The following is a 110,582-nucleotide window of genomic DNA, read 5'->3' on the forward strand; positions in this document are numbered from 1 at the left end:
CTTTCGCGGACCAGCCGATCGACGCCAGAGCGTCGCTGCTGCGATGGGCAGGGACGAGTACGAGGCGGCACTCGTCCAGCCCGAACTGTCCCGTCTTGCTGAGCCAGGTCAGCAGGCTTGCCGCCGCCGCCTCGGGCGTCGGGCCTGCGGGCGCAGCCGGCACCTGCGGTGCCAGGCCCGGCCACTGTTCGAAGGGCGGCCCGGGGTCGTGTGGCCATGGCTCGACTCCTTCCGGCGCCGGGGCCGGTGTCGGGTCCATCCAGAAGGGCAGTCTCCTGCGCCGGTACTCGGCGAAGTCCGTGGCCAGCACTTCCTCCAGGCGGACGGCATCGACGTGGTCCAGGCCGAGCTGCCTTCCCATAGCGTCGGGCCGGCACAAGAGCGGAACCAGGCCGCAGGCTTTCTGCTCGCTCAGCAGGCGAGGCCACAGCTGATCGACATCTTGAGGAAATTCGTCAGAGACCCATACGCGTGCAGGACCGGAAGACAGGAAGCCGCCGGGAGGCAGACCATCGGGCAGGGCAAACAACATGGTCGCACCGTAGACCGTAGTGCTGACAGCGCAGCTACCCGCAGGGCCCATGGATGCCTCCGCCACCAGTGATCCAAACGAGAGGCCCTGGGTGTTCTGCCTCGGGAGGTTGTGGACGGCTGGGCAGTTGAGTCCTATGGGTCGGTACCGTCGCGTGCATGCTAAAGCCAGTGCTGCGTGTAGTTGAAGCGGGCGGTCGTACCGTGGACGATCCGACCGAGGAGGTTCTGCACGACCTGCTGTCTGAGATGAACCTGTCGCACCGGTTTGTGATCCTGGAAAGAGTCGATCTGGAGCCTGTGGATCAGCATTACATTCAGGTGTACCTGAACGACGACCTCAGCTACCAGGTCGAGTACCGCGAAGGCAGTGCAGACAAGCACTACCAGGCCCACGTTCCAAGGCTCCATGAAGTGTTCGGCCCAGAAGAGTCGACCGCCAAGGTGATGATGGACTGGGCTCACGATCGACAGGGCTGGCGGGAGGCGTTGCCGTGGACCCCGATGCCTTTTCAGTGAAGGATTACAGCCACTCGGTGATCGCCGCGACCAGGACTGTCGCTTCGTAGCGGACAGCGAGCTTGTCGTACCGCGTGGCGACAGCGCGGTTCCTCTTGAGGCGGTTGATCCCACACTCGACCGCGTGGCGCTCGCGGTGGTCGGCCGGGTCGAAGCGCGGCGGCCGGCCGCCGCGGGAACCGAGCCTTCGGCGGTTGCGGGCCTGGTCGGCCTTGTCCGGGATGGTGCAGCGAATCCCGCGGCGGCGCAGGTAGCCGCGGTTCCTGCGGGAGGCGTACGCCTTGTCGGCCCGCACGTGGTTGGGGCGGACGCGTGGCCGTCCCGGACCGATGCGGGGCACGCGGACCTTGTCCAACACGGGTTCGAACTGCGGCGAGTCGCCGCGCTGCCCGGCCGTGATCACGATCGACATGGGTTTCCGACCCTGCTCGACGGCTAGGTGCAACTTGGTGGTGAACCCGCCGCGTGAGCGACCCAGTCCGTGATCCTCGGGTTCGGTGAACACACCGCCTGGCGGTTCCTTCTGCAGGTCACCCTGCCTGCGGGCCCCAGCCGCATGCCGATGAGCACGACAGACCGCGGAGTCGACGCTCAGGTCCCACGTGATCCTCCCCTTCGCCTCGGCCAAGGGTGAGATCTCCCCGACCCATGAACCGTGATCATCCGCAGCACCAGATCCACTTTCGACACACAGCCTAGTCGCGGTCCACGCACATGAGAGGCCCGGACGTGGACAACCGCACAGACATGGAACACTTCGCGAAGCGAGAGCACAGGGAAGAAAACGCGCGTCCGGGGGTCGGCCCGGAGGGCGGTGCGGGGCCCGGTCCGGAGGTCGAGGAGCGGGCTCCCGACCAGCCCACCGACCTTCCGAAGCGGTCCTGGAAGGCCGTGCTGCGAGGGACGGTCAAGGAGTTCGTGAACGACGAACTGACGGATCGCGCCGCGGCCCTGACCTATTACGGGGTGCTCGCGCTCTTCCCTGGCCTCCTGGTGATCGTCTCCCTCCTCGGCATGGCCGGTGAGTCGACGACCCAGCGGGTCCTGGACAACGTCAAGTCCCTCGCCCCCGGCGCGGCACGAGACGTGATCAGTGACGCGGTGGTGCAGTTGCAGGGCAGGAGCGGCGTCGGTTCACTCCTCGCGGTCGTGGGCCTCCTCGTGGCGCTCTGGTCCGCCTCCGGCTACATCGCCGCGTTCATCCGCGCCGCGAACGCCGTCTACGACGTGCCCGAGGGCCGCCCGGTGTGGAAGGTGCTGCCGCTCCGACTGGCACTCACCGTCGCCCTCATGCTGCTCGCCTCCGCGAGCGCGCTGATCGTCGTCTTCACCGGCGGGCTGGCGGAAAGGGCCGGCGCACTCCTGGGCATGGGCGACACGGCGCTGACGGTGTGGTCGATCGCGAAGTGGCCGGTCCTCGTCGTCCTCGTCACGATCATGATCGCGCTCCTCTACTGGGCCGCACCCAACGCCAAGGGCCGCGGCTTCAGCTGGGTGAGTCCGGGCAGTTTCCTGGCCCTGCTGATCTGGATGATCGCCTCGGCCGGCTTCGCCTTCTACGTGGCGAACTTCGCCTCGTACAACAAGACGTACGGCACGATCGCAGGCGTGATCATCTTCCTGGTCTGGCTGTGGATCACGAACCTCGCCATCCTCCTGGGCCTGGAGTTCGACGCGGAAATGGCGCGGCAGCGCGCCATCGCCGGGGGCCTGCCGGAGGACGAGGAGCCGTACGTCGAGCCGCGCGACACGCGCGCGTGGAGCGAGGACGACCGGCGTCGTATGGAGTGATCACCGGTCTCGCGTCCCCCGCCTGCCGCGCACGCCACCCGAGACGGCGGGAATGACTCGCGAGGGCCGGGGCAGGCGGAGTTCAGGCGGGAACGCGTTCCGCCGCGCACGACAGACGGAAACGGGGGATGGCAGCGGCACCGGCCGCCCCTGGCAACCGGAGGAGTTGTTTTCGCGTGACTGAGCAGGTGTGGAGTTACAAGTCGACCGCGGGTCACCTGGCCGGCACCGACCTGACCGGCTACAAGGTCGAGGCGACCGACGGCAGCATCGGCAAGGTGGACAAGCACTCCGACGAGGTGAACGACGCCTATCTCGTCGTGGACACCGGTGTCTGGATCTTCGGCAAGGAGGTCCTCCTCCCGGCGAGCACCGTGGTGCGGATCGACGTGGACGAGAGGAAGATCTTCGTGGACCGGACGAAGGAGCAGATCAAGGACGCTCCCGAGTTCCACCGCGAGAAGCACCTCGGTGAGCCCGGCTACCGCGACGAGCTGGCCGCGTACTACGGCCTGGGCGGGACCTTCGGTCGCCCGCCCTACTGAGCCCACACGTGAAGGAGGCCCCGGACTCACCGAGTCCGGGGCCTCCTTCGCGTACCGCTACTCCGGCCTCCCCGCACCTCCCGGGACGTTTCATACGGGCCTTCGCGGCCAGACGTGTCAGTGGAGTTCAGCGGACTTCAGCGGTCAGTGGAGACGTACGGCCGACGGACTGAGGAGAGTACGGACATGGCGAAGGTGTCGCATCTGCCCGGACGTGCGGAGCACCAGTGGAGCTGGCAGCGGGCGGCGGCGTGTCGCGGCCTGGGAACCGAGGTGTTCTTCCACCCCGAGGGCGAGCGCGGCCCGGACCGGGTGGCACGGGAGGAAGCGGCCAAGGCGGTGTGCGACCGGTGCCCCGTACGGGCCAGGTGCCTGGAGCACGCCGTCAGTGTGGCCGAACCCTACGGCGTCTGGGGCGGCCGTACGGTGCGCGAACGGCAGCCCTCCGAGGACACCGACGCCGCCGCGGCGTAGCGGCGCGTCGGGCGGTGCGGCTGCCCGAGCGGACGTACGAGGCGGAGAGTGGGGGCGACGATGATCCGCTGCGGAGTGATTGGCTCGCCTATGCGGGGGTAGCAGCGGAATCGCGACGGTTTGACCCCTCTCTCGTCCGACAGGAAGGCCGATTCATGCCCCTCTCGACTGTGACCGCCTCTGAACTCGCCGCGACCGGATCATCCTCGCTCCTCCTGATCCTGGTGGGGGTGGTACTGGTCGTCCTGCTGATCGCCGCTTTCTGGTGGGGCTCGCGCCGGGCCGCCCGCAGAAGGCGCTCCGCGGGTATCGCCCAGCCGCCGGTGGCGGAGCAGAGGCGGGATTCCTGGACGACGCCGGATGATCGCCCGGACCGATGAAGAGCGCCCTGTGCCCGCTGCGACGGAAGGACCAAGCATGAGCGAGAAGAAGCACGAGAACGGCGCACCGAGCCGCCAGGCTCGCACGACTCCGGCGGACGCCGTGGGGGAGAGCGGCGACGAGCAGGCCCGAAACGAGGCGCGGGAGGCCGTGGCGGGACGCGCGGGCGACACCGACCTGGAGGGCGAAGGCGGCCACGCCGCCAAGAAGCAGCGCCCGGGCCTGGGGCGGGAGGAGCAGACGGGGGAGCACTCCTGACCGAGTCCGGTCGCCGACGGCCACCGACTGCTCCCCGTGGGAAAGGAGGGCCCTGATGGCGATGTCAGGGCCAACTCCACCGTCAGGCCGCGCTCTCAAAGGTTCGCGGGCCCGGGTCGGTACCGGACGCACTCACCAGCGCTCAGGCGGACGTCTCGTCGCTCGACGTAGGCACCGAGCACGGACGCAGCCATCAGCAGTGATCGCCTGCACCTTCCCGGGCTCCGCGGGACCGTCCTGGCAGCCCTCACCTTCCTGCTCTCCTGCCCAGGGGCGCGGACCGCCTCCTGGTGGCACGCTGAAGGAGAGAGGATCCGCGCCGCCGAGTCCCGGGAGGATCCGATGGGACGTGACGTCCCGGCACTGACGTTCACACGTGACGACCGTCGCCGCTTTCGCGACAGGACACACGCCTCCCTCGACGTCTTCGCCCGCATGCTGCGCGAGGCGCGCTTCGACCGCGACTGGCCGCGGGTCGGCATCGAAATCGAACTGAACCTCGTCGACGAGACCGCCAGACCGGCCATGCGCAGCTCGGAGGTCCTCGAAGCCATCGCCGATCCCGCCTGGTCGAGCGAGCTCGGCCGGTTCAACCTGGAGATCAACATCCCGCCCCGCCGTCTCACCGCCGGCGGCCCCGACAGCTGGGCGGGAGAGATCCGCGACGCCCTGAACCATGCCGAGGAGAAGGCCGCCGCCATCGGCGCGCACCTGGTCATGATCGGGACGCTTCCGAGCCTCGAGCGCGAGGACGTGAACCGCGACGCGCTGTCCGAGAACCCGCGCTACCACCTCCTCAACGACCAGATCTTCGCGGCACGCGGCGAAGACCTGCTCATCGAGATCGAGGGGGTGGAACGGCTGCGGACCTACGCGGACACCATCACGCCCGAAGCAGCCTGCACCAGCACCCAGTTCCACCTCCAGGTCGCACCCGAACAGTTCGCCGCCCACTGGAACGCCGCCCAGGCCATCGCCGGCGTCCAGGTGGCGCTCGCCGCGAACTCGCCCTTCCTCTTCGGCAAGGAACTGTGGAGCGAGACCCGCATCCCGCTGTTCGAGCAGACCACGGACACGAGGCCGCACGAGATCAAGACCCAGGGAGTACGGCCCCGCGTGTGGTTCGGAGAACGCTGGATCACCAACGTCTTCGACCTCTTCGAGGAGAACGCCCGCTACTTCCCGGCGCTCCTTCCGGTATGCGAAGACGAGGACCCCGAGGAGACCCTCGACCGCGGAGAGATCCCCCAGCTGGCCGAACTCACCCTGCACAACGGCACGGTCTACCGCTGGAACCGTCCCGTCTACGCGGTCGTCGACGGCGTCCCGCACCTCCGCGTCGAGAACCGGGTGCTGCCCGCCGGACCGACCGTGGCCGACGTGATGGCGAACGGCGCCTTCTACTACGGTCTCGTCCGCGCCCTGGTCGACGAGGACCGGCCGGTGTGGACCCGGATGTCCTTCGCGGCCGCCGAGGAGAACCTGCACACGGCGGCACGACGCGGCATCGACGCCGAACTCTTCTGGCCCGGCACGGGCCAGGTGCCCGCCACGGAACTGGTCCTGCGCCGCCTTCTGCCACTCGCCCACCGGGGCCTTCAGGCCCTGGGACTGGACGCGCAATGGCGTGAGCCGCTGCTCGGCATCATCGAGCAGCGCTGCGTCGCCGCCCGCAACGGAGCCGTATGGCAGACGGAGATGTTCCACCACCTCCACGACGTGGTCCACCTCGACCGGCCCGCCGCCCTGCGCCGGATGACCGGCCAGTACATCGACTTCATGCACCTCAATGCCCCGGCTCACACCTGGCCCGTGGAATGACGGACGCAGGCCGAGCCCGACCGGCGGCAGGAGCGCCACGCGTTCACTCCTGGCCCCACACCAGCGTGTAGCGCCAGAACAGCCTGCGCCGCAGCCGTGCACCGGGCAGTACGCGTCGGGTTTCGCGGACGATCTCGGGAAAGCCCATGGTCGCCGGCTGGACCGGCGCCGTCATCGAGGCCGGCCGTGCGGCCGTGCGGCCCTTGTTCTTGAGCCACCCGACGGCGGCGTTCAGCGGGATGGCGGCGGCACCGAGCAGATGGTCGCCAGGGCTTCGGGCACGCCACAGACCGACGACCACCAGGGTCCCTCCAGGGGCCAGGTGCCGGCGGAAGTGGGAGAGGGCTTCGGTGAACGGCAGGTGGTGCAGGGCGGCGACGCAGGTGATGACGTCGTACGAAGCAGCCGGGAGCCCGCTGAGCGCGTCTGCGGTGGTGAAGGTCACCGGAACATCAGGAGCGGTCAGTTCCCGGGCCCGCTCGACGATCGCCGGGTCGGCGTCGATCCCGTCCACTGCCGCGGCGCGCGTGGCCAGGAGCCTGGCCAGATCTCCGGTGCCGGAGCCGACGTCCAGGGCCCGGCGGAAACTGCCGGGGAGCCGCCGCATGATCCACCGGTGATAGTGGGCGTTGTGGTCCCAGGGGTGGGCGGCGTTGAACCGGTCGAGGGCCTGGAGGAAGCGGCGGGGCAGGGTCGGCATGTCGCGAGTACATCAAATCCGCACCCCCGAACTCGTACCGTCCCTCCCGCAAGGAAGAGGCCGGCCCGGGACGTCGGGCCGCTCGACGGCGGCCGCGGTCAGGCCGGCGTTTCCGCGGCCTCCGCCGCGATGCGGTCGAACTGCGCCCCCATCGCCTCGGCCAGCGCCTGCGCGGCGGACAGCGGCCGCACCATGACCATGAAGTCGTCGATCAGACCCTGCTCGTCGAGGTGGAGGAAGTCGCAGCCGGTGATCGCGCGGTCGCCGACCCGCGCCTCGAAGACGAGGGCGTGGTCGCGACCGTCCTCACTGGTCAGCTCCCGGACGTAGCGGAAGTCGGTGAAGACGCGGGAGACCCCGCGCACGATGGCCGCCGTGATCGCCCTGCCCAGGTACGGCTTGAACGCCACGGGGCTCGTGAAGACGACGTCCTCGGCGAGGAGGGCCTCGATCGCCCCGTGGTCGTTCGCCTCGACGGCCTGTCGAAAGGACTTCATAGACGTCTCCGCAACTAGTCAACTAAGTGAATAGATCAGGGAGAGGCTAGTGGGGGTGGAGCGGCCGCGTCCAGGCCGGCGGGCGCGGAAGGCGCTCGGCGCGACCACGGTGGCGGCGATGCCGTCCGTGGCCGCATGCCGTACGGCGTACGCCTTATGGTGTCAGGCCAGCTTCTTCAGCAGCTCCTCGGCCAGCGGGGCGGAGGAGGACGGGTTCTGGCCGGTGACCAGGTTGCCGTCGACGATCACGTGCGGCGCCCACGGCTCGCCCGCCTGGACGTCCAGGCCGGATTCGACGAGCCGGGTCTCCAGCAGCCACTTCGCCCTGTCGGCGAGGCCGGCCTGGGTCTCCTCGGCGTTCGTGAAGGCGGCGACCTTGCGGCCGGCGAAGGCGTTCGAACCGTCGGCGTCGGTCGCGGCGAGGAACGCGGCGGGGCCGTGGCAGACGACCCCGAGGGGCTTGCCCGAGTGCAGGGCGTCGACCAGCAGCTTGCCGGAGGTCGAGTTCACGGCGAGGTCCTCCATGGGGCCGTGGCCGCCGGGGTAGAAGACGGCGTCGTAATCGGCCAGACGGACGTCCTCCAGCTTGATCGGGTTCTTGATCTCGCTGATGGACGCGAGCGTCGCGGCGACCTTGTCCGCGCCCTCCTGGCCGCCGTTCACCTCGGGGGCGAGGCTGCCCGCGTCGACGGTCGGGACGACACCGCCCGGCGTCGCGACGACGACCTCGTGGCCGGCGGCCTTGAACGCCTCGTACGGCGCGACGGCCTCCTCCGCCCAGAAACCGGTCGGGTGCTTGGTGCCGTCGGCCAGCGTCCAGTGGTCGACACCGGTCATCACGAAAAGGATCTTCGACATCAGGGAGCTCCAGGGTTGGCGGGCCCGGCGGGGCCCGGAGACGGGGGGTGCACACTGACACTCTGGTCCGAGTGGCGCGCTGCCGCGAGCTCGTCGAGTGCGGCGGTGTCCTCGACAGTAGGCCGGGGGTCCATAGGTATCCAATGAAGAAGCCAATGCCTCCCATAGGCCGGCCGATGGCTCGCCGGGGCCGTCCGGGCACGCGGGAGCCGGCACCGTCGGCGCGACGATGCCGGCTCCTCATCACCCTTGGGCCGCTGTCACGTATGGGCCGCTGTCACGTATGGGCCGCTGTCACGTATGCGGCTCGTCGGCGAGGTCGTGAACGGTGATCGCCTGTACGGGGCAGGCGCGGGCCGCCTCGCGGACCAGCGGACCCGTGCCGCCCTCCTCCCGGCCCGGGACGACCGTCCCGAAACCGTCGTCGTCCTGGGTGAAGACGTCCGGGGAGGTCAGGGCGCACTGTCCCGCGCCGATACAGAGGTCCGCGTCGATGGAGACACGCATGGGCACCGCTTCCTTCGCCATGTTCCGCACCGCTCCTTTCACCATGTGACGGGCAGTTCGAGCATCCCCTGGATCGTGTCGCCCGGCTTGAACGGGATCTCCTCGGCGGGTACGGCCAGCCGGAGCCCCGGCAGCCGGCGCAGCAGCGACCCGAGCGCGATCTCCAGCTCCGCGCGGGCCAGGTTCTGACCGAGGCACTGGTGGATGCCGAAACCGAACGCCACGTGGTGGCGGGCGGACCGGCTCCAGTCGAGCGTGTCCGGGTCGCTGTAGGTGGAGGCGTCCCTGTTGATGACCGAGGTCGAGAAGACCACCCCTTCGCCCGCGCGGATCACCGTCCCGGCGACATCGATGTCCTCGCGGGCGACCCGGAGCAGTCCGTCGGCGATCGACAGGAATCGCAGCAGTTCCTCGACGGCGGTGGGTACGAGCCCGGGATCGGCCCGGAGCTCCGCCAGCCGCTCCGGGTGGCGCAGCAGCGTGTACGTACCCAGGGAGATCATGTTCGCCGTGGTCTCGTGTCCCGCGACGAGCAGGATCGTGGCGAGCTGCACCAGCTCCTCGCGTTCGGGACCGCCGTCTCCGGACCCGCGCGCCACCAGATCGTCGAGTACGCCGTCCCCGGGCTTGAGGCGCTTGCTGTCGATGAGGTCGCCGAGGTACCCCTCCAGTTGGGCCAGCGCGTCCTCGGTGTCCGCGCCCGTCGGGCCGCGCAGCAGCCGCCGCGACTGCTCTTCGAAGAAGTCGTGGTCCGCATACGGCACGCCCAGCAGGTCACAGATGACGATCGACGGCACCGGCAGCGCGAACGCGCTCACCAGCTCGGCCGGCGGCCCCTGTGCCTCCACCGCGTCGAGGAGCCGGTCCACGGTCTCCTGGATGCGGGGCCGCAGGGTCTCGGCGCGCTTGAGGGTGAAGCTCGGGATCAGCAGCCGCCGTTGGGCGTTGTGCTCGGGGTCGTCCCAGCCGAGCAGCGCCGCGCGTCGGCGCCTGCGCAGCGCCGAGGCGCGTTCCGTCGGCAGCGGGAAGTCGTCGCGGGTGGAGTCGGTCGACAGACGCTGGTCCGCGAGGAGTGTGCGGGCGGCCGCGTGTCCGGTGACGAACCACACCGGCCTCCCGTCCCACAGGGTGACCCGCGTCAGCGGGTGCTCCTCCGCGGTCCGGGGGTAGGCGGTGGGCGGATGGTAGGGGCAGGTCCGGTCCTGGGGGAACGCCACGGCTTTCGTCATGGGGGCCTCGCTTGGGGCGAATCGGTGGCAGGGACTGTGGTGCCGTCTCCACTACATGCCTCAGGCACCTATCTGGTCTACGCACAGTTCGGCCATTCCACCGGAACGGACGCGTCCCACCCGGCCGGCCGGCCCGCTGCGCGGCCAGGCGATGCCGACGACGATGGGGGCGGCTCTGGACACGGGCGCGGGGCTCGTGACGGCCATGGAGCAGGTCGGATTCGGCCACCCCGGCCGCGCAATTCCACGCTGCTCCGCGCCGGCCCGAGCTCATCGGTAGCCTGCCTCACCATGATGCGCTCTTGGATGTTGCCGGTGTTGCTGGTCCTCTGCGGTTCCCTCGTCGCGGCGGGGATGGTCTCCAGGGGGAACCCCGTGGGAGCCGCCGTGGTGTTCCTCTAGCTCGCGCTGCTCGCGGGAGCGCACTCGCCCCTGATTTTCCCGAGGTCGACGGACGCGGCGGAAGCGCAGCGTCGTAGCGCGGCCGACGGCCGGCCGATCGTCTTCTGGCGGCCGGGCTGCATGTTCTGCCTGCGCCTGCGCCTCCGACTGGGCCGTCGCGGCCGCCAGGTGCACTGGGTCGACATCTGGCGGGATCCGGCGGGCGCGGCGGTGGTGAGGGCGGCGAACGACGGCAACGAGACCGTGCCGACCGTCGTCATCGGGGGCCGGCCCTTCGTCAACCCCGACCCTGAGTGGGTGTGCGAGCAGCTTTCTCCGTCCTCCTGAACCTCGCGCGGCCCTCGGTGACGCCGGTGACGGTGAGTCAGCTCGGCCCGTCCTCCGTCCACCTGCGGAGTTTCTCCGGGTTGCGCACCGCCCAGATGCGGCTGATGCGGCTTCCGGACCCGCCGGCGAGCTCGAACGCCGCCACGGTCACCGTGACGCCGGAGTTCTGCGCGACCAGGCCGGGCCGGCCGTTGACCGTGCGTTCGAGGAGCCTGAGCCCCGGGGCCTTGTCGGCGATGTGGATCAGGTACTGGGCGATGAGCGCGCTGCCCTCGACGGGGCGGAGCACCGCGCCGACCAGACCGCCGCCGTCGGCCGTCATCCTGGCGGCGGGGTCCAGGAGGTCGACGAGGGCCTTGATGTCCTTGGCCTCCCACGCTTCCTTGAAGTCCCGTACCGCAGCGGCCTGTCGAGACGCCGGCGCCGCCGGACCGCCCTCGGCGCGGATGCGTCGGCGGGCCGAGGACGCCAGCTGCCTGCACGCCGCGGGGGACCGGCCGACGATCTCGGCGACCTCGCCGAAGGGGTACGCGAAGACGTCGTGCAGGATGAACGCCACCCGCTCGGCCGGCGTCATCGACTCCAGGACCACGAGGAACGCCATGCTCACCGACTCGTCCAGCGTGACCCGGTCGGCGGGGTCGACCGGCTCCGACCGCCCGTCGCCGGTACGCACGCCGGACCACTCCGTACGGTCCGGCAGCGGTTCGGGTATCCACGCCCCCACATATTGCTCGCGGCGGACCCGCGCCGAACCGAGCACGTCCAGGCAGACCCGGCCGGCCACCGTCGTCAGCCAGGCGCCGGGCGACTCGATCGCCTCCCGCTGCCGAGGCGACATCGCGTACCAGCGGGCGTACGTCTCCTGCACGGCGTCCTCGGCCTCGGACAGCGAACCCAGCAGCCGGTAACCGAGGTTGATCAGCTGCCGCCGCTCGCCGATGACCACGGCGAGGTCCGGCTCGGTGCCGTCGTACGCCGGCTCGTCGGGGGTGCTCATTGGTCGCGGCCGCTCCCTGCTTCCTCGGTGAGGCGAGGTCTTCTCGGCCGACCTCGGGTCTTCTTCCTCCGACGCCTCACATTTCACGGACCTGCGTCGTCGGACTGTTCGAGACACTACCGAGCCACCGCCGCGAGGCAGAAGAAGAGGACCGAGTCATGGCCACCACCACCGCGCAGACCACGGCAGTACGGGGCAGCGGCAGCCGCACGTTCCTGCAGGTCTCGATCGCCCTGCAGACCCTGACCCTCTTCTTCCAGGCCTCCACGGCCGGACTGCTCCTGACCTCGCCGCAGGGGGAGTTGCTGCACGGCGTCGGCGCGCGCGTGATGTACGGAGCCACCATGCTGTACGTGCTGGCGGCGATCCTCGCGTGGAGGCCGGGCGGCGGCTCGCCCCGGCCCATCCTGTACTCGACCGGCTTCCTGATCCTCGCCTCGGTGCAGGTGCTACTGGGCATCGCCCACAAGGCGGCGCTCCATGTCCCCCTGGGCGTCCTGATGTTCGGCCTGAGCGTGCTGGCGCTGGCCCGGATCCTCTTCATCCGACGGCAGGACGGCTCCCGCACGCGGGTGCGGTAGCCACCCTCGGCCACCGCCCCTCAGCGCCACAGGTCACGGCTGCCGCCTCTACGGGGTCGACAGCCGGCCCGACGAACCGCCGGGCCGGCGACCCGCAGAGGCATGGGCTCAGGTCCCGGCGGTGGCCGTCCGTGCGATGCGTTCGAGGGTGGTGCGCATGCCGGCCCGGTTGAGTGCGACCCGGCGGGCGGGGTTCGTCCCGGCGAAGACCGTTCCGAGCAGGTCGGCGGCCCTGGCCCGGTACCCGCCGGTCCGCAGGTCCTGCCAGAATTCGGTGAGACGCGTCCCCGACCCCTCCGGTTCGAAGCGGTAGCCCCAGCGGGCGATCGGGAGCCCGAAGACGCTGATGTCGAAGACGAACTCACTGTTCGGGCGTATCCGGCTCACGCGCCCGAGGGTCGGCCAGAGGAACGGCCCGCGCCGATTGAAGCCGACGAACCGGGTGCCGGTTCGTGCCGGAGGCCTGAGCACCCAGACGGACCGGCACTCCGGGCTCCAACGGCCCATGTTCCGCAGGTCCGACACCAGCCCGTAGACGACCTCCGGCGGCGCGTCGACGACCGTGCTCTCCTCCAGGCTCCACTGCCGCTCCATGGCCCGCTCCCCTCGCACCGTGTGGGACTGCCGCCCACTTCCTACTCGCCGGTACGGTAGCGGGTGCGCGAGCGTCCGTGGGAGCCCCTCGCCCGTCAGATGTGGAGCTCGGGAGGGAAGTCGGTCCAGCGCAGGCCGACGGGCAGGTGTCCCGTGTCGTTGAAGAAGAGGACGGAAGGGGCCCGGTCCGGGGCGTAGCGGATGACGGTGAGTGCGGCGTTGGCGTGGTTGATGCCCATCCAGCGCCACCGGGGGGCGTCGAGGGCCTCGCGGACGAGCCAGGCGATGAGGAAGTTGTGCGTGACGACGAGTTCGTGGCGCGGCTCGCCCCCCTCGACGGGGCCGGTGAACCGCGCGACGGCCTCCGCGGCCAGTCCGGGGCCCTGTTCACGCTCTTCCGCCGGGAACCGGGCAAGGAAGGCCAGCATGGCATCGGCCGACTCGCCGGGGAGTTCCTCGTGCCGCGGTATGTAGGGGATGTAGTCGCCGGCGGGCGCGGACATCCGCAGGGGGACGCCGTCGAGCTGGTCGTGGATCAGCTGAGCCGTCTGTTCGGCGCGGGCCAGCGGGCCGTGATGGATCGCGGTGAGCGGCGCCGTCCTGAGTCGCTCTCCGAGCAGAACGGCTTGCCGGCGGCCGTTGTCCGTCAACTCGCTCTCGTCCTCGGACGCTTGGCCGTGGCGCGCCAGGTACAGGTAGCGGCTGGATGTTTCCGTCATGCTCGATTCCTCCGGCGGTTTCAGGACGCAGCAATCATGATCGTGTGACGTGGGGACGGACGCAGCCCGACGGCGTGCGGTTCCCGACTGACCTGGCTGCCCAAGGAGGAGCATGTCGGCATCAGGCAGGACGGCCGACTCGTCGCGCACGCCGGTCTGCTGCGGCTCCCCATGTCGGTCGGCGGCGTCGACATGGAGGTGATGGGTGTCGGCGGCGTGGCCGTCGCCCCGGACCTGCGGGGCCACGGACTGGCACGGGCGGTCGTCGCGGCGGCCCTGGACCACGCGCGGACCCTGGGACCCCGGCACGGGATTCCCTTCTGCCGGCCGCAGCTCGTCCCGCTGTACCAGCGGCTCGGCCGGCGGACCCTCGAGCAGGACGTCCGCGCCGAACAACCCGGAGGGCACGTGATCATGCCGCTGCGGACCATGTGGATCCCCCTGCGCGACGATGCGACGTGGCCGGATGGAGAGATCCGCCTGCTCTCGTTCCCCATGTGAGCGAAGGCGAAGAGGGCCGGTCGCCGACGGCGCGGTGGGTGTATCGCGGGCGTATCGGAAATCGCATACGCCACCGCAACCGCCCTCGCTGTCCCATGGGGGCATGAACCACGACGCATCCCTGCCGGGACCACCCCGCCGCACGCGGAGGATCGTGCTCTCCGGCCTGGCGGCCCTCGGCGTCGCGAGCGCCCTGTTCGTCGTGCGGGGGCCGCTGATGATGTCCGCTCCGAGGTGTGTGGCCGGGCGGTGGCACGGCTGCTTCGACACCTTCAACGGTGTGGTGCTCATGACGCTGGTCACGCTGCCGTTGGCGGTGCTGGTGGCGTGGGCTCTGGCGAGCCGTAGGCGTGCGGCCGGAGTCCCCTCGCCGTGGCGGCTGTCGCTGGCCGAGGTGGGCATGGTCCACGGGACGCTGCCGTTCCTGTGGATGACCATGATGCCGGGGGGCGGGGCCGGCGTGGTCCCCGCCCGGGTGAGCCTGGTGCCGCTGCGGGACCTGGTCACGATGGGGCCGCTCGGGATCGTCGGCAACCTGCTGGTCTTCGCGGCGCTCGGGTTCTTCGCCCCGATGCGGTTCGCGGCACTGGCGTCCGTGTCGCGGGTCCTGGCGCTGGGGGCGGGCTGCTCGGTTCTCGTCGAAACCGCACAGTACGTCCTGAGCCTCGACCGCGTGTCCTCCGTGGACGACGTCCTGGTCAACGCCGCCGGAGCCGCGCTCGCCGCGCTGGCCTCGCGCCGCTGGTGGCGCACGACGGCGCAGGCGCCGTCGGACCGGCCCCGTCCCGTACCGGCACCGGCAGGCTGAGCAGTACGGCCCGGTCTGTGCCGGTCTTCGCATACATCGGCGATATGCAGGGTTGTCTAGGCTTCGGACATGCGCGTACTGATCGTGGAGGACGAGCCCTACCTGGCCGAAGCCGTCCGTGACGGCCTCCGGCTGGAGGCGATCGCCGCCGACATCGCGGGCGACGGCGACTCCGCCCTGGAGCTGCTCGGCGTCAACTCGTACGACCTCGCGATCCTCGACCGCGACATCCCGGGCCCCTCGGGCGACGAGGTCGCCCGGCGCATCGTCGCCTCCGGCAGCGGCATCCCGATCCTCATGCTCACCGCCGCCGACCGCATCGACGACAAGGCGTCCGGCTTTGAACTCGGTGCCGACGACTACCTGACGAAACCGTTCGATCTGCGGGAGCTCGTCCTGCGGCTGAGGGCGCTCGACCGCCGACGCGCGTACGCCCGGCCCCCGGTCCGCGAGATCGGCGGCCTGCGCCTCGACCCCTTCCGCCGGGAGGTCTTCCGCGACGGCCGCTACGTCGCGCTCACCCGTAAGCAGTTCGCCGTGCTCGACGTCCTCGTCGCGGCGGAAGGCGGGGTCGTCAGCGCCGAAGAGCTGCTGGAACGGGCGTGGGACGGGAACGCCGACCCCTTCACCAACGCCGTCCGCATCACCGTCTCCGCACTGCGCAAACGGCTCGGCGAACCATGGATCATCGCCACGGTGCCAGGTGTCGGCTACCGCGTCGACGCCGGACAGGACACCGGCCGCGAGGCCGACGCCGGCCCGGACACCCCCGGCCGTACGCATGCGTAGACGCCCCGGGCTCAGCGTCCGACTGAAGCTCACCCTCAGCTACGCCGGGTTCCTCGCCGTCGCAGGCGCCCTCCTGCTGGCCGTGGTGTGGATGTTCCTCCTGCGCTACGTCCCCGACAACTCCCGGGGCCTTCTCGGGATCGCGCCCAACCGCTACCTCCTCGTCCGCACCTTCGCTCCCGCGGCGGCCGCGGCGATGGCCTTCCTGCTCGTGTTCGGCCTCACCGGGGGATGGTTCCTCGCCGGCCGGATGCTCGCGCCGCTCACCCGGATCACGGCCGCGGCACGGCTGGCCGGGACGGGATCGCTGTCCCACCGGGTCGGCATGGAAGGACGCCAGGACGAGTTCCGCGAACTCGCCGACGCCTTCGACACCATGCTGGAACAACTCGAATCGCATGTCGCCGAGCAGCGGCGGTTCGCCGCGAACGCCTCCCACGAGCTGCGCACCCCGCTGGCCATCTCACAGGCGCTGCTCGACCTCGCCCGCAGGGACTCCACACGCGACCGGGAAGAACTCCTCGACCGGCTCCGGACGGTCAACACACGTGCGATCGACCTCACCGAGGCCCTCCTGCTGCTCAGCCGCAGCGACCGCGGTACGTTCGCCCGCGAGGACGTCGACCTCTCCCTCGTCGTTGAGGAGGCCGCCGAAACCCTGCTCCCCCTCGCGGAACGGCGCGGGATCACCCTCGACGTCACCGGCGGAGCGACACGCACCAGCGGCTCGGCGGAGCTCCTGCTGCGGATGGTCACGAACCTCGTCCAGAACGCCCTCGTGCACAACCTCCCCGCCGGCGGCACCGTGACCGTGCACACCGCGGCGCTGGACGACGCGAGTGTGCTGCGGGTCGAGAACACGGGCCATCCGGTGCCACCGGAACTGGTGCCCACCCTCACCGAGCCCTTCCAGCGCGGCACGGAACGCGCACGCGCCGACGAGCACGCCGGCGTCGGCCTGGGCCTCGCCCTCGTGCACAGCATCGTCCGCGCCCACGACGGGACCCTCGACCTCGCCACCCGCCCCGCCGGCGGCCTCCTCGTCACGGTCCGGCTTCCCGACCGGTCGTAGGCAGCGCCCCGAGCAGGCCCGACCGTCAAGCGACGCGCTCACGTCACGGGACGGCCCCCTGAAGACACCGCCCAGCGCGGGCTGGGCGACTGGGTCACCCTGCCTCCGTCCGCACCGGACGTCGCAGGAGGTACACGGCCGCCGAGGTGACGAGCACCAGCATGCAGCCGGTGAACACCAGGCCCGCGTGCTCCAGGCCCAGCGGTTCAGTGAGCAGGCCGACCCCGATGACGGGGATCGAGATACCCGTGTACGCGACCACGAACAGGGTCGAGATCACCGCCGCGCGCCGCTCCACCGGCGCGGCAGCGGCGACGGCGGACATCGCCGCGCGGAACGAGAGGCCCTGGCCGACTCCGCCGACGACGGCGGCGAGCACCACGAGCGCAAGCAGCTCCGCCGAGAGCGCCCCCGCCAGGAAGGCCAGGCCGGCGAAGAGCACGGCGCAGCCCAGCGGCAGGGACCGGGACACCCCGAAGCGGCCGACGGCGAGCTGCCCGGCGGTCGAGGCGAAGAAGGCCAGCGCGACGACGAGACCGCTCACGGCGTGGTTGTCGACGTGCAGGAAGCGGGCGAGGAAGGCGGGACTGACCGAGGTGAACACCCCGAACAGGGCGAACCCGGCGAAGGAGGCGATGGCCGCCGGCACGAACACCGGCCGGACCTGCGCGGGCAGGGCCGGCCGCTGTGGCCGTACGGCGGTCAGGGGCCGTGGATCCCGCACCGTCTCCGGCAGCCGCAGGAGAACGACGACCGACACGGCCACCAGGGCGAGGTGCACGGCGAACGGCAGCAACAGCGGTTCGGGCGCGTACTCCGCGAGGAGACCGGCGAGCAGGGGGCCGCAGCCGAGTCCGCCCATGTTGGCCGCCGTCGCCACGAGCGTCGCCCGGGACTGGCCGCCGGGCGGGGCGAGGTCCATCACGTACGCGGTGGCGGCCCCGGTGAACAGGCCGGCCGACAGGCCCGAGAGCAGCCGCCCCGCGTACAGCCAGCCCAGACCGTCGGCGCACAGGAAGCACACCGCGCTCGCCGCCGCGAACCCGAGGCCCCACAGCAGCGTCGGCCGCCTGCCGATCGTGTCCGAGGCGTTGCCGGCCAGCAGCAGCACGCCGATGACCCCGAAGGCGTACACGGCGTACACGACGGTCACCGTCAGCTCGGAGAACCCGAACTTCTCCTGGTAGAGGGGGTAGAGCGGTGTCGGCAGCGTGGTGCCGGTCATCCCCACGACGAACACGGCCCCGGCGAGCAGACACCGAAGCCATCCCTGACGATCACCAACCATGCCGCCGACCGTATCCCCGCCGTCCGCCCCCGCCCCGCAACGCGGCGCCCGCGCTCGGGTCAACGACCGTGGTGGACCAAAGGGGGTCATCTCAGGACCCTGGCGGAGGGGGCGACAGCCGAAGGCCGGGGGAGACTGTCCGCATGGATGGATGGACCCGCTCGGGAATCGGACCCGGCCCCGCACTGTACGGACGCCTGCGCGTCGAGCACCGGGACCTCGAGCCGTCACGCCGGCTCACCGCAGGCCACGCCGGGCAGGGCGCTTTCGGCACCGTCGCCGGTGTCGCCGCGCCCGGCTTCCCCGCGTACGCACGGGTGCTGCACCCCGCGGGCCTCGACGACCGCCCGGTCCGCTGGGACACCGTGGCCGCCGCGTACGGCCGGCAGGTCGAGCCGCTGACGAACTGGCACGAGGTGATCGGCGTGGAGCGGTTCTACCAGAACAGGGAGGACTACGGTCTGCCCGGAGTGTGGGACGAGCACCCTGCCGAAGGCCCCACGCCCGGTGGGGTCGCGCGCGCCCTCATCCCCGTCCTCGCGGGCCACACGGGCACGGCGGAGCGGTGCTGGTACGGGCTGTGGGACGGGTACGGCCGCTGGGACTGGGAGGGGGTACCCACCTTCCCGACCCCGGGAAGGGACGAGATCCTGCTGTCCGGAACGCTGGCCGACGCCGTATCGCCCGAAACCCTGGACCAGTTCGCCGAACTCCCCGACCTGTGGTGGCCGGAGGACCGGGCCTGGTGCGTCGGCGGCGACGTCGACCTGGTCAGCACGTACGTCTGCGGATCCGAGGAACTGATCGCCGACCTGCTCGCCGCGCCCGGCCTGGAGGCCCACCGGGTCGCGGCGTCCGACCCGGTCGGCTGACCCGGTCGGAACAGCTACCGGGCGGTGGTACGAGCGCCCCGTCGTCCTGGTTGTCATGGGCGCCCCTGCCGGGCCGGCGTGGCCGGCGCCGCACGGCGCGCCGGCCACGCCAGGCCGACGAACGGTCAGCCGTCGGCACGGGCCGCGCGGCTGCGCTCGCGCAGCGAGATGCGGTTGCCGTCCGGATCCGACGTCTCGATGCGGACACCGAAGCCGTAGTCCACGGGCTCCGGCTCGTCGAAGGTCACCCCCCGGTCGCGGAAGACCTGGAAGTCCGCCCGCAGGTCGTCCGACTCGATGATGACCGGGCCCGGCGTGGCACCCGGCTCGGCCGGCTGCCCCGCCGCCGCGGGGTGCGCCCACAGGAGGATCTCCACGGGGGTGCCGGGAACTCCCACGGTGAGGAAGCGCCCCGTCGGGTTGGGTACGTCGATGCGCTTCTCCAGGCCGAGTTGCTCCGTGTAGAACTTCAGCGCGCGGTCCTGGTCGGTGACGTACAGCGTCACGTACATGATGTTGGTGAGCACGGGGTGGTCCTTCCGTCCGTCGATCTCCGTCACCCCCCCTGACGGATGCGCGCGGGGGAATGTGACGGCGGGACGGAGCACCTCTGCGGACCCACGGCGCTCCGACCTCGGGGGAGCCCGCCGGATGGTGGTGGCTGCGGACCGCGGCCACGATCAGAAGAGGAGAACCACCAGGCCCTTCCTCTTCGCAGAACGCACCCCTCTCTCGAACGGATGAACGATGCGGTACGTCACCCTGAACAACGGCGTCCGGATGCCCATCCTCGGCTTCGGCGTCTATCAGATCCCACCGGAGCAGACCGAGCGGGCCGTCACCGACGCCCTCGCCGCCGGCTACCGGCTCCTGGACACCGCCGCCGCGTACGGCAACGAGGACGCCGTGGGCCGCGCGATCAAGAACAGCGGCATCCCGCGCGGGGAACTCTTCGTCACCACCAAGCTCTGGGTCCAGGACGCCCCCGCCGAGGAGAACACCCGGCGCGCCTTCGAGACCTCCCTGGCCAAGCTCGGCCTCGACCGCATCGACCTCTACCTGATGCACCAGCCGTACGGAGACGTCTACGGCCAGTGGCGTGCGATGGAGGCCCTCGACCACGAGGGCCTGACGCGGGCGATCGGCGTGGCCAACTTCTACCCCGACCGGCTGATCGACCTGATCCTCAACAACGAGGTCACCCCCGCGGTCAACCAGATCGAGACCCACCCGTTCTTCCAGCGCGCCGACTACCAGGACCTGATGCGTGAGCGCGGCGTGCAGATCCAGTCCTGGGGCGGCTTCGCCGAGGGCAGGAACGACCTGTTCACCAACCCGCTCCTCGCCGGGATCGGCACGGAGTACGGCAAGTCCGTCGCCCAGGTCGTCCTGCGCTGGCTGACCCAGCGCGGCGTCGTCGCCATCCCCAAGTCCGTCCGCACCGAGCGCATGGCCGAGAACATCGACGTCTTCGACTTCGAGCTCACCGCCGGGCAGATGGCCGCCATCGCCACCCTCGACACCGGCACGAGCCTCTTCTTCGACCACCGCGACCCCGAGATGGTCGAGCGACTCGCGAAGCACCGCGTGACCTGACCCGGGGTGGGCACGTTTTCGATCCAGGACGGTCCCGTCAGCTCTGCTCGCGGAGGTCCAGCATGCAGAAGACCTTGTCGTAGCGGCGTTCGCCGACGGCGACGAAGCGGGGCAGGCGGCCGTACTCGGTGAAGCCGAGCGACCGGTAGAGGCGCAGGGCATGGGTGTTGTCGCCGCGGACGTCGAGGGTGAGGACCTCGATCCCGGCCTCCCGGGCGTCGGCGATCAGGGCGGCGGTCAACGCCCGGCCGACACCAAGACCTTGGGCAGCCGCGTCCACCGCGATCTTCTCGAGGTCGGCGTGTGGCCGATGGGTCGGGCGGGCGTAGCGGAGCCAGTATCCCAACCCGACAAGCCGACGGTCGAGGTACGCGACACGGAGGGCCCCGTCCCCGGCCTGCACGGCGTCGACGACGTGCTCCAGAAGCTCCGCCACCTCGTCGAGCGACGGCGGGTCGACCCAGCCGAGGGCGGCGCCCCCACCGACCAGGTCCGACAGGATCCGGTGGGCCGACTCGGCGAAGCGGTCCCGCAGAGCCGGATCGGCGGTCAGCGCTGCGGCGTCCACGATGGCGGGCTGAGCGGTCACGTCAGGGGGCAGGGCCGGCGTCATGATCACCAGCCTAGCGACCCCGGGTGACAGACGAACGCCCGGCCGGGCCCGTCCACGGCCCCCACTGCGGCGATCGACAGTGAGGCCCTGGCCGGCGTGGCCGGCGGGATTGCCCGGTCGCCAGGGAGCCCGTCCGGCCCGGGGAGGTCCGTCGTACCGGCCGCGTCGCCGTCGCGGTGGGCCCGGCCCGCGACGAAGGCCGGGTGGCCGGACCTGTTCCTCTCTCAGCCGGTGCGAAGGACCCGAAAGCGATCCGGCTCCAAGGGGTCCCGGTCGACGACTTGGACGGTGCCCACCCAGGCGTACGGGCGACCCGTCCGTGCCCCCGGCTCCGGACGGCGATACCGGCGTGTTCACCGGGGTCGCCTCTCCCCGGTGCTCGCGGTCGCGATCCGCCCGGATCGCGCGCCGCCGCGCACCGCGCCTCGCCGGGGCGGGTGCGCCCGGGTGACATGCCGGTCATTGGAACCACGCCCACCGCCGGTACGCAAGCGTTTGACGTGTTCGTCGCGCCGCCAGGCTGCCGTCGGGGAACTTCCCGAGCCCTTCACGCGTTCCGGAGGGCGACCTGATCGTTTGATGTGTGACGCGGCGGTGGCGTGCCGCCGTCGGGGGAAGTGGGCAACCCATGGCCATGGTCGGCCTGTTCTGGATCGCCGAGGGCGATGTGTACGTGGGCGCGAAGCCGTCCGGCCTGGCGCCCGGGGTACGCCTGACCCCCGACGGCGTCGTGGCCCTCGGCGAGGGACAGTCCGGCCTCCACCTGTGGGAGGACGTGCGCGCCCTGACGGTGGCGGACGTCCCCGTGAAATCCTTGAAGCGGCAGGTCGGACTGGTCACGGACGTGGCTCTGGACATGGTGATGAACCTGGCCATGACCGTGGGGCCCGGCCGGGTGGGCGAGGCCCCCCCGATGCTGACCCTGAGCGTGGCGAAGCACGACGGGGAGCACGAGCTGAAGGCCTACGTGGCCGCGGCGGTCGGCTACTCCCCGGTGGAGGCCGACCTCTCCCGCGCCCTCCTCTCCCGCTTGACGGAGGGCGCCGCGACGATGGCCACGACACTCGCGGCCATGTCGGAGTGGGGCCGCGCATGGGAGGGCGGCTCGCCTCGCGCGGCGCAGCGGGAGGATCTGCTGCGGCAGTGGATGAGCTAGGGAGCATCCGGAAAGTACCGCCTGGCCTCCCGGCGTACGGCGCTGCCTTCCGGACACGCCCCGGGGCCTTCTGGCGGACGGGTTGCGCTCGCCCCGCAGGCGCGGACCATGGAATGAGAGCAGGGATTCGACGCCTGTCGAGGTGCCCGCCGACCGCGCGCGGACCCATCGACCGCACTCCCCACGCAGGAGGCGCCATGACCGAACCCGACGACCCACTCGGCTACTGGACGGGTCGGCTGCTCCGGCTCGGCGTCGGCATTTCCCCCGAGGACGCCCGGAGATTCGTACACGACCTGTACGCGAAGGCTCAGGCCGACCTCGACGACGACCGGGCGAAGGCCGACTTCGAGCGGGAGGAGTGAACCCGGCGGGGTGAGACGCGACGGACCTGGGTACGGACGCCGGCGCCGCGGCACGAGCAGCCGCGCCACGAATTCCGGCCGAAGGAACGGAGTTCCCCATGACCGAGGCGGAAGCGTGGGGCGACGACGTCTACCAGCCCGACGGCAGCGAGGTCCAGGACGACGTGGGCGTCCTGGACTACGAGGACACCCTCGACGGGTTCGAGGGCGACCCGCTCGACGCGGGGTACTCGCCGCCGGAGCGCCCCCTCGGGGCCGAGCACACGGGGGTGACCGCGGCCGAGCGGCAGGGTGGCGAAACCCTTGACGAGCGCCTGGCGGAGGAAGAGCCCGACCTCGCCGTTCCCGACGGCGACGGCCTCGGCGACACGACGGACACCGACGGGGAGCTCGTGGACGACCAGGTCGGCGGCCGTCGCGCCGGTCGCCTGATGGCCGAGGACGAGGGTCTGGGCCCGGTGAGGTCGGAGCTGAACGCGCGGGACCTCGGCATCGACGGCGGCGCCGCGTCCGCCGAGGAAGCCGCCATGCACGTCATCGACGAGGAATGACGTCCTCGGCTCACAGGTGCGTCCGTCCTACGTCGCAAGCGCGGGGGATGCTCCGTACCTTTCGGGGAACCCTCAGCCCGCCGCCGGATTGCGGACCGCCAGGAGGGCCGTGCCGATGTCCGCCGCCGCCCGGGGATCGGAGAGGGAGCGGCCCGTCAGCTCCTCCACGCGGCGCAAGCGGTAGCGGACGGTGTTGGGGTGGACGAACAGGCTCCGCGCCGCGGCGGCGGCCGAACCGGCGGCGGCGAACCAGTGCTCCAGAGTGCTCAGCAGCCGGGATCGCTCCCCGGCCGGAAGATCGAGCACCGGCCGCAGCACCACCTCCATCAGGTGCGCGGCCTCGGCCGGAGCCGCCGCGACGACCATGGCCAGCGGATTGTCGTCGAAACGGGCTACACCCGCGCCGGTGCCCGCGAGCCCGGCCAGGGCGAGACGGGCGAAGCGCAGAGCCCGAGGCGTGTCCCGTAGCGAGGGAAAGCACGGACTGAAGCCCACCCGCGCGCGGGTACGGCGGAGGATGCGCAGGCACGTGGCCTCCGCCGTCGCCGTGGGCAGAGCGATCAGGGCGAGCTGCTCGTCCGGCAGGAGTCTCCAGGCCGACGGAAGGTTCGCCTGCCGCAGTGCCGCCTCCGCCCCGATGAGGGGCTCCTCGCCGGGAGCGCCTGCCCTCGCCGCGGCGACGGCGTAGGGCCCGTGCTCGGGCAGCTCCAGCTCGCGGGCGGCCTCCCACAGCGTGCGGTCGGTCACGATGCCGGTGAACAACGCCTCCACCAGGGCGGAGCGCCGCGCCTGTCCCTGCGCCGTGAGTTCCGCCGCCGCCTCCCGGTACGCCACGGCCACCGCCTCCGCGTACAGACCGGACAACGCCCAGAACTCCGTCGACTCCGTCAGCAGCAGATCGCCGGAGACCTCGGGACGCGTGCGGGCCTCGGCGAGGATCTCCGTCCACAACAGTTGCGAGCCGATCCGGTACGCGTGCAGGGTGTCGGCCAGCGGAACCCCCTGCTCCGCGCGGAGCCGTCCGGTCTCCCGGGCCGAGCTCGCGTCCGGAGCACCCCCGAGGCGGAGATGGGTCAGGATGAGGCGCGCGTTGGCGGTGCAGGAGCGGCGCAGGGAGTCCAGGGAGATGAGCGACTCGTCCGTGTAGGCCTCGACGTCCGCGCGGATGAGCAGCGCCATGCGCTCGCCCAGTTCCGGGAGCCTTGCCTGAAGCGCTGCCGCCACACCCGAGAGGATCATCCGCGCAGCCTAACGCGGTCATATTGTGACCAGGGACAATCCAGGAGGCCGCGCGTTGTCACGGCGGCCATAGGCCGTGGCCGCGCACGGCTGCAAGATGCCGACGATGTAAGCAATCGGCGAATTCCGTGTAACGGAGGCGGGTCATGGCCAATCTGGCAGGGTTCCTCGTGGAGACGGCGGGGCGGCAGCCCGAGCGCCCCGCGCTGCGCCTGGGGGAACAGGTCATCACGTACGGGGAGCTGGACGAGCGCAGTGCCCGCGCCGCCGCCCTGCTCAGGTCCGAGGGCGTACGGCCCGGGGACCGCGTCGCCCTGATGCTGCCGAACGTTCCCGAGTTCGTCGTGCTGTACTACGGCGCCCTGCGCGCCGGAGCGGTCGTCGTTCCCATGAACCCGCTCCTGAAGACCCGCGAGACGGAGTTCCACCTCGCCGACTCCGGCGCCGTCCGCCTCTTCGAGTGGCACCAGGCGCCGGGCGAGGGTGCGCAGGGCGCCGCCGCCGCGGGAGTACGGCACACGGCCGTCGAGCCCGCGAGGTTCGCGGCCACGCTGGCCGGGCACGAGCCGCTGCCCGAGGTCGCCGCCACGGACGACGAGGACACGGCCGTCCTGCTGTACACCTCCGGCACCACAGGCCGCCCCAAGGGCGCCGTCCTCTCCCATGCGGGACTGCGGCACAACACCGAGGTCAACAGCGTCCACATCCAGCGGATGACCGCCGAGGACGTGGTGGTGGGCTGCCTGCCGCTGTTCCACATCTTCGGGCAGATCTGCACCATGAGCGCGGCCGTCCGCAGCGGCGCCTCCCTCGTCCTGATCCCGCGCTTCGACCCCGGAGCCGTCCTGGAGGCCGTCGCCCGCGAGCGGGCCACCGTCTTCGAGGGCGTACCGACCATGTACGCGGCGCTGCTCCAGCACCCGTCGGAGGCGGACGTGTCGACGCTGCGGATGTGCATATCCGGCGGCGCCTCGCTGCCGGTGGAGATCCTGCACGGCTTCGAGCGGCGGTTCGGCTGTCCGGTCCTGGAGGGCTTCGGCATGTCCGAGACCAGCCCGGTCGTCACCTTCAACCACCCCGACCGGCCCCGGAAGGCCGGCTCCATCGGCACCCCCATCCGGGACGTCGAGGTGCGGCTGCTCGACGACGAGGGCCAGGACGTCGCCGAGGGGGAGATCGGTGAGCTGGCCGTCCGCGGGCCGAACCTGATGAAGGGGTACTGGAACCGGCCGGAGGAGACGGAGGCCGCCATCCCCGACGGCTGGCTCCGCACCGGCGACCTCGCCCGCGCCGACGAGGACGGCTACCTCTACATCGTCGACCGCAAGAAGGACATGATCATCCGCGGCGGTTACAACGTCTACCCGCGCGAGATCGAGGAGGTCCTCCACGAGCACCCGGCCGTCGCCCTCGCCGCGGTCGTGGGGATGCCGCATCCCGAGCTCGGCGAGGAGGTCGCGGCCGCGGTCGTGCTCCGCCCCGCCGCACAGGCCACCCCCGAGGAACTGCGGGAGTACGTCAAGGACCGCGTGGCGGCCTACAAGTACCCGCGCCGGGTGTGGCTCGCGGACGCGCTGCCGCTCGGGCCCAGCGGCAAGATCCTCAAGCGGGAGATCACCGTACCCGCGGGGTGAGGGCCCGGCGGCCGCTCGACGGGGCCGGAGCGCGTTCGGCGGGGCCCGGCCATCGCTCGGCCGGGCCCCGCGATCGCTCGAATCAGTAGGGGGTCGCCGCGTTCTGCTCCGCCCACTGCCGTTCGGTGTCGGAGCCGCCCGGGGGAGGCACGAGCCCGTTGATCATCCAGAGTTCCTCGCTGGTCTCGTCGACGTGGAACTCCCAGTGGAGCCCGGCGTGCCGTTCGAGGTGGGGGCGGAGCATCTCCCGGATCCAGCGGGCGGTCCTGCGCCTGCTGTCCTGGTCGGGATTGCGCCGGGCGATGTGGTCGATGGTGATGCGGACCCCGAGCGGGGTGGGCTCCCCGCTGACGTAGAAGTCCTCGGGCGGGGTCTCGTGGAACAGGGTGATCACGTAGAAGCGGGGCAGGCCCACCTTCTCGTAATGGTCCGCGATGGATGAGGCGAGCCGGTGCTTCTCCTCGGCGGAGAAGATGCCGGGCGTGTGGTGGACGGTCCACAGGGGCATGGCGGTTCGTCGTTCCTCTCTCGGGGTTTCAGCCGGCGGCCGGGATGGTGAGCTGCTCCACGGGTCCGGACAGTGCGGCCTTGACGGCGATGCTGACGTCGTCGGCGAGCACCTCCACGTCACCGGCCTCCAGGCCGTCGACGATCCGCGCGGCCACGTCGGCGGGCTTCGCCTTGCTGCGGTCGATGGCGGAGACCATGTCCGTGTCGATGAATCCGGCGTGCACGCCGACGACGTGCGTGTGCTGCGGCGCGAGCTCGAGCCGGAGCGAGTTCGTGAGCGACCAGGCCGCCGCCTTGGAGGCCCCGTACGCCCCGCTGCCCGCCAGCCACGACAGGACGGAGTGCATGGTCACCAGCGCACCGCCGCCGTTCGCCGCCAGGACCGGAGCGAACGCCCGCGCCACGCGCAACGGCCCGAAGACGTTCACGTCGAACGTTTCGGCCGCCCGCTCGATGTCGCCGGTGAGCAGAGGGGCGGGGAACAGGACCCCGGCGTTGTTGAACACGATCTCCGCGTCCGAGGCGAGCTCCGCGAGGGCGGCGACCGACTCGGCCGAGCGGACCTCCAGCGCGACGGGCACCACCCGGGGACGCTCGTCGGCGTACGCCGAGCGGCCGGTGGAGTACACCTTGCTCGCCCCGCGCGCCAGCACCTCGTCCACCAGCGCGGCGCCGAGTCCTCGCCGCCCGCCGGTCACCACGACCACCTTGCCCGCCACCGCGACCACAGCACTCACTCCCCATCTGAATAACGACCTCGTTAGTCAGATGAGAGCACGTAGAGGCTAAGTAACGCAAGCATTAGTTACCATGGGTGGATGGCGATGAGGTTCGAGAAGCGTTTGAGTGACCGGGACGCGTGGTCGATCGGCGACGGGTGCTCCGCCGGACGGGTGCTCGACCTGCTCAGCACCCGGACGGTCTTCATGGTCGTACGGGAGTGCTTCTACGGCACGACCCGCTTCGAGGACTTCGTCACGAGGATCGGCACCTCCGCGCCCTCTGTCTCCCGCGCGCTCAAGCAGCTGGAGTCGGCCGGGGTCGTGGCGCGCACTCCCTACCAGGAGCCGGGGCAGCGGGCGCGCGACGAGTACCGGCTGACCGGGGCCGGCGAGGACCTGCTGCCCGTCTTCCTGTCGCTGGTCCGGTGGGGCGACACGTACCTCCAGGACGGCCGGCCGCCGCTGGCCTTCGTCGAAGCCGACAGCGGCCGCCCGGTCCACGTCCGCGTGACCGCCGACGAGGCGCCGGACCCGTCCTCCGACGACATCGAGATCCGCCTGCACCCCGACTGGCGACGCGACTGACGCCCGCGTGCGGGGAGGCGTACGCGGCTCGGTCCGCCCGCACTCCCCGGCGGTCCAGCCCGCCCGCCCACCCCCCCGGGCTGTACGCGGCTCAGTCCGCCCGCTTCCTGCCGTGGAGGTGGAGCGAGCGCAGGGCCGCCTCGAGGGCGAACCGGTGGTCGGGATCGAGGAGCCGGTCGCCGAAGTGGTTGTCCAGGTTCCGCAGCCGGTAGCGCACGGTCTGGGCGTGCACGCCCAGCATCTCGCCCACCTGCTCGGCGGGGGCGCGCGTCGAGATGTGGACGCGCAGGGTCTCGATCAGCCGCTCCCGCCGGGTGCCGGACAGCTCGTCGAGCGGGGCCAGTTCACGCGCGGCGAGATGGGCCGTGAGGGCCGGATCGGACAGCAGCCACAACGTTGTCAGGTGCTCCTCGCAGCGCACGAGGGGGGCGTTCGCCACGACGCCGTCGTCGATGAGCTGCAGGACGCGCCGCGCCCAGCGGATCGAGTGCGCGGCCTGCACCGGAGGCACGGTCAGACCGATGACGGCGGGGGTGCCGGCCAGGGCGGATTCGAGCATCGTGAGCCGCTGTGGGGTGAGGGGGCCGGGGATGAGCAGGTGCGGCTGGGGGAGGGTCAGGTCGGCCAGCACGTCCCGGTCGAGCCCGGCCTGGACGAGCTCGGCGACCGGGGGGCGGAGCGCCACCAGGGTGCACTCGGACGGCAGTTGCCAGGACGCCTCCTCGCACAGCTCGGCGATCGTCGCCCGGGGCAGCGGCGGCCCCGCGACGACGAGGTGCAGTAACTGCCTTCTCCGCGCCGCCACGTCGGACACGGCACGGGCCTGGGCCATGACGTAGCCCTCGCGTGAGAGGGCTTCGAGCTCCTCGACGTAGGCGAAGAGGGCGTCCGCGAAGGCCAGGATCAGCGTGGGGGAGAGGTTGTAGGTGCGGCCGATGCTCTTGGCCCGGCGCAGCGCGATGCGCGCCCCGAGGCGGAAGGCGCCCTGCAGGCATCCGAGGTCCCGGCCCTCGTAGGCCTCCACGCGACCGAACTTGCGCAGCAGCTCGTCCCGGAGGGCCGACTGCGTCCCCGGGGCGGCGACCCGTTCTACGAAGGCCGCCAGGGCCTGTTCCACGCCCTGGCGGATGCCGTCCGAGTGCGGTCCGTTGAAGAGGTGCGCGTACACGGGGTAGGCCCGCTGGACCTCCATGCCGATCTCTTTGATCAGGCCCGGGATCTCCGGCCTCATCAGGTCGGCGAACTCCCTGGGGAGCGGGTCGAGCGGCTCGCCGATGTTCGGTGACTGTGCGGTTGCGGGCATGGACCGATCCCTTGCTCTCCTGCGCGACCGGTGGGGAGCGGCGGTGCGGCGCCCTCCCTGGGTGGTGGGGCGCCGCAACGGCCGTCAGGTGCGTACCAACGGGACTGTCGAAGCTAGGTCAACTGCTCTGTGCTGTACACAACTTGCACAGGAGTTGGCGTCCCGCGAGCCCGTGTGCCGCCCGAGTCGGCCGGGAATCGCCCCTGGGTGGCCGTTACCTGACGGCCGAGTGCCAGTTCTTCGAGAACACCGTGCCGGCGTCGGGGGCGACGACACCGGGGGCGTACAGGCCGGTGAGGTAGGTCTGGGTGTTGTCGAGCGTGATGCTGTTCTTGCCGGCGGCCGAGGGCAGTCCGGTCTTGAGGTTGACGGCGCCGTCGATGATGCCGAAGAGCCCCAGTCCGCAGCCGCTGGCGCCGGGGACCGCGAACGTCCTGTCGACCTGGGTGGAGCCGAGGATGTTCAGGCGGCTCATGTCGCCCTCCTCGTTCGGGGAGCCGTCGCCGTTGTAGCGCTCGACGGAGAAGTCGGGGGAGGTGAGGTTGCTCGGGCGCAGCACGATCGGGTTGGACTTCGTGCCGATGTAGCAGTTGCTGCCCAGGAACGGGTTCTGGAGGTGGATGCGGACCGGGATCCTCACGATCGGCATGTCGGTGAGGACGCCCGCGATCTGGTCGAACTCCGAGGGTGTGCCGACCGATTCCACGGTGGCGGTGATCTTGTTGAGCTTGGCGTCCGAGAGCTGTCGGCAGATGTCGGTGATGAACGGGATGTCGCTCGGACACATGAGTCCGAACAGACCGCCGGGGACCGTGGCGCTGTCCGCGATCAGGGAGCCGGCGGGCGGCGGGACGACGCTGTTGGTGCCGTCGGCGTGCTGGATCACGCCGATCTGGAGGTTCGTCCTGCCGGTGACGACGGTCGTGTTGCCGAGCTTGATGGAGCCGCTCGCGGAGGAGGACGACACGCACTGCGGCGCCTTGTCGAGACCGTCCGAGGCGAGCATCGCCGGGGCGTCGACGGGACAGCGGTCGAACGGCGCCCAGCCGCCGTTCAGCTGCGGAGTGGCCGCGGTCGCCGTGCCGACCGAGACGAAGGCGCCGAGTGCCGTGAGGGCGGAGAGGGCGGCGAGGCGCGTGCGGGAGGAGGCGAGGGGCATGGCGGATGCCTTTCGTTGAGGGGAACGAGGGAGAGCGGTGGGGCGGGCGCGCCGAGGGGAACGAGGGAGAGCGGTGGGGCGGGCGCGCCGGTTCAGCGTTCGGGCTTCGGGATCACCAGGGGCTGGCGGTCCTCGGTGCACTGGCCCTCGGGCGGCACCTCGACGCCCGCGGAGCAGGTCTGGCCCTGGATCTGCCTGATGTGGTTGCCGGGGCCGGAGATGGACGCGGTGAGGAGCCGGTCGAGGTTCTCGCCACCGGTCCCGCAGCCCTTGAAGGCGGGGATGGTCACCTCGCCGGTGAGCGGGCCCCCGCTGGTGAGGACGTAGCCGGTGGCGTCGGTGCCGTTGAGGAGCTGCCCCTTGCCGAGGAGGACGAGGTGGTCGCCCGGGAACTTGGCGGGGTCGGGCTCGGGGGAGGTGAGCGGCCTCTCCGTACGGCAGGAAGGGCCCACGTCGAGTCGGGTGCCATTGACCCGGACGTCGAGGACGCGCAGCACGAAGGGGGCGCGGACGTAGGTCTCGGCGATGTTGTCGGGGAAGACGAGGAGGATGTCCGACGCGACGGTCATGGGCCCCGTCTGCTCCAGGACCATCGTCGCCGTGGCCGGTGCGAAGTCGAAGGTCAGGAAGGTGGACGTGAAGGGCGGGGACTGCTTGCGCCCCTGGTAGGAGAGGGCGCCGTCGGACGTCTGTACGAGGTGCAGGGTGCCGTCCTCCCGGAACTCGATCTCCGGCGTGCCCTGCTCGATGAGCACGCAGGACACCGGGATGAGCGAGGCGCCGTTCAGCTTGCGCACATTGGCGTAGCCGGTGATGTACGTGGTGAGCGTCGTGGGCGTCGGCTCGTCCTTGCGGCAGGGCGGCGCGGAGGGTCGGCCCGGCGGGGCGGCGCCGGAGGGGTCCGCGTCGGCCGTCCGGGGACCGCCGACCGCCCGGGGACCGGCCACCGGGTCCTTCGAAGCACCGTTCGTCCCGGCCCCCGAGGGCTCCCGCTCCGTCGGGGCCGACGGCACGGGGAAGGGGGACGGGGAGGAAGGGGACGAAGGGGAGGCAGAGGAAGGGGCGGTCGACGGCGTCGGGGACGCGCTCGGCTCTTCCGTGACGGCGCCGATGGGCACGGTGGCGAGCAGCCGGCCGCCCTGCGCGTCCGGGTCGGGCACGCAGGCGAGGGAGAGCGCGGCGGGAGTGGTGGCCGCCCCGTCGGCCGTGCTGGGGGCGAGGTCGACGGCGAGTCCCTCGGCGGTGAGGGTCAGATCGCCGGCGCTGTCCGTGGTCAGGGTCGGGACGTCACCGGTCGTGGTGAACGTGAGAGCGCCCTCCGCGGGTACGGCGACGGGCTCCGTCGTACCGCGCCAGACCGCTTCCGTGCGCTGTCCGTTCTGGGCCGCGCCGACCGTGAGGCGCGTCTCCGCCCGTACGGTGGCCGCGGTGAGCGAGAGCAGGTCGGCCACGGCCGCGGCCGGGAGCTCCACCGCCGTGCTGACGTCAACCGCCCCTACCGCCTCGCCGACGGCGGCCCGGTCGGGGAGGGTCGCCGAGATCCGTACGGTCGCGTGCTGCGGCCCCGAGGGCATGGTGCAGACGAAGGGCAGCGCGGCGTCGACCTTGAGCGTTCCCGCGGCGACGGCCGCCGCCGGGAGCAGGGGGGCGAGCGCCACGAACGCGGCGATCGTCGCGCCGCGCACGCGGGCGCGGGAGGATCGAGGGGTGGGCGCTTGGCCTCTCATCGGGTGCTCCGCTCGGGGTCGTTCGTACGCCGGCGGGGGAGGCCGCCGGCGAGGGCGCGGACAGCCCGCGTCCGCCCGGCCGGGGTCGCCGGCCGGGCGGACGCGGGTCCGGCGTCCTTACGGGTTGGAACCGACGATCGTCGGGATGACGGCGCCCGCCTTCACGAGGTAGGTGCCCTTGAAGGTCGGCTTGGCGCCGACCGGGACGGCGGAGCCGCAGTTGGTCGACGAGACGACGGTGAGCTCGCCCGCGACGCTGTTGACGGCCAGCGCGCCCGTCGAGTTGGTGTACGTGCCGGAGGCCTTGCCCGTCACGCGGAAGACACAGGCGCCGACGGTCACCTTGGCGTCGACGTTGCCGACGTAGCCCTTGGTGACGCCGGTCGCCGCGGTGTAGTCCTGCGCCACGACCGTCCACGGGGTGGTCGCGACCGCACTCACATTGCCGAGCACGCTGGTGCAGGGCGCGCCCGTGGCGCCGAAGGCGATGGCGCTGATGGAGGCGACCGTGGCGGGGTTGCCCGTGGCGCTCGCCATCGTGCCCGAGGCGTTCGACTTCGTACACGTCATGGCGATGCCGTTGACGCTCAGGACGATGTTCCCGCTGTTGACCGCGGTGAAGCTGGCCGGCGACGGGTTGACGGTCCAGACCGTGGAGGCCACCGCCGAGGCGGGGCTCACGGCCAGGGCGAACGCGGCCGAGGCGGTTCCGGCGACGACGGCGAGGTTTCTGATGGGCTTCTTCATGGCTCTGGGACTCTCCTTGGGGATTGACCGGCAGAGGGTGGCCGCGGTGGGGGTCGAGCGGCCGGCGGCCCGACATTTCCCGGCCGCGAAACCAGACGTTACTTGCGGGAAACTTAGCTGAACAATGGCGGAGTCCAAGATTCTTTGGATATGCCCCATTGCCTGTCAAGTGGGTGAGCGGTGGGGAGAATCCCCTTGGTTCCGGGGTGCGCAATGTCGACAATTCTGATCGATCGCCGGGGCCTCCGGCTGCTCTCTCGGGTGATAAGAAGCGAAGCGGAACTGTCTCCTGCCTGATAAATGCACCGCTGCTCGACTCCGTCCCCGGAAAACTCGGAATCCGCTATTGCCGCGAGAGGTTACTCGGCCGTAGCGTTCCCGGGGCGGCGCACCGTCGCAGGTCGGCGCAGCTCTGTGTCTCCACGGAGACAAGTGCCGACCCCGACCTTGTCTCCGCGGTGACAAATACGGGAGCGGATCAAGAAAAGTGACACCCGCCTATTGTCCGGATGATCCGGACCGACTTACCGTGCGCCCGCGGCGCACACCCGACGCACGCTTGCTGGAGGTGGGATGGGAATCGAAGTAGTCGTTGAGGGTCTGACCATGTCCTTTGGCAAGCAGAACATCTGGCAGGACGTGTCGCTGACCCTGCCGGCCGGAGAGGTCAGCGTCATGCTCGGCCCTTCCGGAACCGGGAAGACCGTATTCCTGAAATCACTCATCGGACTCCTGAAGCCCCAGCAGGGCCGCGTCCTCATCAACGGCGTCGACATGGTCAGCAGCCCCGAACGGGACATCTACGAGACCCGGAAGCTCTTCGGCCTCATGTTCCAGGACGGCGCCCTGTTCGGCTCCATGAGCCTCTTCGACAACATCGCCTTCCCGCTGCGCGAGCACACCCGCAAGCGGGAGTCCGAGATCCGGCGCATCGTCATGGAGCGCATCGAACTCGTCGGTCTGCTGGGCGCGGAGGGCAAGCTGCCGGGCGAGATCAGCGGAGGCATGCGCAAACGCGCCGGGCTGGCCCGCGCCCTCGTGCTCGACCCGCAGATCGTGCTGTGCGACGAACCGGACTCCGGTCTCGACCCCGTCCGCACCGCCTACCTCTCCCAGCTGCTGATCGACCTCAACGCGCGGATCGACGCGACGATGCTGATCGTCACCCACAACCTCGACATCGCCGCCACCGTCCCCGACAACATGGGGATGTTCTTCCGGCGCAGGCTCGTCACCTTCGGCCCCCGCGAGGTGCTCCTCACCAGCGACGAACCGGTCGTGACCCAGTTCCTCGCCGGCCGCCGCGAAGGCCCCATCGGCATGTCCGAGGAGAAGGACGCCGCCCTGCTCGCCGCCGAGGCCGGCAACCCCGCCGGCCACCCGGCGACGCCCCGCGTCATCGTCCCCCAACTGGAACCCTCGCCCGGCCTGCCGCCCCGGGCGGCCGTCACCCGGCGGCGCGAGCGCGTCCTCGGCATGCTCGACCGACTGCCGCCCGCCGCCCGCACCGCGATCCGCGACACCTACGCGCACGGCGCCGCGGCGCCCACCCTCACGCTGCCGGTCACCGGGAGCGGCTCGTGATCACCGGTGCGCTGCGGCAGACCGGCCGCCTCTTCACCCTCGCCGCCGAGGTGAGCCGGGCCGTCTTCCGGCGGCCCTTCCAGTTCCGGGAGTTCATCGAACAGTTCTGGTTCGTCGCGAGCGTCACCATCCTGCCGGCCGCGCTCGTCTCCATTCCGTTCGGCGCCGTCATCGCCCTCCAGGTCGGCTCGCTCACCCAGCAGCTGGGGGCCCAGTCGTTCACCGGCGGCGCCAGCGTCCTCGCCGTCATCCAGCAGGCCAGCCCCCTCATCGTGGCCCTCCTGATCGCCGGCGCCGGCGGCTCCGCCATCTGCGCCGACCTCGGCTCGCGCAAGATCCGGGAGGAGCTCGACGCCATGGAGGTCATGGGCGTCTCGCCCGTCCAGCGACTGGTCGTCCCGCGCGTCCTCGCCACCATGGCGGTCGCCGTGCTCCTCAACGGCATGGTCTCCGTCGTCGGCACGCTGGGCGGCTACTTCTTCAACATCGTCCTCCAGGGCGGCACCCCCGGCGCGTACCTCTCCAGCTTCTCCGCCCTCGCCCAGCTGCCCGACCTCTACATCAGCGAACTCAAGGCCCTCGTCTTCGGGTTCATCGCCGGCATCGTCGCCGCCTACCGGGGACTGAACCCCCGCGGCGGCCCCAAGGGGGTCGGCGACGCCGTCAACCAGTCCGTCGTCATCACCTTCATGCTGCTGTTCTTCGTGAACATGGTCCTCACGGGCATCTACCTGCAGATCGTCCCGCCGAAGGGAGGCTGAGACCGATGGCCTCCCCGTTCGTCTGGCTCGACCGGTCCGGTGACCAACTCCTTTTCTACGTCCGCGCCCTGCTCTGGATCCCGCGGACCCTGCGCCGCTACCTCAAGGAGGTGCAGCGGCTGCTCGCCGAGGTCGCCTTCGGCTCCGGCGGCCTCGGCGTCATCGGCGGCACCATCGGCGTGATGATCGCGATGACGCTCTTCACCGGAACCGTCGTCGGTCTCCAGGGCTACGCGGCCCTCGACCAGATCGGCACCGCCGCGTTCACCGGCTTCGTCTCCGCCTACTTCAACACCCGCGAGATCGCCCCGCTCGTCGCCGGACTCGCCCTCTCCGCGACCGTCGGCGCCGGTTTCACCGCCCAGCTCGGCGCCATGCGCATCAACGAGGAGGTCGACGCCCTCGAAGGCATGGGCATCCGCTCCATGCCGTACCTCGTCACCACCCGCATCATCGCGGGCGTCGTCGCCATCGTCCCGCTCTACGCGATCGGTCTGCTCTCCTCCTACCTGGCCTCCCGCTACGTGACGGTCCTCTTCAACGGCCAGTCGCAGGGGACCTACGACCACTACTTCAACCTCTTCCTGTCACCGACGGACGTCCTCCTCTCGGTGCTGAAAGTGCTGATCTTCAGCGTGATGGTGATCATCGCCCACTGCTACTACGGCTTCCGCGCCTCCGGCGGCCCCGCCGGCGTCGGCATCGCCGTCGGCCGCTCCGTACGCAACGCCATCGTGCTGATCAGCGTCACCGACTTCTTCCTTTCGCTGGCCCTCTGGGGCGCGACCACGACCGTGAAGGTGGCGGGGTGAGATGAGCGACTCAACGGCCGAAACCCTCCGCCGCCGGTTCGCCGGTGTCGTCTTCCTCCTGGTACCCGTCCTGCTGGCCTCGCTGGCGGTCGCCGTGTACGACAAACGCTTCACCGACTCCGACCCGGTCGTCGTCGAGGCCGGCAGCGTCGGCAACGAGATGCACCTCGGCGCCGAGGTGAAACTGCGCGGCGTCGTCATCGGTGAGGTCCGCGCCATCGACGCCACCGACGGCGGAGCCCGGCTCACCCTCGCCATGCGCCCGGGCACCCTGCGCCACGTCCCCTCCGACGTCCGCGCGCAGATGCTGCCCACCACCCTCTTCGGCGAGCGGTTCGTGGCCCTCGTACCACCCGCGCACCCCTCGGCACAGCCGCTGGGTCCCGGCGACGTCATCCCCGAGGACCGCTCCAGCAACGCCGTGGAACTCCAGCAGGTCCTCGACAACGTCCTGCCGCTGCTCACCGCCGTCCAGCCGCAGAAGCTCTCGGCGACCCTGTCCGCCGTCTCCCGCGCCCTGGAGGGGCGCGGCGACAAGCTCGGCGAGACCCTCGCCGAACTCGACACCCATCTCCGCGAGTTCAACCCCCACCTGCCCGCCCTCACCCGCGACCTGAAAGAACTCGTGAAGGTCAGCCACCTCTACGCGGACGCCGCGCCGGACATCCTCACGGCGCTCACCGACTTCACCACCACCAGCGGCACCCTCGCCGAGAAGGAGGGCGAGTTGGCCGGCACCCTCGGCGTCACCACCGGGACGGCCCAGGACCTGACCGCGTTCCTGCGGCAGAACAGGACCAACATCATCCGGCTCAGCGCCACGAGCCGCCCCACCCTGGAACTGCTCGCCGAGTACTCCCCGTCCTTCCCCTGCACCCTGCGCACCCTCGCCCAGTTCGTGCCCGCGATGGACAAGGCGCTCGGCAAGGGCACGAACCAGCCCGGACTGCACGTCGAGGTGACCACCGTCCCCTCCCGCGGCGCGTACGTCCCCGGCCGTGACACGCCCTCGTACGGCTCCGGCGGCGGCCCGCACTGCTACCCCGTGCCCTACCTCGGCATCCCCGCCAAGCCCGCCACCCGGGCGTCCGCCGCGGCCGACCAGGACCTCGGCCCCGCCAACTCCCCGCAGGAGAACGACCTCGTCAACGAACTGCTCGCCCCCGCGGCGAAGAAGCGGCCCGGTGACCTGCCGGACTGGAGCAGCCTCCTCGCCGGCCCCGCGTTCCGCGGAGCGGAGGTGACCCTCCGATGACGACCCGGCCCAGCCACACACGACGGCGCGGCCTGACCGGGACCGTGCTGAAGTCCCTCGCGTTCGTCCTGGTCACCGCCCTTGCCACCACCGTCCTCGGCTTCAGCATCGCCAACACCGGGGTCGGCTCCGCCACCCGTACGTACAAGGCGCTGTTCACCGACGTCACCGGGCTCGTCGAGGGAGACTCCGTGCGCATCGCCGGAGTGAAGGTGGGCGAGGTGACCGACGTGCGCGTCGTCCAACGGCGCACCGCCCAGGTCACCTTCTCCGTCCGCGAGGACCGCACCCTGCCCCGGTCGGCGACCGCCGCCGTGAAGTACCTCAACATGGTCGGGCAGCGGTACGTGTCCCTCGGCCGCGGCACCGGCGACCTGACCGGCACCCTGGAGGCCGGGGAGACCATCCCGCTCGACCGCACCACACCGGCGCTCGACCTGACCCTGCTGTTCAACGGATTCAAGCCGCTGTTCGAGGGACTCTCGCCAGCCGACGTCAACGATCTCGCCGGATCCCTCGTGCAGGTCCTCCAGGGCGAGAGCGGTACCGTCGACAGCCTCCTCCGGCACATCGGCTCCCTCACCAGGACCGTCGCCGCCAAGGACAAGGTCATCGGAGAGGTCGTCACCCACCTCAACACCGTCCTGACGACCCTCAACAACCGCGAGGCCGGCTTCAACGACCTCGTCGTCACCCTGCAGAAGCTCGTCACCGGCTTCAACACCGACCGCAAACCCCTCGGCGAGGCCGTGAAGGCCATCGGCGACCTCACCACGACCACCGCCGGACTCCTCCAGGAGGGGCGCGCCCCTCTCAAGAAGGACATCCGCGAGCTGGGCCGGCTCTCGGGCACCCTCGGCGACCACACCCCCGCCATCGAGTCCTTCCTCGCCCACACCCCCGGCAAGATGTCGGCCCTGGCGCGACTGTCCTCGTACGGGTCGTGGTTCAACCTCTATCTCTGCGAGGCGCGTGTGAGCGGCGTGGGAACCTCCGACGGCTCCAAGCCGCCGACCGGCATCGCCGTGACCGAGACGAGGTGCCGCGGATGAGCCCCCGCGCCCGGACCAAGCCGCTCAAGGAGCGCAGTCCCGTCGCCGTGGCCCTGGTCGGCCTTGTCGTCCTGGCCGTCCTGGCCGTCCTCGCGTACAACGTGGAACGGCTCCCGCTCGTGGGCGGCGACACCGCCTACAGCGCAGACTTCACCGAGGCCGCGGGGCTCGACGCCGGGGACGAGGTCCGCATCGCCGGCGTCAAGGTCGGCAAGGTCACCGAGGTCGCCCTCGACGGTCCGAAGGTCAAGGTGACGTTCGAGGTCGGCGACGCCTGGATCGGCGACCGGTCCACCGCCGCCATCGCCATCAAGACCCTCCTCGGCGAGAAGTACCTCGCGCTCGACCCGCTGGGCTCCGCCCCCCAGGACCCCGGCACCCGCATCCCGCGGTCCCGCACCACCTCCCCGTACGACGTGACGCAGGCCTTCCAGGACCTCAGCGGCACCGTCGACGACCTCGACACCCAGAAGCTGGCCGAGAGCTTCCGGACGATCTCCGACACCTTCAAGAACTCGCCGCCGCACGTACGCAACGCCGCCACCGGCCTCTCCGAACTGTCGAAGTCCGTCTCCAAGCGCGACACCCAGCTCGCCAGGCTCCTGGAGAACAGCAGGAAGTTCACCAAGACCCTGGCGGACAAGAAGTCCAGCTTCGAGATCCTCCTGGAGGACGGCGGCTCGCTGCTCGGCGAGCTGAAGAAACGCCGCGAGGCCATCCGCGCCCTGCTCAAGGGCAGCCGCGACCTGGGCACCGAGCTCAGCGGCCTCGTCGGCGACAACGACCGGCAGCTCGGACCCACCCTGAAGGCCCTCAGCCGCGTCACCGGCGTCCTAGAGAAGAACAGCGGCCAGCTCGACAAGACACTCGCGCTCATCGGCCCGTACTACCGGCTCGTCGGCAACACCCTCGGCAGCGGCCGCTGGTTCGACAGCTACCTGTGCGGAGTGGTGCCCCGCACCTATCTGCCCGAGGCCTCGCAGCCCAAGACCGGATGCCTCCCGCCGAAACAGACGGCGACGGCCAAGGGGAGCGGTGAACGATGACCAAGCCCAGAAAGCCCCTCGTCACCGGGCTCGCCCTCACGGTGCTCGCGGCCTGCGGCCTCGTCGCCGCCGGCGCCCTCGACGACGACGGCATCCGCGTCACCGCCTGGTTCGACCGGGCGGTCGGCATCTACGCGGGATCCGACCTGCGCGTCCTCGGCGTCCGGGTGGGAGAGGTGGAGTCCGTGGAGCCGCAGGGCACCAGGGTCCGCGTCGAGCTCCGCCTCGACGAAGGCGTACGCGTCCCCGCCGACGCGCGGGCCCTCGTCGTCGCCCCGAGCATCGTCGCCGACCGGTACGTCCAGCTCACCCCCGCCTACCGCACCGGCCCCGCCCTCGCCGACGGCGCCCAACTGCCCGCCTCCCGCAACCGCACCCCCGTCGAGATCGACCAGCTCTACGACTCGATCACCGAACTGAGCGAGGCACTCGGCCCCGACGGCGCCAACTCCGCCGGAGCCCTCTCCGAACTCCTGGACACCGGAGCGAAGAACCTCAAAGGCAACGGCACGGCCATCGGCACCTCCATCGAAGAGTTCGGCAAGGCCGCCAGAACCCTCGACGGCAGCAGCCACGACCTCTTCACCAGCCTCGGCCAGCTCCAGACCTTCACCACGATGCTCAAGAAGAAGGACGGCGACGTCCGCACCGCACAGGAACGCCTGGACGAGGTCGTCGGCTACTTCGCCGAGAACAAGGACGACCTCGCCGGCGCCCTCAAGGAACTCGGCAAGGCCCTCGCCCAGGTCAAGACGTTCATCAAGGACAATCGCGGCGAGCTGAAGAAGAACATCGACCGACTGGTGCCCCTCACCCAGACCCTCGTCGACCAGCGGGCCTCCCTCGCGGAGGCGCTCGACGTCGCCCCGCTCGCCGCCGGCAACGTCGTCAACGCGTACAACAAGGACACCCGCACCCTCGACGGCCGCGCCAACCTCAACGAGATCAGCATGGGCGGCCCGCTGCTCCCGCTGCCGGTGACCGGCGGCTCCGCGGGCACCGGAACGCCGGGGACCGGCACCCCCTCGGCAAGCACCCGAGAGGGGGAGCGGTGAAACGAGACACCCTGCCGTCCCGCAAGGCCGTCGGCGCCGGAGCCGCCGGAGCGGTCGCCCTCGGCCTCGGCCTGGCCGTCGTCCTCGGCGCGGTCCCCGCCGACCCCGTCCGGTTCGACGGCATCGAGGACCTCCCGCTGCCAGGCGGCGCCGACCTCGGCTCCCACTCGTACACGGTCACCGCCGAACTCGACGACGTCCTCAGTCTCGTGCCGCAGTCCGCGGTCAAGGTCAACGACGTCGCCGTCGGCCGCGTCACCGCCATCGACCTGGGGACCGACAACTGGTCCGCCCGCGTCACCCTCGAGATCAACGGCGACGTCCGGCTCCCCGCCGACGCCGGCGCCCGCCTCGAACAGTCGAGCCTCCTGGGCGAGAAGTACATCCAGCTCGTCGCCCCACGGAAGGACAGCGGCGGCCGCCTCACCGACGGCAGCGTCATCCCCCGGACGCGCACCAACCGGAACACGGAGGTCGAGGAGGTGTTCGGCGCCCTGTCCCTCCTCCTCAACGGCGGCGGCGTCAACCAGCTCAAGACCATCACCCGGGAACTCGACGCGGCACTCGGCGGACGCGAACCCGAGGTCCGCTCCATGCTGAACCGCGTCAACACCCTGGTGACGAACCTGGACGCGCACCGCGGCGACATCACCCGCGCCCTCGACGGAGTCAACCGGCTCTCCGCCACCCTCGCCGGACGCAAGAAGGACGTCGACACCGCCCTCACCGGCCTCTCGCCCGGCCTGAGGACACTCGAGAACCAGCGGGGCTCCCTGCTGACCATGCTGCGCGCCCTGGACACCCTGTCCGGCGTCGCCGTCAGCACCATCGACGCGAGCAAGAAGGACATGGTCGCCGACCTGAAGGCCCTCGCGCCGACCCTGACCGCACTCGCCGACGCCGGCGCAGACCTGCCCGAATCGCTCCAGGTGCTCCTCACGTATCCCTTCACCGACGAGGTGATGCGCGGCATCAAGGGCGACTACCTCAACACCTACCTCCACCTCGCCGCCGTCCCGGGCACCGAACTCATCCCGCCGCTCATCCCCAAGACCGAACCCACCCCGACCCCCGCCCCGACGGCCCCGGCCTCCACCTCCCGCGGCGACGCGCAGACGAACGGCCGCACCCGGAGCCCGCGGTCCGCGCTGCCGCTGCCCCCGGTCTCGACAGGCACCCCGCCGGCGCCCGCCACCACACCCAAGGACGGAGGCGAGAAGCGGTGATCACCCGCACCGTACGGCTGAAGAACCTCGCGTTCCTCGTCATCGCCGTACTCGTCCTCGGCTTCGTCGGCGTCCGCTACGCCGACCTCGGCCGCTACGCCGGCGTCGCCGACCACTACACCGTCCGCGTCCATCTCGCCCGTACGGGAGGGCTGTTCACCCACTCCGACGTCACCTACCGGGGCGTCTCCGTGGGCCGCGTCGGCGCCATCGACCTCACCGCCGACGGAGTCGTGGCCGAGCTGCGCATCAAGAAGTCCGCACCTCGCATCCCCGCCGACGCCCGGGCCGTCGTCGCCGGACTCTCCGCCGTGGGCGAGCAGTACATCGACCTGCGCCCCGAGAGCGACGGCGGACCCTTCCTCGCCGACGGCTCCCGCATCGAACAGCCCGACACCGAGGTGCCGGCGCCCGTCACCGACGTGCTCGCGAGCATGAACGACCTCACCCGCTCCGTCCCTCTCGACTCCCTGCGCACCGTCGTCGACGAACTCGGCAAGGCCTTCGAGGGACACGGCGACGACCTCCAGGTCCTCCTCGACAACGGCAGCAGATTCGTCCAGGCCGCCGACCGCTCCCTGCCGGCCACGACCCGGCTCATCAACGACGGCGAAGTCGTCCTGCGCACCCAGGCCGACGAGAGCCGCGCCATCCGCGACTTCGCCACCGGCGCCCGCGACCTCGCCGCCACCCTCAAGGGCTCCGACGCCGACCTGCGCCGTCTCCTCGCCGTCACACCCGACGCGGCCGGCCAGGTCAGCGGCCTCCTGCGCGACCTCGACCCGAGCCTCGGCGTCGTCCTCGCCAACCTCCTCACCACCTCGGAGATCGCCGTCACCCGCCAGCGCGGCACAGAGGAACTCCTCGTGAGATTCCCGGCGGCCGTCTCGGCCGGAGCCACCACCGTCGACGGAGGGCACGTGAACTTCGGCATGGCCGTCACCTTCTTCAAGCCCCTGCCCTGCACCACCGGATACGGCGGGACGCGGTACCGCAACGGCCTCGACCTGGGCACCGCGCCCGCCCTCAACACCGGCGCCTCCTGCACGGCACCGGCCTCCACCGGGGTGAACGTCCGTGGCTCCGCGCACGCCCCCAAGGGCGGCACCGTGCCCACCCCGGCCCGGCCCGGCTCCCTGCCCTCCGGCAGCGCCCGCACCACCACCGGCGCGCAGCCTGCGCTGCCCGGCGCACTCGCACTCCCCGGCCAGACCGGCGGCCCGACCGACATGGCCGGCCTCCTCGGCCTCGACACCGGGAGTACGCGATGAGGCGCGCCCAAGCGGTGGGCATCGGCGCCCTCGTCGCCGCCCTGGGCTTCTGCGGGACCGGCGCCTGGACCTACGCCCAGGCCCGCTCCGACGAGCAGCTCGCCTTCGGCCGGGAACGCGACACCGCCCTCGCCGAGGGCCGCAGCCGCATCACCGTCCTGAACACGCTCGACGCCTCGACCCGCGAACGCGCCGAAGCGGGCATCCGGGCCTGGCGCGACGCCTCCACCGGACCCCTCCGCACCGAACTCGGCCGCACCGAGCCCACGGTGGGCGCCTCGGCACGCGCCACGGTCACGGAGGCGGCGCTCACCGCACTGGACGCGAGAGCCGGTACGGCGAAACTCATCGCGACCGTACGCGTCGACGTCACCCCGCGCGGAGCCGCCACCGCGACCACCGACCGCAAGCGCCTGGAGGCCGTCCTGACCCGCACGGGCGAGAACACATGGAGGGTCGCGGCACTGAGCGCGGTGCCCGTCGGACAGCCGGAACCGGGGAAGGAGGGCGGGGACGAGTGACACGACTGCTGCGCAGGACAACCGCCAGGGACGCCGAGACCGACGAGCGGGAGGCACCGGACGCGACCGCGGAGGACCACCGGGAAGCGGCGGAGGCCACGGACGGAGGGAAGCGACACGAGGACGCGTCGGCGGCCACGGACGGAGAAAGCACCGACGAGGATCCGTCGGCGGCCACGGACGGAGAAGACCGCGGAACCACGGACGAGCCGAGCGGTCGCCGTGTCCCCACCGGGTGGCGAAGGGGCGCCCCGGCCGCCGCCCTCACCGTCCTCCTCCTCGCCCTTCTCGCCGGCGGGAGCGGCTTCTTCCACGCCGCCCACGACCTCCGGTCGGCCCCCTCGGCGCGCAACCACGCGCTCACCGACGCCGGGACCACCACCCGCGTCAGCGGAGACGTCGCCGAAGGCCTCGCCCGCGTCTTCTCCTACACAGCCGCCGACACCGGCGCCGCGGAACGCTCCGCCCGCACCGTCCTGGCGGGGCGCGCCGCCCGCCAGTACGGCGGGCTCCTGGCCCAGGTCCGCGCGAACCTGGTCGACCAGCGCATCACGCTCTCCACCCAGGCCGTCCGCACCGGCGTGATCGAACTCGACGGGAACAGCGCGCGCCTCCTCGTGTTCCTCGACCAGACCTCGCGGCGCGGCAAGGCCGCCGCCACGTCCGCCGCGGCTCAGCTCACCGTCACCGCGAAGTACGAGGGAGACCGGTGGCTGATCGTCGACATCAAGGCCCGCTGACGATGAGCGGGAGACGGGAGAACCCCATGACACGCCAGGCCCGCGCCTCGGCGGCAAACCGGCCGGCCCTGGCCGTGGCCCTCGTGCTCACCCTGGCCGCGGGCGGCTTCGCGGCCTGGGAGGGCCGGAGCTGGTACGCCGCGGCCCACGACGACTCCGCGGCGTACGCGGTGCAGCGCGACCGGGCGCTCGCCGCGGGGGAGCAGGCCGTGCAGAACCTCAATACGCTCGACCACCGGCGCGTGGACCAGGGCCTCGACCTCTGGGAGACCTCGACGACCGGCGAGCTGCACCAGCAACTCGTCGACGGCCGCGCCGAGTTCACCAGCCAGGTGAAGACGGCGAAGACGGTGACCACGGCCCGGGTGCTGTCCGGCGCCGTCACCGAGCTCGACGAGCGGGCGGGGCGGGCCCGGCTGCTCGTCGCGCTGCGCGTCACCGTCACCACGCCCGACAGCAAGAGCACGGAGAAGGACAGCCGCATGCTGGGCGAACTCACCCGCACCGACGGCCAGTGGAAGCTCAGTGGTCTGGGGCAGGCCCCCGTGGGCGGCACGGCGACCGGTTGACCGGACCGTCCCGTACGCGAGAGCCGCCAGCACCCGAAAGGACACGCACGATGCCGACGCCCCGTCACCACGTCAACCGCCAGCGCCGCCGCCAGGCCCTCGCCGACCAGCCGACCCCCGCGTCCAGGGCCCACTCGCCCGTCGCCCTCCTGCCCGAACCCGGCACCAGGCCCCGGCAGCGACCGGCGGTGAAGCCCCCACGAGGAACGGCGGGAACACCCCGGGAAGAGACCACCCCCGACCGCCCGGAGGCGACCACCTCGACGCGGGCCGCGAAGGACGGGGCGCGCCGCCTCGCCCCCCTGGTGGTCCTCTGCGTCCTGACCCTCCTCCTCGGTGCTTTCGCCGGATGGGCGCACAGCAGGGCGGGAGAACTGCGGGACGACCCCGCGCGCGGAAACACGGCCCTCACGGATCTGGCCCGTACCAGCGAGATCAAGGGGCAGACCGCCGCGGCCGTCGCCGCGCTCTTCTCGTACGACCACGCCGACACGGGCCCCTTCGAACGGGCCGGAAAGACCCTCCTCACCGGCAAGGCCGTGGAACAGCACCGGACGCTGTTCGGCGGGGTGCTCGCCCAGGCGGCCCGGCAGAAGACGGTGATCACCACGACGGTCACCGACAGCGCGGTGGAGAGGATCGACGGGGACCGCGCCCGGGTCCTGGTCTACGCCGACCAGAGCAGCGTCAGCACGGCCGGAACCGCCAAGCCCGGCACGGGGAAGCAGAAACCGAAGGCCCAGGACCAGGGTGTCTACGCGGGCGCCATGTTCACCCTGGACGTCGTGCGCCGCGACGGACGCTGGCTCGTCGACAACATCGACACCTTCGGCCGCTGAAACACCCGCACGGGGGAGTAGGGGTGTCAGAGCGGCACGACCGTCGCCTCGGTCGCCTTGACGCTCGTCCAGACGGCCACCCCCTCGGCGAGGCCCAGCTCGGCGGCGGCCTGCGGGGTGATCTCGGCGACGAGGTCGGGCGCGACGTCGGAGGTGACGAGGACCCGCAGCCGGCTGCCGCTCGCGGTGATCTCGCGTACGGTGCCGGGCCAGACGTTACGGGGGCTGCCGCCCGGCTTCTCGCGGTGGACGGACACCGCCTCGGGCGCGACGATCGCCAGCGCCGGGGTGCCGGCGGGTGGTGGATCGGCCGCGACCAGCGTGGCGCCGTCCTCCAGGGCGAGGCCTTCGGGGGTGGCGGTGCCGGGCCAGGCGTTGCGGCCGAGCATCCGGGCGACCCAGGGGGAGCGGGGGTGGCGGGTGACCTCGGCGGGGCTGTCGTACTGGAGTACGCGGCCCTCGTCGAGGACGAGGACGCGGTCGGCGAGGGAGACGGCTTCGACGGGGTCATGGGTGACGATGAGGCAGACACCGCCGAAGCGCGCGAGGTGGGTGCGCAGGGTGTGGCGTACGTGGCCGCGGGTCGTCTGGTCGAGGGCGGCGAGCGGCTCGTCGAGGACGAGGAGCCGCGGCCGGGCGGCGAGGGCGCGGGCCAGGGCGACCCGTTGGGCCTGCCCGCCGGACAACTGGCCGGGGCGGCGGTGGCCGAGGTGGCCGACGCCGAGCCGGTCGAGCCAGCCCTGCGCCTCCCGCCGGGCCTCCGTACGGGCGACGCCTTGGGCGCGCAGACCGTAGGCGGTGTTGGCGAGCGCTGTCATGTGCGGGAACAGGGCGCCGTCCTGCGGCACCCAGGCGACGCGACGCCGGTGCGGGGGCAGGGCGGTGACGTCGGCGCCCCCGAGCGTGAGGGCCGCGTGGGCCCGGGGGGTGAGGCCGAGGAGGGCCCGGAGGAGCGTGGTCTTGCCGGCGCCGTTGGGACCGACGACGGCGATCGTGGTGCCCGGCTCGGCGTCGAGGGTGAGGCGGGTGAACCCGGTGACCTCGGCGTGCAGGGCCCAGCGCTCCCCGGACTCGTCAGCCGTGGGGGAGCCGGACGCGGGCTCTTCGAGGTCCGGGTCCTCCGCGGCGGCCGGGCCGGGGCCGGGCGCGGGCCGGGGCCTGCGCTCCACCGGGGCGCCGGTCCACCGCCCGCGCAGGGCGACGAGTACACCCATGGCGATGGCGAGCAGCAGCAGGGAGACGGAGGTGGCCGCCTCCGGTTCGTCCTGGAGCAGGAGGTAGACCTGGAGGGGGAGGGTCTGGGTGGTGCCGGGCAGATTCCCGGCGAAGGTGATGGTCGCGCCGAACTCGCCCAGCGCCCGTGCCCAGGTCAGGGCGGCGCCGGCGACGACACCGGGCGCCACCATGGGCAGCGTGACGGTGAAGAAGACCCGGACCGGTGAGGCGCCGAGCGAGGCCGCCGTCTCCTCGTACCGAGGCCGGAGACCGCCGAGCGCGCCCTCCAGGCTGATGACCAGGAACGGCATGGCGACGAAGGTCGCCGCGAGGACGGCGCCGGAGGTGTGGAACGGGAAGGTGATGCCGAACGTCGACTCCAGCCACGGCCCGAGCAGGCCCCGGCGGCCGAAGGCGAGGAGCAGCGCGACACCGCCGACGGTGGGCGGCAGGACCATCGGCAACAGCGCGAGCGAGCGGACGAGCGCCTTGCCGGGGAAGGACACCCGCGCGAGCAACCACGCCAGCGGAACCCCGAGCAGCAGCGAGAGCCCGAGCGCCCAGAAGGAGACGAGCAGCGAGAGCTGCAGTGCCTCGACCGTGCCCGGCGCGCTCAGATGACCGGCCAGCTCGCCCCACTCGGTCCGGACGAGAACGCCGGCCAGGGGCAGCGTCAGGAACGCCACGGCCAGCAGCGCGGGCAGGGCGAGCGCCAGCGGCGGCCGTGCTCCGGGCCTGCGCGTGCGTGAGTGTTTCATCGAGTGACCCCGCTGTGAGGAAGAAGACTTGAGGACGAGCGGCTGTCCGTTCCCCCGGTCCGGACAGTCCCTCGTGGCCGACCGCCCCAGGATCCGCTACGGCTTCTGGAAACCGGCGTCCCGAAGGATCTTCTGCCCCTCGGGCGAGGAGAGCCAGGCCACGAACGCAGCGGCGGCCCCGGCGTTCTTCGAGTCCTTCAGCGTGGCGGCCGGGTACTGCGCGATGGCGTTCTGGGCGTCCGGGATCTCGACGGCGTCGACCTTGTCCCCGGCGCTCTCGGCGTCCGTCTTGTAGACGAGCCCCGCGTCGGCCTCGCCGAGCTCGACCTTGCTGAGCACCGCGCGGACGTTCGGCTCCTGGGAGACCGGCTTCACGGTGATCTTCTGGGCGTCGAGGACCTTCTCGCTGTACTTGCCGGCCGGCACCTCGGGGGCGGCGAGGACGACCTTGATCCTGGTGTCCGCGAGATCCTCGAGTTCGTCCACCTTGAAGGGGTTGCCCCGGGCGGTGGCGATGACGAGCCGGTTCTTCGCGATGACCGCGGGAGTGCCGGTGTCGGCCTTCACCTTGTCCATGCTCTTGGTGTCGGCGGTGACCAGGACGTCGGCGGGGGAGCCCTGCGAGACCTGGGCGACGAGCTCCTGCGAGCCGGCGAAGGAGAAGGTGAGCTTCGTACCCGGGTGGGACTTCTCGTAGGCGGCGCCGGCCGTCTTGAACACGTCCGTCAAGGACGCGGCGGCGAGGACGGTGAGGTTCGCCTTCGGCGCGGCGCTCGCCGAGCCGGACGCCGTCGAACCGGCGGTGTCCTTCGGGGCGTCGTCGCTCGACGAACAGGCCGCGAGCGGCACGAGCAGCGCGGCGATGAGGACGGCGACGGCCGTACGGCGTCCGGTGGGCGTGACGGTGAGGGACATGAGCGTCTGATCTCCTGGGGACGAAAGGAATGCGCGGTGAGAGGCCGGTCGCGCCGGCGGCCGAGGGGGTCCTGCGGCATCGCGTGCGGGTGGTCCGGTGCGAGGGGTGTGTACGCCGGTCGATTCACGCGGGCAGTGGCCCGCATGCCGACTTCCGGCCCCGGCTCCGCACGGCCTCATGGGCGGGGAGGGGAGGCCTGTCCGGTGGTGGAGGACTGCATGTGCGACACCGTAGGCCGCCTGGGCTCTCATCTGCAACAAATCTGTGGGTCCCTCCATCGCGGATGAGAGGGCCCTTGGAGCAAGGCACGAGTGGGAACGCCACTCGGTGCCACGGGTGCGGTTGTGGACTTCGCCGACGTACGAGCACGCGGTGGCGACGCCGCCGGGCGGCCCCCTGGAGCCGCACGGCACCGCCGTAGAACAGGGAGAGGGGTCCTTCCTTACGGGGAAGGACCCCTCCCTCGCCCCCCGGCCGACCGCTCCAGCCCGGCCAGGGGCCCGTCAGCGCCCGTCAGCGCCCGTCGAAAAGGTGCTCCAGGCGCGAGGGCGTCAGCTCCATCCGGTCGAACCGGACGGTGCACCCGTTCCCGACCGGGGACTGGACCTCGATGCCGACGCGGACATCGGTCACCGGCCCCAGACTGAACTGGCGTGCCAGACGCCAGGAGCGACCGTCGAACGACACGTGGAAGGCGAAGCCGCCGTCGACACGGCTGATGCGCAGCCACACCGCGGGAGAGTCGAGGGGCCACCCCACCGCGTCGTCCGAGAGTCCCCTCGTGACGACGGAGTACACGGTGGGCACGCCGTCGGGCGACCGCTCGAAGTTGAGCTTGGCCCAGACGTCCTCGGCCGACCGGACGACCACGGCACCGGCGTCCCACGCCGCTCGGAAGTCCACCCGGAGCCGGGCGGAGAACTGCCAGTCGCCGTCCGGGGGGACCAGGAAGGCGCGAGCCGCGTCATCCCTGACCTCACCGGTCAGGGGGTTGGTGAAGACATCCGTACCGGCCCCCGCCTCCACCGTCAGCACGTCGCCGTCGAGCGACAGGGCGGCCGGGGGGACCGCCCAGTGCCGAACGTTCACGAGGGTGGATTCCAGTCTCATGACGTCCACCCTGACGTCGTCGGTGAGCCGGCTCAAGAAGAAGCTGCGAAGATCCAAGAAGTGACCCGAAAGTCCAGACGCGGTCGCGCACGACCCGAGCCCCGTGGGCGACCGCTCAACGGCGCACCTTCAAGCTCCACTTCTCGGAGGTACGGACACCGATCAGGCCGGGCGGGACGAGGTACACCCCGGCCTTCGCGCACAGTTGCCGCTCGGGACGCAGACACGCGTCCATCGTGGCCAGCACGATCGAGTCGGACTCCGCCCCGCGATCGAGGCGGACCTGCACCTTCGCGGGGGAACCGGTCATCTCGAGGAGCTCCCAGCCGTGGCCGGACAGCTTCCGGTCCAGCCGGCGGGCCTCGTCCAGGGGCAGCACCTCCAGCTTCCACGAGGCCGCGTGGTCCAGTTTCACGATCACATGGCTCCAGCCCTCGCGCCCCACGGCGAGCGGGCCGGTCATGGGCAGCCGGGTGCCGATCTCTCCGACCCGGTCGCGGGTGCCGTCCGGCTGGACGGTGTGGACATGACTCCTGATGTCCTCGGCGGCCTCGCACGTGGCCCTGACGAGGGCGGGCGGGCCCGCGTACCGCAGTACCGTCTGGCCTCGCCCCTCGGCGTGGGTGACCAGGGCCTGAGCCGTTTCGATCGGACGCACCCGGAGTCGCCAGTCGCCGGAGGCCTCGACCTTCAGCCGTACGTCCGGCTCGCCCTTGGCGAACGCGAGCAGTCGTCCGCGGGCGCCCCTCGTGGTCGAGAAGACGCTCAGCTCGTCCAACTCGCCGTTCTCGTCGAGCCGCCAGATGTAGAGCCAGCTGTGAGGGCGGGGCGCGTGGACCCGCTCGTACTCCACGAGCGCCGGTCGGCCGGGCTCCGGGTTCACCACGGTCAGCTCCTGCTTGCCGCTGCCCTCGTAGACGCCGGGGCCCGGGGGCAGGACGCGGTCCCCCTCAGCCTTCACCGGCGTCCGGTGGTCGTGTGATGCCGGTGCCTTCGTCAGACGGCGCGCCCGGGCGTCCCCCGGACCGGAGCCCGGAACCGACGGGGCCGGGGGCAGCCCCGGGAGCGGGGCGGCCTCCCTGTGGACCTCGGTCATCGCCGGCCCCGGCACCGGTACGGCCGGCAGGGCGCCCAAGGGGATGCCGTAGTCGGCGGCGAGCGCGACCGGCCCGGCGCTGTAGCCCTGGCCCACGGCGCGGAAACGCCAGGCTCCGTTCCGGCGATAACACTCGCCGAGTACCAGCGCGGTCTCCTCGCCGGCGTCCGCGACCTCGTACCGCGCGACCGGCGGGCCCTCGCCGCCGGCCACCTCCACGGACAGTCCGGCGACCGCGCCGATCACCCCGCCCGCGGCGAGGACGGCGATCAGCACCCGCTGCACTGCGGGCTCCACCGCCTGCTCGTCCACCTCAAGCCGCTGTACGAGGAGGCCGCCCTCCGCCGCCCCGCCCAGGTGCCGTACGGCGCCCGAGGGGTGCCGGGGACGATCACCCCGAACCACGTCGGCTTCCCCGCGCACCCGGTCCGTCGCGTCGAGCAGCACCGCCGCAACGGCCACCAGGGGGGCGCCCGGCCGGGCCTTCCGGGCCACGGTGATGCGGAACGGCCCGCCGGGCAAAGGGGCGTTGGCTCCCTTGATGATGATCGTCATACCGGCATCCTGGCACCGGCCGTCATCCCGGGTCACGGCCGGTGCCGCACGAAACCGAGGCGGGCGAGACCCTGCCCGGCCGGGCTGAGAGGCTCAGTAGCGGAGCAGCCCCGCGTCGATCCGTTCCCAGGCGGTCCGCAGCTCGGCCAGCCGTGCCTGCTCGGACGGTGCGCGGTCCGCCTGCTCGCGGGAGTCCTCGCCCAGGTGGAAGAGCTGGTCACGGCCGGACCTGCCCCGGTAGTACTTCCAGTCGCCCCGGCGCAGCGCCCGCTCGCCCCGCACCCGCCAGAAGAGGTCCCGCTCGGGCACCTCGGCACCGCGCAGCAGGTACCCGGCGAGGCTGATGCCGTCGAGGGGATACGCGGGATGGGGGCGGGCACCGGCCAGGTCGAGCAGGGTCGCCGTCCAGTCGGGCGTGAACACCGGCAGGTCGCTCACCTGACCGCGGTCGATCCGGGCGGGCCAGCGCAGGATCGACGGGACGCGGATGCCGCCCTCCTGGAGCGAGGACTTGTTCCCGGAGAGGGGCCAGTTGTAGGAGAAGCGCTCGCCGCCGTTGTCGCTGGCGAAGAACACCAGGGTGTCCTGCTCCTGACCGGAGCGCTTCAGCGCCTTCAGGACCTGCCCGACCGAGCGGTCGAGGTCCTCGACCATCTCCTTGTACTTCTCCACCGAGCCGCCGTCCTGGTGCCAGAGGGCGGATCGGTCACCGGCCTTGATGCGGCGGACGATCTCGTCGCTCGCCTCCGTGTCGCCGTCGGCGATCCAGGGCCAGTGCGGGGTGGTGAAGTTCAGGTTGAGCAGCCACGGCTTCTCGTGGCCGCGGCCGACGTACTCGCTCGCCCGCTCGGTGAGGATCCGGGTGTAGTAGCGCAGGTCCTTGTACTCGGCGTCGCCCTCGTAGAGGTCGTACTCACCGCCGAGACCGAGCTTCGAGTAGTACTCCAGCGCCCCGCCGAAGTTGCCGAAGAACTCGTCCCAGCCGGAACGGGTGGGGGAGTGGTCGGGCAGGTAGCCGCAGTGCCACTTGCCGATGAGGGCGGTGGCGTATCCGGAGTCCCGCAGCAGGGAGGCGAGCGTGGGGTGGGTGGGCTCCAGACCGACGGACTTGTCGGCGATCGGCTCGGCCAGGCCGCCCTTCGTACGGCCCGGGTAGCGGCCGGTGTAGAGGCTGAAGCGGGTGGGGGAGCAGGTCGCGGACCCGGAGTAGGCGTCGGTGAAGCGGACCCCTTCGCGGGCGAGCCGGTCCAGATGAGGGGTGCGGATGTGCGGGGATCCGTACGAGGAGAGGTCCGCCCAGCCGAGGTCGTCGCCCAGGATGAAGAGGATGTTGGGCCGCCGTGAGTGACGGCGCGGGTGCGCGGCCCGGAAGGGCCGCTCCCGCTGCTCGGCAGCGGGGGCCGCCTGTGCTGCGGAGGCGGTGGCGCCGAGGGCGGCCGCGGCGGCGGCACCGGCGGCGACCCCGCCGAGAGCGCGACGGGACAGGGGCGTGGACATACGGGTCTCCAGAAGGGCGTGCGGACGTGCGGGCATGCCTCCGGGGCCCGGCGGGCGGGGGACGGCGCCGCGGGCGGGGCGGGCGGAGGAGCGTGGGGTTGCGGCCGGGTGAGCGGGAAGAGGGCCGTCAGGCGGGGCGACAGGCCGCGCTCGCGACACGGACGAGGTCCACGTGCCGGCGCTGGACGAGGGTGACCGAGCGGTCACGCGGGGGCTGCATGAGCCAGGAGTCTCGCCGGGCCGGACGGGGACGTCAACGGCGTAGAGGCTGGTTGACGCGCGTAGTTCGCATGATCGAAATGGCCCGGTCATCCCCGGTCATCCCCGGTCATCCCCGGCGGAGGCACGGCGGAGGCCGCGCCCCACACCCGCCGTCAGCGGTCCAGCGCCGCGTCGAGGCTCAGCGCGGCGGTGATCAGGGCGAGGTGGGTGAACGCCTGCGGGAAGTTGCCGAGCTGTTCGCCGGTCGGCCCGATCTCCTCGGCGAACAGTCCGACGTGGTTGGCGTAGGTGAGCATCTTGTCGAAGGCGTACCGCGCCTGTTCCAGCCGTCCGGCGCGGGCGAGCGCGTCGACGTACAGGAAGCTGCACAGCGAGAACGTGCCCTCGGAGCCGCGCAGCCCGTCGGGAGAGGCGGCCGGGTCGTAGCGGTAGACCAGGCTGTCGGAGACCAGGTCGTCGTCCATCGCGTCCAGGGTGGACAGCCAGCGCGGGTCACGGGGCGCGATGAAGCCGGTGATGGGCATCATCAGGAGTGAGGCGTCCAGTACGTCGCTGCCGTAGTGCTGGACGAACGCCTTCCGCTCGTCGGACCAGCCGCGCTCCATCACCTGGTGCAGCACCGCGTCCCGCGCGGCGATCCAGCGCGCCAGATCCGCGGGGCGGCCGAAGTCGTGGGCCAGCCGCACCGCTCGGTCGAAGGCGACCCAGCACATCACCCGGCTGTACGTGAAGTCCTGCCGGCCGCCGCGGGTCTCCCAGATCCCCTCGTCCGGACGGTCCCAGTGCTCGCACAGCCAGTCCACCGTGGCGGCGAACCGCTGCCAGCCGTCGTACCCCGCCAGCTGGGCCAGGTCGCGGGCCTGCGCGTACGCGTAGACCGCCTCGCCGTAGATGTCGAGCTGAAGCTGGTCGGCGGCGCCGTTGCCGGCCCGGACGGGGGCCGAGCCGCGCCATCCCTCCAGATGGTCCAGGACCTCCTCGCCCAGATGCGGGTCACCGTCCACCCGGTACATGATCTGCAGCGGCTCGCCGCTGACCGTGGCCCCGGCCTGCAGCCGGGCGCCCAGCCAGCGGCGGAAGGCGTCCGCCTCCTCGGTGAAGCCCAGGTCGACCATCGCCCGCACCGACAGCGAGGCGTCCCGGACCCACGTGTAGCGGTAGTCCCAGTTGCGTTCGCCGCCGACCTGCTCGGGCAGCCCCGTCGTGGCGGCGGCGACCGGAGCCCCGGAGGGGGCGTACGTGAGCAGCTTCAGCGTGATCGCCGAGCGGTTGACCTGCTGCTGCCAGCGGCCCCGGTAGCGGCAGTGGCTGATCCAGTCGTGCCAGAAGGAACGGACCGCGTCGAAGGCGGCCCGCAGGCTCTCTTCGTCGGCCGGCTCGGGAGGCTCGGCGCCGGGTGCGTCCAGGGTGAGTACGGCGGCGGCGCGCTGACCTGCGGACAGCTCCACCTCGGCGCGGACGTCCTGGCCGTCACGCTCCAGGGCGACGGGGCCGAGCACCTGGAGGTGCGCGGCGGCCGTGACACCGGTGAAGCGGGCGGTCGCCCCGTCGACCAGCAGCTCGTGCGACTCCCGCCCGTAGTCGAAGCGGGGACGGCACTCGACCGTGAAGCGGACGGTGCCGCGGACCACCCGCAGCACGCGGACGAGGGTGTGCCGGTCGGCGGGCACGGTCGGGTCCGCCGCGAGCGGCATGAAGTCGGCCACCTCGCCGACACCGTCAGGGGTGAGGAAGCGGGTGAGCAGTACCGCGCTGTCGGCCAGGTACAGCTGACGCACCGTCGTGCCCGGGGCCTCCACCGTGATCGAGAAGTGACCGCCGCGCTCGTGGTCCAGCAGCCGGCCGAAGACGCTCGGCGAGTCGAAGCGGGGCGAGCAGAACCAGTCCACGACTCCCTCGGCGGAGACCAGCGCACACGTCTGCAGGTCTCCCACGAGCCCGTGGTCGGCGATCGGCGGGTATCGGTGCATCGGCGGCGTCCTCGGTGGCTCGGGGCGACGAGTGGTCCTGGCCCCACCCTCCGGCCGGACGGCTTTCCGAGCCACCGGGGCTGCGCCGAACAGCACCGAGGCCGCTACGAACGGGAGGCGCGCCGGTTCAGTCGAGTTCGTCGGGGTGCGGACCGGTCCGCAGATCGCGGTCGAGCGCGGCCACCGCCCGCATCTCCTCGTCCGTGAGGGCGAAGTCGAAGACCTCGAAGTTCTCGCGGATGCGGGCGGGGGTGACCGACTTGGGGATGACGACGTTCCCGAGCTGCAGGTGCCAGCGGATGACGACCTGCGCGGGGGACTTGCCGTGGCGGGCGGCGAGCTCGCCGATCACCCGGTCGTCGAGGACGGCCCCCTGGGCGAGGGGGCTCCACGCCTCGGTGGTGATCTCGTGCTCGGCGTGGAAGGCGCGCAGGTCGGTCTGCTGCAGGCCGGGGTGGAGCTCGACCTGGTTGACGGCCGGGATCAGCGCCGTACCATCCATCAGTCGCCGGAGGTGGTGGGGCTGGAAGTTGGAGACACCGACGGCACGGACGCGCCCCTCCCCCGCGAGTCGCTCCAGGGCGCGCCAGGAGTCCCGGTACAGGTCGCGGGCGGGCGCGGGCCAGTGGATGAGGTAGAGGTCGACGTGGTCGAGGCCGAGCTTGGCCAGGCTGGCGTCGAAGGCGCGGAGGGTGGCGTCGTACCCCTGGTCGGCGTTCCACAGCTTGGTGGTGACGAACAGCTCCTCGCGGGGCAGGCCGGAGGCGGCCAGCGCACGGCCGACGCCGGTCTCGTTGCCGTAGATGGCGGCGGTGTCGATGCTGCGGTAGCCGGTCTCGAGGGCGGCGGTGACCGCGGCCGTGGTCGCGTCGTCGGGGACCTGGAAGACGCCGAAGCCGAGTCGGGGGATCTCGACGCCGTTGTTGAGCGTGACGGTGGGGGTGGCGGAGGGGGTCATGGCGTGCCGATCTTCTTCCTGAGGTGTACGCGGGTGGGGGCGGGTGGCGGCGAAGGAGCGGGCCTGCTCGAGGGCGGGACGGGCAGCGGCATGATCGGGGCGCTGCGCTTCGCGCGGGGATTCAGTGGTGTACGGGGACACGGACAGCGGCAGCAGCGGCGTCGGCCCCGACGGCGGGGGTACGGCGCTCCAGCGCGGTGGACCAGAAGGCGAGGCCGAGCGCGGCGGCGGCGAGCGCGGCGCCGACCCAGTCGGGGGCCGTGTAGCCGAGGCCGGCGGCGATGACGAGGCCGCCGAGCCAGGCGGCGAGCGCGTTGCCGAGGTTGAAGGCGCCGATGTTGACCGCGGAGGCCAGGGTCGGTGCCCCGTGGGCCTGGTCGAGGACGCGCTTCTGCAGCGGGGGCACGGTGGCGAAGCCGAGCGCTCCGAAGAGGAGGATGGCGATCGCGGCGAGGATCTTGTTGTGGGCGACCACGGTGAACAGGGCGAGGACGACCGCGAGGCTGCCGAGGGTGGCGTACAGCAGAGGCATCAGCGCGCGGTCGGCGTACCTGCCGCCGAGCAGGTTGCCGAGGAACATGCCGACTCCGAAGAGGACGAGGAGCCAGGTGACGGCGCCCTCGGAGTAGCCGGCGACCTCGGTCATCATCGGCGCGATGTACGTGATCGCGGCGAAGACGCCGCCGAAGCCGAGCACGGTCATCGCCATCGCGAGCAGAACCTGCGGGTTACGGAACGCCTTCAGCTCCCGGCGCACGTGAGCACCCTCGGGGCGGGGCAGGGCGGGCACGAGTTTGGCGATGCCGAGAAGCCCGGCCACACCGAGCGCGGCGACGATCGCGAACGTGGTGCGCCAGCCGACGGTCTGGCCGATGAAGGTGCCGAGCGGCACGCCGACGATGTTGGCGACGGTCAGGCCGGTGAACATGGTGGCGATGGCGCCGGCCTTCTTGTCCGGCGCGACGAGGCCGGCGGCGACGACGGACCCGATGCCGAAGAACGAGCCGTGGGCGAGCGAGGAGATGACGCGGCCGGTCAGCATCAGCCCGAAGCTCGGGGCGAGGGCGGAGAGCACGTTGCCCAGCACGAACAGGCCCATCAGGAGCATGAGCATCCGCTTGCGGCTCACCTTGCTGCCGAGGACGGTCAGCACCGGCGCGCCGAGGACGACGCCGAGGGCGTAGCCGGTGACCAGGAGGCCGGCGGTGGGGATGGTGACGCCGAAGTCGGCGGCTATGTCGGGCAGCAGGCCCATGATGACGAATTCGGTCGTGCCGATGCCGAAGGCTCCGACTGCGAGAGCGAGCAGCGCGAGCGGCATGGCTCGTCCCCTTCCGGAATTGCTTGAACGGTCCCTTTGCATGCCTCCACAATAGTTGCGTACGCGCCATATGTGCAAACGCGGGTAGACGGTGGAATCTGGGTGGTGTGGGGTTGGAGGGGTTGCGCCGGGGCAGGCGGAAGGCGCTCGGACGGCCGGCTGCCAGTGGACGAGGCCGGAAGAGTGGGAGCCGGCGTCAGGGCCGCAGTCCGATGCGGTTGAGGGCGATCGTGCTGAGGTCGGCGATGGCTTGCCGGTCCCCCCTGCGCCAGGCGTCGGCCCATCCGCCCGGCGGGGCCGGGAGTTCCGTGAGCGCGCCGGGAGGACCGGTGAGGGCACGCAGGGCGAGCAGGTCCGCGCCACCGGGAGTCTCGGCGAGGCGGCGCAGGGTGCTGCTGTGCCGGACCCAGAGCAGGCGCGGCGGCAGCCACAGCAGCAGGACGACGAGCACCGGGACGAGGACGAGGGCCGTCGTCACCCCGTCGGCGAACTGGCCGACGGTCTCCTGGAACGACACCCCCGCGTCGGCGAAGCCGGAACCGGCGCCGGCCGCGGACCGGAGCGGCTTCTCCAGGACGTCGCCGATGAGCGGCACGTCCGACGCCGCGTCTCCCGCTTTGCCGAGTTCTTCGGCGAGGCTGTCGCCGGCACTCTCCACCTTGCGCCCCGGTTCGGCCAGCCGCATGATCACCGCTCGGACGGCGAAGGCCGCCCACACCGCGGCGGCGATCAGGGCGACGGCGATCAGGTCCACCAGCACCTGACGGTTTCGGCGTGCGGGCGTCTGGGCGTAGAAGCGCAATCGAGGGCTCCCGTTCGAGTCCTGGCGTCGAGGAGGTCCGGCCACGACTGGGCCGACCGGCCGTCGGATCCACTGTCGCACCGCGCCCTGTGGGCACACCCGCAAGACACGAGGCACGTCGGGAGCCCTGCGCCGACACCATCCACCCACGAGCGCGTAGAGCGTGCCGGCGCCCGCGGTGCCCCGTGGTGCCGGCCCGGTCGGCGACGCACCGGCGACCTCATGATCCGACGTACGGCCCGCCCGGCGCCGGACGGGGTTCGCCGGCCCGGCCCCGGGGACGGCGCGTGCCTAAGATCACCGGGACGGGGGACGGCGGACGAGACAGGGGAGAGGCGGCGGACATGGCGGATGAGCGCGTGTACCTGGTGACCGGGGGCGGGACGGGGATCGGGGCCGCGACCGCGCGGGCGCTGGCCCGGGCGGGACACAAGGTGGCGGTCTCCGGACGCCGCACCGAGCCGCTGCGGCTGGTCGCCGACGAGATCGATGCCCTGCCCGTACCGTCGGACATCGGGGAGCCCACCGCGGTGGCCTCGCTCGTCGAGACGGTGGTCGGCACGTACGGGCGGCTCGACGGTCTGGTGCTCAACGCCGGCATCGGGCGGGGCGGCGGGGTGGGCGAGGTGACCCTGGACGACTGGGACGAGGTCATGCGGACCAACCTCACCGGTCCGTTCCTGCTGCTGCGCGCCGCGCTCCCGCATCTGCTCGAAGCCCGCGGCGCGGTCGTCGCGGTGGCCTCGGTGTCCGCCCTGCGCAACGGCGTCGGGAACGCCGCCTACGCCACCTCCAAGGCGGCGCTGCTCCAGCTGTGCCGCTCGCTCGCGGTCGACTACGGGGGTGCGGGACTGCGGGCGAACACCGTGTGCCCGAGCTGGGTGCGCACCGACATGGCGGACCGCCGGATGAACCGGTTCGCCGACGAGGCGGGCCTGGGCGCGGACGGTCTGGCGGCGGCGTACGAGGAGGTGACCCGGGTTCTGCCCGCCGGGCGGCCCGGTGAGCCGCAGGAGGTCGCGGAGGCGGTCGCCTGGCTGCTGTCGCCCGCCGCCTCGTTCGTGAACGGTGCGGTGCTCACCGTCGACGGCGGCGCTACCGCGCTCGACCCGGGCACCCTCGGCTTCCAGTTCCGGCTGGAGCCGCGCACCTGACCGGCGGCGACGGCCGAGGGCTGCCGGTCGCGTCAGCCGACCGGCCGCCCTGCCGAGGTCACCGCTCCCGCGGCCTCCGAGTCGGTGTGGCCTCTCCGGCTCTCCGGTCACGGACCGGAGGGTAAGCCCGGCGTGGGGTCTCAGAGGTGACCGGCCACGAAGCCCCGGAGCTCGGGGGTGGTCAGGGGGCCCGTGCCATGCGCCACCGCCGCTCCCTCCTTCAGCAGGACGTAGGACGGGGCCCCGGTGACGGCGTAGCGCTCGGTCACGGCGGGACAGCGCGTGATGTCGGTGCGGACGACCGTCAGGCGGTCCGCGTACTCGTCGGCGATGCCCCCCACCACGAGGTCCATCGCCCTGCAGGTCTCGATCGCCTTGGGCCAGGTGCCGGTGAAGTACGCGAGGACAAGGCCTCCGCTCATCCTGAGGATGAAATCGAACTCCGCGTCCTCGCGGGGTTGGTGCACGCGCTTCGTCACGGACGCTCCTGACCTCGTGTTCCGCCCTGCCGTGCCCATCATCTCCCGCGCGGTGCGGGGGCAGCCGTCCGGCCCACCTCCCGCTCCGGGTCCCCGCGGGTCCCAGAACCGACGATCGAGGCGTACCGCACCTCCCCACCACCAGATCCGGATTCACCGCATGAAACGGCTCGCGTCGGTCACACGCCCACCGTGAGAGGACACACACGTGGACCCGGGACCGATGTCGTGGTCACGGACGCTTCCAGCGGCATCGGGCCGGGCGGTGGCAGCGGCGTTCGCCGCACACGGCGCCCCGGCGGCGTACCGGACGCGTCCACCCGGCCACACCCGGCACGGCCCCGCTCGGCGGCAGCTGTCCGGTCAGTGGCGCGGCGCCTGCCGTGCAGGATCTCCCGTCCCCCCATCCCCGAAGGAGTTGAGGACCGTGGCGCAGTGGAACCGGGTCATCGATGCGACGCCCGAGGACGTCTGGGCGCTGCTCAGCGACGGGGAGGGGTACGCCCGCTGGGTGGTCGGCGCCCATGAGTCGTGGGAGCGGGACGACCACTGGCCCGCGGAGGGCGCGGAGCTCGGCTACACCCTGAAGCTGGGCCCGTGGACGTACCGGGGCCGGACGGTCTCGCGGAGGTGCGAGCCGATCAGCCGGCTCGAACTGGAGGCGAAGTCGCGTCTCGGTTCCGCCCGGATCGCCTTCCGCGTCGAGCCCTGGGGCAGCCGGACCCTGGTCCTCGTCGACGAACATCCGCTGAGCGGCCCGGCCGCCCGCTGGCACAACTCGGCCGCCGACCTGCTCCTGCGCTGGCGCCACCGGCAGATGCTCGCCCGGCTGGAACGAGCCGCCGTCTCCGCATCGGACCACGCACCCGCCGGTTCCTCCGGCGACGCGCGTCCCGCCCCGAGCCCCGTCGGCGGAAACGGTGCGCGGAGCCGGACATGACGGCTCCGGACGCCGCCGCCGTCGTCATCGGCGCGGGATTCCGACGGGTGTGCTCCGTCGGGCGTCAAGGACCCGTCACGAACGCGAGGCGAGCCGCTCGACCGCGACGAGTGCGGCATCGTCGCCGAGATGGCCGCCGACATGGGCATGGAGATCGGCCCGAAGATGGTCGAGCAGGGTCGGCGGGTCGTCGTCCGTCCAGGCCATGAGTCGCTCGACCAGGGGGTAGAAGGCGCGCGCGTGGTCGCGGGCCTCGACCACGCCGTCCGTGTAGAGCAGCAGCACGTCCCCGACGTCGAAGGGGAAGGACTCCACCGTCACGGCGGGGGAGAGGACGTCCGACAGGCCCAGCGGAGGCCTCGTGTCGGCCGCGTGGAGGGGGATCACCCGGCCCCGGCTCAGGAGCAGCGGCGGGGGGTGCCCGCAGTTCACGAGCCGTACCACCGGCTCACGGTCGGGGATGTCGAGCACCAGCGCCGTGACGAATGCCTCGTCCGTGTCGTCGTCACCTTCGGGACCCGAGCCCGCCACCTGCCAGTCGGTCTCCTCCGCCGAGCCGACTCCCTCCTCCAGGTGCCCGATCAGCTCCGGAAGCTCCCGCTCGCGGCGCGCGCTGACCCGGAAGGCGCCGAGGACGAGAGAGGCCTCGCTGATCGCGTCGAGCCCCTTGCCCCGGGCGTCGCCGATGAGAAGCCGCGTCCCGGAAGCCGTACGGGCCGCCGCGTAGAGGTCGCCGCCCATCTGGGCCTCCTCCTCGGCCGCCAGATAGACCGAGGCGATGCGCAGCGGCCCCGCCCGGTGGGGGAGCGGGCGCAGGACGACGCTCTGGGCGGCCTGGGCGATGGAGCGCAGGCGGTTCACACGAGTCTCGTCCCGTTCACGCAGGTGCGCGAAGAAGGTCACGATGACCGAGATGAGGACCAGCGCGACGATCTGATACGTGTGGTTGAGATCCGTGATGCTGGTCCGCGCGACCGCCACCACCGACTGGGCGAGCACCGCGACCGCTCCCACGAAGGCCGTCATCCGGGGCCCGGCGAACGACGCGGTCACCGCCGGCGCGGCGATCAGGAACGGCCCCAGATGCACGTCGGGTGGCGACAGGACGTCGACCACCGTGACCGCCGCGATCAGGGCGAAGGGCGCCGCGAGCAGCAGTCGTCCGCCGGCCCCGGAGACGCGGGGGCCGAAGGCTCGCCGACGGAGATCCATGGGAAAGGCATACCGCAGGTGAGGGGACATGTCCTGTTGCGGGGACATGAGCGGGCGCACGTCCCCGCAACAGGAAACCCGCATCGCGAGACCGCCGTCGACGAGCGGGCCACCCGCCTCCGGCCACCTACGACGGCCCTTGCGTCGACCCCCCCCGCCACCCGAGGAACGGCAGCCCACCGCGCCCCCGACGTCAGACGACCGACAGGACGATCTTGCCGGTCGTACGGCCCCGCTCCCCGAGCTCGTGGGCCTTCGCGGCCTCGGACAGCGGCAGGACGGTGTCGACGACCGGGCGCAGCGCCCCGCTCTCCACCAGAGCGGCGATCTCCCGCAGGCCCAGGTGGTCGGGCTCGACCAGGACCCACGCGGCCCGCACGCCCTCAGGCGCGGCGGGCACGTCGTCCGGGCCGGGAAGGGTGATGAGCCGCCCGCCGGTCCGCAGCACCTTCAGGGACCGCTCGGCCGTCTCGCCGCCGAGGGAGTCGAGGACGATGTCGACGTCCGAGACGACGTCCTCGAACCGGGCCTCGCGGTAGTCGATCACCTCGTCCGCGCCGAGCTGCCGGAGGAGCTCGTGCTTGGCGGCGCTGGCCGTCCCGATGACGTACGCGCCGCGTGCCTTGGCGATCTGGACGGCGAAGTGGCCCACGCCGCCGGCCGCGGCGTGCACGAGCACGCGCTCGCCCGGCCGCACGTCCGCCGCGTCGACCAGGGCCTGCCAGGCGGTCAGCGCGGCGAGCGGCAGCGCCGCCGCCTCCACGTGGGTGAGCGAGGCCGGCTTCGGCGCGAGGTGGCGGGCCGGTGCCACGACGTACTCGGCGTATCCCCCGGCCTGCCGGGGGAACAGCGGCATCCCGAAGACCTCGTCCCCCGGGCGGAGGCTCCCGACGCCCGGCCCCACCGCTTCGACCGTGCCGGAGACGTCCCAGCCGACTGCCGGCAGCGCACCCCACTCGATGAGGGCGCCGGTTGCCCGGGTCTTCCAGTCCACCGGGTTCACGCCGGCGGCGTGCACGCGCACCAGCACCTCGTTCAGGCCCGGCTCCGGGCGCTCCACCTCACGCTCGACGAGCTGCTCGGGACCGCCCCACTGCTCCACGACCACCGCACGCATGTTCTCCGCCTCGTTTCTTCTCGTTCGGGATCCGCCGGACTCTCTCCGGCGGCGACCCGTTCACGATCCCGTCCCACGGCGCTTCGCGGTACTGGCCGCCTGGCCACTATGTGACAGAATTTGGCCATGGATGAAACGACCCCGCGCGAGACGAATCTCCGCGTTCACCGCATCGCGGTGCTCGCCCTGCCCGGGGTGCCGCCCTTCGAGCTCGGCATTCCCTCGCGCGTCTTCGGCAGCGTCCAGGACGCCGAGGGCCGACCCCTGTACGAGGTCACCGTCTGCACGGCCGACGGCGCGCCCGTCCCCAGCGACGCAGGATTCGTCGTCCAGCCGGCGGCAGGTCCGGAGGCGCTCGCCACCGCCGACACCGTGGTCGTCCCGCCGACGCACGCCATGCCGGAGCTGGGGCGCGGAGGCCCGCTGCCGCCCGAGGTCGCCGCGGCCATCGCCGGGATCCGGCCCGGTACGCGTCTCGTGTCGATCTGTTCCGGGTCGTACGTGCTCGCCGCCGCGGGTCTGCTCGACGGGCGGCCGGCCACCACCCACTGGAATCTGGCCCCGGAGTTCCGGGAGGCGTATCCCGAGGTCAAGGTCGACGAGGAGGTGCTCTTCGTCGACGACGGCGACGTGCTCACCTCGGCGGGGGTGGCCGCCGGGGTCGATCTGTGCCTGCACATGATCCGGCGCGATCACGGCGCCGCGGCGGCCAACCGGGCGGCCCGCATGTGCGTCGTACCGCCGTGGCGGGACGGCGGACAGGCCCAGTTCATCGACCGGCCCGTGCCCGAGCCGACCCTCGCCGGCACGTCCGCGACGCGCGCCTGGGCCCTCGAGCACCTCGCGGAGCCGCTCACCCTCGGCCGGCTCGCCGAGCACGCCCGCATGAGCCTGCGGTCGTTCACCCGCCGGTTCCGGGACGAGGTCGGGATGACGCCCGTGCAGTGGCTCACCGCGCAGCGCCTGGAACTGGCCAAACAGCTCCTGGAGACCACCGACCTCCCCATCGACCTCGTCGCGCACCGGGCGGGCATCGGCTCCGGCAACTCCCTGCGCGCGCACATGAGGACGGCGTTCGGCGTCTCGCCCGCCGCCTACCGGCGCGCCTTCGGCGCCTCGGACCCCGTCGGCACGACCAAGCTGACCGACGAGACGAGCCGCCCGGCTGGGTGACGACAGGTCAGCCCGCCCAACGCCCCGAGAAGAAGGCCACGGCCAGGACGACGGACAGCGGAACCGAGAGACAGAGCCAGGCGGCCGAGAGTCGGGGCCTGCGCAAGGTCAAGCATGCGAGACCGATCCACAGCGGCCACCACAGGAGAGTGGCGCGCGGGACGGACATGTACCAGTACGAGGTGCCCAGGGCCCAGAGGCTGAGCGCGATGTAGACGGCCTCGGGGCGGCGCCGGGCGCGAGCGAGCAGGACCACGGTGACGAGGCCGACGGCCATGGCGACGAGCTCGGCCTGCCACATGAGGGCGTACGGCGTGGTGTAGCCGTGGCCGAAGGCGGCGTCCCACGTCGTGCTCCAGGACTCCCAAGGCGCGTGGAACTCGCGGTACCAGCCGCGCTCCTGGGCGTGCTTCCACGCCATCCAGTCGCCGGTGCGCCCGTACAGGTACCAGGAGTAGAGGAGCGGCGGCAGCGCGGGCAGGGCCAGCCACGGCAGCCGGCGCAGCTCGCCTCGCCGACGGACCGTCAGGGCGAAGTGGACGACGAGCGCGGCGACGACGAAGAGCCCGCTCACCCGCACGGTGGTGGCACCGGCCGCCAGGAGTCCGGCGAGCCGCCAGTCGTGGCGCAGCGCGGCGAGCCAGGCCGGCAGTGCGAGGGCGAGGAAGAGCGCCTCGGTGTAGCCGACGGCGAGGAACACGGCGCACGGCGAGGCGAGCAGGAGGAGAACGGCCCGACGGGCGTCGGCCACCTGGGGCAGGTGGCGCCGGGCGATGCGGCCCAGGGCGACGACGGCGACGCCCCCGGCGACGAGGGAGACGAGGAGTCCGGCGGCGGCCCAGTCCCGTACGAGGGGGTGCAGGACCCTCAGGAGGAGCGGGAAGCCGGGGAAGAAGGCCTCCCTGTTGTCCCACTCGCCGGGCCGGGCCGCGGGGTCGTCGGGAAAGTAGCCGTCGCGGGCGATGTGCAGGTAGTGGTTCCAGTCCCACTGCCCGACGACCGAGGCGAACGGTTCCGGGTGGTGTGCCTCGGGGTCGCGCGGGAAGAGCCAGGCGGTGCAGTACGCGGTGAGGAGGAGGGCGACGCGCGTGTACAGGTAGAGCGTCAGGACGTCACGGTCACCGGAGTCGAGACGAAGGCGCCGCCGCGGCGTCGACGGGTCCGGGCTGCGGGGAGCGGCAGGCGCCGCGTGCGTGATGTTCCGTATGTCGGGCTCTATGAGCGTCATGGACGGCGTCGGTTCCTCTCGGAGGGCATGGCGGGGCGCGGGACGGCCTGGCGTGTGGTGGCGGTCCCTGACGAGCGGGGTGGGGTACGGGTCTAGCCGGCACCGCCGGGCGGTGTCGTGGTCGTGGAGAGCGGGGGTGTGGTGGTGGTCTCCGACGGGGAGGTGGTGGTGCCGACGGGCGGAGGGGCGCCGGTCGTGGGCGGCAGGGTGGCGCTCGAACCCGGACTCGTACTCGCCGGAGTCGGACCGGGCACCGAAGAGGTGGTCGCAGGTACGACCGGCTGGGAGGGCCCGGGCAGCAGAGTGGCGAGCGCGGCTCCTCCGCCGCCCACCACGAGGCACGCGCCCACGGCCAGCACCGCGAGGCGGCGCCGGTGGACGCGCCGGCCGCGGGCGCTGATCTCGGCGGCCGGCGCGTAGGAGGCGCGGGCGCGGCCCACCGCGGCGGCCTCCTCGAAGAGCGCCTTCAGCGGGTCGTGGGACGGGTCGTCGAGAAACGGGTCGCGGGGCTCATTCACCGGGGGCCTCCTCGCCGGACGAACGGTCGGTGCGGGGGGCCGCGCCCCGCTGGTCTTCGGTACGGGGGCGCACGCCTCGCTGGTCTTCGGTGCGAGGGCCCACGCCTCGCGGATCCTCGATCCGGAGGGCGAGCGACGCCCGGCCGCGCGACAGGTGGGTCTTGACCGTGTCGGTCGACAGACCGGTCTCGGCGGCGACCTGATCGACGCTCATGTCGCACAGGTAGTGCAGGGCAAGAGTGCGGCGCTGCTGCTGGGGCAGTCCACGCAGCGCGTCGACGAGCACCAGGTGGTCCGGTCCGGGGCCCTCGACCGACGGTGGCGCCGCCCCGCGCCGCCACGCCTCGGTGGTACGCCGACGGAACCGCCACCGGCTCACCGCGAGCCGCCAGGCGACCGTACGGATCCACGCCTCGGGCTGTCCTTCACGGTCGAGCTGCCGCCGCCGGTCCCAGCCCTTGACGAAGGCCTCCTGCACGACGTCCTGCGCCTCGTGCAGATCGCCGAGCATCACGTACAACTGGCCCGTGAGCCGCGCCACCGTGTGGGCGTAGAACTCTTCGAACTCCTCGACGGTCAACGAACACTCCCGGATCTCCGACTACACCCCGCATACGCCGGGCGTCGGTCCCGCGGTTGACACGGAACCCCACGGGCAAGAGTGATCGTGATCACGCAACCGAACCCGGACGACACGCGTCCGGGTTCGGTGGGGCGGCGCTCCTCACACCTCGTCGACGTGGGTACCGGTGAGAGGGGACGTCCGACTGGTGGTGAGCCAGGAGTGGGCGGCCCGCGCGGTGGTTTCGGTGTCGACGGTGAGATGGAGCCGGGTGCCGCCCTCCGGGACGGGGTAGCTGCGCTGTTCCGTCCCCGCGAAGGAGCGGCGGATGACTTCGGCGACCGCGCGGGCGGCTTCGGGAGTGGAGGCGACGATACGGATCTCGGCGTGCCCGGCCGGGACCGAGGTCGCGGTGTCGGAGGGCGGCGAGGAAGGGACTCCCGTCACGACGTCACCACCGCCGGCTGCGCGGCGGCCTGATCATCCGGGCTCCGGCGACCGGGTGACCGAGGGCCGGCGGAGCGGCCCCGCCGTCGGTCTCCCAGTCGCTTTCGGTGCTTCGGCCGTCCCGCGTACGGCGGCCGGTCGCGGCCTCGTCGGACATCAGGGCACCGGCGGTGAGGGTGCTGCCTGGGAGGGCGGCGGCAGTCATCAGCCGGGCGGCCGCGGCGGGTTCGGTCTCGGGAGGGACCACCAGGAGGTCGCAGCGACCGACGGTGTAGGAGAGCAGGATCATCTTGTCGGGATCCTGTTCGGTAAACCAGCCGACGTGCACGGTGCGCCCGGCGACGACGACCTTGTGCGGGACGACGGGCCAGCGGGTGGGGTTCACCGTGACACGTGTGATGCGTCCGAACGGCTCTTCCAGCGCGTCGATCAAGGCCGGAATCTCGGCAGCGAGCTCACGCGAACGGGGCCACCAGGCGCCGTCCAGGAGGCCGGCGAGTGTGGTCTGCGGGGTCAGCGAAAGCCGCGCTGGCAGCGGGGGAGCGACAGTCGTCATGATCGCGGACCTGTCTCCGGGCCGCCCTGCAGGACGGCCCAGTGTCTTGATCGCCGGAAACGACGTCCGCGTGGGAGCGGGTGTTCGAGTTACTCCCGGTATCTCCAGCGTACTCCGCTCCATCGCCGGTGTCTGTGCCTGGGAAGGTTGAGCGCGTGCCGTCGAACCTCGAGTGACGCTGCCTGGGCGCACGTAACCTCGACGCCATGGGCGATTTCCTTCCGCTGGTACTGATCTTCAGTGGCATGGCCGCAGTACTCCCTGCCCTGGTGTGGCTGGCGCGCCACGTCCGTCGCCGCGGCACGGCAGGCGCGGCCGTCGGCGCGGCGTTGGCCTCGTGGGAGGAAGCGTGGCGCGTCACCGCTCACGAAGCCCACTGGGAGATCAAGGCGCAGGCGGAGCGTCAGTTCCCTGCGTTGTCGCCTGACGGCCACTGGCCAGGTAGCCGGCACGAAGCGAGGCCGGGTCGGCGATATCGCATGCCTTCTGTGGCTGGGGCCCGCGGAGGAAAGAGGGGACTGCGCCGCCTGGTACGGCGGTGGCGTCAACGGGGCTGACCGAACCCGGTCTCCCGCAAGGCTGTGCGACGAGGCACCTCGGACGAGCCATGCCGACGAGGACGTTTCGCACACGGGGCACCAACCGACCGAGGCCACCGCGGAGGCCACCACTCGAACAGGACGAGGGCGGCAACGCCGAAGTGGCTTCTCCGCGTGTGGGCGAGACCCCGTGCCCCCGCGCGGACCTCTCGATCCGCCCGCTCCACCTGGCCCATCACCGGCTCCGGGCCGAACACGCCGGAGAACAGCCCACCCCTCCCTCTCTGCTTCGCCGCACCCGCAGGGCTCGGCCGGGGCTTGCCGACCCCGGCCGGGCGTCACCTGCCGCTTCTACTGCACCGGCGGCACACCCTGACCGACGCTCCCCGACCGCCGGACACCGACCGTGAGCGGCCGACACGGGCCCGGACTCCCCCCACCCCGATTCGCCGCTCGCGCTCGAGGTCCAGCGGATCAGCAGTGTGACGCCGAGCTGATCTTGATGCCGGTGAGCGTTTCCACTGCATCGAAGCTGTCCATCGAGTTGGGGGGCAGGCATGTGTACGTGGTCTCGCCATACTCGGTGTAGCGCAGCCATACAACGTCGTCGTTGCGGGTGTTGTAGACGTAATTGGCTCCGCGAGCAGCGGTGCTGAGGTTCTGGTAGCCGGATGTGATGTCCTGATACCTGGCGTTGGGGTTCCCGGCGTTCCACCTGTCGATGTTCTGGTAGAAGCAGACCTGAGGGTAGTTACAGCCGTTCCAGGAGCCGGCGGAGGCGCTGGGGGCCAGGACGAGTGCGGTGCTCGAGAAAGCTGCGAGCGAGGCCGCCACGGCGGCGATGCGCTTCTTGAGGGTCATAGGTCAGAAGAATGTCGGTGGAAGATTCGACTCCGTAGATGAAATCCGGTCCCATTTCCCAGCCCACCTGCGGCTCTTCTGGCACGCCTTGCACCATCATCCACGCGGTCTGGGTAGGTGTATCCCGAACGCTCCGGACCGTTCCGATTGACCCATCTCAGCGTCAACGGTTGTACCGGTGTTCCTGCCGACGACAGAGGACCGAAGGCCCGGACCAACCGCCACCCCAGGGGTGAACCCCGCGGGGAAATGTCGGCTCCCAAGCCGCCGTCCTTGCTGACCGGCGCGACAGTCGAGAATCCCCGCCGCAGCAGGGCAGTGGTGACTCATGAGAGTTCATACGCTGGTGAAGCGCTGAGCAACGCCACTCCCACCCGGCCATGCGGCTACGTCACCGGCCTGGCGACGGGGTCCACACGCACGCCCTGGCGACCGCGGGCGACGCCGAACTCTTCGCCCACAACCCTGCCATGGCCGCGCACGGCCTCATGGGCCAGACCGGTCCGAGACGATGAGTGTCGCTACCGGATACACGGGAGGCCGGCACCGAGTCGTTGACCGGACGACCGAGCGACACGCTGGGCGCGAACGGCTCCGCGACCCGCCCGAGGCGCCCGAGCTGTTCGACATCCTGCTGGCCACCGCGCAGGTGCATGAGTCATCCAACGACGGTGCTGAGGTCGGTGCCGGTCAGATCACGGCTCGCGTCCCACAACCGGGCCGCGACGTAGGGGTCGGCCAGGTGGTTCCAGACCGCTTCACGCCGAGGCTCGCCGCGCAGGCCGAAGACGCGCGGTCCCCAGAGCTGGCCTCCACGCCCGGCAGGGTCGAGCACCGCTCGGACCGCGGGCCATGCTCCGGCGTGCTTGCCCTGGACAAGGAGGGCCGCAGGCGCCGCGCTCAGCCGTGCGCCGGTAGTCCGCACATGGACCGGCGGCCGCGACGGGGTGAGGGAGTCCAGCGCGCCGCCGGGATGGACCACCACGCTCGCCACCGTGCTGCCGACGGCACGCAGGCGGCGATCGAGTTCGACGCCGAAGTACATCTGAGCCAACTTGGAGCGTCCGTAGGTTCGCTTGGGCCGGTAGTCCTTCCGGGACTGCAGGTCGTCCAGGTCGAGCCGCTCGGACTTCGCCGCGAAGCTTCCCATGGTCACCACACGGGCCGCCGGCGCAGCCGACAGCAGTGGCATCAGCCACCGGGTCAAGGCGAAGTGTCCAAGGTGGTTCGTGCCGAACATGAGCTCGTGACCGTCCCGGGTCTCCCTGCGTGGCGGGTCGTCAAGCGCGACACCGGCGTTGTGGACTACCGCGTCAAGGCGCCCCACCTCCAGCGATTCCGCCACTGTCTCGAGCGACGAGAGATCAGCGAGGTCCAGCCGCACGGCCCGCACCCGTGCACCGGGGACACCTGCGCGGATCGAGGCCATGGCGATCTCGGCCTTTGCGGGACTTCGACTGCCGAGTACGACGGTGGCGCCGGTTGCCGACAACTGCTCGGCGACGAAGTACCCGATGCCGGCATTACCGCCGGTGACCAGGAAGACGCGGCCGTCGGCCCTCGGCAGTCGTTGGATATTCCAGGGCGGGGTGGACGACATGGCGACGGGGTTCTCTTCCTGTTGAAGGCGGCTGCATTGGTGTCCTTGGGTAACTCGACCGCCACGGTTCCAGCGGTCACCGACAGATCGCCTACGAATCACCGACACTCTCACCAGCCGGCCGGCATCCTGCCGACGTGGTGCCGGCGCCCCCAGGATCGGCACACCGGGCAGCTCCCGCCCATGCACCGCCTGCCGCGCGCTCATCACGGTGTGCAGAGCCGCCTCGATCCGGGCACCACCCGGCAGCACTCCTTAGATACCGGAAGGCAGCCCCAGCGCGTGCTGATTGTGGTCCTCCACGACACCGGAGTCGTGAACGGGCTCTGTCGCTGATCTTGTAACGGCCTGGATCTTGTGCGATCGCACTGGATACTTTGTCGCCATGCGCCATGCGCCATCGTGACGTACAGCAGCCGGCCCTGCTTGACGCGGGAGGCGGCCCCTCCTCCAGCTGTGCCGAGATGTCTCCCCCAGACGAGGAGGGCGGGACCACCCTCCGGGCGGTGTGACGAAGCCGCTTCCGCTGACTCCTGGCGGGCTTCGCACGTTCCGCCCACTCCGGCAGGCCGAGCGCCGGCACACACCACCGAAACCTCATCGGTGAGCTTTCGGTGTCCACGGCCAAGACGCCGCCCCCCTAAGGGAGAGGATGGGGCCGTATTCGACAGCTACCCCTGCGGAGTGCCGTCCTCCGTGGTGATCCTGGCGCAGGCCCGTACGACCTCACCGAGTTCCATCCCGCTTTCGAGGAGGTCGCGCTGGCGTCGGGCTCCTCCGCCGCGCACCAGGAGGTTCTTGAGGGAGGCGCGCGCCCGGTCGAGGTCACCGGTCTCCCGCAGGGCCTCCTCGGTGTGGGCGATGAAGGCGTCGAAGGCCGCCTCCGGCGGGATCGGCCGCAGCGTCCGAGGGTCGAGCAGCGGACCCTCCGGTCCGGAGCGGGCGGCCTGCCAGGCTGCGAGCCGAAGCACTTCGACCGGAACCCGGGGCACGGGCTCTCCCGACCGCCACGCCCGCGCCTCGGTCTCGACCAGGGCCCGGGCGAGGGTGGCCACCAGCACCGTGGTGTCGGGTTCGAGACAGACGTCGGCGACGCGGATCTCGACAGTGGGGAAGTTGTGGGAGAGACGGGCATCGAAATAGATCATGCCTTGGTCGCGCAGGACCCCGGTGCTCAGCATGTCGCGCACGCGCGCGTGGTAGCCGGCGGCGTTGCCGAACGGCTCGTACGGGCCTGCGGAAGGGAGGCGGTACCAGACCCGGCTGCGGTAGCTGGCGTATCCCGTGTCCTTCCCCTGCCAGTAGGGCGAATTGGCGCTGATCGCGGTCAGGAGCGGCAGCCACGTACGGATCCGGTCGAGGACCGCGACGCCCTCCTCGTCCGACTCGACGGAGACGTGCACGTGGCATCCGCCGGTGAGCTGCTCCTCCGCCGTCAGGGCGAACTGGTCGGCCATCCAGCGGTACCGCCGCCCGAGGTTCCGGGAGGGTTGCACGGCCAGCGGCGAGGTCGCCAGGGCGGCGACCTGGGCGCCGACCCCTTCGGCGTGGCGCCCGGCCTCGCCGCGCCACCGGACGATCTCCTCGCGGAGGGCGCCCATGTCGCTGAGGGGGCGGGTGGCGAACTCCAGCTGCTCCTGATGCAGCTCCTTCTCGAAGACATCCCCCGCCTCACCCCCGGCGGCCGCGGCAAGGACGGCGGAGGACAGGGCGAGCGGCTCGCCGGTCCGGGCGCTGACGAGCAGCAGCTCCTCCTCCACTCCTACTGTGCGGGTCTTGCGCTGCGTCGGGGTCTGGGTCACGCGGTTCTTCCTTCCGGGCGGAGCATCGCTGATCTTGGATGTCTTTCAGACGCTTACCCAGGATCGGCCGGATCATCTGGGGCGGACACGGGCACTCTCCCCTGAAGCCGGCGCCTGCTGCCTCCGAGCGGGCTACTCCTGCTGAGGGGAGAAGACCTCGGCATCCGGTACGTTCCGCTCCGGACCCGGCGACGGGACCTTCGCCCATGCGCAGAGCCCCAGGCGTAAGGGGAGCGGATCGGGGCACGCGAACACCAGAGGTTGATACGAAGAAAGAGCGGTCATAGAGAGGGCCCCGAGCGGGACTGAGGCCGAGAGACCGCGCCCGGACCGGCCAGACCGCTACCGATTCACGGATCAGGAGTTGTTCGTACGTGACTGAGAACGTGTGGAATTACCGGCCGTCGTTCAACTACGCCGTCGGCACGGACCTCACCGGCTACAAGGTGGAGGCGGTCGACGGGAGCATCGGCAAGGTCGACAAGCATTCCGAAGAGGTGGACGACGCCTACCTCGTGGTCGACACCGGCGTGTGGATCTTCGGTAAGGAGGTCCTTCTGCCCGCGAACACGATCTCGCGCATCGACGCGGAGGACAAGAAGATCTACCTGGACCTCACCAAGGAACAGATCGAGAACTCCCCCGAATTCCACCGCGAGAAGCACCTCGACGAGGTCGCCTACCGCGACCAGGTGGCTTCGTATTACGGCCACACCGGCGGCGCCGGCCCCCTGTAGAACTCAAGTACCGCAGCCCACCGGCGTCCATCCGGCTGCGGCCTCGGGTCGGCCGGGGGCAGCGCCCGCCCCCGCTCCGCGGATGCGGATGAGCCTCAGCGCCTGGCCGGCCACCCGGTGAAGGGGCGGGGGAGACGGCTGCGGGTCGGTGGTCTCCCCTCTCGCTTTTCACCGTGGCTGCGCAGCCGGTCGGCCGAGACGCATGCGCCCACCAGCTCCCATTGGTCGAGGACGCGCTCGGCAAGCAGAGGCCCGCCCTCCTCATCCAAGTGGAGGCCGCCTGCACCGCCGCCGACCAGCTCGCGGAAGCGGTCGAGGAAACCTTCTCCCAGCACCCGGGCCCGGAGATCCTGCCGAGCTTTCCCGCTTCGGCATCCAGCTCGCCGCCCGCCACCTGGCCGAGATAGGCGAAGGCCGACCCCTTTCGCCGACGACCGCGGCCTGAAGGCTTACGCCGGCTCCTTGCCCGTCACCCGTGCCTCCGGCAAGAAGTCCGCCATCACCAGACGCTGGGTGAAGAACGACCGGCTCGACCACACCGGCTACCTCTGGGCCTTCGCCCCGCTCCGGACTCATCTGGAAACGTTCGTTCTCGCGCTCGAGCCCTTTCCCCGTTCCGACCGGCCCCGACCGCCTCACCAAATGCGAAAGTCATCGGTTCCGCCCCACTGTTCAGGCCGAGGCAGCGGACACACGGCCTCGGCCTTGGACCGACGGCTGGATCCGGTAGGGGCGCAGGCGAACACGGTGCCCGATCGCCGCCCGTCACGGTGACCGTCTCTGTGGCGCGGCCCGCCCCGTCCGGACGTTCCGTGGGTGCTCGCCTCCGGTTCATACCTCTGAGTGAGGGAAGCCGGCTTCGGGTCGGAGGCATACATGGGATCCCTAGGGTGGGCGTCGGGCGGTCGGCGGCCGCCTGATCGGCACGTCTCATACCCAGGAGTTCGCGTGGCGCAGCAGCGCACTACCCTCCACCAGCGCCTTCGGTACCGGTTCGACAATCTGGTGGCGGGAGGGACCACCGTGCTCATCGGGTGGCTGGCGTCGGCCTGTCTGGCCGTGGTGATCCCGGCGAGCATGGTGCTGGTCTGGGCCGACCGGAAGGCTCCGACCACCCTGTCCGGTCGGCTCCAGGCGGTGTGGATCAGCGTCGGCCAGACGCTCAAGATCGGTGGCGCGGTCGGCTCTCCCGTCTACGTGCTGGCGTCCGTGTCGCTCGCCCTGGTGGCCCTGCTGTTCGTGTCGACGCTGGTCAGCCTGATCACCACGGGCATCGACCGACGCATCAGGTCGCTCCGCCTCGGCCACTCCACCGTCCTGGAGACCGGGCACACCGTCGTCCTGGGCTGGTCCGACCAGATCTTCCCCGTCATCAGAGAGCTGGCCTGCGCCAACGCCAACCAGCGACGAGCGGCCGTCGCCGTCCTCGCCCCCAAGGACAAGGTGGAGATGGAAGAGGGGATCGCCACCCGCGTCAAGGGCCTCGGTACGACCCGGGTCATCTGCCGCACCGGCCGCACCACCGATCCCCCGGTCCTGTCCAGGGTCAGTCCGCAGACCGCCAAGTCCGTGCTCGTCCTGCCGCCCGACGGCGAAACCGGCGACGCCCACGTGGTGAAGACGCTGCTCGCCCTCGGCACAGCCGTTTCCACCGACGGGAAGACGGTGGTGGTCGCCGCCGTCCGCGACGCCCGCAACCAGCTCACCGCCCAACTGGCCGCCGGTCCGCGCGGCCACGTCCTGTGCGTCGACCACATCGTCGCCAGGCTTCTCGTCCAGACCGCGCTCCAGCCGGGCCTTTCACTCCTGTACCAGGAACTCCTGGACTTCGAGGGCGACGAGTTCTACACCACTCCCGCCGGGAGCATGACCGGACGCACCTTCGGAGAGGCTTTACTGTCGTTCGCCACGTCGTCCGTGGTGGGCCTGCAGCGGGCGGGCGGCACCGTCGTCCTCAACCCCGCACCCGGCTCCAAGATCGACGCGGACGACCGGATCATCGTCATCACCCAGGACGACGACACGGCCGTACCGGGCGACGCGTCCTCCTACGTGGACGAGGACGCCATCGTCACCGCCGCCCCCGGGAGGCCCGTCGCCGAACGTCTGCTCCTGCTCGGATGGAACCGGCGGGCACCCCTCATCGTGGAACAGCTCGACCAGTACGTGAACTCCGGAACCGTCCTGGACGTCGTGGCCCGGGGCGACGACGCCACCATGCGCGATGCCCTCCGCGGCGCTCCGGCGAGAGACCACCTCGAAGTCACCTTCCGCAGCGGGGACATCACCGATCCACGGGCACTGGCCGAACTGGACGTGCCGTCCTACGACGGCGTGATCGTCATCGGTGACACCGGCCTGCCCGCGCACCCACGGAAGGTCCCGGAGACGGAATCGGAGACGGATGACCGCACGCTGGTCACGCTGCTGCACCTGCGGGCGATCGGGGACGCCGCATCCCGGGAACTCGCCCTCACCACGGAGATCTCCGACGACGGCAACCGGCTGCTCGCGCCCGCCCGGGCCGGCGCCGACTTCATCGTGAGCGGCAGGCTGATCAGTCTCCTCATGACGCAGATCTCGGAGAGCGACTACCTCGCCGCGGTCTTCGAGGAGCTGTTCACCGCCGAGGGGAACGAGTTCCACCTGAAGCCAGCCGGGGACTACGTTCGGCTCGACCGGGAGGTCACCTTCGCCACCGCCGTCGAATCGGCGCGCCGACGCGGGGAATGCGCAGTCGGATACCGGCAGCGCGCGTCGGCCGGTACGGGCCCCGACTACGGCATGAGGGTCAACCCCGACAAGAGGCACCCCGTCCGGTTCGCCGCGGGCGACTGGCTGATCGTGCTCGCCGAGAGCTGACCGGGGCAGGCCGGTGCGGTCCGTACGCCGTGAAACCGGGCACGGCCTGCCCGGTTTCACGGCCGCTCATCATGCCGAGTGCACCTCCAGCGCGGTGCGCACCGCGGATTCGACGGCTCCTTCGATCCACGCGGGCTTGACGGAGGTGTGGCACCCACCGAAGTGCAGGTTCCCCTCGGCCTCGCGGACATGAGGGAAGAGCTCGGTGTGCTGGCCGGGCAGCAGCACGGAGGCTTCACCGTAGGCGTATGGGTCGCGCATCCAGGACTGGGTGCGTCCGACGCCGGTGTAGAAGACCTCGATCCGCTGTCCGAACACGTCCTGGACCCCGGCGAGGGCGCGGGGGTAACGCTCCTCGTCGTCGAACGAGTCCCACTTCAGGGCGTCGTCGGACCAGCTGTAGGAGGCGAGGAGGACCCCGCCCGGGCTGCCCTCGACAGGGTGGGAGGGCTGGAACATGAAGCGGTTGGGGTTGTCGGTGGCCGAGCCGCCGCCGATGACCCCGGCTGCCTCGGGCTGGTCGCGGGAGACCAGGCGCGAGGCGGCATAGTGGACACGCTGGGAGGCGGAGATGTGCCCCCGAGGAACGGAGGGGTGCGCGCCGAGCAGACTGCCGTCCGCAGGAGTCTGTCCGAGCTGGTACTTCCGGTACAGGCCCGGTCGTACCGCCTCCAGTTCCCGCTGCCAGTCGGCTTCGTCGAACTCCCACCAGCGGCGGCTGAACTCCAGCAGCACCTTGGTGGCGGCGTCGTAGTGGAGTTCGGTGACTGCGCGCCGCTTGCCGTAGGAAAGGGCGGGGAGGACCGGGATGTGACGCAGTCCGGAGAAGGGGACGGTGATGATCGCGGCGTCCCCCGTGAACGTCTCGCGCTGTACGGGACCGGGGCCGCGGCCCTCGGAGACGGTGTCGATGGTGACCCTGCCGTCGCCGTGCGTGATCCGTGTGGCGCGGCGGTCCAGCCGCACGAGGTCCTTGACCCGGTCGTAAAGTGCGTCGACCAGAGTGGCGGTACCGCCGGGCAGCTCGAAGAAGGCGGTGTCGGGACTGATGAGCGAAGCCCCGATGAAGCTGTGCACGAAGGCGAGGTGGAGACGGGAGGTGAGGTTCTCGACGGTGCCGATCAGGTCGATGGTCCGCTCGTCGAGCCCCGCCTCCTCCGTCAGGTACCGGTACATGGACATGTGTCCGTAACGCTGGATGACTCGGGCCCAGCCCTCGACGAGTCCTCTGCCCTCCTTGCCCTCGATCTCCTTGCGCACGGGGGCGAAGGCGTTGCGCACGATCTGCGCGGCGGGTACGGACTCGTAGGCCGCCGGGACGCCGAAGGAGCGGTTGACGGCCTGCGGACTGCGGGCGTAGTCGGCGCGGCGGACGCGGACGCCGTTGACGAGGATCCACGTGCGGTACGCGGGGCGGCCGGCCGCGTCGACATCGACGAGGTGGAAGGGACGGCGCTCGAGGCCGAGGCTGTCCATCAGGCCGGTGACGAGCGGGTGGCTGCCGGGGATGCGCATGGCGCCGGCCTCGGCGTACTGGTTCGGATCGGCGAAGGGCGCGGGGGCCTTCTCGTGGCCTCCGGTGCGGAAGGTCTTGATCCGGCCGCCCACGCGGTTGCCGTTGGCTTCGATGACGGTGACCCGGTGCCCGGCCTGCCGCAGCAGGTGGGCGGCGATGAGCCCGGCGGGTCCGGCACCCACGATCAGCACCCTGCGGCCGGGGCGGCCCGCTGTCCCACGCGGGCGGGGCAGACCGGTCCTCAGGAGGATGTCGGCGTAACGCGGCACGAGGGGCTGGTCGTCGTCGTCCCGCACCAGGATGGCCCGGGCGACGGTCAGGCAGGTGTCCCAGTCGGAAAGGGAAGCCGGTCGGGCGGGTGCCTGTGACGCTCCGGCGCCGGACGCGGTGACCGTGAGTGAGCCGGCTCCAGCAGCCGCACCGGCGATGACGGTACGGCGGGAAGGCCGGCGGGCGGGCTCGGACTCGTCGACGGGGTCGGGGGTGGAAAGCGAGTTGGTGATCACGGGGCAACTCTTCCGGTCCCCTTCTGCCCCGGTGCCCAAAAGGTGTGGGTGAGGGGAACAATCACCCGGACGTGCGGTACGGATGGGCCGTGGCTGACGAACGCGGTTTCGTACTGTCTCAATCGAGCACGGCGGCGACGGCCTCGATCTCGACGAGTTGGTCCTTGTAGCCGAGCATGGTGACGCCCATCAAGGTGCTGGGGACGTCATGGTCGGCGAACGAGTCCCGGACCACCTGCCAGGCGGCCACCAGGTCCTCCCGCCGGGCCGATGCGACGAGAACCCGTGTGCTGATGACGTCCTGGAGTGACGCGCCTGAGGCAGCGAGGGCGGCCTGCATGTTCTCGATGGCTTTCGCCGCTTGGCCCGCGTAGTCCCCGATCGCCGCTGTGGAGCCGTCATCGTTCAGCGGGCACGCCCCCGCAAGGAAGATCAGGCGTGACTCGGCGGGGGCCGTGGCAGCGTAGGCGTACTCGGCGACGTCGGACAGGGCGGTGGAGCGGATCAGAGTGATGGCACGAGCCACGGTCGTGGGTCCTTCCCCTCGGGTGTTCAGCGCGGACATCCTGTCAACGGTCAGTTGGCTTCCGCCTTCCTTTTTCTCGCGGCCCTGTGAGAACCGGATGTCACCAACTGACTCTGGAACCAGTCGACAAACGATTTTCCTAGACGGTTCTGGCCCAGATCTCGGGGAGCAGGCACGGAGCGTAGCGAGACGCTGCGTCTCACAGACTGGCACAGCGGTGAGGAGTCACTGGGGCGGGATCATCCTGCGGCTGGTGTGCGCGGACTGCGCGGCCAAGTTCACGACGATCGCCGGCAGTCGATCTCCCAGCCTTCGTGGCCCAGCGAGGGGGAGGGCCTCTGTGGGCCGTGTGTACGGGAACCTGCCGTGCGAAAGCCGTCGGCGTCGGGCAGCGCCATGCGGAAGAGGTTACCGCGGGGGAGATGGCCGAAGCGAAGACGAAGAGGAACCGAGGCCTGCTCGGCGGCCGCCGATACCCTGGCCGGTTCAGGGATGGAAGTTTGCCGTCCGGCCGTACAGCGGCCCGCCGGACAGAGGATGAGAGCCGCGAACGACGGCGCGAAGGGGGAGACACCATGGGGGTTGGTGCGCAAAAGCTGCGCCGTGGCCACTTCGTTCATGGTGGAGGAGCATCGGCGTCTCGCCGATCTGGAGTATGACGCCCACATGCTGAACGACTTCACCTGGTGCGTGCGACCGACCTGCAAGCCGGGCATTACGGCGAGTGGCACTACGCCCTGGTGACTTCGTTGACTTCAAGCAACCGCGTTTGTCGATGACTTCCGGCGGCAGTTGGTGACCGACGGCTGAGGAGATGTCGACCTGGTTTGGGTCTGGCTCGCTTTCCGTGAAGCGGTCACACACTGTTCAGTGACGTCGGCCGCTGAGGTGATCACTGCTCACCCACAGCTGAGGGGTCGGACCCCAGATGAGTGGCTGGTCGCCAGAGGTGAATGAGGTGCACGTCGGCGACCAGGGAACAGCTGTGCACGCACGCTCTTCGAGCCGGACCCGAGCTGGCCTGGGGCGAGGGTGACCGATTCACGGAGTGGGGTGAAGCGATCGGGTGCCATCTTCCCCCGCTCGGCGAGCTGGACCACGGCCGGTTCTCCCCGGGCATCGATCAAGTGGGCGTGATCCATCTCGTCGAGGGCTGGGTTGCGAGCTGCGGACTCATGCGTCACGCCATGGAGAGCGTGGCTCTCGGCGTGGCTCCTCGCCGAGTCGATGACGGGTACGAGCCAGTGGACAGCCGTCCTGACGCATCGGTCACCTGTAGACCAGTACTCGCTTCCGGAGGAGGAATCCGGCTCGGCCGAACACCAGCCGTTTGAGCACCTTGATCCGGTTGACATAGCCCTTCTATGACGGCCGACGGGGCGCCCGGCCTCCTGCGACATGGGAGCGTGTGAGCGCTGCCGCTTCGGGTAGCCGGACTGTCATGTTCAAACACCGACGTGTAAGGGTTGCATGCGTCCTGCTGGTCAGCTGGGGGGCGCTGACAGCCACGGGGCGCTGGGCGGAGCACGCCACTTGGCAGCGGGCCATCCTGAACGGACTGCTGCTGGGGTGCGTGGTGGCGGGTACGTGGTGGTTCGTCGAGATGACACAGGGGCGATCGTCGCGAAGGACGGATCCATCCCCCGTTCCCTCGGGACGGGCCGACACTAAACCGGAGCAGGAGTCAGCATCCGAGCGATGTCGGCCAGTCCGATGACCGTGGTGATCCGTTTGCCCACAGGCTCACGGTGGACCGCGAAGCTCTGGCAGACGGCCACGACGATCTCCAGCCCGTGCTGACCGATCCGGGTGGGATCGGGTGCCAGGATCGCCGGCGGTGTGGGATTGCTGTCCCACACGCTTACCTCGACGGCGCCGCCCCCGTTGACCTCCAGAGTCAGCAGGCACGGACCGGGGGCGTACTTGCGGGCGTTGGTCACCAGCTCACTCACCACGAGCTGCACCGTGACCATGACGCGCTCGGACACCGGCAGGCCGTACACGGCCTGCACGTCAATGAGGAAACTCCGGGCCAGGTCACGGGCAACGGCGATGTCCTCGCTGCCCTCAAACGCCCCTGACACGGAGAAGACGTCCCCACGCAGCAGCCGCCTGCGCTCGGTGCTCATCATCTGTTCCATCAACCCGCCCCTTACATTCGACCGGCCGTCGTCTGCCCCCGATTTCTCAGCCCAAACCCACCCCTCGCCTGATCACAGGAAAGTGCCGGGCCCCCGGGCCACACGTCCCGGGGCCCGGCCCACTGTGGCCCTGGCGGAGACCGGGCAGCGCGCGGTTGTAGAAAGGGGTGCAGAGCGGCGGTGCAAGGCGCCCCGCGCAACAACACGTTGCACGAGTCACACCAGGCCGTACCCGCAGCACACCGTTGAGTTCCACCGCGTAGCACGGCTCTTTTCACAAGGCAGCGCATACAGGCGGCTGTGACCGCCTCGCCCCGAGGCCGCCATCCCTCGGACCTCGAAGCAGACCTCTTCCCTCGGCTACCGCCGCGTGGAAAGACTTCTCACATCGGTGTCAAGTCGTTACGGGCGCTGTCCTAAGGGTTGTCCCGTAAATGATCTTCTGGTCGCCTCAGGCAGGGTTGCCGCTGTGTCCGCTGCCTTATCCGGCGAGTGCGAGGTTGTGCATGCGGGCGATGCCAAGCATGGCGTGGTGGACGCCGTCGCCTTTGAGGCGGCAGTCGCGGAGGATCTTCCAGGTCTTCATGCGGGCGAGGACGTGCTCCACGCGGGCGCGGACCTGCTTGTGAGACTTGTTGTGCGCCTGCTTCCACTCGGGCAGTTCTTCGCCTTGGCGGCGGCGGTGGGGCATGACAAGTCCGGTGCCTGGGTAGCCGCCGTCGGCGATCGTCATGGTTCTGCCGACGGCGGCTTTGGCACCGGATTCCTCCCATGCCTTGCAGTCGTTGCGGTTCCCGGCAAGCGGCCGGCCGACCACGACGACCAGTCGGGTGTCGGCGTCGATGACGACCTGGTGGTTGGTGGAGTACCTGTAGTTCTTCGACTGCGCGGCAATGGTGTGGTCCCGGGTGGGGACCAGGGTGCCGTCCACGATGAGCACGGTGTCCTTCGCGAACCGCTTGCGGGGTTGGAACGCGAGCATCGGCCCGAGGTGGTCGATGATCCGGTCTGCCGCAGACTTCGAGATTCCGAACAGCGGGGCGAGCTGCCGCATGGTGAGGTTCGTGCGCCAGTAGGCCGCGACCAGCAGGGCCCGGTTCTCCAGAGGGAGGCTCCACGGCCGGCCTTTGCGGACCGCGTCCGCACCCTGGCGCCGCAGCACCGTCACCAGCTTCCCAAAGGCACGGGGGCTGAGCCCAGTGAACGGGGTTATCCAGGACGGCTCCGACGCCGTGATCACACCAGCCACACCAAGATCATCCCAGGCCGGTTAGGGCGCCCTCGTCGAGCGCGATCGGCATGGGAGATCATGCAGGGCATGACTGCCGAACTGATCACCTGGCTGCACGAGCAGATCGACGCCGACGAAGTGGAAGCCGCAGACCAGCCACCCATGTCATGGCTTCCCGAAGGGCTGTCCCCCGACAACCCGCTTGCCGCGCTCTACTCACCGGCCCGCACCATCGCCATGCGCCGTGACTTGCTCGCCGCCTGGCGCGACCCGGAACACGCCGGCACCCATGACCACGACAGCGACAGCGTCGACTGGTCGCTGCGGGTCCTTGCAGCAACGGCCTACTCCGATCGCCCGGGATACCGCGAAGAGTGGGCCCCTGCCGACGACGAGCCGGCCTGACACCGTCGATGTCCCGTCTCATTAGATCTTGCAGGGGCGAGGCCGTTGACCTGCGGGGTGACAGGTTCAACCGCGACTTGCTGGGGGCAGTGATGAGGCGTCGCGAAGGCGCGTGGGCGGTGCGGTTGGTGCGCCTCATGGATCATGGCGAAGGTGATGCCGCCTGAGCAGGACCTTGTCAGGTTGGCGAGACGCTTGACGGCCGGTTTCGCATTGAAGAGGGCAGTTTCCTGGCCGGAAGCCGCAGCGGTGGCCGTGGTCAGGAAGAGGGGCGCCGCTGACGATCCTGAAGCTCACCGCGGGCGGTCGACCAAACGATCTCGAACTCATCGACCGACAACGACTGCGGGTCGTGCCCTTCCCACTCGGAGATGGACGGTTCAGCGGTCAGACCGTAGACGCTCTCGTATTCAACGGACCGACCGTCTCTCTGGGCTTCTTGCCACTCGGCCAGCGAGGCAGCGGCCAGAGCCTTGCTTCCGGGCTCCTGCAACTCGACTTGCCGGATCACATAGCCATCGGCGTCCAGCTCGAAGTAGAACCAGACGTCTTCCTCGTCCCAGAAGCAGCGAACCCAGGTCGTCACGGGTTCACCGCGTCGAAGGGCTCGTCGTACCAGCGCCAGCCGGCGGTGCCGTCGTCGTGGATGTGCAGCATGAACTCGGCGACCGGGCCGCCGTCGGGAAACGTCAGGGTGAGCGCACTGCGGATTCGGAAGTAGCACTCGTCGATCTGCTCCCAGTCCTCTTCGTCAACAGCTTGCTCCTGCTCGCTGAAGAGGGGACGGAACTCGTCAAAACCGGGAAGCGCCTCGACGTCGGCGTGCATCCAGGGCCAATCGGCGCCGGTCACCGCCAGCCGGGCAATCTCCCGGTCGCAGTGGTGGAGCCGCCAGATACTGCCGGTGGTCAGGTTCGGGTTGGTCATGTCTCCCATGATGACGATCGACGCTGACAGGCGGGGAGTGAGATCACCGCCCCTTCCCGGTCGTAGCGACGACCATCTCATGCAGCGGAAGCTGGCCTGCGTACGTCGACACCATCCGGACCCAGGCCACCTCGAAACCGGCAGTGCTGTTCTTGCCGCTCAGCGGCTCCCCCTGATCATCCACACCAGGACGATGTCCACTGGATTGAGACAAGCCACCTGAACCGAGACAAGAGCCACCCCAAAGCGGGACACCGTCTCACTCAAACCTGTCCCTCCCCTCGTACCGCAGGCTCAACGCTAAGATCAGTGCGACAAGCCGCGGTTTGATGAGACGGGACAGTCGACTCCGCCAGCTGGACCCGAGGGCTGGCCCAAGCCGGTCAAGCTTCGTTGAGACTCGTCAAAGTTCGTTGAGACGGGTCACGCAGCACAGTTACGGGACAGCCCTTAGACGGGGTTATACCGCTGGTTCGACGCTCACCGCGATGGATCGTCTCCGAAGGTGAACCGCCAGGATGTCCATCTCGACGAGCGCGCCGATGAGACCGGTCTCGGCGAGTCGCGCGGTCTGCACTCATGTTTCGCCCAGAGATCTATAGCTGGGCCATGGCGAACGCCGACAGAAATCCGACCACCGTGACCAGACCCGTCAGCAGATGCACTTTGCTGTACGCCTCCGGGATCATCGTGTCTGCGATCATCGCCAGGATCGCCCCGCCCGCGACGGCCGTGATCGTCGCCATGACCGCTTCGGACGCCCCGCCCAGCAGGCTGTACCCGGCCAGCGCAGCCAGGCCGCTGATGACGGCAATGCTTCCCCACAAGGCGAAGACGTACCTGCGACTGCGCCCGGCGGCGCGCATCCCGGCGGCACTCGCGAGTCCCTCGGGGAGGTTGCTGATGAACACCGCCCCCACCGTCGCCACCCCCAGCTGCCCTCCTCCCAGCAGACTGGTGCCGATGACGACGGACTCCGGGACGCCGTCCAGCAATGCCCCCAGCGCTATGGCGTTGCCGGAGCCAGGCGCCTCGGCCTCGGACGGCTGCTGCTCCCCGGAGCGCTTACGGTGCTGAGCACCACGCCTCGCCAGCAGGGCGTTGGCCCCGGAGTACACAGCCGCACCACCGACCGCCCCGGCCATCACAGGCGCCATGCCGGCGCGCTCGTATGCCTCAGCGATCAGCTCGAACGAAACCGCGGCCATCAGCACGCCGCTGCCGAAGGCCATGACAAGTGCGATCAGCCGGGGCGGAACCCGCACAAGCGAGCCGACGGCCGCTCCTACCAGCAGAGCCGCACCCGCGAACAGCCCCCACGCGCCCGCAACCAACGCTCCACCCACAACCGCCCCTTTCGGCGTCGCTGACAGTCGCGTCTCCTCCTACCCGCCAAGTCAGAGAACAAGGATGGCTCGGCCGCCCCGGTCCCCGGCACCGCAGGCAGTGGTCGCGCGTGGTACTCCTGCGGACCTTTCCCAGCCTGTATCCGATGTCGGCGGGAAAGCAGCTGGGTGCGACGTGCGGCATCTTGCAGCATCCGTGCTGCCCTATGCCCCCGAGTTCACGGCGTACCAGCATGGGGGAGGCGTGGCAGGGCATCTGGACGAAGGGGCGAGCTGACCACGCCCTCGGTACTGTCCGTCGACGTCAAGGGCTCTCAAGGAGTGAGAAGGTGAAGGGCTTCCGCAACTTCATCCTGCGCGGCAATGTGGTCGACCTGGCGGTCGGCATCGTCATCGGAGCGGCGTTCACCGCCGTCGTCAACGGTTTCGTCGGCGCCTTTCTGACCCCGCTCGTGGGGCTGGCCACCGGCGCCGCCGGCGATATGAGCCGCAAGACCTTCACACTAGGCGCCACCCAGTTCCCCTACGGAACCTTCATCAACGCGGCGATCAGTTTCCTCCTCCTCGCCTGCGCCCTGTACTTCCTCGTCGTACTCCCGATGAACAAGCTGCACGAGCGCCTCGCCCCCCACCACGACGTCCAGGCCCCCAAACGTGACTGCCCCGAATGCCTCAGCCCCGTCCCCGCCCAAGCCCGACGATGCGCCTCCTGCACCGTCCCCCTGCCCGCCGTACCCGCCCAGGCCGGGGAGACGGCCCAGCGCGTCGGGTGATGGCCTCCACTGAACGATGCGTGACAGCCGGACAGCCTCAACGCTTGACCGGGCTGCTTTGAACCCGGCTCGCAGCGACCGCTTTCATTCCGTCTGACCGCCCGACGCATCCGCCCATCGCATATCCGCAATAGACGATGCGCACCGAGGGCGAGGCGGGGCTGGTCGACCGCTGCAGCCGACCGGTCACGCCCCCCATGCCTCGGGCGCCGCACCGAATCCGGTGCGGCGCCCGAGGGGCCCACTAGCAGACGCCCGTCCCGCCGACTGGAGGGTTCGGGCACTGCGCCTACAGAAGGTCGAGCAGGAGGCCGTTCTCGTTGGATCCAGAGTCGGCTTCGGCCTCGGCCAGGACGGGACCGTTGGCGCAGATCTGCTGGTTTGCGCTTGCAGGCGTCGACCCGTTGCCGAGAAGACCCAGCCCCAGGTTATCGATGTTGATGAGACCGTTCTGCACCGTCCCCTGGTGGATCTCCTGGTGACACAGCGCCGGGTCGGCGCCGTTGCCGCTCCCGTAGGAGGACTCGGTGTCGGCGGAAGCCACGCCCGCCCCGAGCATGCCGACACTCCCGACAATGGCAGCCACGACAGCGGCCTTGCGAAGGTTGCGCACAATATCTCCAGTCATCGGACTCGACATGAGTCGCGTTGAGGAACCTGCCGAGTCCGAAGCTTATGCACTGAATTGTCGCTTTCGGAGGGCGACGCGCCGCTCGGGGCGCCGAAGAGCATCGGCCATCATGTTCAAGCCCGGCTCGTGTCCGACAGAACCCCATGGGTCTGGTGCCCCTGCTTGTCGTGGCCCAGGGCGTTCGCAAATTCCAGCGCAGCGTCGCCGCTCAGTAGGCCCACTCCATCGCACAGTTCCCCCGGGCAGCTCCGCCGTCGCCTCTTGACGGTGCGCGGTGATCGGCGCACTGCTCACCTTTCCAGGCTCACCCGGCAGCAGCACACGGACCAGTCGGGGCCCGGGGAAGTCGGTGCCCGCGGCCGGGGGACGCCTAGGTGACGGGACGGCCGGGAATGAGCTCGGGCTCAAGCAGCTCATCACGTCCGCGGCATGCCGTTGACGCTCTTTCAAGAGCGCATTTAAAGATGTGCGACGATCACGACGTGGCCATACCTCCCCTCCACCGGCCGATGCACCGCGCTCGTCCATGCGTCCGGCGTCGGCCATGCTCGTCCTGGCGGCGCTGCTGGACCGCTCGCTCGACCGAATGACGGAAGCCGCGGCAGACGTCCGCCTGTTCGACCGGGAAGCCATTCGCGCGGCGTCGGATGTGTGGGACAACCATCTGTTTCCACTGTTCTGGGCCGCAAGCACGTCCAACGCCGGTGAACGTGAGCGGCGGGCGACGACCGTACTGGAGTGGATGGCCGGTCTCAGCGAGCAGCGGCGCGGATGGATGACCGAGCAGGCCGCGATTGCCGGGTACGACCTCGAAGCGCTCCTCCCGCCGGCCAAGCCGCACACACCAGGCCGCGACTATCTCGGACACGTCATGGCACCGCAATGCCGGCTCACGCGCCGGAACACGGATGAGCTGCTCCCCGACCACGATCTGGCGACGGCGTCCGTCCGCCACTTGCGGGTAGAGCGTGCCGGTACTCGCCTGACGGCCTTTCTCCAACTGGTCGCTGACCACGCCATGCTGGAGCTCCGCTCGGTGCGCTACGCCGCCCGCGCGGATCACGTCCCCGTGACGAGACTGTGCCGAGCCTTCTCCGGAGCCGGCGAAGCGATCCTGACCGCCGGGGCGCAGCGGGGCACCCGCCGCCGTGAGGCGGCTTTCCGAGACGTGATCCGAACCTGGGCCGACCAGGGAAGCCCGGGCATCACCCGCTGGTTCTCGGCCATCCTCAGGGAGCGGGCAGGCCGCCCGGACATCATCGAGACACCACGGGCTTTTGAGCGAACGCCTCCCTCCCTCTCCGACGGCGCACCCTCCTCCGGTACGCCTTCACAGGCAGTTCTCGTCATGGCCGCCTGGACAGCGGCACACATCGATTACCAGGCGGAGCGCCCGTCCACTGCGCAGCTCCAACTCGCCCTGCCGCCCCGCACCGACGACAGCTCTTCAGCGCGCTGGCGACTGCGTACCGTCGACTGTCGCGATCCGGCTGCCTTCCGCCTTCGTACGGATGCGTTCCAGAGCCCCGGCCCGCTCGTCCAAGTGGGGACGCCCACCGCCGCCTGCACTCTCGACCTGCACCAGGGCGCATTGCTCGTCGCGGCTGGAGCCGGCTGGAGTGCGTCTGTGAGCTGACCCTCACCCAGTGCCGTCACCACTCAATCGGTCTCGTGACGAGCCAGGTATCCGCGTATTCGTCTTCACGTGTACGGCGACGGTCACCCGCAAACGGCAGCGCCCATTGGGCTTAGCCAGGCACAGTACGGGCGCACCCGGTGGCTTCGTCCTGAAAGCTCGGGCTTCGCTTGGGTTGCAGCCTGAGCCGACGGGTTCGCTGCGCTACGGCCCGCTGGCGCGGGCCGGGATGGCTATAGAGCGGTCAGTGACGGGACCAGGGCCGACGTCCGCTGGTGGAGTGATGGGCCCGGCCTGCTCCGATACCTGCCAAGTGCAGAGCCAGAGCCGTCAGCCCCAGGAGCATCACGTTTGTAGAGGAGAACACATCGTTGGTGACGATGTCCGCAGCGTTGATCAAGAAAGCGATGAAGAACAGTACGGCGGCGGCTATACCGAGCATGTGTCGGCTCCTTTCGATGGGAAGTGAAGCTCGTATACCCGGCCACCGCCCCTACAGGCATGGGCAGCGTCTACAAAGTGGCGTAACCCGCTCGGCGGGCGCCCGTAGACGGGCTGACGATGCCTCAGGCGGCGGCGTGCCGGGGGCGTGTCGTCTTGCGCGGGGCGGCGTGATGCACGGGCCGGCTCGTCGTGGGAGCCGCGAGGCGTCGCAGAGACCAGCTTGCGGTGACGAGGAGAGCGGTGAAGACAGTCAGAAGGAGGAGGGACATCCACATCTGCCGGCTCCCGGGTGCCTGCCAGGCGGCCCAGGCGGAGCAGCCTGCCCACAGCAGGACCCCCGCGGCGTAGAAGGAGCGGACGCGGTGCAACTGCCGCACGGCCCGCAGGATCTGGATGCGTTCAATCTTCGGTGCCATGCGGAGTCTGTACCCCGATACGCGATGACTATCAGGGCGTGCCTGGGATATGGGCTCATAGCCACCGCGTGCGCTGTGGAGTGCTTCCCGGGCGGACGGACCCCCGTGACCGGTTCCGGCGCTGGACCTGCTCGTGCAGACCGCCCAGCATGGCGCCTGGCAGGCCACCACGCGTCGTTGGTCGCGGTGTGCCCACTGGACAACGACCCCGTGCCGGCCGCACTGGGTATTCGCACGACCACTGACACGATCCATCTCGCTCCGAACTCGGACTCTCGGAAGCGGTGTGCTTGGCCGACACCCGTGGCTCCCAAGTCGAAATCGTGCACAGCATCGGCCGCGCCCTCCGGCTCAACCGCGACAGCACCACCGAGGTGGCCAGGATCATCGTGCCGGTCTTCCTGGCGCCTGGCCTAAGCCCGACCGACGTGCTCGCCTCCACCCACTTCAAGCCGCTCGTGGCCGTGCTCCAGGGCCTGCGCTCGCATGACGAGCACCCGGTCGAATAAGCAGCTTGCCCTCCCGAGCCCTCGCCCACGGACACCGCAAGGTCCACGTGAGGCGCGACGAGGACGGCCTGAGCGGCAGCGCTGGCGGCGCGGGTAACGGCAAGGACCGGGAGCAGGACGACTCGGCCTTGCTCCACTTCTCCGGCCCGCGCGGTTCCGCCACGATCACCGCTTCCCTGCGCACGGGGATGTACCGGCCGGAGTCGCTGGAGGGCTACCAGCCCCTGGTGCGCTGCGGGAGGAGAACGGGATCACCGGCCTCTACGCCGGTCCGCGTGACGTAGGGACCGACGCGGGTGTCACGAAGGCGTTCCCCCTGGGGCAGTGGGTGCGCCGACGCCGCAGGGCACTGCGGGCCGGTGAACTCGATCCCCACCGTGATGAGCTGATCGACGCTCCGGAGGCGGGCCTGGTGTGGGAGCCCGGCGAGAGGCAAAAGAAGTCAAACTCGCCGCGCTGCGCTCCTACCGGCGGGCCACCGGCCACCTCGCACCCCGGCAGGACGCGGTGTGGGGCGAAGGCGAGGCGATGGTGCCCATCGGACAGTACATGGCCAACCTCCGCCGGAAAGGAGCCATGAAACGGCCTGGGTAGGGATCCGCAATGGGACGCGGCGCGCGCGGAGCAGTTGACGGAGATCGACCCGGACTGGGAGTGCACGTGGCCACTGGACTGGCAGCGGTACTACCGGGTGCTCGCCGACCTCGTCGACGCCGACGGTGTCCTGCCCCAGCTCGCACCTGGTGTGGTCTTCGAGGTCTTCGACGCGGGCACCTGGCGATGGCGACACCGGGAACGGGCACCTGGGGACAGCTGTCGGCCGAGCAGCAGGAGCGGCTGACAGCCCCGGGCATCCAGGCCCACCTCCCCTCCCGCTCCAGCTTCGGCCCCGACGGCGAGCGGTGCGGGGAAGGGGCCGAGCAGGTGCAGCAGGCGCTCCAGCGCGGCCTTGCCGCGAAGCTGTGAGTGTGGGTCTCGAACACGAAATCGAGGAGGAGAAGCTCACCTCCCAGCAACTCGCCGACCTCGGACTGGCATGGGGGAGGGCGTAGAAGCTGATCGGGCTACTGTGCGTCGGTGCAGGGCCCTTGAGCGCGGAAGCACGCGACGACCGGTCTACGCACCGCCCCAGGTGTCACCGGAGTCTCCACCACCGCCGTGCGGCCACGGCTCCTCCGTCCCGAAGCGGACCCACAGCAAGTAGGCTCCCGTGCCCAGCGCCAGCAGACCGACCGGGATGACGACTGCCAGCAATACGGTGACCACCACGTCTGCCTCCTTGACTACGCCACGGCAACCCGCAGGACGCACAATGGGCCCTGCCGTCAACTTAACCGCATGGATCGGAGGTTGGCCCGCTGATGCAATTCCTCAGCATCATCGGTGTGCTCGCGGGGCTCCTGCTCATATCCCTCCTCCCGATGCTCTTCATCGGAGCGCCGAAGGAGTGGTGCCGCACCTGCAAGCACCAGAGCCACGACCACAGGGACGGCACTGGAGGGTGCACGGGAGACGACTTCCCTGTCGGCGAGTTCACGCCGAGCGGCACCTGTCCGTGCGGGGAGTACGTGCCGAACAGAAAGCCCCGATGACCGCCCTCAGCGCAGTCGGCGCGCGCACATCACCAGATTGCCGGTGTGGCGCGCCGGCTCCGCCGTCGGCGGCGACGCGTGGCCGCTGCTCCTCCACCCGCCAGTCGTCGTCAAGGATCTCGGCGACCATGGCGGGCCAGACGTAGTCCGCCGGGTCCAGCGACGAGGACCTCCTCGTCGAAGCGAGGCCGCCGCCGAACCCGACGTCGCCCTGACCGGCTGGAGCGCCTACAAGAAACCCTCCGCCCTGGCCGAACAAGGTCGTCGTCGCCGGCGTCGAGCACTGGCTTCGCGGCCTCATCCGCGCCTACCGGGACGCCAGGACAGCCGCCCCGCCGCCGGAGGCCGCCTCAAGAACGCTGGCGACCAGATCCCCACGACCAGCTCCTCTCGCTCGCCGCGTCCCTTCTCGACGCCGACCCCGCCATCACCACCGCCCGCGTCACCGAAACCCTTGGCGTCCGCCACGGCACCGCACAGCGCGCCCTGGCCCAGCTGTGTGCGTAACTCCACGGAGGGGAAACAGGCGCGGAGGTTCACAGAGGTCAGGTCGTTGCGGCGCACCTGCCCGGAAACTCTGCCCGGGAACGAGTGGCTCGGTCCGAGGCGACGGCGTGGGCGTGGGCGTAGGGGTGTGGGGGCGCACGTCGGCTGATGCCCCACGCCCGCCGAATGGAGTCTCTTGCTGCCGAAGGGAGAGCAGATCCCCACGTCAATGCCGGTGTGATGAGGAGACTGTTCCCGATTGCTCGTGTTCGGACGGTTACGGGGAGCGGTGGGGCCTATGGTCGCCCCGCCCACCCAGCTGTTTGAGCCCCTCACGGAGTCCACATGGTCGTTTCCACCGAACCACCCACCCTCGTGCCGGTGAAGAAGAGGGGCTGGGGGAGTGTCGTCGTGGACTGGCTGACGACAACCGATCACAAGAAGATCGGGCATCTCTATCTGATCACGTCGTTCGTCTTCTTCCTGCTCGGCGGCATGCTCGCCCTGCTGATCCGTGCGGAACTGGCGCGGCCGGGTCTGCAGATCGTTTCGGCGGAGCAGTACAACCAGGCGTTCACCCTTCACGGCACGGTGATGCTGTTGCTTTTCGCCACTCCCACGTTCGCCGGCTTCGCCAACGCGATCATGCCGCTGCAGATCGGCTCGCCCGATGTGGCCTTCCCGCGGCTGAACATGCTGTCGTACTGGATGTTCCTGTTCGGCGGCCTGATCGTCTTCTGCGGCATCTTCACCAGCCAGGGCACCGCGGACTTCGGCTGGACCGCCTACACGCCGCTCAGTGGTGGGGAACGCACGCCCTATGTCGGCGGCGACATGTGGATCATGGGGCTTGCGCTCGGCGGTTTCGGGACGATCCTGGGTGCGGTCAACTTCATCACGACGATCATCTGCATGCGTGCTCCGGGCATGACGATGTTCCGGATGCCGATCTTCACCTGGAACGTGCTGCTGACCTCGGTGCTCGTGCTGTTCGCGTTCCCCGTGCTGGCGGCGGCGCTGTTCGCGCTCGAGGCGGACCGGCAGTTCGGCGCGCACGTCTATGACCCGGAGAACGGTGGAGCCCTGCTGTGGCAGCACCTGTTCTGGTTCTTCGGCCATCCCGAGGTCTACATCATCGCGCTGCCCTTCTTCGGCATCGTCACGGAGATCCTGCCGGTCTTCTCACGTAAGCCGATCTTCGGTTACGTGGGGCTCATCGGAGCCACGATCGCCATCGCCGGCCTGTCGGTGACGGTGTGGGCACACCACATGTTCGCCACTGGCGCGGTGCTGCTGCCGTTCTTCTCCTTCATGACTTTCCTGATCGCGGTGCCGACGGGGGTGAAGTTCTTCAACTGGATCGGCACGATGTGGAACGGGTCACTCTCGTTCGAGACCCCGATGCTGTGGTCCATCGGGTTCCTCGTCACTTTCCTGTTCGGTGGTCTGACCGGGATCATCCTCGCCTCGCCGCCCATGGACTTCCACGTCACCGACAGTTACTTCGTCGTCGCCCATTTCCACTACGTGGTCTTCGGGACGGTCGTTTTCGCGATGTTCGCCGGGTTCTACTTCTGGTGGCCCAAGATGACCGGCACCATGCTCGACGAAAGGCTCGGCAAGATCCATTTCTGGACGCTGTTCGTCGGTTTCCACGGCACGTTCCTCGTCCAGCACTGGCTCGGGGCCGAAGGAATGCCCAGACGGTACGCCGACTATCTCCAGGCCGACGGATTCACGGCGCTGAACACCGTCTCGTCCATCGGTGCGTTCCTGCTGGGCATGTCCACCCTGCCGTTCTTCTACAACGTGTGGAAGACGGCCAAGACCGCCCCGCGGGTCACTGTGGACGACCCATGGGGCTTCGGCCGCTCCCTGGAATGGGCGACCTCCTGTCCGCCGCCCCGGCACAACTTCCTCACCCTTCCGCGCATCCGCTCCGAGTCGCCCGCCTTCGACCTGAACTTCCCGAGCCTCGCGGCGCTGGACTACTCCGGGTCGCACAAGCGGGACGTCATCGACGACCCCGGCGCCAGGCAGAACCCGCAGGACGGCGGAGCATGACCACGCAGAGGCGCCGGGAGTCGGCAGACTCCGCGGGGTTTCGGTCCCAGCACGACGGCGAGGCTCCCGGGACAGCCGGGTGTCATGTCGGCCGCCCGCACTCACCGGCCGCGGAGGCGAGTGCCGGCATCGCACAGCTGGAGGGCTACCTCTTGGCCCAGCGGGCCAAGAACGACGCCGCCGAGGCCGGTGCCGCGTTCGCCCGACGGTTCGCCTGGCTGGGGCCCCACGAGCAGGCGGAGGTCGCCCGGGCGTTCGCGGAGGAGCACCTGTCCGTGCGGCGCCGGATGCTCCGGGCCGCCGTCGCCCGCGCGGACGAACTCCGCGAGGAGTACAGCCGGCGCTACGCCTTCCTGCGCCGCCGCCTCGTGGCCGCCGTGCTCGGCCTGGTAGTCGCGGCGTCGGGTGTCGTCTGGGCCGTCGTGCCGCGCGTCGTCGACTGACGGGTCCGTCCGTGGTCCAGTCGCCACAGCAGTACGGACGCGACGCTGAGAACGATCAGGACACTGCCGGCCACGATGGCGAGCATGCGGTCAGCCGTGAGCACGGCGGTGTTCTGCGCGTCGAGGACGAACGGCGAGACGAGGAGCCAGACGCCCGCGAGGCCCACGACGACATCGGATCGCAGGCTACCGCCGCGGTAGATGCGCCACCCCGCGGTGAACGCGACGACGAGACCGACGAGCATCTCGTTGACCTGCGCGTCCTTCGGACCGACCTGCGTGGCCATCGGCATCAGCAGGAGCAGCACCGCGACCGCCAGCATGAGCAGGCCCAGGATCTGATCGTGCGCCCCCTGGCGCAGGACGTGCGGCGGGTCCGGGACACGCGGCCTCAGCCCCCGGTCGACGTGGACCACCATGGCCCTCATCTCCTCCCGATCGTGCGGCGCCCGGCGGGTACCCCCCGGGGCCCGGCGGCATGCGCCGGACGGCCACGGCGGCGATGAAGGCAGTCACCTGGTAGGGATCCGGCTCCATCCGGGCGATTCAGTGCCGGTACGCGAACCTGTACGGGATGATCGAGCACCGTAAGGCCGAGGCGATCATCGACTGGTCTGACGGAAGTCATTTCGGGCCGGCCCCACGCGGAGGAGCCGGCTGATGGAGGAGGGGCACGTGGACCCGACGACCCGGCGGGCCGGAGAGGCCGTAGACGTGCTCCTCATGCGCCGCCACGGCCAGATCCGTACCCTCTTCCTGGAGGTCCGCACCACCGAGGGCGAAGCCCGGACCGACGCGTTCCGGCGCCTGGTGCACCTGCTGGCCGTGCACGAGACCGCTGAGGAAGAAGTCGTTCAGCCCAGCGCCCTGTACCGCCTTCGACGGCGGCACGGAGGTGGTCGACAAGGCCATGACGTCGCGCGTCCCGGTTCCCCTTCAGCACCGATGTCGACACCCGGGTGCGGATCCGCCCGGCCATCGGCCGCAGCTCCGTTCCCGACCGCCGGGTGCGTTCGTCGAGTGCGCGACCCTTCCCGCGATCCCGCTGACGCTGGACACGTGCCGCATCGACGCCTGCGCGCTGGAGGGCGAGGTGGTTCCCGTAGGCGGCATGGGTGCGTGCCGGCAGATCAAGAACGACGTCTTCCTGTGCCCACCGGTCCTGCTCCTGATCGGCCGACTGCAGGACGCCCGGCTGGCCGCCTAGGGTCACGCCGACGCCGTGATCACCCTGCCGGTGGAACCGTTGGAGGCGTCGCAGTCCTCGCCTCACTGCTGTGCGGGCCGCGCTGGGGACCGTCCGGCATAGAGATTGGACCCTCACGTCCGTACCACCCGAGGGGCGCCCACACTCCGCGATGCAAAATTCATCCCTCTTGTCTATTTATGCCGGATTTATGGGTAGCCGATAGGTGAACGTCTTTCGGAGGTCATCATGGCGTCAACTCATCGTGCACCGATCGAAGAACACCCCGACCTGATGGAACTGCGTGCCCGGCACGACAGGGCCGCCGCCACCCCACGAGCGCAGATGATCGAGGCCCTCGCCGTAGTCACCGGCCTCTTCCTGGCCGCGTCTCCCTGGATCGTGGGCTTCAACGGCTTCACCACGCTGGCCGTCACCAACCTCATCGCCGGACTCGCCTACATGCTGCTCCTCGGCGGCCTCGGCACCTCGTACGAACGCACCCACTCCATGGCCTGGGCCGCGGCCGCCATCGGCATCTGGACCTGCGTCGCCCCGTGGGTCGTCGCTGGCGACGTCGCTCACACCCGCTCCATCACCAGCAACCTCATCACGGGAGCCATCGCCACGCTCCTGGCTCTCGCCGCCGCGTCCGCGGCCCGCGACCGTACCGACACCCGGGGCGGTTCCCGTGGCCGGCGTCACCCGATGGCCGGAGATCACTGATCCTTGACGGAAGTCCGGGCCCGGCTTGTCACCCCGGGCCCGGCCCTCTGTCCCCTCGCAAGCTCCGGCCGAGCGTGATCACTGCCACTGGGCGCGACGTGGCCGGTTCGCACGGTGAGCCCGGGCGCCCCATGGCGTCGGCGCGGACGGCGGGTCTGGGTCAGCACCGACTCGAACACCGACCCGGCGGAGCGACCTCACCGTCCGGCGGCTGGTGGGTGCCGGAGGCCAACGGCTTCTTCGCATCGGTGCGCATACGTAACACGGGCGCGGGAACGCGGCGGAAGTACGCCTTCGGCGGTGGCCGTCTGGCCGGGGTCCTCGACGCTACCTGCCGAGCCTGGGGCGACGCCGACGATGAGGACGTTGCCGGGTTCAAGCTGCGGGCGCCCGGGCGTCACTGCCGGGGCACGCGTCGAAACCCGCAGGAGCGTGGTGGCGAAGAGATCCGAGCCCGCAAGGGGTGGACCAGTCACCGGCCAGCGACAGCCGCACTCCACTGGCGCAGGACCACGAGACTGCCGTCTTCGAAAGCTGCTCGATAGCAGGCAGCCAGAGGGGGTGCCCACGTTCGGCTGGGCCGGGCGTGGGCACCGTGTCGACGGCGACATCTGGTGGCCCCACGGCGCCATGCACCGCGCCGCCGCGGCCTACGAGGCCGCGCGTAACGATAGCGGAGCAGCACCGCGTCGCCGGCGAATGCGGTACCTCCCAGGCTGACGAACTGAACTTCGCCGAACAGCTCCTGACCGGCCTTGGCCTCCGTGCCACGGCCTCCCCGCGAGATCGCCGCCCTCGTCCGTGCCACCAGGTGCCGATCACGATGTTCTCGGTCGCGCCGAAGTCCTCCGCGCCGAGATCCGCGCGGCTGGCCTCGTCGGTCCTGAGGCGATGCTCGAGCTCGAGCATCGCGTTCCACCGCGGCGTAAGCGACGACAGCCCCGGGTTCACGGCCGTTGCTGAGCGCCTGGACCAGCTCCCGGGCGGCGACCATGCGTACTACGCCGACATCGCGGGCTTCATGAACAACCAGGCGGCACCGAGGACGTCCGTGCAGTGGATCGAAGGCGAAGAGACGGTTCGCGGACGGGGGCGGCAGCTCGTCACCACCCGCCGCGCTCTCGTCCAGCACTGAGTGAGTTTCGACCATGTCGAGCGCCGCGTGGTCGAGGTGGTGGTACTACCAGCGGGTGGTGATGGCGCGCGTTGTGGTCAGGCGGTGGCGGCGCGGGGTGTCGTGGGAGGCCGTGGTGTGCGTGGTGTGCCATGGCGAGTCCGGGCGCGGCCGCGCCCTCGGACGCGGACCTCGGCACCTGGTGCGCGGCGTGCGGCGCCGACGGCCAAGCCGCCGACCTCATCGTCACCGCCCGGTCGACTCGATGTACATGAGGTGGCGCCGCCTGCACCGAGGCGGCATGCGCCAGGTCCAGCAGGACTGGTACGCCTTCCATGAGTAGGCCCCACTGCCGCGTCTACCTGTCCAACGTGCCGCCCAGCTTTCTCCAGACGCCGGCGTTAGCGACCGCCCTCATGCAGCAGATCACCCGCTCTTCCCGACGACGTCGCCGAAGAAGTCGCCCCCCCCGGGTCGCCCGCTCCCGGTTCCGTGCTCTTCGCCCCATCTCGTTTGCCTGGACGGTGTGGGGAAGAAAGGGATCGAAGGCATGGATGGGCCCTGCTGACCGTCAAGAGCGGCGTGCGCCCCTTCGAAGGTGCGTTGACGTGCACCTGTAGGGTTTCCGATGGGGAGAAGGATCGCGCAGGGGGAAGCGATGGACACGTCGAGCGCGCAGGGACAGGTGCACGAGCAGATCCGGGTCCGGCTGGCAGCGGCAGGGGGCGCTCATGCCGCCGACCTCGGTCGCATCGCCGAGGAGGCCGCCCTCCGGTTGGACGAGTGCGGGCAGGAACCCGACTTCGAGGTCCGGTCTGCCGACTTCGCGACCGATCCGTTCTTCGTCTGCGCCGACCGCTACTGGCGGCGGCGCTTCGCGGACAGTCCGTCCTCGGACACCGCCTTGGCCTGCGCACGCTGGATCGCCGTGCACACCACGCCTGGATGCCGCTCCGCTGTCCGCGAGCAGTGGACTCTTGGCAATGGATTCATCAACCGGTCCCACATAGAGACCCGCGAACAGCTCGACGAAGCGGCTCGAGGCATCGTAGGCCTCCCTGAGGCCGCCGATTTGGCCCTGACCATGCTGCTCTACCACGCGGGAAAACTCCGTGCGAACTTCGCCTTCGACGACCTGAACACCGTTCTCACCACCTCTGCCCTCGCCGTCACAGCCAGCCCCCACCGCGACGAGCCGGTGGTCCTGGCACTGCGCTCCTTCGCGGCGTTCGGCAGCCGCGCCCTGACCACCGAACACGCCCGCGACCTCCTTGACCGGGCCTGGGCGGCCCCGCACCGCTCGCGGCATGTGGTGGATGTGTGCCTGAACGGGCTGGCGTTCTCGGTGCCCTTCGACGGCCAAGGTGAACTCCTGCGCCGGCTCGCGCAGGAGGCCGTGAATACCTACCCCGACAATCACATGTTCCGTTTCCGCCTCGCCACCGCCCACCACCTGTGTGCCGACCACGAGGAGGCCCTGTCACACGTCGACGCCGCTCTGGCCCTGCTCGCCCACCACGGGGCATTCAGCCGCGAACTGCTTCTGGAGCAATACCTTGTCAAGCGGGACGCCATCCAGGAAGCCCGGCTACGGGCGGCTCGCGAGGCAGAGCATGAGGCCCGTTGGCAGCACCAAGACGCCGCCAACGCTGAACTGGAGCGTGCCATGCACCGCTCCTCCATACGGGCCGTCGAACTCGTTGCCGTGTTCACTTCGGCAATCGCCTTCGCGGTCGGCTCCCTCCAGGTCACCCTCAGCGGCACACTGAAGTTGCGCGAGCGGCTGTGGCTGATGACCACCCTGGGCGCGGGGCTGACCGTGTTCGCCCTGCTCATCGTCGGTGGCACCTGGCTGATCACCCGCAGGCGCTCCCGCCGCTGACCACAAACCGCCTCCTGCCAAACGCCTGGAGCTGGCTGGCCATGGGGTCGCCTCTCGCTTGTGCGTCCGTCCGCGGGGCAGGGGTCCTATTAGTGGGGAGATCTCCCTGAGCCGGGTACCGGCGGCTGTCCTCCGGCTCGTACAGGCCCGCCGCGAGGGCCGCTTCCCCGACCTGGTCGACACGCTCCGCGAGGTCCACGTCCCGCCAGCCTGGCCGGACGCGGGTACCTTCCTGCGCGAGAGCGTCGACGGGTTCGCCCTGGATTGCACCCGCGGTCAACAGCACGCGCTGTACGTCGCGGCGGAGAAGGACACTCTGCGCCAGGTGCTCACCGGCTGGCTCGCTGAATACGGCATCCCGGCCCCTGGTGGTCCGCGGTTTCGGATCCCAGTCCTACGTCGACGTCGTCCGCCGACGCACCACCCGCGACCCCCACGAAGTCCACCTTCTCTACAGGCCCAGGCTCGACAGAACCGCCTTCGCCGCGTTCTCGCCCGACGTGGCCGCGTCGGCGAGCGACGGCATGTCGAGCTGGTGGTCGCCGGCCAGGTGGATCGGTCCGAGGGGATGGCGCAGCGTCGGCAGCGACTCGCGCCCCCGGGGTGCCCAGCACGGCACCACTCGGTGGTGGCGTCGCACGATCGCCTCCCCGAGCTGCCCTTCGAGCTGGGGGTAGACCGAGAGCAAGTCCCTGGAGAACCGCGCGACGATCTCTTCGTCGGAGAGCTCGAACAGGGCGTCGGCCGAGGCACCGTCGGCGAAGCAAGCAAGCGCACCGCCCGGCTTCCGCGGACCGTTCTTGCGCAGGGCGGCAGCGTGGTTGAACATCGCCTGGAAGGCAAGCTGCGGTGTCGACACGCCCAGGAGCCCGTCCCAGGGCTGCGGCCCCTCCTCCCCGGTGAAGAAACCGACGATCACGTACCGGCCGTAGCGGATGTCGTCGAACGCTTAGCGGTGCGCCCGTGGAAGTTCGGGAAGGATCCGTGACGCGACGTCGCTCGGAGCCGAGACGATGGCGCGTTTTGCGCGTAGACGCACGGGGCGGCCCGCGACGACGTAGTTCACGAGGACCCCGTCTCCGTTCTGCTCCACGGACCGGACGGCCGACCCGAGCCGAAGGTGTTCGCCGAGGTCCGTGGCCAGAACGTCGTCCCCGCCGTTACCTGCCCCGTCACCCTTACTGCCCGGAGGTTCTGCGCGCTCCCCTTCCGTCCCGGCTCCGGCCGGGACGCACGTCCGTCAAATGTTTCTGACCGTCAATGCGGTGCCCCTCGGCATCGGCATCGGCGTCGTGCTGTCCTGCTCCACCGCGCTCACCGCGGTCCAGGTGTACGGACGCCTCACGCTCGGCATCGTATGGGGCATGCTGCAACTCCTCGTGTTCCTCGGCAGCGTGTGGTGGTACGAGGACCGGTCCGCGCGCCTGCGCGAGCCCGGTCAGCGGCCAGGAGCCGTCCAACTCGCCTGCGCGGGTCGGGAGTCGGGGGCGGTCAGCCGGTGACGACTCGTTCCTCCTGAGCTCGGGCGTACTCGATCCGCCGCGACTCCACCGGCACGGCCCTCTACCTGCCCGGCGATAACGAACTCCACCGCGACAAGGCCGGCAAGGTCACCGGAACCCGCTCCTACGGGGGCGTTGCCATGTACAAGGGGGCAAACAGTGATCGCCGACCAACCAGGCATGATCGACCGTTCAGATCCTTCATGGCCCTTGCAACCTGTGCCGATATGGCGTGCGCGGAGCCCGGTGCCCAGACGCGCTTTAGGGGCAGCCGTCCACCGGGCCGCCCAAACAACTGCTCAGCCGCACCGCCCACTCCGACGTCTCCCCCGGCACCCCTGAACTCCTGGCGGAGCCGGGGCTTGAAGACGACGCTCGTGGGCCGAGTTGCGCGGCGCGCCGGACGTTCTGGGCGGTGCCGGCGGACCGGGAGTCGGTCCCGATGCTGCGGTCACGAGCTGGACGCTGGCCCGTCCGCTCCGTACCGAAGGCCGTCGAGAAGCAGGTCGAGGAGGCGGCCGGCCCGTTCGCGTTGGGCGGGAGCGCTGGTGATCAGCCCGATGCCGGCCAGGCTGAAGCCGACATCGACGGGGTTGAGGTCCGGGCGCAGGAGACCGGCGTCGGCGCCGGCGCGCAGCAGGCTGCCGACCGCGGTGGTGAGCTTGTCGAGGGTCTCGGCGAAGGGGTCCGCACCGGATGCGGCTGCGGCCCGCAGCGCGTCCGCCATGCCCTGCTTGGCAGCCAGGTAGTCGATGAAGTCGTCCATCCACAGGCGGAGCGCCCGGTCCGGGGCGTGGTCGGCGAGCAGCGTCGCGGCGCTGTCGCAGACACGGGCCAGCTCGTTGCGGTAGGCCGCCTCGACGAGCGTCTCGCGCGTGGGGAAGTGGCGGTAGAGCGTGGCTGAGCCGACGCCCGCGGCCTTGGCGATCGCGTCGATCGCAACGTCCGGGCCCTTTTCGGAGAAGGCGCGAACGGCCGCTTCGAGGATGCGCTCCCGGTTGCGGCGGGCATCGGCGCGCAACACGCTCGACTTGCCGGTCAAGGCTGTTCCTTTGTCATGGGACCAGTCTATCTGGACAACCGGGGAGTTCTCCGGTTACGGTTTAGCTAACCGGGGGACTCCCCGGTTATGGCGTTGCCATTTACGCTCCACGCGCAAGGAAATGGCGATCATGGCAGCACAGCCAGCCCATCGGTTCCGGCTTCGGGGAGCACAGCACCGCGGCCGAGGTCCTAGCGGGCCTCGACCACAAGGCCCGCCGTCGTGACCGGCGGCAGCTCCGGACTGGGGCTGGTGGCCATGCGCGCCCTGCGGGGCGTCGACGCGACTGTCGTCGTCGCCGTCCGCCGCCCGGAGGCGGCCGTGGAAGTCTTCGACGCACCGGACCGGGTCGCGGTACGCCGCCTCGACCTGGGCGACCATGTCCGAGACCCGCCTCGGCCTCGGCTGGCAGGCGCGGTTCGCCACCAAGCGCTGAGGCTGGCACTCGCAGTCGACCGGTGACACGACGGCGAAGCGCACTCCTCTTCAAGGAACCCACACCTGAAATCTCTGTAAGAGAGGTCACAAAATCATGACGCACACCGATCTGACCGCCGTCGCGAACGAAGCGCGGGCATGGTTCGACGGATACGTTGAGACGTTCATCGGACTGGCGGCGAAGGGGAGCATCGACCCCGCGCCGCTCCTCGACTACTTCTCCGTGCCGATCAGTATGACCACCGGGACGGCCCACAACGTATTCACCTCCGCCGAGGCACTCTCCCAAGGACTCGCACACGAACTGCGCGGACTGCGCGACGCCGATTATGGAGGCAGCAAGGCCCTCGACCCGGTGGTGCGCGCCCTCAACGAGCGGGCCGCAGAGATTGAAGTTACCTGGGCACGCCAGGACAGGCAGGGGCGGGAGTTCCAGCGCGTCCGTGTGCTCTACCTCGGGGCCCGGACCGACGCGGGCTGGCGGACAGTCGCTTCCGTGATCCTGGACAGCTGACGAAGCTGTTGCCCTCCCGGGTGCCCGCTCGTGTCGGGCCATGCGTCTCGCTGTCTCGCGTGGTCACTGAGGGACTGGCCAGGGTCTGTCACCTGTATGACCCCGCAGCGAGCAGCGAAGCACGGCTTACGCGTATTGCGGCGGCGTGGTGGGACAGCTGCCGGGAGCAACTGACTGCAGCCCGCGAGTTGTATCCCGACCGGAAACTGCAGCCGGCCGAGGTCGACTCGAGGAAGACCCAAAAGAGATCGAAGGCGCAGGCATCTCGATCGGCCTCGACGGGCGAGGGAAGCCGAACAGGCTCGTCCACGGTGGCACCACGGCGAACCTGTCGGTCTCCCTCGTGGACGTCCTGCGGATGCAGCGGGCGCAGATTCCAGCCTGGTACCGGATATCGTCCGGTGCCTCACACAACACACTGTGGCTCGTGCAGCAGGACTCGACGATGACGCCCGATGGAACGGTGATCATGCGTGCAGACCCCGACACCATCACCGCAGCCACTCTCGCCGTTCTGGGAGCCATCGAAAACGTCACACAGACCTTCGGCGCCTCCTACGGCCATCAGGGGACCGAGGCAGCGGTGAAGACCGTGCAGCGACGCACCACTGCCGTGATCAGACTCAGCCACAAAACGCGCGACCAGATGGAAGCAGGACGCTCAGCAACGCCCGCACCGTGATTCAGACATTCAGGCGTAGCGGTCTGCCGGAAGCGGAATCGGCAGCTGCCGAGTGCCTGATCACTCTGGTCCTGGCCAAGCGGCACGACACCCTCCTCAGCGGGGTTGGCCACTTGGAGGGAACGCCCGGATGTACAACCTCGCCCTCGCCGGATAGATCAACGGGCTGTACGGCAGCCATGCGCACCTGACGCGCCCCGAAGATCATTTACGGGACAGCTCTTAGCGGGGTTTCATTCTCCCCAGCAGTTGCCTTCCGCCGCGACGCATCGAGGCAGGTCACGGGGTGAAGGAACTCCCGTGGAGTTGCTACTCACCGTATCCGGCGCGTGTTTGCAGCCACCGCGTGAGCAGCGGTGGCGGAACAGCGCCGCCGGGCGGTCTCAGGCCATGGTTTCTACGATCTCCGCAACCATCTCCGAAGTGGTCTCCGGGCGCAGGAAGGCGAACCGGGCGACGGTCTCGCCTTCCCGGCCGGTGGGTGCGATGAACGCGGTCTGGCCGGCGAGGAGGCGGGCTGACCATTCCGTGTAGTCCTCAGCGGTCCAGCCGGTGCGGCGGAAGAGGACGGCGGAGAGCTCAGGTTCGCGGATGAGTTGGAGGTACGGGGTATTTTTGATGAGCGTGGCGGTGTCGCGGGCCAGGGTGAGGGCTTTCTCTATGGCCTCGCTGTAGGTGGACGGCGAGGGAGAACCACAGGGGGAGGCCGCGGGCGCGGCGGCTGAGGCGGTGGGCGTAGTCGCTGGGGTTCCACTGGGTGTCGTCATCGGTGCGCAGGGCGTCGAGGTAGGAGGCGTCCTGGGTGTGGGCCGCTCTGGCCAGGCGTGGGTTGCGGTAGAGGAGGGCGGCGCAGTCGAGGGGGACGAAGAGGCAGCACCCCGGACGGGCGCTCTGGCGACCGCGCTCAGCCGGAGCGGTACCCCCACCGGGCCGCGCCGTCCTTACCCATGAAGCACTTCGCCGGACGCCCGTCGGAAGTCGTGGCGGTGGCACCTACGGGGGAGCAGAACTGACCGAAACCAACGCCGGAACCGGTGCCGGAGCCGCCGCTTGTGTCGCTTGTGCCATCCGACCCCCCGGAGGAACCGTCGTCCCATGACCCGTCGCCGCTTCCTCCCGACGTAGCACCGTACGAGGCGGAGTCACGAGACGGCTGAGCACGCGGCTTGGGCTTCGAAGTCGCTTGCGAGCCGGACTTGGGCTTCGGCTTCGGCTTCGGTTTCGGTTTCGGCTTCGGGCTGGGCGTGGTGCAGGAGGCGTCCGGATCGATGAGCCACAGGTCAACCTGGGTGGTGACGGGAACCTCGATACCCGCCTCCGGCTGCTGCCGGCAGACCTGCCAGTCCGCCAGGCTCTGGCGCCGGTCGTCCAGATGCTGCCCGGTGTGCGCGTGGAAGCGCGTGACGCGGTCGAGGTCGAGCGCCGCGAGCGTCCGCGACGCGGCGTCGAACCGCTCGCCGACGAGATCCGGCATCACGACGCGCCAGGTCCCGTTCAGTTGCGAGGGTCACGGCTCGGCCTCCGGAACCGCGTAGAACGTCAGCGTCCGTCGTACGGGCGGTTTTGCTCGCCGGGGGAGGGGTTCTGGAAGCAGACTCGCCAGTCGGCCTGAGCGGCCGTCACCGTCCGGTACGCGGAGGACGCGTCGGCAGCCGCCACCCGCCACGACCCGCGGCGCGCCGTCGCGGCGGCCGTGGCCAGGGAGGCCCCGTGGAAGTCGGGCACGGCTGGCGCGTGGTCCGTCCCGCCCCGCGCCACGGCGTCGGGCTGCCCGGGCCCGCTCAGCGCGGCGACCAGCGCCGCCGCGGCCATCACGACCCCTGACACCGGGTGCCGCCATATCCACGTGGAGGTCCGCTTCCCGCCGCCGGGGCGCAGGGGCGAGCCTGGCGGCAGGAGCCTTCCCGCTGCTTCCAGGAACTCTCCCTTCGGATCGAGCTTGGAGTCGTGCAGCTTGTGCGGTTTTCCCTCCACCAGGATCTCGACGGAGTCGAACATGCCGTACGCGCTCCGCAGGATCCACAGCGGCCCGGTCACGCGGGTCACCTTCGGTGCCAGGAGGTTGCGGAAGAGGAGGAGCCCCTTCCCGGTGAGCACGGCGTAGCCCCAGCCGTCGTGATAGACGGACCGGACGGCCTCACCCACCCCGAGCTCCTGCAGCAGGACCTTCTTGTGGCTGTCGGAGAGGGAGATGCTCTCGCCCGACGCGACGGTGGCGGTACGCGGGTCGTCGGCCAGCGGATCGGACACAAGCTTCCCGTGCTCGGAGGTACGACGGACGGCCCGAGGAAGGCCCGCACGGCGGTCCCGGACGTACGGGATGCTAGCCGTTGCCCATCGAAGCCGCTGGTCCGGGCCTCTGTCCGCCGGTCCACGCGCACACCGGGGGCCAAGCGGAGGCACGCTGGTCGTTGAGGCGGGTGGCATGCGGGCGCTTTGATGCGGTTCGACGTACCCCATCAGGGGGCGGTTCGCGTGATCGATGGGAGACGGCATGCCCGGCACGTTCGTGTTCCTGAAGGAAGAGTTCAGATCGACGAGGTGATGAGTCGCGCCGCGTTCACCGCCGTCGAGACCGGCGCTTGCCTAACTTGTTGCAGCTTGTCGACCTGCAGAATCAGTTGACAACCGTAGATAACGATCGGCATCGGCGACGTCGCCGGCGTCACTGCGCTCGCGTTCGGCCGGGCGCCGCGCGTGCTCGTAGAGCCAAGTGGCCTGCCAGGCCAGCGAGGTGCCGTAGAGGATATGGGCGAAGGACCGGATCTTCTGGGGTCGTCCCCGGCACCAAGCGTCACTCCAACGACGGCATTCGCGGCGAAGCACGCGAGATCCACGTCGAGTTGTACCGCGACCAATGGGACTAACACTCCCACCGACGAGTTCGCCTCATCGGGCACCATGACTGAGGCATCAGGACACTCGCGTCTGCTATGGCCAGGGCCAGAAAACGTTCCGTGCTTTGGAAGGGTCGAACCACGTTCAGCCCGAGCGGACGTCAATTCTCTTCGACAGACCCGTACAACCGTCCGGGCCGGTCGTGAGTCTGACCTGCGACATCGTGGACGTCCTGGTCAGACTCATGGAGAGAATCCGTCCCGTGAACCCTCGTTTGCACCCCGCTCCTCGTCGGCTCGGCGCGGCAGTCGTCGCTGGCCTCCCCGTCGCTGCCGGCGCCCTGACAGCCGCTCCCGCCACGGCTGCCCCGACAGCCGTCCCGTCCGCGGCCGCGGAGGTGTAGGAGGGCGGCCTGCTGCCACTCCCGGCGGGCGAGATCGCGGGGGTGGGTACGAGCGGCTACCTGGTACGCGATTCCCGGACGTACGTCAATCGTTGGGTGCGCTTCGACACCGGGGCGGTCACCAAGCTGTCCTACGGCCTGTCGTACATCCAGGGGTCGGACAGCGTCGTGGAGCAGCCCAGCGTCGGCGCGACGACGGTCCGTGACATGGCCACGGGGCAAGTGGTCCTGAGCGTCGACCAGGGCCGGCTCTACGGCGCGAGCGTCTGGGGCGCGGCCGGCTCCACCCTCTTCTTCACCGTAGCCGACCAGGCCACGGGCCACGAAACCCTGTACCTCTTCCGTCCCGGAACGAACGGCACTGCCGTCCGGGCGGTGGCGACCGGGCTGCCTGCCGACGCGACCGCGATCTGGCCGGAGTCGGTGAAGGGCCCGTCCGTCGCGCTTGCCTATAAGGCGGGTGGCAAGCAGTACCGGGCCACGCTCGACCTCGCTTCGGGCGCGGTGAGCGGCGCGCAAGGGGTGGTGGTACCTGCCGACGCCCTGTTCAGGTATCCCGGGGACATGTCCCCGACCCTGCGGGCTTGGATGACGGAGGACGCTGCTGCCAAGGTCAGTCTGGTGCTGGAGGACAGGAAGACCGGCGCCCGTCGTTCCTTCGCCCTGGGCCGGCCGTACGACCCTGCGGTCCACGTGATCGGCGACTGGGCGTTGTGCGCCGACGATCAGCTGTTCATGGAGCCTTCTCCGCTCCAGGCTCTCCGCGCCCGCTCGTTCGCGGGGGCCGAGTTCAAGCTGCTGGACACCTACAGTCACGCCGTCCGGGAGCCGGACGGCGCCCTGCTCGTGCAGGGCGGCACGCTGGGGGCGAAGGCCTCTTCCGGATCAGGGCCGGGGCGGACGGCAAGCCCGCCGCGACCATGATCGCGAGCAACGGCGTACCGGTGAAGCTTGCCCTGGCGCCCTCGACGATCCCCTCCACCGTCGACCTCGACAAGAACCGCGGCCAGGTGAACCTGGACTGGTCTTTGTCCCGGCTCAACGTGCAGGTCAAGGTCACGCTGCGTCACCAGCGCACGGGCAGGACGGCAATCCGGACGGTTGTCCCGCCCTACAACGGCTACGTCGCCCCTCACATAGCCCGAATCCGCTGGGACGGCCTGCTGGACAGTGGCGAGCGCGCCTTCAACGGGGCGTACGACTGGCAGTTCACGGCCACCCCGCTGGACAAGCTCGGCCCCGCCGTCAGCGCCTCCGGTTCCTTCACGGTCACCCGCAAGGTCAACCCGCGCGATCTGAACGACAACGGCTCTCCCGACCTGCTGGTACGGGAAAGCAACGGCACCCTGACCCGCCTCGACACCGGCCACAGGGCGGGGATTCCGGGCAGTGCGGTCGTTCCCCAGACGATCGGCGGCGGCTGGCAGACGTACGCCACACTCACCGGCGGCTCCGACGTGACCGGCGACGGCCGCAGCGACCTCCTCGGCGTCGACAAGGCCGGCGTCCTCTGGCTCTACCCGGGTACCGGCAACGCCCAGGCGCCCTTCGCTGCCGACAAGCGGATATCGGCGGCGGCTGGAGCGGCTGCGACCGCGTCGCCGCCACCGGCGACCTGGCGGGCGGCCCGGCCGGTGACCTCGTCGCCCGCGACCGTGCCGGAGTTCTGTGGCTGTACCTCGGCAAGGGCGACGGCACCTTCGCCACCCGGACAAGGATCGGCGGAGGCTGGGGTGGCTACAAGGACATCACCGGCTCGGCGGACGTGAACTCCGACGGCCACAACGATCTCGTCGGCTTCGACGGCCTGAGCAACTTCGTCCATCCCGGCACGGGCGACTGGAAGCGGCCTCTCGAGTCCAGGTGGGAGCTGGGATCGGTCCCTTACGAGTTCAACCTGCTGGCCTGATGCCAGCAGGCGGTCGGCGGGACCGTCTTGCCGGCCGCAGCGTGGGCGCCCCAAGCTTTTGCAAGGACGTCACCGCCCTCGCCGAGGCTCTGCTGGCCGCGTCTGCGCCCAGGTCGACCGCGACAGTCAGGCAGGGCCGCTGCTCGTGCTGACCCAGCGGGTGCCGCAGTACCAGCAGCCGCGCACAGGGGGACAGACGGGAAGCCTGGCGGCATGGAACGGGGAGGACGTCGACGCCCTACTCGCCCGGATGGGAAACGCACGGCTGTCGGGGCCGGGGCTGGACGCTCCGCTGACAACGGAGGCCGGCGAGCGGGCCTACCTCCAGCGGTTCTTCGGCTCGGCGGACGTCCGCTTCAAGGCCAGCCAGGACGCCTTCGGCAGGACCACGGCCTACGTGGAGTGGCACGGCACGGTCTCCGGACCGAAGAGCAAGAACATCCCTGCGGAAGAGCTGCTGGATTCGTCAGCGTCCCTTACCTGCACACGCTTCTGATGGGCCAGGTTGCTCGTCGTGCTCTTACGGATCCGGGGTCACTTTACGCGCGTAGCTTTGACGTGTACAACTCACCTTGCACCCTCCGGACTTGGTCGTACCGCCAACACCTTTGGAGGTCCCCCATGCACGTCTCCAGATCCCGCTTGACCCCCCTGAGCCGCGCCGCCGCCACCCTCGGCGCCCTCACCGTCACCCTCGGCCTGCTGGCCGGCAGCACCGCCCAGGCCGCGCAGTCCCAGGGCGACCAGATCCCGCTGGGCACGGGCTACCTGGGCGTCACCATGCACAACACGCAAACGGCCCCAGGTTCGGTCAGCCCCATGGCTGCCACCGACGGCGTCCAGGGCATCGACGTCTCGCACTATCAAGGGACGATCAACTGGACCTCGGTGCGCAACGCCGGCAAGCAGTTCGCCTGGATCAAGGCCACCGAGGGCACCAGCTACAAGGATCCGATGTTCGGCGCCAACTACACGAACGCCTACTACGCCGGTGTGATCCGCGGCGCGTACCACTTCGCCCGGCCCGACGCCTCCAGCGGGGCGACCCAGGCAAACTTCTTCGCGTCCAACGGCGGCGCCTGGTCCAAGGACAACCTCACGCTGCCCGGTGTGCTGGACATCGAGGGCAACTGCTACGGCCTGTCCCAGACCTCGATGCGCAACTGGATCCTGGACTTCTACAACACGTACAAGACCCGGACCACGCGAGACATCGTCATCTACACCAGCCCCAGCTGGTGGAACACCTGCACCGGCGGCTGGACCGGCATGGCCACCCGCAGCCCGCTCTGGGTGGCCCACTGGACCACGGCCGCCAGCCCCACGGTCCCGACCGGCTTCCCGGCCTGGACGGTGTGGCAGTACACCAGCACCGGCACGGTGTCGGGCATCTCCGGCAACGTGGACCGCGACAAGTTCAACGGCACCCGCGACCGGCTCCTGGCCCTGGCCAACAACACGCCGTGACCGCGGGCGGGTGACAGCCCCAAGCAGGTGGGCCGCCGACGACCGTCGAGCGGCCCACCGCGCCTGGGCCTGCACGGCACGAACACGCACACTTCACTGACTGCGTTACGGAGCCCCCATGGACATCGCGAACCCGTCACGGCGCGGCCTGCTGAAAGGCGCGGCCGTCGCCGCCGGCGCCACCGCGCTCGGACCCCTCACCGCCGGCACAGCCCGCGCCGCAAGCTACCCGACCACCCACTGGATCCCCGCCAGCACCTCGAACTACACCGTCTCCAACCGGCCCACCAGCTATGCCATCGACCGGGTCATCATCCACGTCACCCAGGAGTACTTCCAGGACGCCAGGCGGATCTTCCAGGACCCCGCACGGAAGGTGTCGGCGCACTACATGCTCGCCTCCGCGGACGGCTACATCGCCCAGTTCGTCCGGGAGAAGGACATCGCCTGGCACGCGGGGAACTGGAGCTACAACACCCGCAGCATCGGCATCGAGCACGAGGGGTGGGTCGACGACCCCAGCTGGTTCACGGATGTGATGTACCGACAGTCGGCGCAGCTCACCGCCGCGATCTGCACCCGGTACGGCATCCCCAAGGACCGAACCCACATCATCGGACACTATGAGGTGCCAGGAACGGACCACACCGATCCCGGTCCATACTGGAATTGGGCCACGTACATGACGTACGTCAAAGCTGCCGTCTGACCGGCTTGGGCGTGCTCGCTGCGGGCTGCGCCCCCTCTGCCGCTCCTCATCGCCGCCGGCGCCCTCATCGGCCTCATCACCGTGGCCGCTCAGGTCGTCGGCCCGCGGGCGGCCGGACTGGGGCCTTCGACCACCGGGAGCGGGTCGATGGCCGGCATGCTGCGGGCCCGCATCTTCAGCGTTGCACTCGGCACATGGCTGGGGTGGCGGCACCCCTACCTTTGGCCGCGGTGTAGGTCCTGCTTCGCGACCGAACTGTCCATACGGAAGGGTTCGACGTGCAGCAGTACGGCCTGGTTTACGCGCACTTTCAGGCCCAGGCCTCAGCGGGCACACGCGGCGGATCATGGTGTGTCCCCCGTGGGGCATGCGCAGGCCCATCACTCGGGCCCCCGCGGAGTGAGCGCGGGTGAGGTAGGACCAGGTGTCCTGGGCAGAGGTGACGCGGTCTGCTTCGTCGTGAAGCGCGCAGATCGTGCGGCCGCTCAGATGGGCGGTCGGTTCTGTCGGCGGGCACCACGGAGCGAGTGCGCGGTGGATGTCGGCCACGGGGTGGGCGTGGTGGCCGTTCCAGCCGCGATGCCGGTAGCGGACGTGGGCGACGAGGACGTCGTCGTGGGCGGTGACGTGTGCGATGGCGGTCGCGAAGGGCCGCATCCGTAGTGCGGG

General features: G+C 70.5%; 115 protein-coding genes and 5 pseudogenes (1 of these 120 running past the window's edge). 60 read left to right on the forward strand and 60 right to left on the reverse strand.

The window, feature by feature from the left end:
* A protein-coding gene (locus tag ACZ51I_RS14240) for a DUF4253 domain-containing protein (RefSeq protein ID WP_468875280.1) crosses the window boundary here: on the reverse strand, positions 1-532 show its 5' portion. 254 nt of this gene lie to the left of the window's left edge; the window shows 532 of its 786 coding nt (coding positions 1-532); its start codon is at positions 530-532; its stop codon lies beyond the left edge, outside the window.
* Positions 533-690: 158 nt separating this feature from the next.
* Here ACZ51I_RS14240 and ACZ51I_RS14245 point away from each other — a divergent pair, with 158 nt between their 5' ends.
* Complete coding sequence (locus tag ACZ51I_RS14245) at positions 691-1,050, forward strand: hypothetical protein (RefSeq protein ID WP_467896988.1); 360 nt, start codon at positions 691-693, stop codon at positions 1,048-1,050.
* Between the two features lie 4 nt (positions 1,051-1,054).
* Here the strand turns inward: ACZ51I_RS14245 and ACZ51I_RS14250 are convergent.
* Positions 1,055-1,687, reverse strand: a pseudogene (locus tag ACZ51I_RS14250) (IS5 family transposase); the annotation flags it as partial.
* A 110-nt stretch (positions 1,688-1,797) separates the two neighbouring features.
* Between ACZ51I_RS14250 and ACZ51I_RS14255 the strand changes: the two are divergent.
* From ACZ51I_RS14255 to ACZ51I_RS14280, 6 genes are all read left to right on the forward strand, one after another.
* Positions 1,798-2,841 (forward strand): YihY/virulence factor BrkB family protein, encoded by a 1,044-nt coding sequence (locus ACZ51I_RS14255; protein WP_468875647.1) that lies wholly within the window; start codon positions 1,798-1,800, stop codon positions 2,839-2,841.
* Between the two features lie 176 nt (positions 2,842-3,017).
* Positions 3,018-3,386, forward strand: coding sequence for a PRC-barrel domain-containing protein (locus ACZ51I_RS14260; RefSeq protein WP_468875283.1), 369 nt, complete (start codon positions 3,018-3,020; stop codon positions 3,384-3,386).
* A gap of 186 nt (positions 3,387-3,572) precedes the next feature.
* Positions 3,573-3,860: a WhiB family transcriptional regulator gene (locus ACZ51I_RS14265; protein WP_468875285.1), complete on the forward strand. Its 288-nt coding sequence runs from the start codon at positions 3,573-3,575 to the stop codon at positions 3,858-3,860.
* A 155-nt stretch (positions 3,861-4,015) separates the two neighbouring features.
* On the forward strand, positions 4,016-4,240 hold the full coding sequence (locus ACZ51I_RS14270) for a DUF6479 family protein (RefSeq protein WP_468875287.1): 225 nt from the start codon (positions 4,016-4,018) through the stop codon (positions 4,238-4,240).
* Between the two features lie 37 nt (positions 4,241-4,277).
* A complete protein-coding gene (locus tag ACZ51I_RS14275) occupies positions 4,278-4,499 on the forward strand; it encodes a hypothetical protein (protein WP_468875290.1) in 222 nt (73 codons plus the stop codon).
* A 342-nt stretch (positions 4,500-4,841) separates the two neighbouring features.
* Complete coding sequence (locus ACZ51I_RS14280) at positions 4,842-6,320, forward strand: glutamate-cysteine ligase family protein (RefSeq protein ID WP_468875292.1); 1,479 nt, start codon at positions 4,842-4,844, stop codon at positions 6,318-6,320.
* Between the two features lie 43 nt (positions 6,321-6,363).
* Here ACZ51I_RS14280 and ACZ51I_RS14285 read toward each other — a convergent pair whose 3' ends face one another.
* The 5 genes from ACZ51I_RS14285 to ACZ51I_RS14305 all read right to left on the reverse strand — a co-directional run bounded on the left by ACZ51I_RS14285 (position 6,364) and on the right by ACZ51I_RS14305 (position 10,111).
* Entirely contained in the window at positions 6,364-7,020 is a 657-nt protein-coding gene (locus ACZ51I_RS14285; RefSeq protein ID WP_468875295.1) for a class I SAM-dependent methyltransferase, read from the reverse strand.
* 98 nt (positions 7,021-7,118) lie between these two features.
* Entirely contained in the window at positions 7,119-7,517 is a 399-nt protein-coding gene (locus ACZ51I_RS14290; RefSeq protein WP_468875297.1) for a nuclear transport factor 2 family protein, read from the reverse strand.
* A 162-nt stretch (positions 7,518-7,679) separates the two neighbouring features.
* Entirely contained in the window at positions 7,680-8,375 is a 696-nt protein-coding gene (locus tag ACZ51I_RS14295; protein WP_468875300.1) for a type 1 glutamine amidotransferase domain-containing protein, read from the reverse strand.
* Positions 8,376-8,669: 294 nt separating this feature from the next.
* A complete protein-coding gene (locus ACZ51I_RS14300; protein ID WP_468875649.1) occupies positions 8,670-8,882 on the reverse strand; it encodes a ferredoxin in 213 nt (70 codons plus the stop codon).
* A gap of 38 nt (positions 8,883-8,920) precedes the next feature.
* Positions 8,921-10,111, reverse strand: a complete 1,191-nt coding sequence (locus ACZ51I_RS14305) for a cytochrome P450 (protein WP_468875302.1) — start codon at positions 10,109-10,111, stop codon at positions 8,921-8,923.
* 291 nt (positions 10,112-10,402) lie between these two features.
* Between ACZ51I_RS14305 and ACZ51I_RS14310 the strand changes: the two are divergent.
* Positions 10,403-10,840 (forward strand): annotated as a pseudogene (locus ACZ51I_RS14310) (glutaredoxin domain-containing protein).
* A gap of 37 nt (positions 10,841-10,877) precedes the next feature.
* On the opposite strand, the gene sigJ reads toward ACZ51I_RS14310, so the two are convergent.
* Positions 10,878-11,840: an RNA polymerase sigma factor SigJ gene (gene sigJ / locus ACZ51I_RS14315; protein ID WP_468875305.1), complete on the reverse strand. Its 963-nt coding sequence runs from the start codon at positions 11,838-11,840 to the stop codon at positions 10,878-10,880.
* A gap of 158 nt (positions 11,841-11,998) precedes the next feature.
* Between sigJ and ACZ51I_RS14320 the strand changes: the two genes are divergently transcribed.
* Positions 11,999-12,421, forward strand: a complete 423-nt coding sequence (locus tag ACZ51I_RS14320; RefSeq protein WP_468875308.1) for a hypothetical protein — start codon at positions 11,999-12,001, stop codon at positions 12,419-12,421.
* A 108-nt stretch (positions 12,422-12,529) separates the two neighbouring features.
* Here the strand turns inward: ACZ51I_RS14320 and ACZ51I_RS14325 are convergent, their stop codons facing one another.
* Both ACZ51I_RS14325 and ACZ51I_RS14330 read right to left on the reverse strand, forming a co-directional pair.
* The gene (locus ACZ51I_RS14325) at positions 12,530-13,015 is read right to left on the reverse strand and encodes an SRPBCC family protein (RefSeq protein ID WP_468875311.1); all 486 of its coding nucleotides are present in this window, start codon (positions 13,013-13,015) and stop codon (positions 12,530-12,532) included.
* A 95-nt stretch (positions 13,016-13,110) separates the two neighbouring features.
* Positions 13,111-13,734: a histidine phosphatase family protein gene (locus tag ACZ51I_RS14330; protein ID WP_468875314.1), complete on the reverse strand. Its 624-nt coding sequence runs from the start codon at positions 13,732-13,734 to the stop codon at positions 13,111-13,113.
* 120 nt (positions 13,735-13,854) lie between these two features.
* Between ACZ51I_RS14330 and ACZ51I_RS14335 the strand changes: the two genes are divergently transcribed.
* From ACZ51I_RS14335 to ACZ51I_RS14350, 4 genes are all read left to right on the forward strand, one after another.
* Entirely contained in the window at positions 13,855-14,235 is a 381-nt protein-coding gene (locus ACZ51I_RS14335; protein WP_468875651.1) for a GNAT family N-acetyltransferase, read from the forward strand.
* A gap of 103 nt (positions 14,236-14,338) precedes the next feature.
* Positions 14,339-15,043, forward strand: a complete 705-nt coding sequence (locus ACZ51I_RS14340; RefSeq protein WP_468875317.1) for a VanZ family protein — start codon at positions 14,339-14,341, stop codon at positions 15,041-15,043.
* Positions 15,044-15,112: 69 nt separating this feature from the next.
* Complete coding sequence (locus ACZ51I_RS14345; protein WP_468875318.1) at positions 15,113-15,832, forward strand: response regulator transcription factor; 720 nt, start codon at positions 15,113-15,115, stop codon at positions 15,830-15,832.
* Positions 15,825-16,904, forward strand: a complete 1,080-nt coding sequence (locus ACZ51I_RS14350; RefSeq protein WP_468875320.1) for a sensor histidine kinase — start codon at positions 15,825-15,827, stop codon at positions 16,902-16,904. Before ACZ51I_RS14345 ends, ACZ51I_RS14350 begins: the two co-directional genes overlap by 8 nt.
* A gap of 94 nt (positions 16,905-16,998) precedes the next feature.
* On the opposite strand, the gene ACZ51I_RS14355 is transcribed toward ACZ51I_RS14350, so the two are convergent.
* Positions 16,999-18,192: an MFS transporter gene (locus ACZ51I_RS14355; protein WP_468875322.1), complete on the reverse strand. Its 1,194-nt coding sequence runs from the start codon at positions 18,190-18,192 to the stop codon at positions 16,999-17,001.
* A 143-nt stretch (positions 18,193-18,335) separates the two neighbouring features.
* Here ACZ51I_RS14355 and ACZ51I_RS14360 point away from each other — a divergent pair, with 143 nt between their 5' ends.
* Complete coding sequence (locus ACZ51I_RS14360) at positions 18,336-19,064, forward strand: hypothetical protein (RefSeq protein ID WP_468875325.1); 729 nt, start codon at positions 18,336-18,338, stop codon at positions 19,062-19,064.
* 125 nt (positions 19,065-19,189) lie between these two features.
* Here ACZ51I_RS14360 and ACZ51I_RS14365 read toward each other — a convergent pair whose 3' ends face one another.
* Positions 19,190-19,591 (reverse strand): VOC family protein, encoded by a 402-nt coding sequence (locus ACZ51I_RS14365; RefSeq protein ID WP_468875327.1) that lies wholly within the window; start codon positions 19,589-19,591, stop codon positions 19,190-19,192.
* Positions 19,592-19,811: 220 nt separating this feature from the next.
* On the opposite strand from ACZ51I_RS14365, the gene ACZ51I_RS14370 reads away from it, so the two are divergent.
* On the forward strand, positions 19,812-20,660 hold the full coding sequence (locus tag ACZ51I_RS14370) for an aldo/keto reductase (RefSeq protein ID WP_468875329.1): 849 nt from the start codon (positions 19,812-19,814) through the stop codon (positions 20,658-20,660).
* Positions 20,661-20,697: 37 nt separating this feature from the next.
* Here the strand turns inward: ACZ51I_RS14370 and ACZ51I_RS14375 are convergent, their stop codons facing one another.
* On the reverse strand, positions 20,698-21,273 hold the full coding sequence (locus ACZ51I_RS14375; RefSeq protein WP_468875331.1) for a GNAT family N-acetyltransferase: 576 nt from the start codon (positions 21,271-21,273) through the stop codon (positions 20,698-20,700).
* Between the two features lie 628 nt (positions 21,274-21,901).
* Here ACZ51I_RS14375 and ACZ51I_RS14380 point away from each other — a divergent pair.
* The 3 genes from ACZ51I_RS14380 (at position 21,902) to ACZ51I_RS14390 (ending at position 23,345) form a co-directional block, all read left to right on the forward strand.
* A complete protein-coding gene (locus tag ACZ51I_RS14380) occupies positions 21,902-22,429 on the forward strand; it encodes a hypothetical protein (RefSeq protein WP_468875334.1) in 528 nt (175 codons plus the stop codon).
* Between the two features lie 197 nt (positions 22,430-22,626).
* On the forward strand, positions 22,627-22,794 hold the full coding sequence (locus ACZ51I_RS14385; protein ID WP_468875337.1) for a hypothetical protein: 168 nt from the start codon (positions 22,627-22,629) through the stop codon (positions 22,792-22,794).
* Between the two features lie 98 nt (positions 22,795-22,892).
* The gene (locus tag ACZ51I_RS14390) at positions 22,893-23,345 is read left to right on the forward strand and encodes a DUF5709 domain-containing protein (protein ID WP_468875339.1); all 453 of its coding nucleotides are present in this window, start codon (positions 22,893-22,895) and stop codon (positions 23,343-23,345) included.
* Positions 23,346-23,417: 72 nt separating this feature from the next.
* Here the strand turns inward: ACZ51I_RS14390 and ACZ51I_RS14395 are convergent, their stop codons facing one another.
* Positions 23,418-24,569 (reverse strand): PucR family transcriptional regulator, encoded by a 1,152-nt coding sequence (locus ACZ51I_RS14395; protein WP_468875342.1) that lies wholly within the window; start codon positions 24,567-24,569, stop codon positions 23,418-23,420.
* A 161-nt stretch (positions 24,570-24,730) separates the two neighbouring features.
* Here ACZ51I_RS14395 and ACZ51I_RS14400 point away from each other — a divergent pair, with 161 nt between their 5' ends.
* Entirely contained in the window at positions 24,731-26,218 is a 1,488-nt protein-coding gene (locus ACZ51I_RS14400; RefSeq protein ID WP_468875344.1) for a long-chain-fatty-acid--CoA ligase, read from the forward strand.
* An 82-nt stretch (positions 26,219-26,300) separates the two neighbouring features.
* Here the strand turns inward: ACZ51I_RS14400 and ACZ51I_RS14405 are convergent, their stop codons facing one another.
* Entirely contained in the window at positions 26,301-26,726 is a 426-nt protein-coding gene (locus ACZ51I_RS14405) for a tautomerase family protein (protein ID WP_468875347.1), read from the reverse strand.
* Between the two features lie 28 nt (positions 26,727-26,754).
* Positions 26,755-27,465 (reverse strand): SDR family oxidoreductase, encoded by a 711-nt coding sequence (locus ACZ51I_RS14410; protein WP_468875349.1) that lies wholly within the window; start codon positions 27,463-27,465, stop codon positions 26,755-26,757.
* An 81-nt stretch (positions 27,466-27,546) separates the two neighbouring features.
* On the opposite strand from ACZ51I_RS14410, the gene ACZ51I_RS14415 reads away from it, so the two are divergent.
* Positions 27,547-28,035 carry a winged helix-turn-helix transcriptional regulator gene (locus ACZ51I_RS14415; protein WP_468875352.1) on the forward strand — a complete coding sequence of 163 codons (489 nt, stop codon included), beginning with the start codon at positions 27,547-27,549 and terminating at the stop codon, positions 28,033-28,035.
* A 91-nt stretch (positions 28,036-28,126) separates the two neighbouring features.
* Here ACZ51I_RS14415 and ACZ51I_RS14420 read toward each other — a convergent pair whose 3' ends face one another.
* The 4 genes from ACZ51I_RS14420 to ACZ51I_RS14435 all read right to left on the reverse strand — a co-directional run bounded on the left by ACZ51I_RS14420 (position 28,127) and on the right by ACZ51I_RS14435 (position 32,971).
* The gene (locus ACZ51I_RS14420) at positions 28,127-29,338 is read right to left on the reverse strand and encodes a PucR-like N-terminal domain-containing protein (RefSeq protein ID WP_468875354.1); all 1,212 of its coding nucleotides are present in this window, start codon (positions 29,336-29,338) and stop codon (positions 28,127-28,129) included.
* A gap of 214 nt (positions 29,339-29,552) precedes the next feature.
* Positions 29,553-30,497 carry a hypothetical protein gene (locus tag ACZ51I_RS14425; protein ID WP_468875357.1) on the reverse strand — a complete coding sequence of 315 codons (945 nt, stop codon included), beginning with the start codon at positions 30,495-30,497 and terminating at the stop codon, positions 29,553-29,555.
* A gap of 92 nt (positions 30,498-30,589) precedes the next feature.
* On the reverse strand, positions 30,590-32,224 hold the full coding sequence (locus ACZ51I_RS14430; RefSeq protein WP_468875359.1) for a DUF6801 domain-containing protein: 1,635 nt from the start codon (positions 32,222-32,224) through the stop codon (positions 30,590-30,592).
* A 117-nt stretch (positions 32,225-32,341) separates the two neighbouring features.
* Complete coding sequence (locus ACZ51I_RS14435; RefSeq protein ID WP_468875362.1) at positions 32,342-32,971, reverse strand: hypothetical protein; 630 nt, start codon at positions 32,969-32,971, stop codon at positions 32,342-32,344.
* 573 nt (positions 32,972-33,544) lie between these two features.
* Here ACZ51I_RS14435 and ACZ51I_RS14440 point away from each other — a divergent pair.
* The 13 genes from ACZ51I_RS14440 to ACZ51I_RS14500 are packed head-to-tail and all read left to right on the forward strand — an operon-like array spanning position 33,545 to position 45,702.
* A complete protein-coding gene (locus tag ACZ51I_RS14440; protein ID WP_468875364.1) occupies positions 33,545-34,555 on the forward strand; it encodes an ABC transporter ATP-binding protein in 1,011 nt (336 codons plus the stop codon).
* Positions 34,552-35,316, forward strand: a complete 765-nt coding sequence (locus ACZ51I_RS14445) for an MlaE family ABC transporter permease (RefSeq protein ID WP_468875367.1) — start codon at positions 34,552-34,554, stop codon at positions 35,314-35,316. The genes ACZ51I_RS14440 and ACZ51I_RS14445 overlap by 4 nt, the downstream gene beginning before the upstream one ends.
* Positions 35,317-35,321: 5 nt before the next feature.
* Positions 35,322-36,128 carry an MlaE family ABC transporter permease gene (locus tag ACZ51I_RS14450; protein ID WP_468875370.1) on the forward strand — a complete coding sequence of 269 codons (807 nt, stop codon included), beginning with the start codon at positions 35,322-35,324 and terminating at the stop codon, positions 36,126-36,128.
* Position 36,129: 1 nt separating this feature from the next.
* A complete protein-coding gene (locus ACZ51I_RS14455) occupies positions 36,130-37,383 on the forward strand; it encodes an MCE family protein (RefSeq protein WP_468875373.1) in 1,254 nt (417 codons plus the stop codon).
* On the forward strand, positions 37,380-38,435 hold the full coding sequence (locus ACZ51I_RS14460) for an MCE family protein (RefSeq protein WP_468875375.1): 1,056 nt from the start codon (positions 37,380-37,382) through the stop codon (positions 38,433-38,435). Before ACZ51I_RS14455 ends, ACZ51I_RS14460 begins: the two co-directional genes overlap by 4 nt.
* A complete protein-coding gene (locus tag ACZ51I_RS14465; protein WP_468875378.1) occupies positions 38,432-39,481 on the forward strand; it encodes an MCE family protein in 1,050 nt (349 codons plus the stop codon). The genes ACZ51I_RS14460 and ACZ51I_RS14465 overlap by 4 nt, the downstream gene beginning before the upstream one ends.
* Positions 39,478-40,536: an MCE family protein gene (locus ACZ51I_RS14470; RefSeq protein WP_468875380.1), complete on the forward strand. Its 1,059-nt coding sequence runs from the start codon at positions 39,478-39,480 to the stop codon at positions 40,534-40,536. Before ACZ51I_RS14465 ends, ACZ51I_RS14470 begins: the two co-directional genes overlap by 4 nt.
* Positions 40,533-41,762 carry an MCE family protein gene (locus ACZ51I_RS14475; RefSeq protein ID WP_468875383.1) on the forward strand — a complete coding sequence of 410 codons (1,230 nt, stop codon included), beginning with the start codon at positions 40,533-40,535 and terminating at the stop codon, positions 41,760-41,762. The genes ACZ51I_RS14470 and ACZ51I_RS14475 overlap by 4 nt, the downstream gene beginning before the upstream one ends.
* Entirely contained in the window at positions 41,759-43,033 is a 1,275-nt protein-coding gene (locus ACZ51I_RS14480) for an MCE family protein (RefSeq protein ID WP_468875386.1), read from the forward strand. Before ACZ51I_RS14475 ends, ACZ51I_RS14480 begins: the two co-directional genes overlap by 4 nt.
* Positions 43,030-43,554: a hypothetical protein gene (locus tag ACZ51I_RS14485; RefSeq protein WP_468875388.1), complete on the forward strand. Its 525-nt coding sequence runs from the start codon at positions 43,030-43,032 to the stop codon at positions 43,552-43,554. Before ACZ51I_RS14480 ends, ACZ51I_RS14485 begins: the two co-directional genes overlap by 4 nt.
* On the forward strand, positions 43,551-44,294 hold the full coding sequence (locus ACZ51I_RS14490; protein WP_468875391.1) for a hypothetical protein: 744 nt from the start codon (positions 43,551-43,553) through the stop codon (positions 44,292-44,294). Before ACZ51I_RS14485 ends, ACZ51I_RS14490 begins: the two co-directional genes overlap by 4 nt.
* Before the next feature lie 26 nt (positions 44,295-44,320).
* Complete coding sequence (locus ACZ51I_RS14495) at positions 44,321-44,863, forward strand: nuclear transport factor 2 family protein (protein WP_468875394.1); 543 nt, start codon at positions 44,321-44,323, stop codon at positions 44,861-44,863.
* A 50-nt stretch (positions 44,864-44,913) separates the two neighbouring features.
* Entirely contained in the window at positions 44,914-45,702 is a 789-nt protein-coding gene (locus ACZ51I_RS14500) for a hypothetical protein (protein WP_468875397.1), read from the forward strand.
* 26 nt (positions 45,703-45,728) lie between these two features.
* Here ACZ51I_RS14500 and ACZ51I_RS14505 read toward each other — a convergent pair whose 3' ends face one another.
* The 10 genes from ACZ51I_RS14505 to ACZ51I_RS14550 form a co-directional block, all read right to left on the reverse strand.
* Positions 45,729-47,675, reverse strand: coding sequence for an ABC transporter permease (locus ACZ51I_RS14505; RefSeq protein WP_468875399.1), 1,947 nt, complete (start codon positions 47,673-47,675; stop codon positions 45,729-45,731).
* Between the two features lie 96 nt (positions 47,676-47,771).
* Positions 47,772-48,590: a molybdate ABC transporter substrate-binding protein gene (gene modA / locus ACZ51I_RS14510; RefSeq protein WP_468875401.1), complete on the reverse strand. Its 819-nt coding sequence runs from the start codon at positions 48,588-48,590 to the stop codon at positions 47,772-47,774.
* 514 nt (positions 48,591-49,104) lie between these two features.
* Positions 49,105-49,701, reverse strand: coding sequence for a DUF1349 domain-containing protein (locus ACZ51I_RS14515; protein WP_468875404.1), 597 nt, complete (start codon positions 49,699-49,701; stop codon positions 49,105-49,107).
* A gap of 115 nt (positions 49,702-49,816) precedes the next feature.
* Positions 49,817-51,352, reverse strand: a complete 1,536-nt coding sequence (locus tag ACZ51I_RS14520) for a TerD family protein (protein ID WP_468875407.1) — start codon at positions 51,350-51,352, stop codon at positions 49,817-49,819.
* A 93-nt stretch (positions 51,353-51,445) separates the two neighbouring features.
* Positions 51,446-52,849 (reverse strand): sulfatase family protein, encoded by a 1,404-nt coding sequence (locus tag ACZ51I_RS14525; RefSeq protein ID WP_468875409.1) that lies wholly within the window; start codon positions 52,847-52,849, stop codon positions 51,446-51,448.
* Between the two features lie 127 nt (positions 52,850-52,976).
* Positions 52,977-53,069 (reverse strand): putative leader peptide, encoded by a 93-nt coding sequence (locus ACZ51I_RS14530; RefSeq protein ID WP_468875412.1) that lies wholly within the window; start codon positions 53,067-53,069, stop codon positions 52,977-52,979.
* Positions 53,070-53,223: 154 nt separating this feature from the next.
* Complete coding sequence (locus tag ACZ51I_RS14535; protein WP_468875414.1) at positions 53,224-55,041, reverse strand: glycoside hydrolase family 15 protein; 1,818 nt, start codon at positions 55,039-55,041, stop codon at positions 53,224-53,226.
* 127 nt (positions 55,042-55,168) lie between these two features.
* On the reverse strand, positions 55,169-55,999 hold the full coding sequence (locus ACZ51I_RS14540) for an aldo/keto reductase (RefSeq protein WP_468875417.1): 831 nt from the start codon (positions 55,997-55,999) through the stop codon (positions 55,169-55,171).
* 121 nt (positions 56,000-56,120) lie between these two features.
* Positions 56,121-57,320 carry an MFS transporter gene (locus ACZ51I_RS14545; protein ID WP_468875419.1) on the reverse strand — a complete coding sequence of 400 codons (1,200 nt, stop codon included), beginning with the start codon at positions 57,318-57,320 and terminating at the stop codon, positions 56,121-56,123.
* A 196-nt stretch (positions 57,321-57,516) separates the two neighbouring features.
* Positions 57,517-58,074 (reverse strand): hypothetical protein, encoded by a 558-nt coding sequence (locus ACZ51I_RS14550; protein WP_468875422.1) that lies wholly within the window; start codon positions 58,072-58,074, stop codon positions 57,517-57,519.
* 392 nt (positions 58,075-58,466) lie between these two features.
* Here ACZ51I_RS14550 and ACZ51I_RS14555 point away from each other — a divergent pair, with 392 nt between their 5' ends.
* Positions 58,467-59,276 (forward strand): SDR family NAD(P)-dependent oxidoreductase, encoded by an 810-nt coding sequence (locus ACZ51I_RS14555; RefSeq protein WP_468875424.1) that lies wholly within the window; start codon positions 58,467-58,469, stop codon positions 59,274-59,276.
* Positions 59,277-59,416: 140 nt separating this feature from the next.
* On the opposite strand, the gene ACZ51I_RS14560 is transcribed toward ACZ51I_RS14555, so the two are convergent.
* A complete protein-coding gene (locus ACZ51I_RS14560) occupies positions 59,417-59,755 on the reverse strand; it encodes a thioredoxin family protein (RefSeq protein ID WP_468875426.1) in 339 nt (112 codons plus the stop codon).
* A 427-nt stretch (positions 59,756-60,182) separates the two neighbouring features.
* On the opposite strand from ACZ51I_RS14560, the gene ACZ51I_RS14565 reads away from it, so the two are divergent.
* Positions 60,183-60,695 carry an SRPBCC family protein gene (locus ACZ51I_RS14565; protein WP_468875428.1) on the forward strand — a complete coding sequence of 171 codons (513 nt, stop codon included), beginning with the start codon at positions 60,183-60,185 and terminating at the stop codon, positions 60,693-60,695.
* A gap of 75 nt (positions 60,696-60,770) precedes the next feature.
* On the opposite strand, the gene ACZ51I_RS14570 is transcribed toward ACZ51I_RS14565, so the two are convergent.
* Both ACZ51I_RS14570 and ACZ51I_RS14575 read right to left on the reverse strand, forming a co-directional pair.
* Complete coding sequence (locus tag ACZ51I_RS14570) at positions 60,771-61,907, reverse strand: PP2C family protein-serine/threonine phosphatase (protein WP_468875430.1); 1,137 nt, start codon at positions 61,905-61,907, stop codon at positions 60,771-60,773.
* Between the two features lie 193 nt (positions 61,908-62,100).
* Complete coding sequence (locus tag ACZ51I_RS14575; RefSeq protein WP_468875432.1) at positions 62,101-63,024, reverse strand: NADP-dependent oxidoreductase; 924 nt, start codon at positions 63,022-63,024, stop codon at positions 62,101-62,103.
* A gap of 126 nt (positions 63,025-63,150) precedes the next feature.
* On the opposite strand from ACZ51I_RS14575, the gene ACZ51I_RS14580 reads away from it, so the two are divergent.
* A complete protein-coding gene (locus ACZ51I_RS14580) occupies positions 63,151-64,197 on the forward strand; it encodes a GlxA family transcriptional regulator (RefSeq protein WP_468875434.1) in 1,047 nt (348 codons plus the stop codon).
* Positions 64,198-64,204: 7 nt separating this feature from the next.
* On the opposite strand, the gene ACZ51I_RS14585 is transcribed toward ACZ51I_RS14580, so the two are convergent.
* The 8 genes from ACZ51I_RS14585 to ACZ51I_RS14620 form a co-directional block, all read right to left on the reverse strand.
* Positions 64,205-65,425, reverse strand: a complete 1,221-nt coding sequence (locus ACZ51I_RS14585) for a mannosyltransferase family protein (protein WP_468875436.1) — start codon at positions 65,423-65,425, stop codon at positions 64,205-64,207.
* Positions 65,426-65,517: 92 nt separating this feature from the next.
* Complete coding sequence (locus tag ACZ51I_RS14590; protein WP_468875438.1) at positions 65,518-65,943, reverse strand: hypothetical protein; 426 nt, start codon at positions 65,941-65,943, stop codon at positions 65,518-65,520.
* Entirely contained in the window at positions 65,936-66,523 is a 588-nt protein-coding gene (locus ACZ51I_RS14595) for a SigE family RNA polymerase sigma factor (RefSeq protein ID WP_468875440.1), read from the reverse strand. Before ACZ51I_RS14595 ends, ACZ51I_RS14590 begins: the two co-directional genes overlap by 8 nt.
* Before the next feature lie 144 nt (positions 66,524-66,667).
* A complete protein-coding gene (locus tag ACZ51I_RS14600) occupies positions 66,668-66,952 on the reverse strand; it encodes a hypothetical protein (RefSeq protein ID WP_468875442.1) in 285 nt (94 codons plus the stop codon).
* 4 nt (positions 66,953-66,956) lie between these two features.
* Complete coding sequence (locus ACZ51I_RS14605) at positions 66,957-67,508, reverse strand: DUF5994 family protein (RefSeq protein ID WP_468875444.1); 552 nt, start codon at positions 67,506-67,508, stop codon at positions 66,957-66,959.
* 1,013 nt (positions 67,509-68,521) lie between these two features.
* Entirely contained in the window at positions 68,522-68,908 is a 387-nt protein-coding gene (locus ACZ51I_RS14610) for a hypothetical protein (protein WP_468875446.1), read from the reverse strand.
* Between the two features lie 658 nt (positions 68,909-69,566).
* Positions 69,567-70,508, reverse strand: coding sequence for an SDR family NAD(P)-dependent oxidoreductase (locus ACZ51I_RS14615; RefSeq protein WP_468875448.1), 942 nt, complete (start codon positions 70,506-70,508; stop codon positions 69,567-69,569).
* Positions 70,509-71,179: 671 nt separating this feature from the next.
* Complete coding sequence (locus ACZ51I_RS14620) at positions 71,180-72,310, reverse strand: glutamate--cysteine ligase (protein ID WP_468875450.1); 1,131 nt, start codon at positions 72,308-72,310, stop codon at positions 71,180-71,182.
* 374 nt (positions 72,311-72,684) lie between these two features.
* Here ACZ51I_RS14620 and ACZ51I_RS14625 point away from each other — a divergent pair, with 374 nt between their 5' ends.
* The 3 genes and pseudogenes from ACZ51I_RS14625 to ACZ51I_RS14635 all read left to right on the forward strand — a co-directional run bounded on the left by ACZ51I_RS14625 (position 72,685) and on the right by ACZ51I_RS14635 (position 75,909).
* Positions 72,685-73,047, forward strand: a complete 363-nt coding sequence (locus ACZ51I_RS14625; protein WP_468875452.1) for a PRC-barrel domain-containing protein — start codon at positions 72,685-72,687, stop codon at positions 73,045-73,047.
* Positions 73,048-73,241: 194 nt separating this feature from the next.
* A pseudogene (locus ACZ51I_RS14630) lies at positions 73,242-73,614 on the forward strand (transposase); the annotation flags it as partial.
* Positions 73,615-73,995: 381 nt separating this feature from the next.
* On the forward strand, positions 73,996-75,909 hold the full coding sequence (locus ACZ51I_RS14635; protein ID WP_468875454.1) for a CASTOR/POLLUX-related putative ion channel: 1,914 nt from the start codon (positions 73,996-73,998) through the stop codon (positions 75,907-75,909).
* Positions 75,910-75,978: 69 nt separating this feature from the next.
* Here the strand turns inward: ACZ51I_RS14635 and ACZ51I_RS14640 are convergent, their stop codons facing one another.
* The 4 genes from ACZ51I_RS14640 to ACZ51I_RS14655 all read right to left on the reverse strand — a co-directional run bounded on the left by ACZ51I_RS14640 (position 75,979) and on the right by ACZ51I_RS14655 (position 81,847).
* Positions 75,979-77,928 (reverse strand): flavin monoamine oxidase family protein, encoded by a 1,950-nt coding sequence (locus ACZ51I_RS14640; RefSeq protein WP_468875653.1) that lies wholly within the window; start codon positions 77,926-77,928, stop codon positions 75,979-75,981.
* 121 nt (positions 77,929-78,049) lie between these two features.
* Entirely contained in the window at positions 78,050-78,457 is a 408-nt protein-coding gene (locus ACZ51I_RS14645) for a RidA family protein (protein ID WP_468875456.1), read from the reverse strand.
* A gap of 1,667 nt (positions 78,458-80,124) precedes the next feature.
* Positions 80,125-80,589, reverse strand: a complete 465-nt coding sequence (locus ACZ51I_RS14650) for an ATP-binding protein (protein WP_468875655.1) — start codon at positions 80,587-80,589, stop codon at positions 80,125-80,127.
* Positions 80,590-81,079: 490 nt separating this feature from the next.
* Positions 81,080-81,847: a transposase gene (locus tag ACZ51I_RS14655; protein ID WP_468875458.1), complete on the reverse strand. Its 768-nt coding sequence runs from the start codon at positions 81,845-81,847 to the stop codon at positions 81,080-81,082.
* A gap of 69 nt (positions 81,848-81,916) precedes the next feature.
* Between ACZ51I_RS14655 and ACZ51I_RS14660 the strand changes: the two genes are divergently transcribed.
* Positions 81,917-82,234 (forward strand): DUF6221 family protein, encoded by a 318-nt coding sequence (locus tag ACZ51I_RS14660; protein ID WP_467021862.1) that lies wholly within the window; start codon positions 81,917-81,919, stop codon positions 82,232-82,234.
* 259 nt (positions 82,235-82,493) lie between these two features.
* Here ACZ51I_RS14660 and ACZ51I_RS14665 read toward each other — a convergent pair whose 3' ends face one another.
* From ACZ51I_RS14665 to ACZ51I_RS14675, 3 genes are all read right to left on the reverse strand, one after another.
* The gene (locus tag ACZ51I_RS14665) at positions 82,494-82,820 is read right to left on the reverse strand and encodes a hypothetical protein (protein WP_468875460.1); all 327 of its coding nucleotides are present in this window, start codon (positions 82,818-82,820) and stop codon (positions 82,494-82,496) included.
* Positions 82,817-83,161: a hypothetical protein gene (locus ACZ51I_RS14670; protein ID WP_468875462.1), complete on the reverse strand. Its 345-nt coding sequence runs from the start codon at positions 83,159-83,161 to the stop codon at positions 82,817-82,819. Before ACZ51I_RS14670 ends, ACZ51I_RS14665 begins: the two co-directional genes overlap by 4 nt.
* A 596-nt stretch (positions 83,162-83,757) precedes the next feature.
* Positions 83,758-84,393 (reverse strand): ZIP family metal transporter, encoded by a 636-nt coding sequence (locus ACZ51I_RS14675; RefSeq protein ID WP_468875464.1) that lies wholly within the window; start codon positions 84,391-84,393, stop codon positions 83,758-83,760.
* Between the two features lie 443 nt (positions 84,394-84,836).
* On the opposite strand from ACZ51I_RS14675, the gene mscL reads away from it, so the two are divergent.
* On the forward strand, positions 84,837-85,280 hold the full coding sequence (gene mscL / locus ACZ51I_RS14680) for a large conductance mechanosensitive channel protein MscL (RefSeq protein ID WP_468875466.1): 444 nt from the start codon (positions 84,837-84,839) through the stop codon (positions 85,278-85,280).
* A gap of 289 nt (positions 85,281-85,569) precedes the next feature.
* Here the strand turns inward: mscL and ACZ51I_RS14685 are convergent, their stop codons facing one another.
* Complete coding sequence (locus ACZ51I_RS14685; protein ID WP_468875468.1) at positions 85,570-85,866, reverse strand: hypothetical protein; 297 nt, start codon at positions 85,864-85,866, stop codon at positions 85,570-85,572.
* 589 nt (positions 85,867-86,455) lie between these two features.
* Here ACZ51I_RS14685 and ACZ51I_RS14690 point away from each other — a divergent pair.
* A complete protein-coding gene (locus ACZ51I_RS14690) occupies positions 86,456-87,547 on the forward strand; it encodes a hypothetical protein (protein ID WP_468875470.1) in 1,092 nt (363 codons plus the stop codon).
* A 244-nt stretch (positions 87,548-87,791) separates the two neighbouring features.
* Here the strand turns inward: ACZ51I_RS14690 and ACZ51I_RS14695 are convergent, their stop codons facing one another.
* Complete coding sequence (locus tag ACZ51I_RS14695) at positions 87,792-87,989, reverse strand: hypothetical protein (protein WP_468875472.1); 198 nt, start codon at positions 87,987-87,989, stop codon at positions 87,792-87,794.
* A 124-nt stretch (positions 87,990-88,113) separates the two neighbouring features.
* The gene (locus ACZ51I_RS14700) at positions 88,114-88,407 is read right to left on the reverse strand and encodes a hypothetical protein (protein WP_468875474.1); all 294 of its coding nucleotides are present in this window, start codon (positions 88,405-88,407) and stop codon (positions 88,114-88,116) included.
* A gap of 290 nt (positions 88,408-88,697) precedes the next feature.
* Here ACZ51I_RS14700 and ACZ51I_RS14705 point away from each other — a divergent pair, with 290 nt between their 5' ends.
* The 3 genes from ACZ51I_RS14705 (at position 88,698) to ACZ51I_RS14715 (ending at position 89,882) form a co-directional block, all read left to right on the forward strand.
* Positions 88,698-88,916, forward strand: a complete 219-nt coding sequence (locus ACZ51I_RS14705; RefSeq protein ID WP_468875476.1) for a hypothetical protein — start codon at positions 88,698-88,700, stop codon at positions 88,914-88,916.
* A 5-nt stretch (positions 88,917-88,921) separates the two neighbouring features.
* Positions 88,922-89,200 carry a hypothetical protein gene (locus ACZ51I_RS14710; protein WP_468875478.1) on the forward strand — a complete coding sequence of 93 codons (279 nt, stop codon included), beginning with the start codon at positions 88,922-88,924 and terminating at the stop codon, positions 89,198-89,200.
* A 496-nt stretch (positions 89,201-89,696) separates the two neighbouring features.
* The gene (locus tag ACZ51I_RS14715; protein WP_468875480.1) at positions 89,697-89,882 is read left to right on the forward strand and encodes a hypothetical protein; all 186 of its coding nucleotides are present in this window, start codon (positions 89,697-89,699) and stop codon (positions 89,880-89,882) included.
* Positions 89,883-90,032: 150 nt separating this feature from the next.
* Here the strand turns inward: ACZ51I_RS14715 and ACZ51I_RS14720 are convergent, their stop codons facing one another.
* Positions 90,033-90,185, reverse strand: coding sequence for a hypothetical protein (locus tag ACZ51I_RS14720; protein ID WP_468875482.1), 153 nt, complete (start codon positions 90,183-90,185; stop codon positions 90,033-90,035).
* A 92-nt stretch (positions 90,186-90,277) separates the two neighbouring features.
* Here ACZ51I_RS14720 and ACZ51I_RS14725 point away from each other — a divergent pair, with 92 nt between their 5' ends.
* Positions 90,278-90,508: a hypothetical protein gene (locus ACZ51I_RS14725; protein ID WP_468875484.1), complete on the forward strand. Its 231-nt coding sequence runs from the start codon at positions 90,278-90,280 to the stop codon at positions 90,506-90,508.
* 6 nt (positions 90,509-90,514) lie between these two features.
* On the opposite strand, the pseudogene ACZ51I_RS14730 reads toward ACZ51I_RS14725, so the two are convergent.
* Positions 90,515-90,674 (reverse strand): annotated as a pseudogene (locus tag ACZ51I_RS14730) (class I SAM-dependent methyltransferase); the annotation flags it as partial.
* Between the two features lie 665 nt (positions 90,675-91,339).
* Between ACZ51I_RS14730 and ctaD the strand changes: the two are divergent.
* On the forward strand, positions 91,340-93,058 hold the full coding sequence (ctaD, locus tag ACZ51I_RS14735; RefSeq protein WP_468875486.1) for an aa3-type cytochrome oxidase subunit I: 1,719 nt from the start codon (positions 91,340-91,342) through the stop codon (positions 93,056-93,058).
* Positions 93,059-93,210: 152 nt separating this feature from the next.
* Positions 93,211-93,501: a hypothetical protein gene (locus ACZ51I_RS14740; RefSeq protein ID WP_468875488.1), complete on the forward strand. Its 291-nt coding sequence runs from the start codon at positions 93,211-93,213 to the stop codon at positions 93,499-93,501.
* Here the strand turns inward: ACZ51I_RS14740 and ACZ51I_RS14745 are convergent.
* Together ACZ51I_RS14745 and ACZ51I_RS14750 are read right to left on the reverse strand one after the other, a co-directional pair.
* Positions 93,402-93,920, reverse strand: a complete 519-nt coding sequence (locus ACZ51I_RS14745) for an SPW repeat domain-containing protein (RefSeq protein ID WP_468875490.1) — start codon at positions 93,918-93,920, stop codon at positions 93,402-93,404. The genes ACZ51I_RS14740 and ACZ51I_RS14745 overlap by 100 nt on opposite strands.
* Before the next feature lie 205 nt (positions 93,921-94,125).
* Positions 94,126-94,413 carry a hypothetical protein gene (locus ACZ51I_RS14750; RefSeq protein ID WP_468875493.1) on the reverse strand — a complete coding sequence of 96 codons (288 nt, stop codon included), beginning with the start codon at positions 94,411-94,413 and terminating at the stop codon, positions 94,126-94,128.
* A 568-nt stretch (positions 94,414-94,981) separates the two neighbouring features.
* Here ACZ51I_RS14750 and ACZ51I_RS14755 point away from each other — a divergent pair.
* From ACZ51I_RS14755 to ACZ51I_RS14765, 3 genes are all read left to right on the forward strand, one after another.
* Entirely contained in the window at positions 94,982-95,413 is a 432-nt protein-coding gene (locus ACZ51I_RS14755) for an SPW repeat protein (protein WP_468875495.1), read from the forward strand.
* Between the two features lie 811 nt (positions 95,414-96,224).
* Positions 96,225-96,548: a hypothetical protein gene (locus ACZ51I_RS14760; protein ID WP_468875497.1), complete on the forward strand. Its 324-nt coding sequence runs from the start codon at positions 96,225-96,227 to the stop codon at positions 96,546-96,548.
* A 637-nt stretch (positions 96,549-97,185) separates the two neighbouring features.
* A complete protein-coding gene (locus ACZ51I_RS14765; protein ID WP_468875498.1) occupies positions 97,186-98,409 on the forward strand; it encodes a hypothetical protein in 1,224 nt (407 codons plus the stop codon).
* A gap of 451 nt (positions 98,410-98,860) precedes the next feature.
* On the opposite strand, the pseudogene ACZ51I_RS14770 reads toward ACZ51I_RS14765, so the two are convergent.
* A pseudogene (locus ACZ51I_RS14770) lies at positions 98,861-99,553 on the reverse strand (FAD-dependent oxidoreductase).
* Positions 99,554-99,674: 121 nt separating this feature from the next.
* On the opposite strand from ACZ51I_RS14770, the gene ACZ51I_RS14775 reads away from it, so the two are divergent.
* Positions 99,675-99,911, forward strand: a complete 237-nt coding sequence (locus ACZ51I_RS14775) for a hypothetical protein (protein ID WP_468875500.1) — start codon at positions 99,675-99,677, stop codon at positions 99,909-99,911.
* Between the two features lie 451 nt (positions 99,912-100,362).
* Here ACZ51I_RS14775 and ACZ51I_RS14780 read toward each other — a convergent pair whose 3' ends face one another.
* Entirely contained in the window at positions 100,363-100,953 is a 591-nt protein-coding gene (locus tag ACZ51I_RS14780) for a TetR/AcrR family transcriptional regulator (protein WP_468875501.1), read from the reverse strand.
* Positions 100,954-101,485: 532 nt separating this feature from the next.
* Here ACZ51I_RS14780 and ACZ51I_RS14785 point away from each other — a divergent pair.
* Positions 101,486-101,905, forward strand: a complete 420-nt coding sequence (locus ACZ51I_RS14785; RefSeq protein WP_468875503.1) for a DUF6841 family protein — start codon at positions 101,486-101,488, stop codon at positions 101,903-101,905.
* A 145-nt stretch (positions 101,906-102,050) separates the two neighbouring features.
* Positions 102,051-102,587, forward strand: coding sequence for a hypothetical protein (locus ACZ51I_RS14790; RefSeq protein ID WP_468875505.1), 537 nt, complete (start codon positions 102,051-102,053; stop codon positions 102,585-102,587).
* A gap of 383 nt (positions 102,588-102,970) precedes the next feature.
* Here ACZ51I_RS14790 and ACZ51I_RS14795 read toward each other — a convergent pair whose 3' ends face one another.
* The 3 genes from ACZ51I_RS14795 to ACZ51I_RS14805 form a co-directional block, all read right to left on the reverse strand.
* Positions 102,971-103,354: a hypothetical protein gene (locus tag ACZ51I_RS14795; RefSeq protein ID WP_468875506.1), complete on the reverse strand. Its 384-nt coding sequence runs from the start codon at positions 103,352-103,354 to the stop codon at positions 102,971-102,973.
* Between the two features lie 137 nt (positions 103,355-103,491).
* On the reverse strand, positions 103,492-104,061 hold the full coding sequence (locus ACZ51I_RS14800; protein WP_468875508.1) for a PASTA domain-containing protein: 570 nt from the start codon (positions 104,059-104,061) through the stop codon (positions 103,492-103,494).
* Positions 104,062-104,126: 65 nt separating this feature from the next.
* A complete protein-coding gene (locus ACZ51I_RS14805) occupies positions 104,127-104,837 on the reverse strand; it encodes a hypothetical protein (RefSeq protein ID WP_468875510.1) in 711 nt (236 codons plus the stop codon).
* Positions 104,838-105,924: 1,087 nt separating this feature from the next.
* On the opposite strand from ACZ51I_RS14805, the gene ACZ51I_RS14810 reads away from it, so the two are divergent.
* The 6 genes from ACZ51I_RS14810 (at position 105,925) to ACZ51I_RS14835 (ending at position 109,913) form a co-directional block, all read left to right on the forward strand.
* Complete coding sequence (locus tag ACZ51I_RS14810) at positions 105,925-106,752, forward strand: hypothetical protein (protein WP_468875512.1); 828 nt, start codon at positions 105,925-105,927, stop codon at positions 106,750-106,752.
* Entirely contained in the window at positions 106,749-107,597 is an 849-nt protein-coding gene (locus ACZ51I_RS14815) for a hypothetical protein (protein ID WP_468875514.1), read from the forward strand. Before ACZ51I_RS14810 ends, ACZ51I_RS14815 begins: the two co-directional genes overlap by 4 nt.
* Positions 107,594-107,737 carry a hypothetical protein gene (locus ACZ51I_RS14820; protein ID WP_468875516.1) on the forward strand — a complete coding sequence of 48 codons (144 nt, stop codon included), beginning with the start codon at positions 107,594-107,596 and terminating at the stop codon, positions 107,735-107,737. Before ACZ51I_RS14815 ends, ACZ51I_RS14820 begins: the two co-directional genes overlap by 4 nt.
* A 145-nt stretch (positions 107,738-107,882) precedes the next feature.
* Positions 107,883-108,233, forward strand: coding sequence for a nuclear transport factor 2 family protein (locus ACZ51I_RS14825; RefSeq protein ID WP_468875518.1), 351 nt, complete (start codon positions 107,883-107,885; stop codon positions 108,231-108,233).
* Positions 108,234-108,358: 125 nt separating this feature from the next.
* A complete protein-coding gene (locus ACZ51I_RS14830; protein WP_468875520.1) occupies positions 108,359-109,204 on the forward strand; it encodes a GH25 family lysozyme in 846 nt (281 codons plus the stop codon).
* A gap of 118 nt (positions 109,205-109,322) precedes the next feature.
* The gene (locus tag ACZ51I_RS14835) at positions 109,323-109,913 is read left to right on the forward strand and encodes an N-acetylmuramoyl-L-alanine amidase (RefSeq protein ID WP_468875522.1); all 591 of its coding nucleotides are present in this window, start codon (positions 109,323-109,325) and stop codon (positions 109,911-109,913) included.
* Positions 109,914-110,582: the final 669 nt, after the last annotated feature.

The organism is Streptomyces sp. NPDC034084 (assembly GCF_055575535.1).

Excerpts from the sequence above, each read along its gene's own strand:
- ACZ51I_RS14245 (WP_467896988.1), top strand. The coding sequence starts at position 691 with ATGCTAAAGCCAGTGCTGCGTGTAGTTGAAGCGGGCGGTCGTACCGTG.
- ACZ51I_RS14255 (WP_468875647.1), top strand. The coding sequence starts at position 1,798 with ATGGAACACTTCGCGAAGCGAGAGCACAGGGAAGAAAACGCGCGTCCG.
- ACZ51I_RS14265 (WP_468875285.1), top strand. The coding sequence starts at position 3,573 with ATGGCGAAGGTGTCGCATCTGCCCGGACGTGCGGAGCACCAGTGGAGC.
- ACZ51I_RS14270 (WP_468875287.1), top strand. The coding sequence starts at position 4,016 with ATGCCCCTCTCGACTGTGACCGCCTCTGAACTCGCCGCGACCGGATCA.
- ACZ51I_RS14275 (WP_468875290.1), top strand. The coding sequence starts at position 4,278 with ATGAGCGAGAAGAAGCACGAGAACGGCGCACCGAGCCGCCAGGCTCGC.
- ACZ51I_RS14280 (WP_468875292.1), top strand. The coding sequence starts at position 4,842 with ATGGGACGTGACGTCCCGGCACTGACGTTCACACGTGACGACCGTCGC.
- ACZ51I_RS14285 (WP_468875295.1), bottom strand. The coding sequence starts at position 7,020 with ATGCCGACCCTGCCCCGCCGCTTCCTCCAGGCCCTCGACCGGTTCAAC.
- ACZ51I_RS14290 (WP_468875297.1), bottom strand. The coding sequence starts at position 7,517 with ATGAAGTCCTTTCGACAGGCCGTCGAGGCGAACGACCACGGGGCGATC.
- ACZ51I_RS14295 (WP_468875300.1), bottom strand. The coding sequence starts at position 8,375 with ATGTCGAAGATCCTTTTCGTGATGACCGGTGTCGACCACTGGACGCTG.
- ACZ51I_RS14300 (WP_468875649.1), bottom strand. The coding sequence starts at position 8,882 with ATGCGTGTCTCCATCGACGCGGACCTCTGTATCGGCGCGGGACAGTGC.
- ACZ51I_RS14305 (WP_468875302.1), bottom strand. The coding sequence starts at position 10,111 with ATGACGAAAGCCGTGGCGTTCCCCCAGGACCGGACCTGCCCCTACCAT.
- sigJ (WP_468875305.1), bottom strand. The coding sequence starts at position 11,840 with ATGAGCACCCCCGACGAGCCGGCGTACGACGGCACCGAGCCGGACCTC.
- ACZ51I_RS14320 (WP_468875308.1), top strand. The coding sequence starts at position 11,999 with ATGGCCACCACCACCGCGCAGACCACGGCAGTACGGGGCAGCGGCAGC.
- ACZ51I_RS14325 (WP_468875311.1), bottom strand. The coding sequence starts at position 13,015 with ATGGAGCGGCAGTGGAGCCTGGAGGAGAGCACGGTCGTCGACGCGCCG.
- ACZ51I_RS14330 (WP_468875314.1), bottom strand. The coding sequence starts at position 13,734 with ATGACGGAAACATCCAGCCGCTACCTGTACCTGGCGCGCCACGGCCAA.
- ACZ51I_RS14340 (WP_468875317.1), top strand. The coding sequence starts at position 14,339 with ATGAACCACGACGCATCCCTGCCGGGACCACCCCGCCGCACGCGGAGG.
- ACZ51I_RS14345 (WP_468875318.1), top strand. The coding sequence starts at position 15,113 with ATGCGCGTACTGATCGTGGAGGACGAGCCCTACCTGGCCGAAGCCGTC.
- ACZ51I_RS14350 (WP_468875320.1), top strand. The coding sequence starts at position 15,825 with ATGCGTAGACGCCCCGGGCTCAGCGTCCGACTGAAGCTCACCCTCAGC.
- ACZ51I_RS14355 (WP_468875322.1), bottom strand. The coding sequence starts at position 18,192 with ATGGTTGGTGATCGTCAGGGATGGCTTCGGTGTCTGCTCGCCGGGGCC.
- ACZ51I_RS14360 (WP_468875325.1), top strand. The coding sequence starts at position 18,336 with ATGGATGGATGGACCCGCTCGGGAATCGGACCCGGCCCCGCACTGTAC.
- ACZ51I_RS14370 (WP_468875329.1), top strand. The coding sequence starts at position 19,812 with ATGCGGTACGTCACCCTGAACAACGGCGTCCGGATGCCCATCCTCGGC.
- ACZ51I_RS14375 (WP_468875331.1), bottom strand. The coding sequence starts at position 21,273 with ATGACGCCGGCCCTGCCCCCTGACGTGACCGCTCAGCCCGCCATCGTG.
- ACZ51I_RS14380 (WP_468875334.1), top strand. The coding sequence starts at position 21,902 with ATGGCCATGGTCGGCCTGTTCTGGATCGCCGAGGGCGATGTGTACGTG.
- ACZ51I_RS14385 (WP_468875337.1), top strand. The coding sequence starts at position 22,627 with ATGACCGAACCCGACGACCCACTCGGCTACTGGACGGGTCGGCTGCTC.
- ACZ51I_RS14390 (WP_468875339.1), top strand. The coding sequence starts at position 22,893 with ATGACCGAGGCGGAAGCGTGGGGCGACGACGTCTACCAGCCCGACGGC.
- ACZ51I_RS14400 (WP_468875344.1), top strand. The coding sequence starts at position 24,731 with ATGGCCAATCTGGCAGGGTTCCTCGTGGAGACGGCGGGGCGGCAGCCC.
- ACZ51I_RS14405 (WP_468875347.1), bottom strand. The coding sequence starts at position 26,726 with ATGCCCCTGTGGACCGTCCACCACACGCCCGGCATCTTCTCCGCCGAG.
- ACZ51I_RS14415 (WP_468875352.1), top strand. The coding sequence starts at position 27,547 with ATGGCGATGAGGTTCGAGAAGCGTTTGAGTGACCGGGACGCGTGGTCG.
- ACZ51I_RS14420 (WP_468875354.1), bottom strand. The coding sequence starts at position 29,338 with ATGCCCGCAACCGCACAGTCACCGAACATCGGCGAGCCGCTCGACCCG.
- ACZ51I_RS14425 (WP_468875357.1), bottom strand. The coding sequence starts at position 30,497 with ATGCCCCTCGCCTCCTCCCGCACGCGCCTCGCCGCCCTCTCCGCCCTC.
- ACZ51I_RS14430 (WP_468875359.1), bottom strand. The coding sequence starts at position 32,224 with ATGAGAGGCCAAGCGCCCACCCCTCGATCCTCCCGCGCCCGCGTGCGC.
- ACZ51I_RS14435 (WP_468875362.1), bottom strand. The coding sequence starts at position 32,971 with ATGAAGAAGCCCATCAGAAACCTCGCCGTCGTCGCCGGAACCGCCTCG.
- ACZ51I_RS14440 (WP_468875364.1), top strand. The coding sequence starts at position 33,545 with ATGGGAATCGAAGTAGTCGTTGAGGGTCTGACCATGTCCTTTGGCAAG.
- ACZ51I_RS14450 (WP_468875370.1), top strand. The coding sequence starts at position 35,322 with ATGGCCTCCCCGTTCGTCTGGCTCGACCGGTCCGGTGACCAACTCCTT.
- ACZ51I_RS14455 (WP_468875373.1), top strand. The coding sequence starts at position 36,130 with ATGAGCGACTCAACGGCCGAAACCCTCCGCCGCCGGTTCGCCGGTGTC.
- ACZ51I_RS14460 (WP_468875375.1), top strand. The coding sequence starts at position 37,380 with ATGACGACCCGGCCCAGCCACACACGACGGCGCGGCCTGACCGGGACC.
- ACZ51I_RS14465 (WP_468875378.1), top strand. The coding sequence starts at position 38,432 with ATGAGCCCCCGCGCCCGGACCAAGCCGCTCAAGGAGCGCAGTCCCGTC.
- ACZ51I_RS14470 (WP_468875380.1), top strand. The coding sequence starts at position 39,478 with ATGACCAAGCCCAGAAAGCCCCTCGTCACCGGGCTCGCCCTCACGGTG.
- ACZ51I_RS14485 (WP_468875388.1), top strand. The coding sequence starts at position 43,030 with ATGAGGCGCGCCCAAGCGGTGGGCATCGGCGCCCTCGTCGCCGCCCTG.
- ACZ51I_RS14495 (WP_468875394.1), top strand. The coding sequence starts at position 44,321 with ATGACACGCCAGGCCCGCGCCTCGGCGGCAAACCGGCCGGCCCTGGCC.
- ACZ51I_RS14500 (WP_468875397.1), top strand. The coding sequence starts at position 44,914 with ATGCCGACGCCCCGTCACCACGTCAACCGCCAGCGCCGCCGCCAGGCC.
- ACZ51I_RS14505 (WP_468875399.1), bottom strand. The coding sequence starts at position 47,675 with ATGAAACACTCACGCACGCGCAGGCCCGGAGCACGGCCGCCGCTGGCG.
- modA (WP_468875401.1), bottom strand. The coding sequence starts at position 48,590 with ATGTCCCTCACCGTCACGCCCACCGGACGCCGTACGGCCGTCGCCGTC.
- ACZ51I_RS14515 (WP_468875404.1), bottom strand. The coding sequence starts at position 49,701 with ATGAGACTGGAATCCACCCTCGTGAACGTTCGGCACTGGGCGGTCCCC.
- ACZ51I_RS14520 (WP_468875407.1), bottom strand. The coding sequence starts at position 51,352 with ATGACGATCATCATCAAGGGAGCCAACGCCCCTTTGCCCGGCGGGCCG.
- ACZ51I_RS14525 (WP_468875409.1), bottom strand. The coding sequence starts at position 52,849 with ATGTCCACGCCCCTGTCCCGTCGCGCTCTCGGCGGGGTCGCCGCCGGT.
- ACZ51I_RS14530 (WP_468875412.1), bottom strand. The coding sequence starts at position 53,069 with ATGCAGCCCCCGCGTGACCGCTCGGTCACCCTCGTCCAGCGCCGGCAC.
- ACZ51I_RS14535 (WP_468875414.1), bottom strand. The coding sequence starts at position 55,041 with ATGCACCGATACCCGCCGATCGCCGACCACGGGCTCGTGGGAGACCTG.
- ACZ51I_RS14540 (WP_468875417.1), bottom strand. The coding sequence starts at position 55,999 with ATGACCCCCTCCGCCACCCCCACCGTCACGCTCAACAACGGCGTCGAG.
- ACZ51I_RS14545 (WP_468875419.1), bottom strand. The coding sequence starts at position 57,320 with ATGCCGCTCGCGCTGCTCGCTCTCGCAGTCGGAGCCTTCGGCATCGGC.
- ACZ51I_RS14555 (WP_468875424.1), top strand. The coding sequence starts at position 58,467 with ATGGCGGATGAGCGCGTGTACCTGGTGACCGGGGGCGGGACGGGGATC.
- ACZ51I_RS14570 (WP_468875430.1), bottom strand. The coding sequence starts at position 61,907 with ATGGATCTCCGTCGGCGAGCCTTCGGCCCCCGCGTCTCCGGGGCCGGC.
- ACZ51I_RS14575 (WP_468875432.1), bottom strand. The coding sequence starts at position 63,024 with ATGCGTGCGGTGGTCGTGGAGCAGTGGGGCGGTCCCGAGCAGCTCGTC.
- ACZ51I_RS14580 (WP_468875434.1), top strand. The coding sequence starts at position 63,151 with ATGGATGAAACGACCCCGCGCGAGACGAATCTCCGCGTTCACCGCATC.
- ACZ51I_RS14585 (WP_468875436.1), bottom strand. The coding sequence starts at position 65,425 with ATGACGCTCATAGAGCCCGACATACGGAACATCACGCACGCGGCGCCT.
- ACZ51I_RS14605 (WP_468875444.1), bottom strand. The coding sequence starts at position 67,508 with ATGACGACTGTCGCTCCCCCGCTGCCAGCGCGGCTTTCGCTGACCCCG.
- ACZ51I_RS14610 (WP_468875446.1), bottom strand. The coding sequence starts at position 68,908 with ATGACCCTCAAGAAGCGCATCGCCGCCGTGGCGGCCTCGCTCGCAGCT.
- ACZ51I_RS14615 (WP_468875448.1), bottom strand. The coding sequence starts at position 70,508 with ATGTCGTCCACCCCGCCCTGGAATATCCAACGACTGCCGAGGGCCGAC.
- ACZ51I_RS14650 (WP_468875655.1), bottom strand. The coding sequence starts at position 80,589 with ATGATGAGCACCGAGCGCAGGCGGCTGCTGCGTGGGGACGTCTTCTCC.
- ACZ51I_RS14660 (WP_467021862.1), top strand. The coding sequence starts at position 81,917 with ATGACTGCCGAACTGATCACCTGGCTGCACGAGCAGATCGACGCCGAC.
- ACZ51I_RS14670 (WP_468875462.1), bottom strand. The coding sequence starts at position 83,161 with ATGACCAACCCGAACCTGACCACCGGCAGTATCTGGCGGCTCCACCAC.
- ACZ51I_RS14675 (WP_468875464.1), bottom strand. The coding sequence starts at position 84,393 with ATGGCCTTCGGCAGCGGCGTGCTGATGGCCGCGGTTTCGTTCGAGCTG.
- ACZ51I_RS14690 (WP_468875470.1), top strand. The coding sequence starts at position 86,456 with ATGCTCGTCCTGGCGGCGCTGCTGGACCGCTCGCTCGACCGAATGACG.
- ACZ51I_RS14695 (WP_468875472.1), bottom strand. The coding sequence starts at position 87,989 with ATGCTCGGTATAGCCGCCGCCGTACTGTTCTTCATCGCTTTCTTGATC.
- ACZ51I_RS14700 (WP_468875474.1), bottom strand. The coding sequence starts at position 88,407 with ATGGCACCGAAGATTGAACGCATCCAGATCCTGCGGGCCGTGCGGCAG.
- ACZ51I_RS14715 (WP_468875480.1), top strand. The coding sequence starts at position 89,697 with ATGGCGACACCGGGAACGGGCACCTGGGGACAGCTGTCGGCCGAGCAG.
- ACZ51I_RS14725 (WP_468875484.1), top strand. The coding sequence starts at position 90,278 with ATGCAATTCCTCAGCATCATCGGTGTGCTCGCGGGGCTCCTGCTCATA.
- ctaD (WP_468875486.1), top strand. The coding sequence starts at position 91,340 with ATGGTCGTTTCCACCGAACCACCCACCCTCGTGCCGGTGAAGAAGAGG.
- ACZ51I_RS14745 (WP_468875490.1), bottom strand. The coding sequence starts at position 93,920 with ATGGTGGTCCACGTCGACCGGGGGCTGAGGCCGCGTGTCCCGGACCCG.
- ACZ51I_RS14750 (WP_468875493.1), bottom strand. The coding sequence starts at position 94,413 with ATGGCCTTGTCGACCACCTCCGTGCCGCCGTCGAAGGCGGTACAGGGC.
- ACZ51I_RS14755 (WP_468875495.1), top strand. The coding sequence starts at position 94,982 with ATGGAACTGCGTGCCCGGCACGACAGGGCCGCCGCCACCCCACGAGCG.
- ACZ51I_RS14765 (WP_468875498.1), top strand. The coding sequence starts at position 97,186 with ATGGACACGTCGAGCGCGCAGGGACAGGTGCACGAGCAGATCCGGGTC.
- ACZ51I_RS14785 (WP_468875503.1), top strand. The coding sequence starts at position 101,486 with ATGACGCACACCGATCTGACCGCCGTCGCGAACGAAGCGCGGGCATGG.
- ACZ51I_RS14795 (WP_468875506.1), bottom strand. The coding sequence starts at position 103,354 with ATGACGACACCCAGTGGAACCCCAGCGACTACGCCCACCGCCTCAGCC.
- ACZ51I_RS14800 (WP_468875508.1), bottom strand. The coding sequence starts at position 104,061 with ATGCCGGATCTCGTCGGCGAGCGGTTCGACGCCGCGTCGCGGACGCTC.
- ACZ51I_RS14815 (WP_468875514.1), top strand. The coding sequence starts at position 106,749 with ATGATCGCGAGCAACGGCGTACCGGTGAAGCTTGCCCTGGCGCCCTCG.
- ACZ51I_RS14830 (WP_468875520.1), top strand. The coding sequence starts at position 108,359 with ATGCACGTCTCCAGATCCCGCTTGACCCCCCTGAGCCGCGCCGCCGCC.
- ACZ51I_RS14835 (WP_468875522.1), top strand. The coding sequence starts at position 109,323 with ATGGACATCGCGAACCCGTCACGGCGCGGCCTGCTGAAAGGCGCGGCC.